The organism is Zhihengliuella halotolerans (genome assembly GCF_004217565.1).
Taxonomy (GTDB): Bacteria; Actinomycetota; Actinomycetes; order Actinomycetales; family Micrococcaceae; genus Zhihengliuella; species Zhihengliuella halotolerans.
The window spans coordinates 745833-861175 of the sequence record NZ_SHLA01000001.1 but is presented as its reverse complement, the minus strand read 5'-3'; the positions used below and the strand labels follow the sequence as shown (position 1 = coordinate 861175).

103 protein-coding genes, 4 tRNA genes and 1 riboswitch (2 of these 108 cut by a window edge) are annotated in these 115343 nt (G+C 68.9%); of the genes, 40 read left to right on the top strand and 67 right to left on the bottom strand.

Annotated features, from left to right (window positions below; all coding sequences use genetic code 11):
• From lgt to hisI, 8 genes are all read right to left on the bottom strand, one after another.
• Window positions 1-254 carry the 5' portion of a prolipoprotein diacylglyceryl transferase gene (gene lgt, locus EV380_RS03830; protein WP_130449471.1) on the bottom strand. It extends 802 nt beyond the left edge of the window, so 254 of the gene's 1056 nt are visible here — the first part of the coding sequence; it begins with the start codon at window positions 252-254; its stop codon lies off the left edge, out of view.
• A 5-nt stretch (window positions 255-259) separates the two neighbouring features.
• Window positions 260-1078, bottom strand: a complete 819-nt coding sequence (gene trpA, locus EV380_RS03825; RefSeq protein ID WP_130449469.1) for a tryptophan synthase subunit alpha — start codon at window positions 1076-1078, stop codon at window positions 260-262.
• Window positions 1078-2370, bottom strand: coding sequence for a tryptophan synthase subunit beta (trpB, locus tag EV380_RS03820; protein ID WP_130449467.1), 1293 nt, complete (start codon window positions 2368-2370; stop codon window positions 1078-1080). Before trpB ends, trpA begins: the two co-directional genes overlap by 1 nt.
• Before the next feature lie 63 nt (window positions 2371-2433).
• A complete protein-coding gene (gene trpC, locus EV380_RS03815) occupies window positions 2434-3273 on the bottom strand; it encodes an indole-3-glycerol phosphate synthase TrpC (protein ID WP_180967324.1) in 840 nt (279 codons plus the stop codon).
• Window positions 3274-3275: 2 nt separating this feature from the next.
• Window positions 3276-3539: an HGxxPAAW family protein gene (locus EV380_RS03810; protein ID WP_102158924.1), complete on the bottom strand. Its 264-nt coding sequence runs from the start codon at window positions 3537-3539 to the stop codon at window positions 3276-3278.
• 122 nt (window positions 3540-3661) lie between these two features.
• Complete coding sequence (locus tag EV380_RS03805) at window positions 3662-4237, bottom strand: Trp biosynthesis-associated membrane protein (protein ID WP_102158925.1); 576 nt, start codon at window positions 4235-4237, stop codon at window positions 3662-3664.
• A complete protein-coding gene (locus tag EV380_RS03800; protein ID WP_130449465.1) occupies window positions 4234-5805 on the bottom strand; it encodes an anthranilate synthase component I in 1572 nt (523 codons plus the stop codon). The genes EV380_RS03805 and EV380_RS03800 overlap by 4 nt, the downstream gene beginning before the upstream one ends.
• Entirely contained in the window at window positions 5802-6224 is a 423-nt protein-coding gene (gene hisI / locus EV380_RS03795; protein WP_130449463.1) for a phosphoribosyl-AMP cyclohydrolase, read from the bottom strand. The genes EV380_RS03800 and hisI overlap by 4 nt, the downstream gene beginning before the upstream one ends.
• A 176-nt stretch (window positions 6225-6400) precedes the next feature.
• On the opposite strand from hisI, the gene EV380_RS03790 reads away from it, so the two are divergent.
• Entirely contained in the window at window positions 6401-7042 is a 642-nt protein-coding gene (locus EV380_RS03790; RefSeq protein WP_130449461.1) for a TIGR03085 family metal-binding protein, read from the top strand.
• A 10-nt stretch (window positions 7043-7052) separates the two neighbouring features.
• Here the strand turns inward: EV380_RS03790 and EV380_RS03785 are convergent, their stop codons facing one another.
• From EV380_RS03785 to EV380_RS03720, 14 genes are all read right to left on the bottom strand, one after another.
• Window positions 7053-7811 carry a GNAT family N-acetyltransferase gene (locus EV380_RS03785; protein WP_479729368.1) on the bottom strand — a complete coding sequence of 253 codons (759 nt, stop codon included), beginning with the start codon at window positions 7809-7811 and terminating at the stop codon, window positions 7053-7055.
• A gap of 10 nt (window positions 7812-7821) precedes the next feature.
• On the bottom strand, window positions 7822-8592 hold the full coding sequence (gene hisF, locus EV380_RS03780; RefSeq protein WP_130449457.1) for an imidazole glycerol phosphate synthase subunit HisF: 771 nt from the start codon (window positions 8590-8592) through the stop codon (window positions 7822-7824).
• A gap of 13 nt (window positions 8593-8605) precedes the next feature.
• Window positions 8606-9454 (bottom strand): ATP phosphoribosyltransferase, encoded by an 849-nt coding sequence (hisG, locus tag EV380_RS03775; protein ID WP_102158931.1) that lies wholly within the window; start codon window positions 9452-9454, stop codon window positions 8606-8608.
• Window positions 9455-9536: 82 nt separating this feature from the next.
• A complete protein-coding gene (locus tag EV380_RS03770) occupies window positions 9537-9800 on the bottom strand; it encodes a phosphoribosyl-ATP diphosphatase (RefSeq protein ID WP_102158932.1) in 264 nt (87 codons plus the stop codon).
• A gap of 119 nt (window positions 9801-9919) precedes the next feature.
• Window positions 9920-10393, bottom strand: coding sequence for a 6,7-dimethyl-8-ribityllumazine synthase (gene ribH / locus EV380_RS03765; RefSeq protein WP_130449455.1), 474 nt, complete (start codon window positions 10391-10393; stop codon window positions 9920-9922).
• A 15-nt stretch (window positions 10394-10408) separates the two neighbouring features.
• The gene (ribB, locus tag EV380_RS03760; protein WP_130449453.1) at window positions 10409-11695 is read right to left on the bottom strand and encodes a 3,4-dihydroxy-2-butanone-4-phosphate synthase; all 1287 of its coding nucleotides are present in this window, start codon (window positions 11693-11695) and stop codon (window positions 10409-10411) included.
• Window positions 11692-12324, bottom strand: a complete 633-nt coding sequence (locus EV380_RS03755; RefSeq protein ID WP_130449451.1) for a riboflavin synthase — start codon at window positions 12322-12324, stop codon at window positions 11692-11694. Before EV380_RS03755 ends, ribB begins: the two co-directional genes overlap by 4 nt.
• Before the next feature lie 41 nt (window positions 12325-12365).
• Complete coding sequence (gene ribD / locus EV380_RS03750) at window positions 12366-13484, bottom strand: bifunctional diaminohydroxyphosphoribosylaminopyrimidine deaminase/5-amino-6-(5-phosphoribosylamino)uracil reductase RibD (protein WP_130449449.1); 1119 nt, start codon at window positions 13482-13484, stop codon at window positions 12366-12368.
• Window positions 13474-14238, bottom strand: coding sequence for a nicotinamide riboside transporter PnuC (gene pnuC, locus EV380_RS03745; protein ID WP_130449447.1), 765 nt, complete (start codon window positions 14236-14238; stop codon window positions 13474-13476). Before pnuC ends, ribD begins: the two co-directional genes overlap by 11 nt.
• Window positions 14239-14328: 90 nt before the next feature.
• Window positions 14329-14487, bottom strand: a riboswitch (FMN riboswitch).
• A gap of 17 nt (window positions 14488-14504) precedes the next feature.
• Complete coding sequence (gene rpe, locus EV380_RS03740; RefSeq protein ID WP_102158938.1) at window positions 14505-15179, bottom strand: ribulose-phosphate 3-epimerase; 675 nt, start codon at window positions 15177-15179, stop codon at window positions 14505-14507.
• 36 nt (window positions 15180-15215) lie between these two features.
• Entirely contained in the window at window positions 15216-16724 is a 1509-nt protein-coding gene (locus EV380_RS03735) for an RsmB/NOP family class I SAM-dependent RNA methyltransferase (RefSeq protein WP_130449445.1), read from the bottom strand.
• Complete coding sequence (fmt, locus tag EV380_RS03730; RefSeq protein ID WP_130449443.1) at window positions 16721-17698, bottom strand: methionyl-tRNA formyltransferase; 978 nt, start codon at window positions 17696-17698, stop codon at window positions 16721-16723. Before fmt ends, EV380_RS03735 begins: the two co-directional genes overlap by 4 nt.
• Window positions 17695-18270: a peptide deformylase gene (gene def, locus EV380_RS03725; RefSeq protein ID WP_130449441.1), complete on the bottom strand. Its 576-nt coding sequence runs from the start codon at window positions 18268-18270 to the stop codon at window positions 17695-17697. Before def ends, fmt begins: the two co-directional genes overlap by 4 nt.
• A 123-nt stretch (window positions 18271-18393) precedes the next feature.
• Window positions 18394-19248, bottom strand: coding sequence for a cytochrome (locus EV380_RS03720; protein ID WP_130449439.1), 855 nt, complete (start codon window positions 19246-19248; stop codon window positions 18394-18396).
• 243 nt (window positions 19249-19491) lie between these two features.
• On the opposite strand from EV380_RS03720, the gene EV380_RS03715 reads away from it, so the two are divergent.
• The 4 genes from EV380_RS03715 to EV380_RS03700 all read left to right on the top strand — a co-directional run bounded on the left by EV380_RS03715 (window position 19492) and on the right by EV380_RS03700 (window position 19941).
• A tRNA-Gly gene (locus tag EV380_RS03715) sits at window positions 19492-19565 on the top strand.
• A 67-nt stretch (window positions 19566-19632) separates the two neighbouring features.
• Window positions 19633-19703 (top strand) — tRNA-Cys (locus EV380_RS03710).
• Between the two features lie 27 nt (window positions 19704-19730).
• Window positions 19731-19802 (top strand) — tRNA-Val (locus EV380_RS03705).
• Window positions 19803-19864: 62 nt separating this feature from the next.
• Window positions 19865-19941 (top strand) — tRNA-Gly (locus tag EV380_RS03700).
• Window positions 19942-20071: 130 nt separating this feature from the next.
• Here EV380_RS03700 and zapE read toward each other — a convergent pair.
• The gene (gene zapE / locus EV380_RS03695) at window positions 20072-21112 is read right to left on the bottom strand and encodes a cell division protein ZapE (protein ID WP_130449437.1); all 1041 of its coding nucleotides are present in this window, start codon (window positions 21110-21112) and stop codon (window positions 20072-20074) included.
• A gap of 194 nt (window positions 21113-21306) precedes the next feature.
• Between zapE and EV380_RS03690 the strand changes: the two genes are divergently transcribed.
• From EV380_RS03690 to ybaK, 3 genes are read left to right on the top strand one after another with little or no spacing between them, the layout of a single operon-like run.
• Window positions 21307-22224 (top strand): sulfurtransferase, encoded by a 918-nt coding sequence (locus EV380_RS03690; RefSeq protein ID WP_130449435.1) that lies wholly within the window; start codon window positions 21307-21309, stop codon window positions 22222-22224.
• A 3-nt stretch (window positions 22225-22227) separates the two neighbouring features.
• A complete protein-coding gene (locus EV380_RS03685) occupies window positions 22228-22671 on the top strand; it encodes a SufE family protein (protein ID WP_242607493.1) in 444 nt (147 codons plus the stop codon).
• 16 nt (window positions 22672-22687) lie between these two features.
• A complete protein-coding gene (gene ybaK, locus EV380_RS03680; protein WP_130449433.1) occupies window positions 22688-23212 on the top strand; it encodes a Cys-tRNA(Pro) deacylase in 525 nt (174 codons plus the stop codon).
• A 36-nt stretch (window positions 23213-23248) separates the two neighbouring features.
• Here the strand turns inward: ybaK and EV380_RS03675 are convergent, their stop codons facing one another.
• On the bottom strand, window positions 23249-23980 hold the full coding sequence (locus EV380_RS03675; RefSeq protein WP_130449431.1) for a hypothetical protein: 732 nt from the start codon (window positions 23978-23980) through the stop codon (window positions 23249-23251).
• Window positions 23981-24262: 282 nt separating this feature from the next.
• Window positions 24263-25576, bottom strand: a complete 1314-nt coding sequence (locus EV380_RS03670; RefSeq protein ID WP_130449429.1) for an alpha/beta hydrolase family protein — start codon at window positions 25574-25576, stop codon at window positions 24263-24265.
• 91 nt (window positions 25577-25667) lie between these two features.
• Here EV380_RS03670 and msrB point away from each other — a divergent pair, with 91 nt between their 5' ends.
• The 7 genes from msrB to EV380_RS03635 all read left to right on the top strand — a co-directional run bounded on the left by msrB (window position 25668) and on the right by EV380_RS03635 (window position 33037).
• A complete protein-coding gene (msrB, locus tag EV380_RS03665) occupies window positions 25668-26114 on the top strand; it encodes a peptide-methionine (R)-S-oxide reductase MsrB (protein ID WP_242607492.1) in 447 nt (148 codons plus the stop codon).
• Between the two features lie 25 nt (window positions 26115-26139).
• Window positions 26140-27234 (top strand): threonine aldolase family protein, encoded by a 1095-nt coding sequence (locus tag EV380_RS03660; RefSeq protein WP_130449425.1) that lies wholly within the window; start codon window positions 26140-26142, stop codon window positions 27232-27234.
• 102 nt (window positions 27235-27336) lie between these two features.
• Window positions 27337-27972 (top strand): DUF3000 domain-containing protein, encoded by a 636-nt coding sequence (locus EV380_RS03655; RefSeq protein WP_102158955.1) that lies wholly within the window; start codon window positions 27337-27339, stop codon window positions 27970-27972.
• A gap of 58 nt (window positions 27973-28030) precedes the next feature.
• A complete protein-coding gene (locus EV380_RS03650) occupies window positions 28031-29257 on the top strand; it encodes an HRDC domain-containing protein (protein ID WP_130449423.1) in 1227 nt (408 codons plus the stop codon).
• Window positions 29258-29278: 21 nt separating this feature from the next.
• Window positions 29279-30352 carry an NAD(P)H-dependent flavin oxidoreductase gene (locus EV380_RS03645; protein ID WP_130449421.1) on the top strand — a complete coding sequence of 358 codons (1074 nt, stop codon included), beginning with the start codon at window positions 29279-29281 and terminating at the stop codon, window positions 30350-30352.
• Between the two features lie 50 nt (window positions 30353-30402).
• Window positions 30403-32538, top strand: coding sequence for a 3-hydroxyacyl-CoA dehydrogenase NAD-binding domain-containing protein (locus tag EV380_RS03640; protein WP_130449419.1), 2136 nt, complete (start codon window positions 30403-30405; stop codon window positions 32536-32538).
• Between the two features lie 46 nt (window positions 32539-32584).
• Window positions 32585-33037, top strand: a complete 453-nt coding sequence (locus EV380_RS03635; RefSeq protein WP_130449417.1) for a Rieske (2Fe-2S) protein — start codon at window positions 32585-32587, stop codon at window positions 33035-33037.
• Here the strand turns inward: EV380_RS03635 and EV380_RS03630 are convergent.
• From EV380_RS03630 to EV380_RS03615, 4 genes are all read right to left on the bottom strand, one after another.
• Complete coding sequence (locus EV380_RS03630; RefSeq protein WP_130449415.1) at window positions 33034-34467, bottom strand: ABC transporter ATP-binding protein; 1434 nt, start codon at window positions 34465-34467, stop codon at window positions 33034-33036. The genes EV380_RS03635 and EV380_RS03630 overlap by 4 nt on opposite strands.
• Entirely contained in the window at window positions 34464-35231 is a 768-nt protein-coding gene (locus EV380_RS03625; RefSeq protein ID WP_130449413.1) for a CbiQ family ECF transporter T component, read from the bottom strand. The genes EV380_RS03630 and EV380_RS03625 overlap by 4 nt, the downstream gene beginning before the upstream one ends.
• Window positions 35232-35247: 16 nt before the next feature.
• On the bottom strand, window positions 35248-36051 hold the full coding sequence (locus EV380_RS03620) for an ECF transporter S component (protein WP_130449411.1): 804 nt from the start codon (window positions 36049-36051) through the stop codon (window positions 35248-35250).
• A gap of 89 nt (window positions 36052-36140) precedes the next feature.
• Window positions 36141-37277 carry a nucleoside hydrolase gene (locus EV380_RS03615; RefSeq protein ID WP_242607491.1) on the bottom strand — a complete coding sequence of 379 codons (1137 nt, stop codon included), beginning with the start codon at window positions 37275-37277 and terminating at the stop codon, window positions 36141-36143.
• Window positions 37278-37353: 76 nt separating this feature from the next.
• On the opposite strand from EV380_RS03615, the gene argG reads away from it, so the two are divergent.
• Complete coding sequence (gene argG, locus EV380_RS03610) at window positions 37354-38781, top strand: argininosuccinate synthase (RefSeq protein ID WP_102158912.1); 1428 nt, start codon at window positions 37354-37356, stop codon at window positions 38779-38781.
• A gap of 96 nt (window positions 38782-38877) precedes the next feature.
• Here the strand turns inward: argG and EV380_RS03605 are convergent, their stop codons facing one another.
• From EV380_RS03605 to EV380_RS03590, 4 genes are all read right to left on the bottom strand, one after another.
• Window positions 38878-39441, bottom strand: a complete 564-nt coding sequence (locus tag EV380_RS03605; RefSeq protein ID WP_130449409.1) for a hypothetical protein — start codon at window positions 39439-39441, stop codon at window positions 38878-38880.
• 55 nt (window positions 39442-39496) lie between these two features.
• Window positions 39497-40093, bottom strand: coding sequence for a ribonuclease FAU-1 family protein (locus tag EV380_RS03600; RefSeq protein WP_242607490.1), 597 nt, complete (start codon window positions 40091-40093; stop codon window positions 39497-39499).
• 80 nt (window positions 40094-40173) lie between these two features.
• Window positions 40174-42168 (bottom strand): 1-deoxy-D-xylulose-5-phosphate synthase, encoded by a 1995-nt coding sequence (gene dxs / locus EV380_RS03595; protein ID WP_130449407.1) that lies wholly within the window; start codon window positions 42166-42168, stop codon window positions 40174-40176.
• Window positions 42169-42241: 73 nt separating this feature from the next.
• Complete coding sequence (locus tag EV380_RS03590) at window positions 42242-43564, bottom strand: MFS transporter (RefSeq protein ID WP_242607691.1); 1323 nt, start codon at window positions 43562-43564, stop codon at window positions 42242-42244.
• A 428-nt stretch (window positions 43565-43992) separates the two neighbouring features.
• Between EV380_RS03590 and EV380_RS03585 the strand changes: the two genes are divergently transcribed.
• The 4 genes from EV380_RS03585 (at window position 43993) to EV380_RS03575 (ending at window position 45966) form a co-directional block, all read left to right on the top strand.
• Complete coding sequence (locus EV380_RS03585; RefSeq protein WP_130449403.1) at window positions 43993-44325, top strand: ArsR/SmtB family transcription factor; 333 nt, start codon at window positions 43993-43995, stop codon at window positions 44323-44325.
• Window positions 44326-44369: 44 nt separating this feature from the next.
• Entirely contained in the window at window positions 44370-45080 is a 711-nt protein-coding gene (locus EV380_RS03580; RefSeq protein ID WP_130449401.1) for an NAD(P)H-dependent oxidoreductase, read from the top strand.
• Window positions 45081-45084: 4 nt separating this feature from the next.
• Window positions 45085-45321: an alcohol dehydrogenase catalytic domain-containing protein gene (locus tag EV380_RS17005; protein ID WP_423219041.1), complete on the top strand. Its 237-nt coding sequence runs from the start codon at window positions 45085-45087 to the stop codon at window positions 45319-45321.
• Window positions 45322-45450: 129 nt separating this feature from the next.
• On the top strand, window positions 45451-45966 hold the full coding sequence (locus EV380_RS03575; protein WP_207219299.1) for an MDR/zinc-dependent alcohol dehydrogenase-like family protein: 516 nt from the start codon (window positions 45451-45453) through the stop codon (window positions 45964-45966).
• A 481-nt stretch (window positions 45967-46447) separates the two neighbouring features.
• Here EV380_RS03575 and EV380_RS03570 read toward each other — a convergent pair whose 3' ends face one another.
• From EV380_RS03570 to EV380_RS03555, 4 genes are all read right to left on the bottom strand, one after another.
• Window positions 46448-47305, bottom strand: a complete 858-nt coding sequence (locus tag EV380_RS03570) for an NAD(P)H-binding protein (protein ID WP_130449397.1) — start codon at window positions 47303-47305, stop codon at window positions 46448-46450.
• Between the two features lie 197 nt (window positions 47306-47502).
• The gene (gene acnA / locus EV380_RS03565; RefSeq protein WP_130449395.1) at window positions 47503-50211 is read right to left on the bottom strand and encodes an aconitate hydratase AcnA; all 2709 of its coding nucleotides are present in this window, start codon (window positions 50209-50211) and stop codon (window positions 47503-47505) included.
• A gap of 134 nt (window positions 50212-50345) precedes the next feature.
• Window positions 50346-51764 carry a class I SAM-dependent RNA methyltransferase gene (locus EV380_RS03560; RefSeq protein WP_130449393.1) on the bottom strand — a complete coding sequence of 473 codons (1419 nt, stop codon included), beginning with the start codon at window positions 51762-51764 and terminating at the stop codon, window positions 50346-50348.
• Window positions 51761-53779, bottom strand: coding sequence for an APC family permease (locus tag EV380_RS03555; protein WP_130449391.1), 2019 nt, complete (start codon window positions 53777-53779; stop codon window positions 51761-51763). The genes EV380_RS03560 and EV380_RS03555 overlap by 4 nt, the downstream gene beginning before the upstream one ends.
• A gap of 156 nt (window positions 53780-53935) precedes the next feature.
• On the opposite strand from EV380_RS03555, the gene EV380_RS03550 reads away from it, so the two are divergent.
• The 3 genes from EV380_RS03550 (at window position 53936) to EV380_RS03540 (ending at window position 57295) form a co-directional block, all read left to right on the top strand.
• A complete protein-coding gene (locus EV380_RS03550) occupies window positions 53936-54655 on the top strand; it encodes a potassium channel family protein (protein WP_102161518.1) in 720 nt (239 codons plus the stop codon).
• On the top strand, window positions 54652-55314 hold the full coding sequence (locus EV380_RS03545) for a potassium channel family protein (RefSeq protein WP_102161521.1): 663 nt from the start codon (window positions 54652-54654) through the stop codon (window positions 55312-55314). Before EV380_RS03550 ends, EV380_RS03545 begins: the two co-directional genes overlap by 4 nt.
• A gap of 148 nt (window positions 55315-55462) precedes the next feature.
• Complete coding sequence (locus EV380_RS03540; RefSeq protein ID WP_130449389.1) at window positions 55463-57295, top strand: HNH endonuclease signature motif containing protein; 1833 nt, start codon at window positions 55463-55465, stop codon at window positions 57293-57295.
• Window positions 57296-57385: 90 nt separating this feature from the next.
• Here EV380_RS03540 and EV380_RS03535 read toward each other — a convergent pair whose 3' ends face one another.
• From EV380_RS03535 to dut, 4 genes are all read right to left on the bottom strand, one after another.
• Window positions 57386-58123: a DUF3159 domain-containing protein gene (locus EV380_RS03535; RefSeq protein ID WP_130449387.1), complete on the bottom strand. Its 738-nt coding sequence runs from the start codon at window positions 58121-58123 to the stop codon at window positions 57386-57388.
• Entirely contained in the window at window positions 58120-58530 is a 411-nt protein-coding gene (locus tag EV380_RS03530) for a hypothetical protein (RefSeq protein WP_130449385.1), read from the bottom strand. The genes EV380_RS03535 and EV380_RS03530 overlap by 4 nt, the downstream gene beginning before the upstream one ends.
• Before the next feature lie 34 nt (window positions 58531-58564).
• Complete coding sequence (locus tag EV380_RS03525; protein WP_130449383.1) at window positions 58565-59272, bottom strand: DUF3710 domain-containing protein; 708 nt, start codon at window positions 59270-59272, stop codon at window positions 58565-58567.
• Between the two features lie 83 nt (window positions 59273-59355).
• On the bottom strand, window positions 59356-59841 hold the full coding sequence (dut, locus tag EV380_RS03520) for a dUTP diphosphatase (RefSeq protein WP_242607489.1): 486 nt from the start codon (window positions 59839-59841) through the stop codon (window positions 59356-59358).
• An 86-nt stretch (window positions 59842-59927) separates the two neighbouring features.
• Here dut and EV380_RS03515 point away from each other — a divergent pair, with 86 nt between their 5' ends.
• Entirely contained in the window at window positions 59928-60422 is a 495-nt protein-coding gene (locus tag EV380_RS03515) for a DUF3093 domain-containing protein (RefSeq protein WP_102161542.1), read from the top strand.
• Between the two features lie 106 nt (window positions 60423-60528).
• On the opposite strand, the gene EV380_RS03510 is transcribed toward EV380_RS03515, so the two are convergent.
• Window positions 60529-60828, bottom strand: a complete 300-nt coding sequence (locus tag EV380_RS03510) for a DUF4193 domain-containing protein (RefSeq protein ID WP_102161544.1) — start codon at window positions 60826-60828, stop codon at window positions 60529-60531.
• 285 nt (window positions 60829-61113) lie between these two features.
• Between EV380_RS03510 and sepH the strand changes: the two genes are divergently transcribed.
• Window positions 61114-62292 carry a septation protein SepH gene (gene sepH / locus EV380_RS03505; protein ID WP_130449381.1) on the top strand — a complete coding sequence of 393 codons (1179 nt, stop codon included), beginning with the start codon at window positions 61114-61116 and terminating at the stop codon, window positions 62290-62292.
• Here sepH and EV380_RS03500 read toward each other — a convergent pair.
• The 3 genes from EV380_RS03500 to EV380_RS03490 form a co-directional block, all read right to left on the bottom strand.
• Window positions 62289-63440, bottom strand: coding sequence for an alkaline phosphatase family protein (locus EV380_RS03500; protein ID WP_130449379.1), 1152 nt, complete (start codon window positions 63438-63440; stop codon window positions 62289-62291). The two genes, sepH and EV380_RS03500, sit on opposite strands and share 4 nt — an antisense overlap.
• 7 nt (window positions 63441-63447) lie before the next feature.
• On the bottom strand, window positions 63448-64068 hold the full coding sequence (locus tag EV380_RS03495; RefSeq protein WP_207219297.1) for a DUF5998 family protein: 621 nt from the start codon (window positions 64066-64068) through the stop codon (window positions 63448-63450).
• A gap of 77 nt (window positions 64069-64145) precedes the next feature.
• Window positions 64146-66881, bottom strand: coding sequence for a bifunctional acetate--CoA ligase family protein/GNAT family N-acetyltransferase (locus tag EV380_RS03490; protein WP_130449377.1), 2736 nt, complete (start codon window positions 66879-66881; stop codon window positions 64146-64148).
• A gap of 85 nt (window positions 66882-66966) precedes the next feature.
• Here EV380_RS03490 and EV380_RS03485 point away from each other — a divergent pair, with 85 nt between their 5' ends.
• Window positions 66967-69597 carry a DNA gyrase/topoisomerase IV subunit A gene (locus tag EV380_RS03485; RefSeq protein WP_130449375.1) on the top strand — a complete coding sequence of 877 codons (2631 nt, stop codon included), beginning with the start codon at window positions 66967-66969 and terminating at the stop codon, window positions 69595-69597.
• Here EV380_RS03485 and cydC read toward each other — a convergent pair.
• The 3 genes from cydC to EV380_RS03470 are packed head-to-tail and all read right to left on the bottom strand — an operon-like array spanning window position 69594 to window position 75522.
• Complete coding sequence (gene cydC / locus EV380_RS03480; protein ID WP_130449373.1) at window positions 69594-72911, bottom strand: thiol reductant ABC exporter subunit CydC; 3318 nt, start codon at window positions 72909-72911, stop codon at window positions 69594-69596. The genes EV380_RS03485 and cydC overlap by 4 nt on opposite strands.
• Complete coding sequence (cydB, locus tag EV380_RS03475; protein WP_130449371.1) at window positions 72911-73933, bottom strand: cytochrome d ubiquinol oxidase subunit II; 1023 nt, start codon at window positions 73931-73933, stop codon at window positions 72911-72913. The genes cydC and cydB overlap by 1 nt, the downstream gene beginning before the upstream one ends.
• A gap of 14 nt (window positions 73934-73947) precedes the next feature.
• Window positions 73948-75522 (bottom strand): cytochrome ubiquinol oxidase subunit I, encoded by a 1575-nt coding sequence (locus EV380_RS03470; RefSeq protein ID WP_102161563.1) that lies wholly within the window; start codon window positions 75520-75522, stop codon window positions 73948-73950.
• Window positions 75523-75713: 191 nt separating this feature from the next.
• Here EV380_RS03470 and EV380_RS03465 point away from each other — a divergent pair, with 191 nt between their 5' ends.
• Together EV380_RS03465 and EV380_RS03460 are read left to right on the top strand one after the other, a co-directional pair.
• A complete protein-coding gene (locus EV380_RS03465) occupies window positions 75714-76145 on the top strand; it encodes a BlaI/MecI/CopY family transcriptional regulator (protein ID WP_130449369.1) in 432 nt (143 codons plus the stop codon).
• 24 nt (window positions 76146-76169) lie between these two features.
• Complete coding sequence (locus EV380_RS03460; RefSeq protein WP_102161569.1) at window positions 76170-77102, top strand: M56 family metallopeptidase; 933 nt, start codon at window positions 76170-76172, stop codon at window positions 77100-77102.
• A 21-nt stretch (window positions 77103-77123) separates the two neighbouring features.
• Here the strand turns inward: EV380_RS03460 and EV380_RS03455 are convergent, their stop codons facing one another.
• On the bottom strand, window positions 77124-79229 hold the full coding sequence (locus EV380_RS03455; RefSeq protein ID WP_130449367.1) for a DNA gyrase/topoisomerase IV subunit B: 2106 nt from the start codon (window positions 79227-79229) through the stop codon (window positions 77124-77126).
• 226 nt (window positions 79230-79455) lie between these two features.
• Between EV380_RS03455 and EV380_RS03450 the strand changes: the two genes are divergently transcribed.
• The gene (locus EV380_RS03450; RefSeq protein ID WP_102161661.1) at window positions 79456-79683 is read left to right on the top strand and encodes a DUF7455 domain-containing protein; all 228 of its coding nucleotides are present in this window, start codon (window positions 79456-79458) and stop codon (window positions 79681-79683) included.
• Window positions 79684-79832: 149 nt separating this feature from the next.
• On the opposite strand, the gene EV380_RS03445 is transcribed toward EV380_RS03450, so the two are convergent.
• The 3 genes from EV380_RS03445 to EV380_RS03435 all read right to left on the bottom strand — a co-directional run bounded on the left by EV380_RS03445 (window position 79833) and on the right by EV380_RS03435 (window position 83625).
• Window positions 79833-81101 carry an RNA polymerase sigma factor gene (locus EV380_RS03445; protein WP_130449365.1) on the bottom strand — a complete coding sequence of 423 codons (1269 nt, stop codon included), beginning with the start codon at window positions 81099-81101 and terminating at the stop codon, window positions 79833-79835.
• A 300-nt stretch (window positions 81102-81401) separates the two neighbouring features.
• Entirely contained in the window at window positions 81402-82604 is a 1203-nt protein-coding gene (locus tag EV380_RS03440) for a DUF4192 family protein (RefSeq protein WP_130449363.1), read from the bottom strand.
• A 103-nt stretch (window positions 82605-82707) separates the two neighbouring features.
• Window positions 82708-83625: a proteasome assembly chaperone family protein gene (locus EV380_RS03435; RefSeq protein ID WP_130449361.1), complete on the bottom strand. Its 918-nt coding sequence runs from the start codon at window positions 83623-83625 to the stop codon at window positions 82708-82710.
• Window positions 83626-83895: 270 nt separating this feature from the next.
• Between EV380_RS03435 and EV380_RS03430 the strand changes: the two genes are divergently transcribed.
• The 4 genes from EV380_RS03430 to EV380_RS03415 all read left to right on the top strand — a co-directional run bounded on the left by EV380_RS03430 (window position 83896) and on the right by EV380_RS03415 (window position 89414).
• Window positions 83896-85416: a leucyl aminopeptidase gene (locus EV380_RS03430; RefSeq protein ID WP_130449359.1), complete on the top strand. Its 1521-nt coding sequence runs from the start codon at window positions 83896-83898 to the stop codon at window positions 85414-85416.
• A 260-nt stretch (window positions 85417-85676) separates the two neighbouring features.
• Entirely contained in the window at window positions 85677-87056 is a 1380-nt protein-coding gene (lpdA, locus tag EV380_RS03425) for a dihydrolipoyl dehydrogenase (RefSeq protein ID WP_102161579.1), read from the top strand.
• A gap of 166 nt (window positions 87057-87222) precedes the next feature.
• A complete protein-coding gene (gene sucB / locus EV380_RS03420; RefSeq protein WP_130449357.1) occupies window positions 87223-88941 on the top strand; it encodes a 2-oxoglutarate dehydrogenase, E2 component, dihydrolipoamide succinyltransferase in 1719 nt (572 codons plus the stop codon).
• A gap of 122 nt (window positions 88942-89063) precedes the next feature.
• Window positions 89064-89414 carry a hypothetical protein gene (locus EV380_RS03415; protein ID WP_130449355.1) on the top strand — a complete coding sequence of 117 codons (351 nt, stop codon included), beginning with the start codon at window positions 89064-89066 and terminating at the stop codon, window positions 89412-89414.
• Between the two features lie 74 nt (window positions 89415-89488).
• Here EV380_RS03415 and EV380_RS03410 read toward each other — a convergent pair whose 3' ends face one another.
• Window positions 89489-91024 carry a protein kinase domain-containing protein gene (locus tag EV380_RS03410; RefSeq protein ID WP_130449353.1) on the bottom strand — a complete coding sequence of 512 codons (1536 nt, stop codon included), beginning with the start codon at window positions 91022-91024 and terminating at the stop codon, window positions 89489-89491.
• A 101-nt stretch (window positions 91025-91125) separates the two neighbouring features.
• On the opposite strand from EV380_RS03410, the gene lipB reads away from it, so the two are divergent.
• The 3 genes from lipB to EV380_RS03395 are packed head-to-tail and all read left to right on the top strand — an operon-like array spanning window position 91126 to window position 93533.
• Window positions 91126-91830 carry a lipoyl(octanoyl) transferase LipB gene (gene lipB, locus EV380_RS03405; RefSeq protein WP_130449352.1) on the top strand — a complete coding sequence of 235 codons (705 nt, stop codon included), beginning with the start codon at window positions 91126-91128 and terminating at the stop codon, window positions 91828-91830.
• Window positions 91827-92762 carry a lipoyl synthase gene (gene lipA, locus EV380_RS03400; RefSeq protein WP_130449350.1) on the top strand — a complete coding sequence of 312 codons (936 nt, stop codon included), beginning with the start codon at window positions 91827-91829 and terminating at the stop codon, window positions 92760-92762. The genes lipB and lipA overlap by 4 nt, the downstream gene beginning before the upstream one ends.
• Window positions 92763-92774: 12 nt before the next feature.
• The gene (locus EV380_RS03395) at window positions 92775-93533 is read left to right on the top strand and encodes a DUF4191 domain-containing protein (protein WP_102161593.1); all 759 of its coding nucleotides are present in this window, start codon (window positions 92775-92777) and stop codon (window positions 93531-93533) included.
• 75 nt (window positions 93534-93608) lie between these two features.
• Here the strand turns inward: EV380_RS03395 and EV380_RS03390 are convergent, their stop codons facing one another.
• Entirely contained in the window at window positions 93609-94046 is a 438-nt protein-coding gene (locus EV380_RS03390; protein ID WP_102161595.1) for an RDD family protein, read from the bottom strand.
• A gap of 207 nt (window positions 94047-94253) precedes the next feature.
• On the opposite strand from EV380_RS03390, the gene glnA (EV380_RS03385) reads away from it, so the two are divergent.
• Window positions 94254-95678: a type I glutamate--ammonia ligase gene (gene glnA / locus EV380_RS03385; protein WP_102161597.1), complete on the top strand. Its 1425-nt coding sequence runs from the start codon at window positions 94254-94256 to the stop codon at window positions 95676-95678.
• Window positions 95679-95853: 175 nt separating this feature from the next.
• Here the strand turns inward: glnA (EV380_RS03385) and EV380_RS03380 are convergent, their stop codons facing one another.
• The 3 genes from EV380_RS03380 to glnA (EV380_RS03370) all read right to left on the bottom strand — a co-directional run bounded on the left by EV380_RS03380 (window position 95854) and on the right by glnA (EV380_RS03370) (window position 102164).
• On the bottom strand, window positions 95854-97668 hold the full coding sequence (locus EV380_RS03380; protein WP_130449348.1) for a BCCT family transporter: 1815 nt from the start codon (window positions 97666-97668) through the stop codon (window positions 95854-95856).
• Window positions 97669-97810: 142 nt separating this feature from the next.
• The gene (locus tag EV380_RS03375; RefSeq protein ID WP_130449346.1) at window positions 97811-100819 is read right to left on the bottom strand and encodes a bifunctional [glutamine synthetase] adenylyltransferase/[glutamine synthetase]-adenylyl-L-tyrosine phosphorylase; all 3009 of its coding nucleotides are present in this window, start codon (window positions 100817-100819) and stop codon (window positions 97811-97813) included.
• A 4-nt stretch (window positions 100820-100823) separates the two neighbouring features.
• Window positions 100824-102164, bottom strand: coding sequence for a type I glutamate--ammonia ligase (gene glnA, locus EV380_RS03370; protein WP_130449344.1), 1341 nt, complete (start codon window positions 102162-102164; stop codon window positions 100824-100826).
• Between the two features lie 263 nt (window positions 102165-102427).
• Between glnA (EV380_RS03370) and panB the strand changes: the two genes are divergently transcribed.
• The 3 genes from panB (at window position 102428) to ppgK (ending at window position 105253) form a co-directional block, all read left to right on the top strand.
• Entirely contained in the window at window positions 102428-103294 is an 867-nt protein-coding gene (panB, locus tag EV380_RS03365) for a 3-methyl-2-oxobutanoate hydroxymethyltransferase (protein WP_130449342.1), read from the top strand.
• 226 nt (window positions 103295-103520) lie between these two features.
• Window positions 103521-104393: a type I methionyl aminopeptidase gene (gene map / locus EV380_RS03360; RefSeq protein ID WP_423219017.1), complete on the top strand. Its 873-nt coding sequence runs from the start codon at window positions 103521-103523 to the stop codon at window positions 104391-104393.
• Between the two features lie 59 nt (window positions 104394-104452).
• Window positions 104453-105253, top strand: a complete 801-nt coding sequence (gene ppgK / locus EV380_RS03355; protein WP_102161608.1) for a polyphosphate--glucose phosphotransferase — start codon at window positions 104453-104455, stop codon at window positions 105251-105253.
• A 110-nt stretch (window positions 105254-105363) separates the two neighbouring features.
• On the opposite strand, the gene nrdR is transcribed toward ppgK, so the two are convergent.
• From nrdR to pgeF, 10 genes are all read right to left on the bottom strand, one after another.
• Window positions 105364-105852, bottom strand: a complete 489-nt coding sequence (gene nrdR, locus EV380_RS03350) for a transcriptional regulator NrdR (protein ID WP_130449340.1) — start codon at window positions 105850-105852, stop codon at window positions 105364-105366.
• A gap of 100 nt (window positions 105853-105952) precedes the next feature.
• A complete protein-coding gene (hisD, locus tag EV380_RS03345) occupies window positions 105953-107275 on the bottom strand; it encodes a histidinol dehydrogenase (protein WP_130452078.1) in 1323 nt (440 codons plus the stop codon).
• Window positions 107276-107408: 133 nt separating this feature from the next.
• Entirely contained in the window at window positions 107409-110969 is a 3561-nt protein-coding gene (gene dnaE, locus EV380_RS03340) for a DNA polymerase III subunit alpha (protein ID WP_423219016.1), read from the bottom strand.
• Between the two features lie 96 nt (window positions 110970-111065).
• Entirely contained in the window at window positions 111066-111989 is a 924-nt protein-coding gene (locus tag EV380_RS03335; RefSeq protein WP_130449336.1) for an RluA family pseudouridine synthase, read from the bottom strand.
• The gene (gene lspA / locus EV380_RS03330; RefSeq protein WP_102161616.1) at window positions 111990-112487 is read right to left on the bottom strand and encodes a signal peptidase II; all 498 of its coding nucleotides are present in this window, start codon (window positions 112485-112487) and stop codon (window positions 111990-111992) included. It abuts the gene before it with no gap.
• Between the two features lie 156 nt (window positions 112488-112643).
• Window positions 112644-113360, bottom strand: a complete 717-nt coding sequence (locus EV380_RS03325) for a DivIVA domain-containing protein (RefSeq protein ID WP_102161618.1) — start codon at window positions 113358-113360, stop codon at window positions 112644-112646.
• A 166-nt stretch (window positions 113361-113526) separates the two neighbouring features.
• Window positions 113527-113817: a YggT family protein gene (locus EV380_RS03320; RefSeq protein ID WP_102161620.1), complete on the bottom strand. Its 291-nt coding sequence runs from the start codon at window positions 113815-113817 to the stop codon at window positions 113527-113529.
• A 15-nt stretch (window positions 113818-113832) separates the two neighbouring features.
• Entirely contained in the window at window positions 113833-114372 is a 540-nt protein-coding gene (locus EV380_RS03315) for a cell division protein SepF (protein ID WP_102161623.1), read from the bottom strand.
• Between the two features lie 68 nt (window positions 114373-114440).
• Entirely contained in the window at window positions 114441-115235 is a 795-nt protein-coding gene (locus EV380_RS03310; protein ID WP_130449334.1) for a YggS family pyridoxal phosphate enzyme, read from the bottom strand.
• On the bottom strand, window positions 115232-115343 hold the end of the coding sequence (gene pgeF / locus EV380_RS03305) for a peptidoglycan editing factor PgeF (RefSeq protein WP_130449332.1). Its footprint extends 635 nt past the window's final position; only the last 112 of its 747 coding nucleotides appear in the window; its start codon lies off the right edge, out of view — the gene reads right to left on this strand; it ends in the stop codon at window positions 115232-115234. Before pgeF ends, EV380_RS03310 begins: the two co-directional genes overlap by 4 nt.

Here is a 115343-nt window from a genome sequence, read left to right as displayed (position 1 = left end):
CCGAAGTACGCGTCCGGCGAGGAGAAGATGTGGTAGAGCCGCCCGCCGATGATGCCGAACGGGATCGCCCAGATGCAGATGTCCCAGACGACACCCTCGGGCCCGCCCCTGGCGCGCCAGCGGCGGTTCGTCAGCCACATGGCCACGACGATTCCCGCGAGGATGCACAGCGCGTAGGCGTGGATGGTCAGTGGGCCCAGGCTGATGCTGGACCATTCGGCCGGCGGGCTCGGGATCGACGCGGGAAGTGTCATCGGGACTAGTCCTTTCGGCCGCTGAGACGCGCGGTCAGGTCGGCAACGGCTTCAACGCCGCCGTCGCGCAGGGCGGCGACGAGCGCGGTGCCGACGATCACACCGTCGGCATATGATCCGATCTCCTCCACGTGGGAGCGGTTCGAGACGCCCAGCCCGACGCAGGCGCGCTCGGCGCCGGCGGCGTGGGCGGCAGCCACGACGCCTTCGGCGGTCGCTGCCACCGAGGTCCGGGCGCCGGTGACGCCCATGATCGAGACGCAGTACACGAAGCCGCGGCTGGCCTCGACGGCCTCGGCGAGGCGCTTCGGCGTCGAGCTCGGGGCGACGAGGAACACCCGGTCCAGACCGTGGGCGTCGGACGCGGCGAACCACTCGGCGGCCTCGTCCGGCACGAGGTCCGGGGTGATGAGTCCGGCGCCGCCGGCTTCGGCGAGACGGCGCGAGAACTCCGCCACGCCCAGTCGCATGACCGGGTTCCAATAGGTCATCACGAGCACGGCGGCGTCGCAGCGCTCCGTGATTCCGCGCACGATGTCGAAAATCTGGGCGACCTTGAAGCCACCCTCGAGAGCCTGCACCGTGGCGGCCTGGATGACCTGGCCGTCCATGACCGGGTCGGAGTACGGGATCCCCAGCTCGATGACGTCCGCGCCGTTCTCGGCCATGGCCACGGCGGCGTCGATCGTGGTCTGCGCGTCCGGGAATCCGGCGGGCAGGTAGCAAATCAGGGCCGGTCGACCTTCGGCGCGTGCCTTCTCGATCGCCGCGGCGGCCTTGCTCTCAGTCGGCACGACGTGATTGATCGGGGTGTCGGTCGTCATTATTCGCCCTGCCCTTCGGCGTCGAGGTAGTTGAACCATTCGGCAGCCGTGCCGACGTCCTTGTCGCCGCGGCCGGAGAGGTTCGCGATGATGACGACGTCGGCCGGGTCGGCGCCCGCGTCGATCTTGCGGCGGCCGACCTTCAGGGCCCCGGCCAGGGCGTGGGAGGATTCGATAGCGGGGATGATGCCCTCAGTGCGGCAGAGCAGCTTGAAAGCGTCCATCGCCTCGGCATCGGTGATCGGCTCGTAGGTGGCGCGGCCGATGCTGTGCAGGTAGGAGTGCTCGGGCCCGACGCCGGGGTAGTCGAGTCCCGCGGAGATCGAGTGGGACTCGATCGTCTGTCCGTCCTCGTCCTGCATCAGGTAGCTCTTCGCCCCGTGCAGCACACCCGGCCGACCCAGCGTGATCGTGGCCGCGTGACGGGGAGTGTCGACGCCGTCGCCGCCGGCCTCGAAGCCGTAGAGCTCGACCTCGCGGTCGTCGAGGAAGCCGTGGAAGATGCCGATGGCGTTCGAGCCGCCGCCGATGCAGGCGCAGACGGCGTCCGGCAGGCGTCCCGTCTGCTCCAGGATCTGCTCGCGCGCCTCGTCCCCGATGACCTGGTGGAAGTAGCGTACGAGCGCTGGGAACGGGTGGGCTCCGGCGGCTGTGCCGAGCAGGTAGTGGGTCGAGTCCACGTTGGCGACCCAGTCGCGCAGGGCCTCGTTGATGGCGTCCTTGAGCGTCTGCGAGCCGGCCTCGACCGGGATCACCTCGGCACCGAGCAGGCGCATCCGGGCGACGTTCAGCGACTGCCGGCGTGTGTCCTCAGCACCCATGTAGACGACGCACTCGAGGCCCAGCAGGGCCGCCGCCGTCGCGGAGGCGACGCCGTGCTGGCCAGCGCCGGTCTCCGCGATGATGCGGGTCTTGCCCATCCGCTTGGTCAGCAGAGCCTGGCCCAGAACGTTGTTGATCTTGTGGCTGCCCGTGTGGTTCAGGTCCTCGCGTTTGAGGAAGATCCGCGCCCCGCCGGCATGCTCGCTGAACCGCTTGGCCTCAGTCAGCAGGGACGGCCGGCCGGAGTAGTTCCGGTTGAGCTCGAGAACCTCCGCGATGAATTCCGGATCGTTCTTGGCGGCCTCGAAGGTGTCGGTCAGCTCGTCGAGCGCGGCGATGAGCGACTCGGGCATCCAGCGCCCGCCGAAATCACCGAAGTACGGGCCCGGCGCGTCGCGCAGGCTCGGGCTATCGTTCAGGAATGCCCCGACCGGGTCGTCTCCTGCGGGGACGTGCGCGGAATCGCTCACGGTGTGCCTACCTTACTTAGATCCAGCGAGTGGGATGGCGTGATGTCGTTTCGCGACGCGGGCTCAGGCCCGGACGCGCTCGGGCTTCGCGGCGCTGCCCTGCTCGACGAAGGACGCGATCGCCTGGCGCGGGCTGGCGTCCTTCACGAGGGCCTCGCCGACGAGGATGGCGTCGGCACCGTCGGCGGCGTAGCCGACGACGTCCTCGACGCTGCGGACACCGGACTCGGCGACGACGACGGCGTCGGCGGGGATTCGATCGGCCAGGCGGCCGAACGTGCCCCGATCGATCTCGAGCGTCTTCAGGTTGCGCACGTTGACGCCGATGATCCGCGCGCCGACGGCGACCGCGCGGTCGATCTCATCTTCCGTGTGCGCCTCGACGAGCGCCTCCATCCCGAGCTCGCGCGTGAGCGCGAGGAACTCGGCCAGCTGCGCGTCGCTCAGGGCGGCCACGATGAGGAGCACGAGGTCCGCGCCGTGCGCCCGGGCCTCGTGGATCTGGTACGCCTCGACCGTGAAGTCCTTGCGCAGCAGGGGCAGCTCGACGGCCGCGCGGACAGCGTCGAAGTCCTCGAGCGAGCCGCCGAAACGCCGCTGCTCCGTCAGGACGGAGATCACCGAGGCACCCCCCGCCTCGTACTGGCGGGCGAGCTCGGACGGCTCGGGGATATCGGCCAGCGCGCCCTTGGAGGGGCTCTTTCGCTTGACCTCGGAGATCACCCGCAGGCGCGTGTCCCGCTCGGCGGGAGAGCCGTCGCGCACCCCGCCGAGGGCGGCGAACGCGTCGCGCGCGGGCGGTGCGGCGGCCGCCGCGGCCGCGATGCCGGCGTCGTCGAGCAGGGCACGACGAACCTCGAGGTCCTCGCGGACCCCTTCGATGATGTCGTCGAGAACGCTCACGATCAGTGCGAGCCCTTGGACTTGGCGCCGCCGACGCCGAAGCCTGCCTTCTTCAGGACCCAGCCGAGAATCAGGCCGAGGGGGATGATGACGATGCCGACCACGAGGACCGGGATGTTCGGGATCGTGAAGCCGATGCAGCCCACGAGGAAGCCCAGCAGCATGACGGCCACCATGGCCCACGCTGCGATGCTGTTGCCGTGTCCCGGCTGCTCCGAGTGCATCGGGTCGACGGCGTGCGTGCTCTCAGTAGTGGCGTCAGCCATGTTCGCGTTACTCCTTGTGGGTACGGGCGCGATTTCGCCCCTGTGTAGAACTACGTCCATTCTGCCACTGATCGCCGCGTTTCGCGTCCTCGGTGACCTCTCGCGCGTCCGGGACTCCACGCTCAGCGCGTGGGGTCCTCGCCGCGTGAAAGCCGGTCCCAGCCGTCGATTTCGTCGACCGCCGAATCGTCGCCGGCACGGGGCGCCGCGGCCTGCTCCCCCGCCGCCGCGTATTTCCGGCTCTCCGCCCAACGCCGCGCCCCGACCGCGACGACGACCCCGGCCGCGGCGGTCCAAACGCCCGCGGCGATCCCGACGAACGGCCAGAGCGAAGTCGTGTAGTCGGCGAGGATCTGCGCGGTGCCGGCGGCCTCGCCGACCATGCCGGCAGCGGCCGTTTCGGGATTGCCGAGCACGGAAGCCGACGCGAACCCGATGCCGACACCGGCGGCCACGAGCACAGCGGCGACGACGTAGCGGGCAACGCGGCCGGCGATCGAGAGGCTGATGCCGGCCGCCAGCGCGACGATCGCCAGTGCGGAGACGCTCGTCGCCGCCTCCGAGCCGGGCACCACGACGACACCCTGCACGATCGCCGACTCCGCCGGAGTGACGGTGACCCAGGTGCGCGTCACGGCCAGCAGGGCCAGCAGCGCGCCGGCCAGCGCGACGAGCACGCTCGTACGCCGCGACATCATGCGCCGGCCCCGGCCTGGCGGTGGGCGGCCATGGTCCCGGCCGCCCAGACGGCGCGCAGCGGGGCGGCGGATTTGTTGACCGTTTCGAGCGCCTCCGCGTCGAGCTCCGAGTCGTTCACGATACCTCCACCGGCCTGCACGTAGGCCTTGCCGCCCTTGAGCAGCGCGGAGCGGATCGCGATCGCCATGTCCATGTCGCCGGCGAAGTCGAGGTACCCGACGACTCCCCCGTACACGCCGCGCCGGTGCGGCTCGAGCTCGTCGAGCAGCTGCAGGGCTCGCGGCTTCGGCGCCCCCGAGAGCGTGCCGGCGGGGAAGGTCGCGGCCAGCACGTCGTAGGCGGTGGCGTCGTCGCGCAGATGCCCGACGACGTTGCTGACCAGGTGCATGATGTGGCTGAAGCGCTCGACCTCCATGAACTGGGTGACATCGACCGTGCCGGCGTCGCAGACCTTGGAGAGGTCGTTGCGCGAGAGGTCGACGAGCATCAGGTGCTCGGCCCGCTCCTTCTCGTCCGCGAGCAGATCCTTCTCCATCAGCGCGTCGTCCTCGTGCGTGGCCCCCCGCGGGCGGGATCCCGCAATCGGGTGCGTCACCACGTCGCGGTCGTCGACTGTGACGAGCGCCTCGGGTGAGGAGCCGACGATCGAGTACGTGCCGCCGTCGTCGTCCGCCATCGTGTAGAGATACATGTAGGGGCTCGGGTTGGTCGTGCGCAGCACCCGGTAGACGTCCAGCGGGTCGGCGTCGGTGGCCAGCTCGAACCGGCGCGAGACGACGACCTGGAAGACCTCGCCGTCCACGATCGCCTCCTTGCCCCGCAGGATCGCCTGGCGGTAGGAGTCCTCGTCCCAGCTGTGGGTCACGGCGCGCATGAGCTCACCGGTGTCGACGTCGGCCCCCGAGAACGTCGAGGTCGCCGTGGCCACCGGCTCGTTCAGGGCCGCGAGCATGTCCTCGAGGCGCGCGACGGCGGCGTCGTACGCCTCGTCGACGCCGGTGTCCGCGCCATCGTGGTTGATCGCGTTGGCGATGAGCGTGACCGTGCTGTCCGTGTTGTCGTGCACGGCCATGTCGCCGACGAGGTTCATCGCCAGCTCCGGCAGATGCAGGTCGTCCGCCGGCGGGTTCGGCAGCTTCTCCCAGTGGCGGACGCAGTCCCAGCCGACGAAGCCGACCATGCCGCTCGTCAGCGGCGGCATGCCGGGCAGCGGCTCGGTGCGCAGCGCCGCGACCGTGTCCCGCAGGACGTCGACGGCGAGCCCCTCAGCGGGCAGGCCGACGGGCACGTCGCCGGTCCAGTGCGCGGCGCCGTCGCGCGCGGTCAGCGTCGCGGGCGAGCGCACGCCGATGAAGGAGTGCCGGCTCCACACGCCGCCGGCCGCCGCCGACTCCATGAGGAACGTGCCGGGCCGGCCATCCGCCAGCCGAACGTAGATCGAGATCGGAGTCAGCCCGTCGGCCAGGACCTTCAGGGTCACGGGGACGACGCGGCGGCCACCGGCCAGCTCGCGGAACTCCTCCTTGCTCGGGCTGATCACGCCGAGCCCGCGGACGTTGCCGCTCATGCTTTCTCCCCTTCCGGCTTCTCGCCCACGACGGCGCCCAAATCCCGGCCCGTGAAGCACGTCGCCGAGCCGGTGTGGCAGGCGGCGCCGATCTGATCGACCAGCACTAGCAGCGCGTCTCCATCGCAGTCGAGGCTCACGCCCTTGACGATCTGGATGTGCCCCGAGGTGTCGCCCTTGCGCCAGTACTCGGCGCGGGACCGGGACCAGAAGGTCACGCGCCCGGTCGTCAGGCTCCGGTGCAGCGCCTCCTCGTCCATCCAGCCCAGCATGAGCACCTCGCGCGTGTCGAACTGCTGCACGACGGCGGCGACGAGGCCGTCGTCGTCCTGCTTCAGGCGCGCTGCGATGGCGGGGTCGAGGTTTCCGACGATGCGGCCGGCGGTCTTTTCGGGGGTGTTTTCACGGTTCGCGGACATCGCATGCCAGTCTAGTGCTCCCGCGCCGCAACGCCGCACCCGGTGACCCTCCGGGTCGTCGCGACACACCCCCGACCCGCCGCTTCGTCAAGGGGACCTCAAGGGCGATCAAATCGTTACGAGATACTGCACGCGCCACCCTGATCCGGCGCGCCGGTCGTGTTACTTTCGAGTTGATGAGATTCGTTCCACCTTCGCGCGAGATGCTAGCCGAGACCCTGCTGGCCGCAGGTCCCTCGGCCGAAACGTTGTGCGATGGATGGGAGTGCCGGCACCTCGCCGCGCACCTCGTCCTGCGCGAGCATCACCCACTGGCAGCCGGCATCGCGGGCGGACCGCTCGAGAAGCCGATGCAGCGCCTGCTGCACAAGTGGGCCGACGAGGCCCGGAGCATCCCGGGCTACCGGCGGCTCGTTGCGCGGTTCGCCGCGGGACCGAGCAGCTTCTCCCCGTTCGCCATCGGCCCCGTCGAGCGTGCCGCGAATCTCACCGAATTCTTCGTTCACACCGAGGACGTCCGCCGCGCCCACGACACCTGGGCTCCGCGCGTGCTGGATCGCGAGTACTCCGAGCGCCTGTGGTCGGCGCTGACCCGGGTCTCGTCGCTGTTGTTCCGCGGAGCCGACGTCGGGGTCATCTTGGTCCGCCCGGATGGCAAGCGCTATGTGGCCAAGAAGGCCGCGACGTCGGTCGCCATCACGGGTGAGCCGGCGGAACTGCTCATGTTCGGATCGGGACGACGCAGTCACGCGCTCGTCACGCTGGAAGGCGCCGACGACGCCCTCGCGCTGCTCGCCGAAGCACCGGCCAGCCACTGAGGTCGGCGCGTCAGTCGCGGGCCTTCAGGCTCCGGTAGTAGTACGACGACGCGGTCGCGAACCCCAGCTCGTGGTAGAGCTGGATGGCGCCGATGTTCGATTCGCGCACCTGCAACCACACTCCCGCCACGGATTCGAGCGAAGCAGTACGCAGCACGGCCCGCATGATCCGCCGCGAGTGGCCGTTGCGGCGCGCCTCGGGTCGGGTCACGACGCAGTAGAGGCCCCCGTAGACACCCGGCTCCCCCTCGTCCTCGGCCGCCACGAGCGCGAGCCGCGCGATGGCCTCCGTCCGGCCGTTCACACGCAGGGAGAAGTAGCGAGCCTGGACGCCGGTGAGGATGAACTTCGAGACGCGCCGGTCGGCGGCGCTCTCCGGGCCCTCCTGCGACCAGAACAGCTCCAGCCAGTCCTCGTCGGGCTCGGCGGCCACGTCGACCCCGGCGTCGGATTCCGCGCCGGCATCCGGGAGGTCGCTTCCGTGCAGGACCTGCACGAGCGTCGGCGAGCCCACGGCATAACCGCGCTCGGCCAGCAGGGAGTCCAGCTCCGCAGGCTCCGCCGCATCGTTGATCTGAAAGGCCGGGGTGATCCACCGCGCCGAATGCCGTTCCTCGACCTCGGTGATGGCGCCCTGGACGTCCGCTGGCGCGCGCACCGGCAGGACCGAGTTCGCCCGCTGAGTGACCCCGCCGGAGAAGCGCAGCCGCCACCCGGCGATCTCGCCGCGTTCGACGGCCGGCCAGCCGGCGTCCATCAGGTCGTTCAGGAAACGTGGATCAGCGAACAGGGAAACCGGCCTCCCGGATCGCCTGCTTGACCCGGGCGATCATGTCGACCGGCCCGAAGTGGAAGATCGAGGCGGCCAGCACGGCGTCCGCGCCGGCCTCGATGGCCGGCGGGAAATGCTCGGGCCCGCCGGCGCCTCCCGAGGCGATGAGCGGCACCTTGACCGCCGCGCGAACGGCCCGGATCATCTCCAGGTCGAATCCGGCCTTGGTGCCGTCGGCGTCGATCGAGTTCAGCAAGATCTCACCGACACCGCGCTCGGCCGCCTCCGCGGCCCAGGCGACGGCGTCGATGCCGGTGCCGGTGCGCCCGCCGTGCGTCGTGACCTCGAAGCCGGAGGCCAGCGCGGGATCGTCGGTGCGGCGCGCGTCGAGCGAGAGCACCAACACCTGGGACCCGAACCGGTCCGTGATCTCGCTGATGACCTCCGGGCGGTTGACCGCGGCGGTATTGATCGAGGCTTTGTCCGCGCCGGAGCGCAGCAGCCGATCCACATCGTCGGCTGTGCGGACGCCGCCGCCGACGGTCAACGGGATGAAGACCTCCTCGGCGGTCTGCCTGACGACGTCGAACGTCGTCTCGCGGTCGCTCGAGGACGCGGTCACGTCGAGGAACGTCAGCTCGTCGGCGCCGGCCGCGTTGTAGCGCTTGGCCAGCTCGACGGGGTCTCCGGCATCGCGCAGGCCCTCGAAGTTGACGCCCTTGACGACGCGCCCGGCGTCGACGTCAAGACACGGGATCACTCGGATGGCAACAGTCATCGCTCGCCCCGCCCTAGATGCGGCAAGCGTGGATCTGGCTCACCAGAATCGCGCGCGCGCCCAGATCGTAGAGCTCGTCCATCATGGTGTTGGTCTCGCTCTTCTTGACCATCGACCGCACGGCCACCCAGTCCGAGTGCTGCAGCGGCGAGACCGTCGGCGACTCGAGGCCCGGGCTCACGGCGCAGGCCTGGTCAACGAGGTCGCGGGAGATGTCGTAGTCGAGCATGACGTAGCGGCTCGCCACGAGCACGCTGTTGAGGCGGCGCTTGAGGACCTCGAGCCCGGCGGGCTTCTCCCCCGAGCGGCCGATCAGCACGGCCTCGGAGGCCAGGATCGGCTCGCCGAAGGTTTCCATCCCGGCGGCCTTGAGCGTGTTGCCGGTCTCGACGACGTCGGCGATCGCATCAGCGACGCCGAGGCGGACCGAGGACTCGACGGCGCCGTCGAGGCGCACGACCTCGGCGTCGATGCCGCGGTCGGCGAGGTAGCCGCGCAGCAGGCCGTCGTAGCTCGTCGCGATGCGCTTGCCCTCGAGCTCCGCCTCGGAAGAGAAGTGCCCGACGGGGCCGGCGAAACGGAACGTGGAATTGCCAAGGCCCAGCGGCAGAACCTCGGTGGCGTCGCCGTCGACCTCGGCGTCCAGGAACAGGTCCCGGCCGGTGATGCCGACGTCGAGGATGCCCCGGCCCACGTACACGGCGATGTCGCGCGGGCGCAGGTAGAAGAATTCGATGTCGTTGTCGCTGTCGACGATCGCCAGCTCGCGCCGATCGCGGCGCTGGATATAGCCGGCCTCGCTGAGCATGGAGGTGGCGGCTTCGGACAGGGCGCCCTTGTTGGGCACTGCTACTCGCAACATGTTGTAGAACTTTCGGTGTGGTCTCTGGTGAACGGACGGTGTTTTGTGCCAAACGTGCCGCCGGGCCGAAACCGGCCGGCGGCTACAAATGCTTGTACACGTCCGCCAGCGACAGTCCCTTGGCCAGCATCAGGACCTGCAGGTGGTAGAGCAGCTGCGAGATCTCCTCGGCCGCTTCCGCGTCGGACTCGTACTCGGCGGCCATCCAGACTTCCGCGGCCTCCTCGACGATCTTCTTGCCGATGCCGTGGACACCCGAATCGAGTTCGGTCACAGTCCGGGAGCCGGCAGGGCGCTGCTCCGCTTTTTCTGCCAGTTCGGCGAAGAGGGTGTCGAAGGTTTTCACGTTTCCAGCCTAACGGTTCGGATCGGAGCCTCGGGCACGGCGCCGTCGTATGTGACGAACGACAAGGCCCGCCGCGATCGCGAGACGGCGGCGGTCCTCGGCCCCCGCGGCGGTCGGAGTCAGAGCGCCGCGAGCACGGCGGCGGTCTGCAGGGCCGCCGCGGTCGCCTCGTAGCCCTTGTCCTCACTCGAGCCCTCGAGCCCGGCCCGATCCAGGGCCTGCTGCTCGTCGTCACAAGTCAGCACGCCGAAGCCGACGGGCACCCCGGTCCGGACCGAGACGTCGGTGAGACCCGCCGTCGCGCCCTGGCAGACGTACTCGAAGTGCGGCGTGCCGCCGCGGATGACGACGCCGAGCGCGACGACGGCGTCGTAGTCGCCCGCGAGCCGCGCGGCCGCGACGGGTAGCTCGAAGGTGCCCGGCACCCGCACCACGGTCGCCTCGGCGCGGGCGTCGGCGACCGCGCGCTCCGCCCCGGCGAGCAGCCCGTCCATCACCACCGTGTGCCAGCTGGCCGCGACGATCGCGACTTTGAGCCCGGCGGCGGCTGCGAGTTCTTCGGCGCCGGTCTGCGGCGCTCCGTGTCCTGCCATGATGTTCCTCTTCTCCTAGATGTCGAAGGTCGTGGTGTCGAAGCTGTGGTGCATGCGCTCGCGCTTGGTTTGGAGGTAGCGCGAGTTCTCCGGGCGGGCCGGGATGAGCGCGCGCACCGTCTCGACCACCTCGATGCCGGCCTCGTGCAGCCAGCTCGTCTTGACGGGGTTGTTGGTCAGCAGGCGGATCCGCGTCAGCCCGAGCGCGCACAGGATGCCGACCGCCGCGTCGTAGTTGCGGGCGTCGACGGGCAGGCCGAGCTGCTCGTTGGCCTCCACGGTGTCGGCGCCGGCGTCCTGCAGGGCGTAGGCCCGGATCTTGTTGGCGAGTCCGATGCCGCGGCCCTCATGCCCGCGCAGGTAGACGACCGTCCCGCCCTCGGCGGCGACTCGCGCCAGCGCGGTGTCGAGCTGCTCGCCGCAGTCGCAGCGGTAGGAGCCGAACACGTCGCCCGTCAGGCACTCGGAGTGCAGGCGGACGAGCGGGGCCTGCGCGCCGTCGGCGGGGCCGGGGTGCGAGAGGGTGAAGTGCTCGTCGCCCGTGGCCGGGTCGGTCCAGACCTGCACCGCGAACGTGCCGTGCGGGGTCGGCACCTGGACCTCCGGCCCCGCCGAGACGGCGTCGTCGGCACGCTGGGCCCGGCCCGGCGCCGGCTCCGGAACCTCGGGCACGACGACGTCGCCCGCCGTGGAGAGGTGCGCGGCCAGGTCCTCGATGCTCACCAGGGGCACGTCCCAGGCGTCGGCGAACTCCCGCAGCGCGGGCAGGCGCATCATCGTGCCGTCGTCGTGCACGACCTCGGCGATGACGCCGGCCGGCTGGGTGCCCGCGAGCCGGCAGAGGTCGATCGAGGCCTCGGTGTGGCCGCGGCGGGCGAGCACGCCGCCGTCGACGGCGCGCAGCGGAAACATGTGCCCGGGCCGGGTGAAGTCCCCGGCGGTGGCCGCGGGGTCCGCGAGCAGCCGGGCGGTCAGCGCGCGGTCGGCGGCGCTGATACCGGTGTCCACGCCCACGGCGGCGTCGCACGAGACGGTGTAGGCGGTGCCCTTGGCGTCCTCGTTGTGCTCGACCATCGGCGGAAGACCCAGGGCGTCGGCGCGCTCCCCCGAGAGCGGCACGCAGAGAACGCCCGAGGAGTAGCGCACGGTCCAGCCCACGAGCTCGGGCGTGGCCGCCTCGGCGGCGAAGACGATGTCGCCCTCGTTCTCGCGGTCCTCGTCGTCGACGACGACGACGGGCCGGCCCGCCGCGATCGCCGCGACGGCCGCCTCGATGTCGTCGAGCACGATGCCGGCGCTCACGCGTCGGTCCCGGAGGTGCGGGCGAACGCGGTCAGCCGCTCGGCGTACTTGGCGATCACGTCGACCTCGAGGTTCACGCGGTCCCCGGTGGCACGATCGCCCAGGACGGTCTCGCGCAGCGTCGTCGGGATGAGGCCGACCTCGAACCACTGCCCCGCCTCCTCGGGCGCGGACACGGCGGTCACCGTCAACGAGACCCCGTCGATCGCGATCGATCCCTTGCGGGCGACGTAGCGGCTCAGCGGCCGCGGGACGGAGAAGCGCAGCCGCTCCCACTCCCCCTCGTCGGCGCGCTCGAGCAGCCGGCCGACGCCGTCGACGTGGCCCTGCACGATGTGCCCGTCGAGTCGGCCGTGCGCGGGCAGGCAGCGTTCGAGGTTGACCTCGTCGCCGGCCGCGAGGCCGCCCGTCGTCGTGTGCTCGAGCGTCTCGCCGATGACGTCGAGGTCGATCGACTCGCCGTCGATCGCGGTGGCGGAGAGGCACACGCCGTTGACGGCGATCGACCCGCCGAGCGCCAGGCCCTCGACGTGGCCGGGCGCGGCGATCCTCAGCACGACGGTGCCGGCCTGCGGCTTCTCGGTGACCGCTTCGACGCGACCCTTGCCCGTGATGATTCCGGTGAACATGCTCTTGTCCTTACGTTGTCTCTGCGCCCGGTCGGGGCGTGTCAATTCTTCGGTTGCGCCGGCTCCGCCGGGGCCGGGCCGAGATGGAGGACAACGTCGTCCCCGCACCGCTGCACGGCACCCTCGCCGACGTCGTCGTATTCGAAGCGCTTGGCCGAAGCGAGCGTCTCGATGCCGAGGTCGACGACGACGGCGCGGCCGCCCCCCAGCACCATCGGCGCCTGGTAGAGCCAGATCTCGTCGATGAGGTCGGCCGCCAGGAAGGCGCCGGCGATCGCGGCGCCGCCCTCGATCATCGCGTGCGCGACGCCCACCGAGGCGAGCTCGCGCAGCGCCTCGCGGGGGTCCCGGGTGCGCACGTGCAGGAAGCGCCCGTCGCCGATCACGGCGGCGTCGGCCGGCACGTCCCGGTGCCCCATCACCACGCGCAGCGGCTGGCGGTGCGCGTCGGTGCCGTCGGCGAGCCGGGCGGTCAGCCGCGGGTCGTCGGCGAGGATCGTGCCGGTGCCGGCCAAAATGGCGTCCGCGCGGGCGCGCACCCCGTGGCTGTGGTGCCGCGAGGCCGGGCCGGTGATCCACTGACTCGTCCCGTCGGGGGCGGCGATCCGCCCGTCGAGTGTCTGCGCCAGGTGCAGGGAGGTGAAGGGGCGCCCGGCGGCGCGAGCGGCGAACCAGCGGTGGTTGGCGCGGCGGGCGGCCGCGGCCCACGCCGGGTCGACGTCGGAGCCGGCGATCACGCGGCGGCCCTGTGCGGCGAGCCACGCGGCCCCGCCGGCGGCTTCGCCGGTCTCGTCCTGGGCGCCGTAGACGATCGTGCCGATGCCGGCGTCGCGGATCGCGTGAGTGCAGGGCCCGGTCCGGCCGGTGTGGTTGCACGGCTCGAGCGTGACGACCATCGTCCAGTCGGCTGGCCCGTTGCCGTCCCTGATATCGATGCGCCCCGAGTCGAGATCCGCCCGCAGCTGGGCGAGCGCGTCGGCCTCCGCATGAGCGGTGCCCGCCCCGCGGTGATGCCCGACGGCGAGGATCCGCCCGGCGGCGTCGACGACGATGGCGCCGACGATCGGGTTCGCGCCGCGCACGCCCAGCCGGGCCGCGGCGATCGCCCGCCCGCCGATCTCGTGCAGGTCGAAGTTGAGGCTGTGGCCGCTACCGGTCATCGCCGCCCCCGCTCCTCGTCGACGCGGCGCTGCTGTCCTGCAGGCGCGGGTCCGGCAGCCGGGTCTCGATGCGCGGCTTCTCCTGCTTCTCCGCCCGCCACCAGACGAAGAACCCGATGAGCGTGAAGACGCCGTAGAAGAGGTACATGAAGGCGGAGGCGTAATACCCGGCGGAGAAGAGCAGGGGCACCCCGACGATGTCGACGGCGACCCACACCAGCCAGAATTCGACCCACCCCTTGGCCATGCCGTAGGTCGCCAAGAGCGAGCCGACGAACGTCCAGGCGTCGGCCCAGACGGGCTCGTAGGAGCCGAGTGCGGTGAAGACCGGTGTGAGGGCCACGGTTCCGAGCAGCAGGACGACTGCGAGCCCGAGCCGCTGCGGGCCCGAGGCCCACGAGGGGGTGACCGCGTGGCCGGCGACGGCGCCGTCGTCGTGCTGCATCCGTTCGGCGCGCGCGGCGCGCCACTGGCGCCAGCCGTAGACCGCCACGGCGATGAACATGATCTGGCGGCCGGCTTGGCCGAGCAGGGTCGCGGTCGCGGCGTCGGAGAAGTAACCGCCGAGGAAGACGGTGAGCAGGAGCACGTTGCCAATGATGCCGACGGGCCAGGCCCAGATGTTGCGGCGCATGCCGCCGAGGGCGCTGGCCAGGCCGAACAGGTTTCCGACGACCTCGCGCACGAGCAGGCCGCCACCGCCGACGGGCAGGTACGCGTTGAAGATGTCTATGAGCCACCGCAGGGCGTCCATCGTTCCTCCTTCGAAGCTGCGGCGGCTCCGGGGGTACGACAGGTAGGCCGCGGTTCCGACGCCGAAAGGCGACGGCCCGAGCCGTGGCTGTACGTGCTACTCCCATCCAGACTTTAACTGTCGGTACCGGAATTTCACCGGTTCAGCCGGCCATCCGCTACGCTCTCCTGAGTCAGGAGAACGCCTCGAAACGGCCGGGTCGCGGACTATCACCGCCGGTTCGGACTTTCACCGACCCCGGAGCACGTTGATTTGTACGTCTTGAATTACACCACAGGCGTGTGCGTGCCCGTGACCACGTTGCGCAGCGTGTCGATCGCCGCAGCGGGTTCGTCGGCCCCGTAGACCGCGCTCCCGGCCACGAAGACGTCCGCGCCGGCCTCCGCCGCGCGCAGGATCGTGTCGCGGGAGATGCCGCCGTCGACCTGCAGCGCGATGGGCAGGCCGGTGCCCTCGATCGCGGCGCGCGTGCGGCGGATCTTCGGCAGCGTGATGTCGAGGAACGACTGACCGCCGAACCCGGGCTCGACGGTCATGATCAGGACCATGTCGAGCTCGGGCAGCATGTCGAGGTAGGGCTCGATCGGAGTCGCCGGGCGCAGCGCCATCGCGGCGCGCGCCCCCGAGGAGCGCAGGTCGCGGGCGAGCTTGACGGGCGCGTTGGACGCCTCCGCGTGAAACGTCACCGACTGCGCGCCGGCCTCAGCGAAGCCCGGACCCCAGCGGTCGACGTCCTCGATCATCAGGTGCACATCGAGCGGCAGATCCGAGACCTGTTGCAGGCGCTGCACGATCGGCAGCCCGAGCGTGAGGTTCGGCACGAAGTGGTTGTCCATCACGTCCACGTGCACGGCGTCGGCCGTGTGGATGCGGCGCAACTCCGCCTCGAGGTTGGCGAAGTCCGCCGAGAGGATGCTCGGATGGATGCGGCAGTCGGTCATTGAAATCCCTTGCGTGTCTCGGATGTGGTGCTCAGCCTATGGTTCGAGCGTGAAGATCGCCATGAACATGGCGTCCGTCGCGTGCACGTGCGGCCAGAGCTGGGCGGTGCGCGCCCCGGGAACGGGCTCGCCGCGCCGCCCCGGCACGGAGGCCCCGGAACCCGTCGGCTCGAGCGCGACGGCGTCGAGCGCCGCTTCGGCGTCCAGCGCCTTGAGCTTCGGGTGCCGGGACAGCGCGTCCAGCACGACGGCGGTCGTCTCGGCCGGGTGCGGCGAGCACGTCACGTAGGCCAGGACTCCGCCGGGGCGCAGCGCGGCCACGGCCGCGTCGAAGAGGTCGGTCTGCAGCTCGGTCAGCTCGGGGATGTCGCCCGGCGCCTTGCGCCACCGCGACTCCGGGCGCCGGCGCAGCGCGCCGAGGCCCGAGCAGGGCGCGTCGAGCATGATCCGGTCGAACTTCGCGTCCTCCCGGCCATAGCGGCGGCCGTCGCCCGTGACGACGTCCCACGCCTGCCCCGGCACGGCGGCCAGCGCATTCTCGACGAGGGCCGACCGGTGCGGGGCGACTTCGTTGGCCTCGAGCCGGGCACCCCGCTGGGCGGCCAAGGCGCCGAGGAGGGCCGCCTTGCCGCCGGGGCCGGCACACAGGTCCAGCCAGCGGGAGTCCTCCCCGACCAGCGGGACGGCGGCGAGCGCGCGGGCGACGAGCTGCGAGCCCGCGTCCTGCACTCGGACCGTGCCGGCGGCCACCGCCTCGATCCGCGAGGGGTCGCCGCCGTCGTACAGGACGGAGTCGGGTGCGAGGGTGCCGGCGGCGCCCCCGCGGGCGAGGACCTCCTCGACGTCGCCGAGCCCGGGCAGGGCGACGAGGTTGACGACGGGCGGGGCGTTGTCGGCGGCGAGCAGCGCCTCGATCTCGTCGACGCCGCGGCCGTGGGCGGCGAGGCCCTGGCGCAAGGCGCGCACGATCCACTCGGGGTGGCTGTGGGCGATCGCGGCGCGGGCGGTCTCGTCGGTGACGGATTCCGTCAGCTCGCGTGTCCATTCCTCGAGGCTGCGGGCGGAGACCTTGCGCAGCACGGCGTTGACGAGGCCCGAGGCGCCGGCGCCGATCTCGGCGCGGGTCAGGGCGACCGTCTCGTCGAGGGCGGCGTGGTTCGGCACGCGCATGGCGAGCAGCTGGTGCGCGCCGAGGCGCAGCGCGTCGAGCACGGGCGCGTCCAGGCGCTTCAGCGGGCGGTCCACGCAGCGGGACAGGACGGCGTCGTACAGGCCCTGCCCGCGCAGGGCGCCGTAGGTGAGCTCGGTCGCGAAGCCGGCGTCGCGGGCGTCGAGCTGGTGCCGGCGCAGCCGGGTCGGCAGCACGAGGTTGGCGTAGGCGTCGTCCGCGGAGACTGCGCGCAGCACCTCGAAGGCGACGAGCCGGGCCGGGTCGGCCTTGCGCTTGCGCGCCGCCGGGGCCGCGGAGCTGAAGCTGCGGTTTCCGCTGCGATTGCGCTCGCGGCCCTTCTCGTTGCGGCGCCGGCCGCCGTGTTCCTGGCTCATGCGAAGTTCGCTTCCCGAGCCGCGCCACCGCGGGCCCAATCGGTGGCGGGCATCATCTTCTTGCCCGCGGGTTGGACGGTTTCGAGTTCGATCGGGTGCGAACCCGTGCCCACGAAGGGCCGGGGCCGCTTGCCGGGTGCCACGAACACGGCCCCCGGCGCGAGTGCGGCGAGTTCCGGGTGTTCGTCGGCGAGGGCGCGGGTGGCCTCGCGCGTGGAGTCGTTCCACACGTCGCGGCGCAGGGGGCCGATCTTGAATCGGGTTCCGTCGAGGGTCGTCCACGCACCTGGTTCGGGCGTGACGCCGTTGACCCGGCGGCGGATCGCGAGGGCGGGCTGCGCCCAGTCAATCCGGCCGTCCTCCAGGCTCAGCTTGGGTGCGTGCGTGGCCGGGCCCGACTGCGGCACGGGCACGATGCGGCCGGCATCGACACCCGCGAGGGTCTGTGAGAGCAGGACGGCCCCGGAGACGGAGAGCTCCTCGAGCAGCTCTCCGCTCGTGGTCGCGGGGTCGATGCCCTGCGTCAGCTGGCCGAGCACGGGGCCGGTGTCGAGGCCCTCCTCGAGCTGGAAGGTGGCCGCGCCCGTGACGTCGTCGCCGGCGATGACGGCGTGCTGGACGGGAGCCGCACCGCGCCAAGCGGGCAGCAGCGAGAAGTGCAGGTTGATCCAGCCGTGCTCCGGGATCGCGAGCGCGTCGGCGGGGATGATCCCGCCGTAGGCGACGATCGCGGCGACGTCGGCACCGGCGGCGGCGATCGCCTCCTTGGCTTCGGGCGTGATCCGGTTGGCCTTGATCGTGGCCAGGCCGAGCGCGGCTGCGGCGGCGGCGACGGGTGAGGGGGTCAGGACGCGCTTGCGCCCCAGCGGCGCATCCTCGCGGGTGAGGACGGCGACGACGTCGTACCCGTCCTCGACGAGGCGGCGCAGCGAGGGGACCGCGACGGCCGGGGTCCCGGCGAAGAGGACCTTCATCGGGCGCCCCCGCCCTGTGCGCCGCCGCCGAAGGCGCTGCCGACGCGCTGAGCCCGGGAGGCGACCGTGGAGCCGGTGACGCGATCGAACTCGGCCGCGCGAATCCGGCGCATCGCGTCCTTCCGGTGCTCACCGGCGAGCCGGTCGATGTAGAGGCGGCCGTCGAGGTGGTCGCACTCGTGCTGGAGGCAGCGCGCGAGCATGCCCGTGCCTTCGACCTCGACCGGGTTGCCGTTCACGTCGACGCCGCGCACGCGGGCCCACGCGGGGCGGTCCGTCTCATAGCCGAGCCCCGGCACCGAGAGGCAGCCCTCGGAGCCCAGCGGCTGGCGCTCGTCGGAGACCTCGATCTGCGGGTTCACGACGTAGCCGGCGTGCCCGTCGATGTCGTAGGTGAACACCCGCAGCCCGACGCCGACCTGTGGCGCGGCGAGGCCGGCCCCCTGCACGTCGCGCATGGTCTCCTGCATGTCCGCCACGAGGCGGGCCAGGCCGGGACCGAACTCGGTGACGTCCTCGGCGGGCGAGCGCAGGACGGGATCGCCGACGATCCTGATCTGCAGTACGGCCACGATCTGCTCCTTCGGCTGCCGGTCACGCCCGCTCGGCCGCGGCGCATACTCTCGTCGCGGGCCCGGCGCGGGCGTGCGGCATCCAAGGTTCTGTGGTGGGGTTCTGCGCCGGGCCCGTCCAGTCTAGACGCCCGCGGCTGCCGGCGGGCCGATGGGGCGAAGCGCGGGGCCGGCCGCGGCGAGGTCGCGCCCGGTCTCCCACACCTGGCGCAGCGCCCAGAACCGGCGCCACTGGGTGGGCAGAGTCTCGGGGCTGGCCTGCTGGACCACCACCTCGGTCTCCGCGATCGCGACGCCGAGCAGCATCGGAAGCTCTCCCCCGTAGGGCCAGGGCACCCATGTGCCCGCCTCGGCGTCGGTGCACAGCTCCTCCGCCTTGTAGCCGGCGACAAGCTGCATGCCCACCTTCGGGTCGAGCGCCTTCGCCCGCCCGTCGCGCGTGGTGCCCTTGGTCTTGAAGTCGATCAGGCAGGGCCGGCCGGCGATCTCGGCGACCAGGTCGAGCGTGCCGGCGTATCCGACGGTTGCGTTCCACACGGTGACCTCGGCTGCGATCGGCCGCACCGCGTAGAGCTTCCACCACTCGTCGACGCGGTCGGCAAACGCCGTCTCGCCGTGCGCGGCCAGGTCGTCGCGGCTCTTCTCGAGTTCGTGCGCCCGGTCCAGATCGCGCAGCGCGAGCTGTTCGCAGTAGGCGTGCACGCGGTCGCCGCGCTCGGCGGCGGCGTCCCGGAACGCTTCCGCGGCGCGGGAGGCCTCGCGCGCGATCGCCTTGAGGCGCCCGGGCTGCCCCACGGCCGCGGCGAGCTTCTCGTCCTGCACGACGGCGGTCGCCGCCATATGCCCCGCCCACCCGGTCAGGTCGATGGCCGCCTGGGAGATGACGGTCGTAATCGAGGGCACTTCGAGCGCGCCGCCCACCGTCCGTGCGTACATTCGGCCGTGCTCTGTCTGCTGGGCGAGTCTCGGGGCTGTCATGGCTCCGATTCTGGCACGGAACCCGGCCGCCGGGGGACCGCCTGAAATTTTTTTCAGAACTTCTTCTCCCCCGTGATTCCGGGCCTCGATGGCCCTTGTGGGCACCGGAAGCGGGTCCTGAAGGCCTCGAAACGGACGCTTCGATTTGCACGCCCCCGAACCACTCGTATAGAGTTTTTACTCGTTGGAAAGCGGCCGGGACGGCGACGAACAAAGTCTCCGGAAAGGTCGCGATCTTGACATGCGGACATAGCTCAGCTGGCTAGAGCGCCACCTTGCCAAGGTGGAGGTCGCGAGTTCGAATCTCGTTGTCCGCTCGCAATACACTGTATGGTCTTCACGACCGCTCTAGGAAAGGATTCCCCGGAATCCCGACCCGGACATGGTGGGGTGGCCGAGAGGCGAGGCAGCGGCCTGCAAAGCCGTTTACGCGGGTTCGAATCCCGTCCCCACCTCGCATACAGCGATTGCAACCCTGACAAGGGCGATTGGCGCAGCGGTAGCGCGCTTCCCTGACACGGAAGAGGTCACTGGTTCGATCCCAGTATCGCCCACTCGAGAATCCTTCTCTAAGGATTCCTGAATCGCAGAGCAGGCCACGGCCCGCCGCGATTATGCGGACATAGCTCAGCTGGCTAGAGCGCCACCTTGCCAAGGTGGAGGTCGCGAGTTCGAATCTCGTTGTCCGCTCCAGATAAACGAAAGCCCCGGTCTTCGGACCGGGGCTTTTGTCGTCTCCGCGTCCCGCGCACCGCTCCACCCGCTGGCCCGGACGACGACGCCCGCCCCCAGAAGGAGACGGGCGTCGTCGTCGTGCCGAGGTTCAGGAGACGGGTTCGGCCAGCTGTCCGTTGCGCGCCAGGGCCGTGAGGCGGGAGACCGCGCGATAGTACTTCTTCATGTAGCCGCCGGACATCATCTCCGGGGTGAAGAGGTCGCTGAACAGGGCACCCGAGGCGACGATCGGCACGTCGCGGTCGTACAAGCGGTCGGCGAGTACCACGAAGCGCAGCGCAAGCGCCTGCTCGGTGATGGTGGTGACGTTGTGCAGCACCAGGACGTCGATACCGTCGATGAGCTGCCGGTACCGGCTCGGGTGCACGCGCTGCAGGTGCTCGCTCAGCGCGGCGAAGTCGTCGACCGCGATGGTCTTGTCCGGGAACCGTTCAGCCGCGAAGGACTCGATCACCCCATCGTCGAAGGCCGCCGGGGCCTCCGGCAGACCCCGGTGGCGGTAGTCCTCGCCGTCGACCCGGACGACGTCGAACTGGTCGGCCAGCACCTGGATCTCGCGCTTGAAGTCCGAGGCCGCAAACCGCCCGTCGCCGAGCGAACCCGGCAGAGTGTTGGAGGTCGCGACGAGCCGGACGCCGGCGTCGGAAAGCTCGCGCATCAGCCGGGACATCAGGACGGTGTCGCCCGGATCGTCGAGTTCGAACTCGTCGATGCAGACCAGTCGGTACTCCTTGAGCACGTCGACCGTCTTGCGGAAGGAGAGGGCGCCGACGAGGTTCGTGTACTCGACGAACGTGCCGAACGCCTTCGGCCCCGGCGCGGCGTGCCAGAGCGAGGCCAGCAGGTGGGTCTTGCCGACGCCGAATCCGCCGTCGAGGTAGAGGCCCGCCTTGGCCGGCTTCTTCGACTTCCCGAACAGCTTGCCCAGGAATCCCCCGCCCGCCGGCGCCATCGACTCGGCGAACTCGCGCAGCTTCGTCACGGCCGCGCTCTGCGACGGCTGGTTCGGGTCGGGAATGTAGGAATCGAACGAGACGTCGCCGAACCGGTAGGACGGTTTGAACCCGTCCAGCAGGTCCTCGGGTGAGACGTGCGGCGTGCGTTCTGTCAGGTGTTCGATCGTGGGCACGGGTGAAAGGTCCTTCTGTCGGAACGTCGGCGTCGGTGCCGCCACGGCAACTTTACGCGGCGCCGGCACCGGCGCGCACGTACGTGTCCCGCCCGGCCGGGCGTCCGTCCATGACGACGACGGCGGACATCGTCCGCTCGCGGCAGTAGGCTGGAGCCAGATCCATGTTGTCTACACGTGAACCGAGGTGCACCATGCCCGTTGCTGCTGACGCCAACGAGAAATTTTCCGCCTACGCCCACCCCGAGCGGCTCGTCTCCACCGAGTGGCTGGCCGAGAACCTCGGCGCCGAGAACCTCGTCGTGGTCGAGTCCGACGAGGACATCCTGCTCTACGAGTCCGGGCACATCCCCGGCGCCGTGAAGGTCGACTGGCACACCGAGCTCAACGACGAAGTCACCCGCGACTACGTCGACGGCGCCGGCTTCGCGAAGCTGATGAGCGCGAAGGGCATCAGCCGCGAGGACACCGTCGTGATCTACGGCGACAAGTCCAACTGGTGGGCTGCGTACGCCCTGTGGGTGTTCACGCTTTTCGGCCACGAGGACGTGCGCCTGCTTGACGGCGGCCGCGACAAGTGGATCGCCGAGGGCCGCGAGCTGACTCGCGAGAAGCCGCAGCCCGAACCAGCCGACTATCCCGTCGTGGAGCGCGACGACACGCTCATCCGCGCCTACAAGGACGACGTGCTCGCCCACCTCGGCAACGGCCCTCTCATCGACGTGCGCTCCCCCGAGGAGTACTCGGGTGAGCGCACGCACATGCCCGCCTACCCGGAGGAAGGCGCCCTGCGCGGCGGCCACATCCCGTCGGCGGCCTCGGTGCCCTGGGCCCGTGCGGCCGCGGAGGACGGTACATTCAAGCAGCGCGGCGACCTCGAGGACATCTACCTGGGCGAGGCGGGGCTCGCCCCGGGAGACGACGTCGTGGCGTACTGCCGCATCGGCGAGCGGTCCAGCCACACGTGGTTCGTGCTCGCGCACCTGCTCGGCTTCGAGAACGTCCGCAACTACGACGGCTCGTGGACCGAATGGGGCAATGCCGTGCGCGTGCCGATCATCAAGGGCACCGAGCCCGGCCCGGTGCCCGGGTCCGCGAAGGCGGGTGCGTAGCCCGTGAGCGAAGCGATTCCCGCCGAACTCGCGGAGATCGTCGACGACTTCAACGCGATCTCCGAGCCCGAACGGCTCGAGCTGCTGCTTGAGTTCTCCGATGCCCTGCCGGAGCTGCCGGAGCGGTTCGCCGAGCACCCGGAGCTGCTCGAGCAGGTCGTCGAGTGCCAGACACCGCTGTTCCTGACCGTGGAGGTCGGCGAGGACGCGCCGCGGACCGTCGACCTGTACTTCTCCGCCCCCGCGGAGGCGCCGACGACGCGCGGTTTCGCGTCGGTGCTGCACGAAGGCCTGAGCGGCAAGCCGGCGGCGGAGATCCTCGCGGTGCCGGACGACATGCCGAACCAGCTCGGGCTGACCCGAGCGATCACTCCCCTGCGTATGCGCGGGATGACGGCGATGCTCGGCCGCATCAAGCGCAAGATCAACGAGGCGCTCGCGGCGTAGCGCTCGCGGCGATTCCATGGCGAAGAATAAGCGCCACAGCGACGGCACCCCGGCCGCGGTCCAACTGACCGCGGCCGGGGTTCCGTTCGCCGTGCACACGTACGTGCACGACCCCTCGGCCACCTCCTTCGGCGCGGAGGCGACTCAGGCGCTCGGCGTCGAACCGGCGCGCGTGTTCAAGACACTGATGGTGCGGCTCGAATCCGTGCGTCGCGCCGCCGGCGTCGCGGCCGAGGAGTACGCGGTCGCCGTCGTACCCGTGTCCTCGCGGCTGGATCTGAAGGCGGCCGCGGCCGCGCTGGGCGCCAAGCGCGCGGCCCTGGCCGACCCGGCGGTTGCCGAGCGGCTCACGGGCTACGTCGTCGGCGGGATCTCCCCGTTGGGTCAGCGCCATCGCCACCGGCTCGTGCTGGACGGCTCCGCGTTGGACGCGGACACCGTCTTCGTCTCCGGCGGGCGCCGAGGCCTCGAGATCGAACTCGCCCCGGCTGACCTGCTGGCCGTCGCGGACGGGACGACGGCGGATCTCGCCTTGGGCTAGGAAACACCCTCACTTCGATCACCCGGAGGACGCGTTTTAGCGTTCCGCATCAAGGATTTCCGGCGGGTTTCCGCCCCAGTCAATCGGCTCGTCGCCGTCATAGATCGCAGCGAGCCTCACATCGTCGGCGCCGGGAAAGACAAAGACGTTCTGATAGTAGACCGGCTCTGAATTGATGGCGGACAGCACCTCGACAACGTAGACATCCAGGCCGAAGGTCGAGTTGAAATCAACGGTCTCGGACTGACGTGTTACGCGCTCATACTCCAGTGGCGGCATCCCCGGCACGGGTAATGTTCCTCGAAGATAACCGAGCTTTGACGTCAATCGTTCTCGCGCCCCGTTCTCGAGTTCGTCCGTCGGCCACGTCAGACATTCGACGAGATAGTCAGCGATATCGTAGTGCCGCGCGCTTGCCGTATCGAGGTTCAGCGACCATGCCATCTGCACCCTCGGCTTCATCCATTCAAGAAGATACGACCCATCAATCTGCGACGGGTCAAAATCCTCTTGTCCCGGAAGGCCGTTGGCCATGAAGAACTGATCGCATGCGTAGGCTTTCGAGTTCTCTTCCCGATATGAGCTCGACGTTCCATCGAGGTCGATCTTGTCTTCCCAGTTAGAAAACGCCTCGATGTCCACCACCAGGTTCGACGGCCCTCCCTTGGGGTTGGCGAGCGTCCACGTTGCTTCTTGTACCGATTGGTCGGGTGACGGACCGGTTTGACCGGGACCGTCTCCCGGGCTGCACGCCGTGACTGCGAGCATCAGTGCACAAGACAGGGGAACCACTGTATTTCTGGTCAGCCGACGCATGGGTTCCTTCCCACGTGCAGTTTCTTAGACCATACAGCGCATTTCTGCACAGTTGACGGCTACGACGGTAACGATGTCGACACGAGCGAATCCTGACTACGCCAACGTCATCGTGGTCGACGACGCGGTAGCGATGGTGAGGTCCAAGCGAGAAGGCCGGGTTCAGCGGGACTGGAAGACGGCTCAAAGCAGAAGCTGACCCACTGGGCATCCGACGGACCTACAGGTCAGAGGCTAGTCGCCGACGGTGCGCCCCGGGGTCGGGGCGTCGAGCCGAGCGCCGAGCCACGTGCGCACGGTGTCCTCCCAGCGCTGAGGGTCCACGTTCCACTCGTGCGTGTGCCGGGCGCGGGTGAAGCGCTCGAACGTGACGAGGGACGGGTTCAGCTCGGCGAGCGCCGCGGACGGTCCCACGGGCACGAAGTCGTCGTCCTCGCTGTGCAGGATGAGGGTCGGCGTGCGCAGGTGGTCGGCCCGGTCGACCCAGTTCAGTTCCCGCAGATCGACGGGCGCGGCGAGCCCAGTCACGAGCCGGCCGGCCGGATTCGCGATGAGCCACTGGCCGAGCCGCCCCACGGACTCGGGGATGCGGTTGATGCGGGCCTGGTGGGCGAGGACGTCGATCCAGTCGACGACGGGGCCGTCGAGCACGAGCGCGGTGATCAGCTGGGCGTGGCGCGAGCGGTCCACGGTCTGCAGGCAGATCGCGCCGCCCATGGACCAGCCGAACAGCACGATCTCCTGCGCGCCGCCGGCGAGCGCGTACTCGATCGCGGCGTCGACGTCCTGCCATTCGGTGCTGCCGAGGCCGTAACGCTGATCTTCGGCCTCGGGAGCGAATCCGTCGTTGCGGTAGGAGAGCAGCAGGCTCGTCATGCCGAGCTGCTGGGCGACGGGCAGCGACCGGATTGTCTCCAGCCGGTTGGACCCGCGGCCGTGCACCATGATGGCCCACGTGTCGCGGCGGTGCGTCCCGGCCACGAGCCAAGACTGGGAGACGCCGCCGGGCACGGGCACGTCGACGTCGTCGTACGCGTACCCCATCGCCTCGGGCGTCGGGTAGACGACGCCGGACCAGCGGCCGCGCACGGCGGAGGGCAGGTCGCCCTCGTAGACGCGCTCGACGTGCCGGGTGACGGTGCCGTCGGCCGGCGCGAAGGAGACGATGTCGCCGATGCGCGCGTGGCCGCGGCCCGCGTCGAAGAACAGGGAGTAGGTGCCGGGCACGATGGTCTCCGGGCGGGCGGGCAGGATGATCTCCCAGCCGACGGCCGCGGCCGCCGCGCTGTGCCGCCCGTGGGAAGCACCCGCGCGGCCGTGCGTGGGCAGATTCGAGGGCACGACGGCGAGGATCTCGAGGTCCTCGGCCCGCTCGCGCGCCGGCGTGACGATCTGCCGGGCGAAGTAGCCCGCCAGGCCCGAGACCGCCCCGGCGAGGAGAGAACCGGCGACGGCGCCCGCCGCGGCCCCGAGGATGCCCCATTTGACGGACCCGGCCCAGCGGCCCCGGCCCGTCTCCGACTGCTGCACGGCTTTCTGTCGCGACATGCCCCCATCATGTCAACCGCACGGCCCCGCTCCAAGCAGGCAGTGCCGGTGCGGTGGGAATCCCTGCGGGCTGCAACGCGTTGAAAGGGGTGTGAATGATCTTCCAGCTCCCGAGCCCCGTATCAACAAGTCCGACGACGAGTGGAAGCGCGAGCTCTCCCCCGCCGAGTTCCAGGTGCTGCGCCGTGCGGGCACCGAGCGCCCGTTCACGGGCGAGTACTGGGACACGCGCACCGAAGGCGTCTACGCGTGCCGCGCGTGCGGCGCGGAGCTCTTCACGAGCCGTGAGAAGTTCGACGCGCACTGCGGCTGGCCGGCCTTCTTCGCGCCGCTCGCCGAGGGCAGCGTGCGCTACCTCCGCGACGAGTCCATGGGCATGGTCCGCATCGAGGTGCGCTGCACCGCATGCGACTCCCACCTCGGCCACCTCTTCGAGGGCGAGGGGTACGCGACGCCGACCGATCAGCGCTTCTGCATCAATTCCCTCTCGCTCACCCTGCGTCCCGCTGCGGACGACGACGGCGCGTCGGCGCACTAGCAGCGGTGTCGGTACGCTGAACACCGTGAGCAACCCCAACACAGACCCCACCGTTTCCTCTGCGCGCCTGCACGACCCGGACGCGCGCGCCTTCGCCTCCGACAACTACTCGGGGGTTCACCCGCAGATCCTGACGGCGCTGGCCGCGGCGAACGAGGGGCATCAGGGCGCCTACGGCACGGACGACTACACGCGCGCCCTCGGCGACGTCGTCGAGCACCACTTCGGCCCGGGGGCCGTCGCGTTCCCGGTCTTCAACGGCACGGGCGCGAACGTGACCGCCCTGCAGTCGCTGCTCCCCCGCTGGGGCGCCGTCGTCTGCGCGCAAACCGCGCACATCAACGTCGACGAGAACGGCGCCCCCGAACGCGTGGGCGGCATGAAGCTGCTCAGCGTGCCCACCCCGGACGGGAAGCTCACGCCCGAGCTGATCGACCGCGAGGCGTGGGGATACGGCGACGAACACCGCGCCCAGCCCCTCGCCGTGTCGCTGACCCAGTCGACCGAGCTGGGCACGCTCTACACGGTCGAGGAGCTGCGGGCGATCACGGAGCACGCCCACGCCAAGGGCATGCGCGTGCACGCCGACGGCGCCCGGCTCTCCAATGCGGCCGCCGCGTTGGAAATGCCGCTGCGCGCCTTCACGCGCGATGCCGGCATCGACGTCCTCTCGCTCGGCGGGACCAAGAACGGGATCATGTTCGGCGAAGCCGTCGTCGTGCTGAACCCCGAGGACGCCGCGCTGCTCGACTCGATGAAGTACCTGCGCAAGATGAACATGCAACTGGCTTCCAAGATGCGCTTCATCTCCGCCCAGCTCGTCGCGCTCTACGGGGGCGACCTCTGGCTGGAGTCCGCCAGGCACGCGAACGCGATGGCCGCCCGGCTGCGCGCCGGCGTCGAACAGCTCGACGCCGTCACTCTCACCCAGCCGACCCAGGCCAACGCCGTGTTCGCCCGGCTGCCGAAGGCCGCCGCCGACGCCGTGCGCGAGCAGTACAAGTTCTACGACTGGGACGAGGCCGCCGGCGAGGTCCGCTGGATGTGCTCGTTCGACACGACCCCGGACGACGTCGACGCCTTCGTCGACGCGATCACGCACGCCGTCTCCCGAGGCTGAGTGCCGCACCGCGCCACCCCCGTGTGGAGCGTAGTTGGCCACGCCCGGCGAGTCTGCCCCGCCTTTTCCCAGCCCGCTCCTAGGATCGATGGCGTGGCAAGTATTGGGGAATTGGCGGCTGCGCCGCCGGAATTCGTTCAGGCGCTGACGGCGCTGCGCCGTGCTGCGCCGCGGTCGGAGGTCGCCCTCGAGGAGATCCCGGCACCGGCGAAACTGGCGCCCTACGGCGTGGCCCTGTCCGCCGACGTCGTCGAGAAGACGCCGCTCGCCCAACGCCCCGCCCACGGTCCCGCCGCGACGTTCTTCCACACCCCCAGCGAGGAGGCCGCCGAGCTGGCGACCGGCCGTTTCATCCTGCTGTACGACCCGGCCGGCTCACCCGTCTGGGACGGGAGGTTCCGGGTCGTGACGTATATCCGCGCCGAGCTCGACGCCCAGATGGGCAACGACCAGATGCTCGGAACGGTCGCCTGGACCTGGCTCTCGGATGCGCTCGAGGAGCACCGCGCGCGGTTCTCCAACGCCGGAGGCACGGCCACGCGCGTGCTCTCCGAGAGCTTCGGCACCCTGGCCGAACGGCCTGAGACGATCGACATCGAACTGCGCGCCTCCTGGACGCCGGCCGGCCCCGACGTGACCGCCCACCTCGAGGCCTGGGCCGACATGGTCTGCGCGTTCGCCGGGCTGCCGCCACTGCCAGAAGGCGTGACCGCCCTGCCGCGCCGCCGCCTGACCTGACCCCGGTCCCGAACCGCCTCGGCCCGCAGCGGCCGACCCACGTAGACTGGAGGCCATCATGACGGAAACCAGCCAAGCATCCCCTCCCACCCCGCTGACGGAGCCCCGGGAGGGCGTGCCGCTCGTCGTCAACACCGAGTCCGGGCTGCGCCGCGCCGCCGAAGCACTCGCCAACGGCAGCGGCCCCGCCGCCGTGGACGCCGAGCGGGCCTCGGGCTACCGCTACGGCCAGCGCGCCTTCCTCGTGCAGGTGAGGCGCGAGGGCGCGGGCACGTGGCTCATCGACCCCGAGGCGTTCGAGGACCTCAAGCCGATCGACGAGGCCTTGCGCGGCGTCGAGTGGATCCTGCACGCCGCGACCCAGGACCTGCCGTGCCTGGCCGACGTCGGCATGCACCCGGACGCGCTCTTCGACACCGAACTGGCCGCCCGCATCGCGGGCCTGCCCCGCGTGGGCCTGGGCGCCGTCGTCGAATCCCTGCTGGGTCTGGCCCTGGCCAAGGAACACTCCGCCGCCGACTGGTCCAAGCGCCCGCTGCCCAAGCCGTGGCTGACCTACGCGGCCCTCGACGTCGAGATCCTCGTGGACCTGCGCGCCGAGCTCGCCGAACTGCTGGAGGCGGACGGCAAGCTCTCCTTTGCCCTCGAGGAGTTCGAGGCCATCCGCCTCGCGGGCAGCCCGGCCCCGCGCCAGGATCCCTGGCGGCGCCTCTCGGGGCTGCACGGGCTGCGCGACCGCCGGCAGCTGGCCGCCGCACGCGAGCTCTGGTACGAGCGCGAATCCCTCGCCGAGAACCGCGACGTCGCCCCCGGGCGCATCATCCCGGACAAGTCCATCGTCGCCGCGGCCAAGACCATGCCCGCGACCGTGCCCGCCCTGCTGAACACGCCCGGCTTCCACGGCCGCGCCGCGTCGAAGGAGGCGCCGCGCTGGATCCGGGCGTTGAACGCGGCCCGCAACACGGAGGATCTGCCGCCGATGCAGGTGTCCTCGAACTCGCCGCCCCCACCGCGCGTCTGGGCTGAGAAGAACCCGGACGCGGCTGCCCGGCTGAACACGGCCAAGCCGCGCCTGACGCGCAAGGCCGAGGAGCTGAACATGCCGCTCGAGAACCTGCTGACGCCGGACTTCCTGCGCCGCATCTCCTGGCACCCGCCGCAGCCGATCGACCCGGACACCATCGCCGCCGCCCTGCGCGAGCTCGGCGCACGCGAGTGGCAGGTCCGGCTGACCTCGCCCATCATCACGGTCGCGTTCCTCGACCCGGAGCCGCAGGGCAAGTAGGCACCAACTCAAGGAGGCCCCATGCTCGAAAATGTTCCGCGCATCATCCAGGCGCCCATGGCGGGCGGGCCCTCCACTCCGGAGCTCGCGGCCGCCGTCTCCGGCGCCGGGGGCCTCGGTTTCCTCGCCGGCGGCTACCTCACCGCCGAGAGCCTGCTCGGCGCGGTCCGCGCGGCCAGGGCGCTCACGCACGCCCCGCTGGGCGTGAACCTGTTCGTGCCCGGCCCGCCCGCCGCCGATGTCGATGCCGTCGCCGCCTACCGCGAGCGCCTCGTCCCGCACGCAGACCTCCGCGGCGTGCGCCTGCCCGCCGTCGCGGACCTGCCCTGGGACGACGACGATCACTACCGCGCCAAGCTCGACGCCCTGTGCGCCTTGCCGGCGCCGCCGGAGCTCGTCTCCTTCACGTTCGGCCTGCCGGGGCACGACGACGTCGCCCGGCTGCGCGCACTCGGCACCCTGACCGTCGCCACGGTGACGAACGAGGGTGAGGCCCGCGCCGCCGTCGCGCTGGACGTCGACGGCATCTGTGTGCAGGGACCCGAGGCCGGCGGGCACCGCGGGACCCACGACGCGGCCGCGGCGCCCGACGACCGCCCCCTCGAGGTCCTGCTGCCGGCCGTGATCGCGGCCCTGTCGGAGGCGCGCAGGCGGCCGCACATCACCGCAACCGGAGGGATCGACACACCCCGACGGGTGCGCGAGGTGCTCGAGCTCGGCGCCGACTCCGCGATGGCCGGAACCGCGTACCTGCGCGCGGACGAGGCCGGAACAAACGCGACGCACGCCGCCGCCCTGGCCACCGCCGGGCGCGACACGCTCGTGACCCGCGCCTTCACCGGCCGGACGGCGCGCGGGTTGGCCAACACGCTGGCGCTCGAGGTCGGCTCCGCGGCCCCCTCCGCCTACCCCGCCGTGCATCACCTGACGCGCCCCCTGCGCGCCGCCGCGGCCAGCGCGGGCGATCCCGAGCGGCTGCACCTGTGGGCCGGGACGAACTATGCGGGAGCCCGGCCTGCTCCGGCGGCCGCGATCACCCGGTGGCTCGCCGGCGGTACCGACCCCGCAATTGCCACAGTTATTACCGACAAGTAACATATGGTTCAGGTCACACCGATCGCGACAGTCCGTCGAAAGGATTCTCAATGACGCAGGACACCGCCCAGGACGAGTTCACCCGGTTCGCCGACCTCGCGGCCGAAGTGCCGGACGAGGTCATCACGCACTCCACCACGGCCGACCACGCGCTGCCCGGCGGCCGCACGCTCGCCGTGATCACGCTCGACAACGGCCTCGACGCGAAGCGCCCGACGACGCTCGGCCCCAACACGCTGATCGAGTTCGGCCGCGCCCTCACTGCGGCACGCGACCGCGCCGCCCGCGGCGAGATCCACGGGCTGGCGGTCATCGGCAAACCCGGATTCTTCGTCGCCGGCGCCGACCTGACCACCGTCTCGACGCTGCGCGACAGCACCCGCGGCGGTCAGATGGCCGAACTCGGCCACACCGCCTACTCCCTGCTCGCGGACCTCGGCGTGCCGACGTTCGCCTTCGTCAACGGCGTCGCACTCGGCGGTGGACTCGAGGTCGCCCTGGCCGCGAACTACCGGACCGTGGCATCCGGGGCCAAGGGGCTCGGCCTGCCGGAGGCCTTCATCGGCCTCGTCCCGGGCTGGGGCGGCACGTACCGCCTGCCGCGCCTGATCGGGCCCGAAGCGGCCCTGAAGGTCATGATCGAGAACCCGCTGAACAATAACCGGTCCCTCTCGGCCGCCGAAGCCCTCGACCTCGGCATCATGGACGTGCACTTCGAGCAGGACACGTTCCTCGAGGAGTCGATCGCGTGGGCCGCGTCCGTCCTGGAGGGCGCCGAGGTGCCCCGCCCGCACGCCGTCGACCCGACGACGCCGGAGGGCGCGGCCCGCTGGGACGCCGCGCTGGAGAAGGCCGCCGCGTTCGTCGAGGCCAAGATCTCCAACGCCGCCCCGGCCCCGCTGAAGGTTCTCGAGGTCATGAAAGCCGGCCAGCACCTGAGCCAGGCCGACTCGGTCGAACTCGAGGTCAACGCGCTCGTGGGCCTCATGGGCTCGCACGAGTTCCACAACACCGTCTACGCGTTCCTCGACCTCGTTCAGAAGCGCGCCAAGCGCCCGGCCGGCGCACCAGATGCCGCCCTGGCCCGGCCCATCCAGCGCGTCGGCGTGGTCGGGGCGGGGCTCATGGCCGGCCAGTTCGCGCTGCTGTTCGCCAAGGCCTTGCGCGTTCCGGTGACGATCACGGACATCGACGCCGAACGCGTCGAGCGCGGACTCTCCTACATCCGCGGCGAGCTCGACAAGCAGGTCGCCAAGGGCAGGCTGCGCCCCGAGGACGCGGCCGCCGTCAAGGAGCTCGTCGTCGGCACAACCGACAAGGCGGACTTCGCCGACGCGGACCTCGTGATCGAGGCCGTGTTCGAGGAGCTCGAGGTCAAGAAGAAGGTCTTCGCCGAGGTCGAGGCCGTCGTCTCATCCGAGTGCATCCTCGCGACGAACACGTCGTCTCTCTCCGTGACCGCGATGGCCGCGGACCTGACGCACCCCGAGCGCGTCGTGGGCTTCCACTTCTTCAACCCGGTCGCCGTCATGCCCCTCGTCGAGATCGTCGCGACCGAGAAGACCGACGACGCCGTCGTCGCCACCGCGTTCGCCCTCGCCAAGGGTCTGCGCAAGACCGCGGTCCTCGTCCAGGACGCCGCCGCCTTCGTGGTCAACCGCATCCTGCTGCGCCTCATGGGCGAGATCCAGAACGCGTACGACGACGGCACGCCCGCGCTCGTCGCCGACCGCGCCCTGCGCCCGATGGGCCTGCCGATGACGCCGTTCACGCTGCTGGAGATGGTCGGCATCCCGGTCGCCCAACACGTGATGGAGTCCCTGCATGCCGCCTTCGGCGACCGCTTCCGGGTTTCGGCGAACCTGCAGCGCCTGATCGAAAACAAGGTCACCGGCCTCTGGGTCAGGAACGACGACGGGAGCTTGTCCATCCCCGAGAGCACGACCTCGCTGCTGACCTTCGGGGACTCGCCGTCGACGTCCGAGGAGCTGCTCGCGCGGACCCAAGACGCCCTCGCCGAGGAGATCGGCCTGCTGCTCGCCGAGGGCGTGGTGGCCAGCCCCGAGGACGTGGACCTGTGCATGATCCTCGGCGCCGGCTGGCCGATGCACCTCGGCGGCATCACGCCGTACCTGGATCAGGTCGGGGCATCCGAGCGCGTGAACGGACGCCGTTTCCACTCCTGAGCGCGGCACCGGTGCCCGCGCGGCGTCGGATCGGTAAGCTTTCGTCATGACCGATTCGACGCCCGCGACCACCGCCCCAGCCCACACGTCCCGCCGCCGCGTCCTCGCCGCGGCACCCGCCGCCGGTGCCGCGGCCGCCCTGGCCGCGTGCTCCGGCCCGGCCGAGCCCTCTGCCGTGCCGACGGCCCCCTCCGACGCCGCGGCCCACGTCGTCGCGCCCGCCGCCGACCTGCCCCGCGGCTCCAAGCTCGCCGTCGAGATCGACGGGCGCAACTACCTGCTGTTCCGCCCGAGCGAGACCGACGTCCTCGCGTACCGCGCGCTGTGCACGCACCAGGGCTGCCAGGTGATGGTCGGCGAGGCGGACGCCTTCCAGTGCCCGTGCCACAATTCCGAATTCTCGCCGGAGGACGGAGCGGCCGTCGCGGGGCCCGCGAAGGACCCGCTCGAGCGGTTCGCCGCCGAGATCGACGGCGAGGACGTCGTCGTCTACGTCTAGGACCCGCCAGGCTCAGGACCGTCACGGCCGGTGAGCCGGATGCTCTCCTGCGCGACGGCGGCGGCGAACGACTCGTCGTGGGTGCTCACGAGCACCCCTGCGCCCCGATCCAGCGCGTCGCGGATCACCGACATCAGGAACCGGCGGCCCGCGGCATCGAGCGCGACGGTCGGCTCGTCCAGCAGCAGTACGCGCGGTCGCCGAGCGAGGACGGACGCGAGCGCCACGAGCCGCCGCTGCGAGGCGGGCAGCTCGTAGGGGTGCGCCCCTGCGGCGCCTTCCAGGCCGAGCCGCGCCAGCGTGTCCGCGACGGCTGGGTTCCGCCGACCCCCGGCCAGCCCGAAGCCGACCTCCCGTTCGACCGTGCGCTCGAAGAGCTGGTCCGCGGGGTTCTGCAGCAGCAGGCCGGGCTCCTCGACGCGCACGCGGCCGGCCTCGGGGGCCAGCAGGCCCGCTGCGGCCTTCAGCACGGTCGTCTTTCCGGCCCCGTTGGGCCCGAGAAGTGCCGTGCAGCGCCCGGCGGCGACCCGCAGGTCGAGGCCCTCGACCGCGGGTAGGGCGGCACTGCGGTGGCGCAGCCGGACACCCTCGAACTCGAGCAGGACCTCCGCCCCGGTCGCGCGGGGCCGCGCCTCCGGATCATCCACATCGATCAGGACTCCGTGCTCGCCCGCCGCCGCCCGGACCTCGCCGGGCGTCCCGGCGGCGACGATGCGCCCGTCGGAGAGCACGTGCACGACGTCGGCCTCGCGGATCAACTCGTCGTACTCCGCGGCGAGCGCCACGACCGCCGTGCCTCGGGCGCGCAGCCGCGCAATGAGCCCGAGCACCTCCGCGCGGACGTGCGCGTCGAGCCCGGCGAGCGGCTCGTCCAAAACGAGGACCGCGGGTGCCGCGACGGCCAGCGCCGCGATGGCCACGAGTCGCTCCTGCCCGCCGGAGATCCGTTCAGGGGAAGAAGCGAGCAGCCCGGCGATCCCGAGCCCGTCCGCGACCGAGTCGACGGCGGCGGACATCCGTGTGCGCGGGACATCCGCGTTCTCGAGGCCGAAAGCCAGCTCCTCGCGCACGGTGGCGCGCACACCCGAAAGGTAGTGGCGGGCGTCCTGGGGCAGCAGGCCGACGCGCCGCGCCCACGCCGCGACGTCGATGCGCGGGGCTCGCCCGGGGCCGAAGTCGAGCCGCTGGCCGGTGACGTCGAGGCGCGCGGTGAGCCGGTCGCCGTCGTTCCCGGCGGCCTCCGAACCGAGCGCGGCGCGCGGCAGCAAGCCGGCCGCCACCGCCCCGAGCGTGGACTTGCCGCTGCCGGCCGCCCCGACGATCCCGACAAGCGCGCCGGCTGCCACCTCGATCCCGACGCCCGCGAGGGCGTCCTCCGCCGCCTCCGCGTAGCGAAACGCCTCGATCTCCGCGCCCAGGATCACGCTCACGCGTCGCCGCCTGGAAGCAGTGCGGGCAGCGCCAGCAGGGCGGCCGGCGCAACGACGGCGGCGGCGAGCGCGATGCGCCGCACCACGCGTTGGGCACGGGAATCGGGCACCACGCGCAACCGGGTGACCCGGGTGCGCGGCGGGAAGCCGCGGGCGGCCAGGTGCGGGGCGCGGTCGGCGGCATCGTGCACCGCGGAGAGTACGAGCGGCACCGAGCGCAGCCGCAGCCGGGTCCACCACCCGACCGGCCCGCGGCCGATGCGCGCCCCGCGCAGGGCCTGGGCCTCGCCGATCGCGCGCTGGCGGGCGGCGAGGCGGGGCAGCACCGAGAGCGACGCGGCGACGAGGTAGCCGGCCTGCGGCGGGGCCGGCGAGAGGTCGACGCCGGCGACGAGGTCGTGCGGGTCGATGACGAGCGCGCACAGCAGCCCCACGACGACCAGGACGGACAGCCGCGCGGCGAGGCCGGCCGCGGTCTCGAGCCCCTCTTCGGTGATGCGCAGCGGCCCGGCCGACGCGAGCACCCGCTCCCCGGTGCGGCCGACGAGGCCGTGGATGATCAGCTGCGACCCCCAGGCCGGGGTGAGGATCGCGAGCGCGGCGGCCGCGAGGCGCGTCAGCTTCCCGGCGGCCGCGGCGAGCGCGAGGCACGTGAGCACGACGGCGAGAGTGACCAGCCAGGTGCCGAGCGCCGTCGTCGTCGTGACGACCGCCGCGGCGACGGCGAGCACGGTGAACGGGTGCAGCCGGGCGAATACGGGCATGACGGCGGGCGCCGGATTATCCGGCGCTGCGGCGGGCGAGGACGCGGTAGCGGCGGACGAAGCCGAAGCCGGAGGTCAGCCGGGCCGGCAGCGCGTAGACGAGCAGCGCGGCGACGAGGAAGGCGATTGCCTTGTCACCCGGGTCGGAGACGAGGGCCTGCTTCGTGACGGCGCCGAGCAGCGAGTCGCCCATCGCGCGGAAGGCTCCGACGAGGGCGCCCGTGCCGACGCCGGCGGTGCCGCCGTAGACGAACGCGGCCACGGGGGCGGAGACGACGCCGGCGATCACGCCCGTGACGAGGCCGGCGACCGGAGCCAGGTAGACGCGGCGCAGCGCCCCGACGCGGGCCGCGGCGCCGGCGAGGAAGCCGACGAGCGCGGCGCCGGCGGCGAACGGCAGGACCGTCGGGTTGAACAGCGACCAGACGAGGATGCCGAGCACGCCCGTGGCCGCTCCGGCGCGGCGGCCGGCGAGGAAGCCGACGAGCACGGTGCCGATCGAGTCGACGTAGAGCGGGATGAGCGTGTAGCCGACGAACTGCCCGAGCAGGATGTTCAGCGCGAGCGCAACCGGGATGAGCGTGAGCGCGGCCGGCGGCAGCTGCGGCAGGGCGGCACCGAGCAGCAGCAGCGCGGCGGCAAGGTAGGCGCCGAACGTCGCGAGGGCCACTCCCTGTCCGAGGCCGTCGACGAGACCCTCGGGCTGGGTAAGGACGAGTGCGGCATACGTGCCGGCCAGCAGCAGGATGCCGGCGGCAGTGAGCAGGCGGGCGCGCCCCGAGCGCGGGGCCGCGTCGGGCAGGGTCAGGGATTCGGACATAGGTGTTTTCCTCAAGGGTGCGGCGTGCGTGCGGTTCCGGCGGGATCCCGCCGGGTACGCCCTATGTCACCTCGGGCCGGGCAACGATTCTATCCGATACCCGCGCCCCGCCCCTGGTCGCCGTCGATACGGCGTGCGAGGGCCGCAGTGCGCGTCACGAGCTCGTCGAACCCGGCCGCCGGATCGTTCCAGGAGACCACGTGCGCGTTCGCCGGGCGACCCCAGAGGCCGCGGTAGTCCGCCACGGTGGTGCCGAGCAGCAGCGGCGACTCCGTCTCGACGTCGACGTTCGCCGGGCGCGCGCGGTACTCGAGCGTGCCTGCGGCGATCCCGGCGGCGAAGTAGTCGTGCACGTGGGCGATGAAGCCCTGGTCGTACTTGCGGTGGAACTCGAAGTAGAAGCGCAGCGCATCGGAGAGGTAGCGCACGAGCGGGTTCGACGCGGCGCTGCGCGTGCCCTCCGGGTCCGTGGCCAGAACGTGCTCGGGCGCCGCGCACCCGGCAGCGGCCGCGAGCTCGCCGACGAGCTCGGGCTGCATCTCGAAGCGCTCGGTCGTGTCGAGCGAGCAGAGCACGGGCAGCTTCTCCGGCTCCAGGCCGGCCTCGGCCGCCGCCGTGTAGGCGGCGAAGACCTCTCGCGCGGCGTGCGGGTCCACGTGCGTGTTCCATTCGGCGGTCGGGGTCGTGTTGCCCTGGTGGTAGAAGGCGCCGCCCATGATCACCACGCCCTTGAGCAGCCGCGGCAGCTCCGGCTCGGCCCGAAGCGCGAGCGCGAAATTGGTCAGCGGGGCCGTGATCAGCGCCGTCAGCTCCCCCGGATTCTCCCGGGCGGCGCGGATCCAATGCCCGACGGCGGCCGGCACCGCCGTCGTCGTGCCGTCCTCTTCCGCCCGGGACGACGTCGGCGCGTCCAATTCCGCATAGCCCACGCCCTGCGGGCCGTGGGTTTCAGGCGTCGTGACGAGCGGGATCCGCAGCGGGGCCCGCGCACCGATGAGCACGGGCACCTCGGGCCGCTCGCAGAGCGCCAGCAGGGCGCGATTGTTGGCCGCGACCTGCTCGGCGTCCACATTGCCCGGGGTTGAGGTGACGGCGACGAGCTCGACGTGCTCGCACGCCGCCAAGTAGGCCAGCGCGAGGGCGTCATCGATGCCGGTGTCGTTGTCGAAGAGGATCTTCACGGGCGCGGGCGCGGCGTCGGTGTGCATGCCGACCAGCGTAGTCATTCGCGCCTCATGCATACTCATTCACACTTGCGCATAAAAATTGTTTTTCGCCTCGAAAAGGCCTAGGCTGTGGTCCATGTCAAAAGTCCTCACCTCCCTCCCCGTCGGCGAACGCGTCGGCATCGCTTTCTCCGGCGGCCTGGACACGTCCGTCGCCGTAGCCTGGATGCGCGACAAGGGCGCCGTCCCCTACACCTACACCGGTGACCTCGGCCAGTACGACGAGACGAACATCGACTCCATCCCGGGGCGCGCCCTCGAGTACGGCGCCGAGAAGTCCCGCCTGGTCGACTGCAAGCCGCTGCTCGTCGAGGAGGGCCTCGTCGCCCTCGCGTGCGGCGCCTTCCACATCCGCACCGGCGGCAAGCCGTACTTCAACACGACCCCGCTGGGCCGCGCCGTGACCGGCACCCTGCTGGTCCAGGCCATGCGCAAGGACGGCGTGGACGTCTGGGGCGACGGCTCGACCTACAAGGGCAACGACATTGAGCGCTTCTACCGGTACGGCCTGATGGCCAACCCGAACCTGCGCATCTACAAGCCGTGGCTCGACCCGCAGTTCGTGCACGAGCTCGGCGGCCGCCAGGAGATGAGCGAGTGGATGACCGCGCACGGCTTCCCGTACCGCGACTCCGCTGAGAAGGCCTACTCGACCGACGCCAACATCTGGGGCGCCACCCACGAGGCCAAGACCCTCGAGTATCTCGACACCTCGCTCGAGACCGTCGAGCCGATCATGGGCGTGAAGTTCTGGGACGAGTCGGTCGAGATCAAGACTGAGGACGTCACGATCGCCTTCGAAGCCGGCCGCCCGGTCTCGATCAACGGCGAGAAGTTCGACGACGCCGTCGCCCTCGTGATGGAGGCCAACACGATCGGCGGCCGCCACGGCCTGGGTATGACCGACCAGATCGAGAACCGCATCATCGAGGCCAAGTCGCGCGGCATCTACGAGGCCCCGGGCATGGCCCTGCTGCACATCGCGTACGAGCGCCTGCTCAACGCGATCCACAACGAGGACACGGTCGCGACCTACCACGAGCAGGGCCGCCGCCTCGGCCGCCTGATGTACGAGGGCCGCTGGTTGGACCCGCAGTCGCTCATGCTGCGCGAATCGATCCAGCGCTGGGTCGGCTCGGCCGTCACCGGCTCCGTCACCCTCCGCCTGCGCCGCGGCGACGACTACACGATCGTCGACACCACGGGCCCGGCCCTGAGCTACGCCCCGGAGAAGCTCTCCATGGAGCGCGTCGGCGACGCCGCCTTCGGCCCGATCGACCGCATCGGCCAGCTGACCATGCGCAACCTCGACATCGCCGACTCGCGTACCCGCCTCGAGCAGTACACGACGACGGGCCTGGTCGCCGGAGCGACCGCGGACCTGATCGGCGACATGGAGGCCGGCGGCGCCGAGGCCATCACGGGCGGCACCGCGGTCTCCGCGGACGACCGCGCGGCCGACGAAGCCCTCGAGCGCGCCTCGTTCGACACCGGCACGGACTGATCACACCGGAAAACGCCCCGTGAGAAACGGTCGCCCAGCTGGCGCTGGGAGGACCACTTCTCGCGGGGCGTTTGCGCGTCCGGTCGGCGGCGCGTCCTAGTCGATGCTGAAAGGCTTCGGCGGGCTCGGGTGCTTCTGCTTCAGGACGGTCGGCTCCGAGTAGGGGGCGACGCCGATGCGCAGCTTCGCCAGATCCAGGTCGTGTTCGCGCACCGCCGCCTTGAGCGCCGGCACAACCTTCTTCGCGTCCGGGGTGAGAATGTGCAGGTTCAGCGTGCCGGTGCCGAAGCTCGTCCGCTCGATCGTGCCGAGGCCGCGCCAGGCCAGGTGCCCGGTCAGGACCTGCACGGCGGTGTCCCGCAGCCGTTCGGCATAGGCGCCGGCGGTCTTGGCGGGCCACTGGGCGATGGCCCAGAACTGCTGCTCGACCGGGATCTCCGCATAGCCGTCCTCGGCGCACTGCGCCTCGAAGGCGGCCAGCAGCGAGGCCCCGGTCTCCTCGTCGACGTCCTTGACGTCCTTCGTCGTGGAGGTGTGCCCGACGGCGCCGTGGTTGACCACGAACTGGCCGAGCGTGTCGTCCTCGTAGGACTCGTACCACGCCTCGCGGAAGTCGAGGCTACCGTCGTCGTTGCGGCGGAAGGTGCGGATGATCGCCATGTTTCTCCTCTGGTCGGTTTCTGCGGGCGAGTCGATCCCGCCCGCCGGAATTCTTCTAGTGCGGGTTCGACGACGGTGCCGCGCGGGCCGCGTCGAACCAGCCCTGCGCGGCATGGGTGACGGTTGTGCGCTCCGCGGCCGCGAAGACTCCCTCTCCCGCACGCGCAGCGGCCAGCAGCTCGTCGGCTGCGGCGCGCAGGCTCCCGGCCAGCTGCTCCGGGTAGCCGAAGACTGCGGAATGCTCCGTGAACTCGTCCTCGTCGTCGATGAAGTCCTCGGCGCCCGCCGTGCGCACGACGTCGAGGTCCATGTCCACGGAGTTCAGCTCCCATCCGGCCGGGGCGAGCCGGCGCCAGCAGATGGCCGTCGAGACGTCGACGTAGACGCGCATGCCGGCCGGGTGGCCCTCATCGTAGAAGGTCGCGACCCACTCGCGGGTGCTGACGCCGGTCCCGGCCGCACCCGAGGCGCTCCCGTCCTGGTGCGGCACAAGGCAGACAGCGTCCGAGGCCGCGAAGAACCCCGCACCCGGCCGGGCGACGAATGCGCCGCCCGCCTGGAAGATCCAGTGCCCGGCCGCATCGGACCCGAGGTAGACGCCGGGCACGACCCAGTGCGGGGCGGCGTCGTACTTCCACGCCCGGGCGACCACCAGATCACCGGGGGCGATCCCCTCCGGCGCGGGCCCTACGTCGGCTGGGAAAGGCGCGGGGATTCGCGCTCGGGGCCAGCTCACAGCTGCGGCAGCTGCCCGGTCGGCAGGTCCTGCCCCTCGAGGGGGCGGGCGAATGGGACCTTGGTGCCGAGCACCTGGGCGACCGTGTCGTGGGCGACCTGCTGCGCGGTGACGCCGACCCGGGCGAGCACCTGGCTGCGCGTGCCGTGCGCGAGGAACTCGACCGGCAGTCCCACCTCGTTGAGCGCGGTGTCGACGCCGGCCGCGCGCATCTCCTGACGGATGCGGGCTCCCACTCCCCCGGCCTTGACGCCGTCCTCGAGGCACACGACGATCCGGTGGCGGGCGGCGAGCGAGACGATCGAGCGCGGCACGGGCAGCACCCAGCGCGGGTCCACAACCGTCGAGCTGATGCCCTGGTCCTCGAGTCGAGACGAGACGTCGAGCGCCATCTCCGCCATCGAACCGACCGCGACGATGAGCACGTCGCGCTCATCGCGGCCCTCGCGCTGCTCCGGCTTGGGTGTGCCGCGGCGGGCGAGGACATCGACTCCGTCCGCGAGTCGTTCGAGGGCCTCCAGCGGCGCCCCGACGCTGCCCTTGGAGAACCGGACCACGGTCGGGGCGTCGTCGACGGCGACGGCCTCACGCAGTTCCTCTCGCAGCGTGTCGGCATCGCGCGGGGCGGCGATGTGGATCCCCGGTACCGACTGGAGCAGCGAAAGATCCCACATGCCGTGGTGGCTGGGACCGTCGGGGCCCGTGACGCCGGCGCGGTCGAGGACCACGGTCACACCGGCCTTGTGCAGGGCTACGTCCATGAGCAGCTGGTCGTAGGCGCGGTTCAGGAACGTCGCGTAGATCGCGACGACGGGGTGGAGGCCACCGTAGGCGAGGCCGGCTGCGCTCGTGAGCGCGTGCTGCTCGGCGATGCCGACGTCGATGACCCGCTCGGGATGACGCTCGGCCATCTTCTTGAGCCCGACGGGGATCAGCATAGCGCCGGTGATCCCGACGATGTCGGGACGCTCGTCGGCGATGTCCGCGATCTCCTCGCCGAAGACGCTGGTCCAGGATTGCTTCGACGGCGTCTCGACGGGCTCGCCGGTCATCGGGTCGATGACACCGACGGCGTGGAACTGGTCGGCCTCGTTCGCGCGCGCCGGCGCGTATCCGCGGCCCTTTTCAGTGAGGGCGTGGACGAGCACGGGCCCCTCGTAGGCGCGCGCCTGCTGGAGGGCTTCGTCCACGCTGGCCTGGTTGTGGCCGTCGATCGGACCGATGTATTTGATCCCGAGGTCCTCGAAGAGACCCTGGGGCGCCCACCAGTCCTTGATGCCCTTCTTGGCCGCGTGGAGCGACTTGTACGCGAACTTGCCCACGCTCCCCCCGCTCTGCAGGCGGTGCTTGACCTTGTCGAGCGTCTCCTCGTAGGCCGGGGAGGTGCGGACCTTGTCCAGCGTCATCTGCCGCAGGCCGGCGAGCTGGTTGGCGAGCCCGCCGATCGTCGGCGCGTACGAGCGCCCGTTGTCGTTGACGACGATGACGAGCCGGCGGTCCTTGTCGGCCGCGATGTTGTTGAGCGCCTCCCAGGCCATGCCGCCGGTCAGGGCGCCGTCGCCGACGACGGCGACGACGTAGCGGTCCGGCTCCCCCGACAGCACGCGGGCGCGGGAAATTCCGTCGGCCCAGGAGAGAGAACTGGACGCATGCGAGGACTCGACGATGTCGTGCACGGACTCCGAGCGGTCGGGATAGCCGGCGATGCCGCCCTCCTGGCGCAGGGTCGAGAAGTCCTGTCTTCCGGTGACGAGCTTGTGCACATAGGACTGGTGCCCGGTGTCGAAGACGATCGAGTCCCTGGGCGACTCGAAGACGCGGTGGATGCCCAGCGTCAGTTCGACGACGCCGAGGTTCGGGCCGAGATGTCCGCCCGTGCGCGCGACGTTGGCGACGAGGAAGCGACGGATCTCCTCGGCGAGTGCGACGACCTGGTCGTCGTCCAGTTCGCGCAGATCGCTCGGTTCGCCAATGGCCTCCAGCAGTGACACTCAGCTTCCTTTCGCCTTCGGCTCGTTCTCTCTCCCACCGCCTTTCCGGCGCGGTGGTCGTCGTCCGTCAATCCTAACCGCCCTCGACCGCGCCGGACGCCGGAGGAGCGTTCTCCGGTGCCTGCGCGTAGGTTTTCGAGAGCAGCCGGTACGACCGCGAGCAGAGGGCCGCGACCGCCAGGCCGATCGACGCGAGACCCGAGACGAGAAACACCAGAGCGATACCTCGTGCCTCGCCGGCCCCCAGGAGCCATCCCCACGTCTGGCGGCCGTCGTCGGAATCCATGTAGGGGATGATCCAGAACTCGGCCAGCGGCGCGATGAGGAACGCCGTGATCGGCGCCGCCGCAGCCTCGAAGGTCATCGCGAACCCGAAGACCCGCCCCTGGATGGCGTACGGGACCACTTTCTGGATCACCGTCTGTTCTGCAGCCTCGATCGCTGGGAGGAGCATCATGAAGATCCAGATCCCAGCGGCGAAGAGCCACCACCACTCGCGCAGCGTGAACGTGGCACCGAGCACCCCCGTGCACGCGACGAGGATCAGCAGCGTGCGGATGGGGTTCTTCCCGAGACCGAATCTGGCGACCATCCCTCCCCCGATGAGAAAACCGGTGGCGGTGATGCCGAGGACCAGGCCCCAGATCTCGACGGGGAAGAGCGTGAGCCCGTAGGGGTCCATGAGCGCCATGAACACGCCGCCGGTGAGGTTGTTCAGCGTCGTGAAGAGGATCAGCGCGAAGAGGCCCGCGGTCATGCACACGGCGATGATCCCTGCCCTGAGTTCCGCGAAGCTCTCTCGTTGCGTTGCACGGGCGATCCGCGGCTCGGGGATCCGGAGCACGAGCAGGTGCGCGAGCACGAGCGTGCAGGATGCCAGCGCGATGACGATCGTCCCGCCCATGCCGAGGAAGCCGATCGAGAGGCCGCTGAAGACCGAGGTGACCATGAAGGCCAGGCCCTGGACGGTGCCGACGAGGCCGTTGGCGTTGGCGCGGCGGTCCGGCACCACGAACAGCGTGACCGTCGTCGACAGGGCGATGTTGCGCAGCTGTTCGACGACGGCGCCGATGAGGACGATCCCGGCTAACAGCCAGAACCAGCCGCGGCTGAGGTCAAGGAGGCTCGGCTCGGGCACCAGCAGGAACATTGCCCACGCCGCCGCGAAGCAGAGCACCGTGAAGACCGTTGACCCGATCATGACCGTGCGTTTGCGGTACCGGTCCACGAGCACGCCGAAGAGAAGACCGAAAAACGCGACGAGCAGCATGTAGGCGCCGCCGATCACGCCGGTCGCCAGGACGGAACGAGTTTCGAGGTAGACCCAGAACGTCAGGCCGAACCAGAGGTAGCTGGTGACGACGTTGGCGACCGCGGTGTTGACCAGCACATGCATGAACGTGCGGTGTCCCGTGCCGTCCGGCCCCACCGCTGGCCCGCCGGCCGGGGCGACGTCTGCCGGAGAACGCTCGTCGTGAGCCATGAGGCCAGAGTAGTCCCCGACCTCCCCCACCGACAGTGGGTCGACTGAGCTCAAACGCTGCTGATGAAATCTGCGTCTACTTGGCGGAGTCCGGACGCGGCACGCACCGTCAGGTGCTTCGATTGCTGTTCTCGATCCTCTTCATCACCGACGCTCGATTTATTTCTCGGCCACTGCTACCGAAAGGCCAGCTCCAGGTCGTCCAGGTGAGGTCGCTTGCCCTCAAAGCCCCCTGACGGAAAGAGCCGGCACCGGCGCATTCAACGGTTGTCATCAATGTCCATCGGAGGCGCACTTACCCAACGACATATAGTGGTTCTTAGATTCACGAGAGGACGACCATGACGGAAGGCATCACCGACCTGTCGGCGGACGATCTGCTCGAGGCGCTCAAGGCGCTGGCCAACCCCGTTCGCCTACAAATCATGGAGTGGCTGCGCGAGCCTGCGCGCGAGTTTGCGGACTATGAAGCGATCGCGGACCCCCAGGAGGTCGGTGTATGCGTGAGCAGCATCCAGACGAGGACAGGCCTCGCTCAGTCCACCGTCTCCTCGTACATGGCAACGCTCGAGCGGGCGGGCCTAGTGCACTCCACCCGAGTGGGAAAGTGGACGCACTATAAGCGCAACGACGCTCTGGTGCGCCGAGTCGCAGCGGCCCTCACTGGAGCCTGACACGCTCACATCGACACATCGCGATTATTCGATATGATCGTCGCATGACAACCGATACTGGCCGTCGACCGGCCGCACTCATCGTCCACGCCCACCCCGAACGAGCCTCGTTCAACACCGCGCAGGCACGAATCGCGCAAAGTGCGCTGGAAGAACGTGGCTACTCGGTGGAGTTCATCGATCTCTACGAACGCAGCTGGAGCCCGGTCCTCGACCGCTCCGAATTCCCAGCCTCAGAACGGCCGTTCAAGCCGCAGCAGGCCCAGCTCGATGCATTCGAAGCCGACACGCTCGCACCTGAAGTTCGAGGGGATCTCGACGCGCTCCTCGGCGCCGACCTGCTGGTGCTGTCGTTTCCGCTGTGGTGGTTCTCCGTTCCCGCGGTCCTCAAGGGCTGGCTCGACCGAGTTCTTATCATGGGAGCGACCTTCGGCGGCAAACACGGACTCTACGAGCAGGCTGCGATGACCGGTCGCCGCGCCGTGCTACTCACGACAACGGGCGGATCTCCTGCCTCGTTCGAGCGCGGGGGCGCGTTCGGGGACATCAACGACTTCCTGTTCCACATCCACCGCGGCGTTCTGGAGTTCGTCGGCTACGACGCACTGCAACCCATCATCACCTACGGCCCGGCGCACCTCGAGCACGCGGCACGCGTCCAAGCCCTCGAAGGCATCCGGGAGGCCTTCCTGAATCTCTCCGACCGACCTCTTGTGCGCAGTTCCCGCGCGCACCCACCCGTCGCAGTAGGCTGACCCGCTGCCACCACAGAGGAAGACCCCCCATGCGAGAACTATCGATCGCTTCAGCGCAGCTGACGATCTCCACCTCATCCAGATACCGAGCCCGGAAGCCGGATCAGGTGAAGTCCTGATCAGAGCCCTATCGAGCGCCGTCATTCCTGTGGACCACAAGACCAGAAACGGAGACATCGAAAACTCCGCGCCACCGCTCCCCTTCACTCTCGGATGGGAACTGGCAGGCATCGTCATCTAAGACCCCGCCGGGACGTTCGCGCCCGGGGAGTTCGTGATCGCGATGACGAACCAGTTGAGTACGGGCCGCGGCGCCTGGTCAGATCTCGCTTCACTCCCTGCCGAGGACGTAGCCTTCGCGCCGATCTCGGTGGGGCTCGTCGACGCAGGGACATTGCCTCTTCCCGGGTCGACCGCCTTGCAGGTGCTCGATTGGCTGGATCTCCAGGAAGACTCCTCTCTCCTTGTCACGGGGGCTGTCGGAGCAGTCGGCAGGATCGCCGCCCAGATCGCGGTCAGCCGTGGCGTCCGCATGGACGCGGTAGCGGCCCGGGAATCCCAGATCGAAGGCGTCCTCTCCTTGAGAGCCGGGAGCGTTGTCACGGACTTCGCCGAACTGCCCGCGCGTTCCTACGACAGGGGCTTCGACACACACGGGGCCAACGCCTCGGAGCAGATCCGAGACGGCGGCCGGTACGCCACCATCGCCACGCAGGCCGGACCTTCGCTGGATCTAGCCACCAGGGGCGTCATCAGCGAGCTCCACCAGGTTCGCAGCGACGGCGAGTGTCTTCGCCGGCTCGTCGAACTCGTCGACGGAGCACTCGTCGCGCCACGGGTCGGCCCCGTGTTCTCAGTCGAAGACGTCGTCCGCGCACGCCGGTGATTCGCCGAGGGGGCCTCGATGGGAAAGTCGCCTTGGTCTTCTAGATGAGCGACTCGGACATCCGCACCGAGTCCACATGAGCGTCACTCGAGACGCAAGCCTCGTGCTCCCGAGCTTCGCCAACGCGCGGCAGTTCAGTCATACGTCCCGGCAGGCCGACACTCCGGGGCGGGCACCAGTTTCCCAGCACACACTGAGACTTGGTTCGCTGGCTTCCTGCATCGCCCTTCGCCGGTCATCCACAGATCCACTCCCAAAGGCAGCACAACACGCTTGGTCAAGCAGCGTCGATAGGAGTGAACGGGCTCTGCCCAGCAGGCTGGTGAAGCGCCTCTGCTCACCTGCCTCGACCGCGGTACGGACGTGCAGACCAGCAACCGGCCCGACGGGAACCTCGTCGTCGTAGGCGCGTGCGAAGCCGGGCAGACGAGCACTGCCGGAGCAGGGAAACCGGGAACACCTGTGCGTGGGTTCACGCCGCCTACGGGTGCCTGACGCCTTCGCCGGCGAGGACCGAACGGTACCCCTCTTTGTAGGTCGGAAAAGCGAATCGAAAACCCGTGCCGCGAAGTCTGTCGTTGACGCAGCGTTTGTCACCGCCGCGGGCGACTGGGACCGGCCCCACTGGAAGTTCGCCACAGTCCATCTCCCGGGAAAGAAATCGCAGGACATCGCCCAAGTCTGCCGATTCGTCATCGACGCCGAGATAGAGCGGCTGCGGCGCGGCCGCCGCGGAGGCAAGATGCACGATGGCCGCAGCAGCATCGTCGCGGTGGATTCGATTCGTCCGGCGGGGCTCTTCCGGCACGACGGCGCGCCCCTCCTTGACCATATCGATGAGGCGTGTCCTGCCCGGGCCGTAGATGCCACCCAGGCGCAGTACGACGCCCTCTGTCGAGGTTCCCCTGAGACGGTCGAGAAGGAGCATCTCGGCCTCAAGGAGGATCTGGCCGCTGAAGGAAGCAGGCAACGCCGGCGTGGATTCATCCACCAGGCCGGTTCGGTCCCCGTACACGGCCGTGGACGACACAAGAAGAATGCGCTTCGGCGTCACCCTGTCACGTTCCAAGGCATCCAGAACGTTCCTCACCCCGTCCACATACGCGGTTCGATATGCCTCAGGACTGCGGCGATCGGCGGCGATGGACACCACCACGATGGACACGTCTGCCGGGATGGTCGGAAGCTCCGTGGTGAGGTCTGCCGCCACCGCTTCGAGCCCGGCCGCGGTCAGGAGATCCGGAGTGCGCCGCCATCCGATGACCCGATGGCCCGCCGCGACGAATCTGATACCGGCTTCAGTGCCCAGGTCGCCGCAACCGGCAATCAATACAGTCATGACGCATAGTCTGCCAGCCGTGGACTTCACGATGAAAACTCCGTGCCGCGGTGTCGCAGGCGCGCAGTGGCAACACGTGCCGGAGGCCGACCGACGACGCACTAGTGCCCCGCCAAGCCGAAGCCTGACGGGGCACTAGTGCGAGACTCTGGTCCGACTACTTCAGCAGCGGCCGGACAGCCTCACGATCGAGCAGGCTAGTTGCTGTTGGCGATCTGGCGCAGGACGTACTGCAGGATGCCGCCATTACGGTAGTAATCAGCCTCACCCGGAGTATCGATACGGACAACCGCGTCGAACTCCACCGTGGAACCATCCTGCTTGGCAGCAGTCACCTTCAGCGTCGACGGCGTCGAACCATCATTCAACGCGGTCACACCCTCGATACCGAACGTCTCCGTACCATCCAAGCCCAGCGAGTCAGCCGACTCACCGGCCGGGAACTGCAGCGGCAGAACACCCATGCCGATCAGGTTCGAACGGTGGATCCGCTCGAACGACTCCGTGATCACGGCCTTGACGCCCAGCAGCGCGGTGCCCTTCGCAGCCCAGTCGCGCGACGAGCCCGAACCGTACTCCTTGCCGCCGAGAACGACCAGCGGGGTGCCGGCCTCGCGGTAGTTCTGCGCCGCGTCATACACGTACGACTGCGGTGCACCCTCCTGCGTGAAGTCGCGCGTGAACCCGCCCTCGACGCCGTCGAGCAACTGGTTCTTGATGCGGATGTTCGCGAACGTACCGCGGATCATGACCTCGTGGTTGCCACGACGCGAACCGTAGGAATTGAAGTCCTTGCGATCCACACCGTTCTCCAGCAGGTAACGCCCCGCCGGAGTATCCGACTTGAAAGAACCAGCCGGGGAGATGTGATCGGTCGTGACCGAATCACCCAGCTTCAGCAGCACGCGGGCCCCGGAGATGTCCGCCACGGCCTCCGGCTGCGCCTTCATACCCTCGAAGTACGGGGGCTTGCGCACGTACGTGGAATCCTCAGACCACTCGAACGTGTCGCCGGCCGGCGTGTCGAGCGCCTTCCAGCGGTCGTCGCCATCGAAAACGCCGTCGTAACCCTTGGCGAACATGCCCTCGTCGATCGAGGAGGCAATGACCTCCTCCACCTCGATCGGGGACGGCCAGATGTCCCGCAGGAAGACGTCATTGCCCTCGGCGTCCTGCCCCAGCGCGTCGGCCTCGAAGTCGAAGTCCATCGACCCGGCCAACGCGTACGCGATGACCAGCGGCGGGGACGCCAGGTAGTTCATCTTCACGTCCGGGTTGATCCGGCCCTCGAAGTTGCGGTTACCGGAGAGCACCGCGGTCGCGGCCAGATCGTTGGCCTGGATGGCCTCGGAGATCTCCGGATCCAGCGGACCCGAGTTGCCGATGCACGTCGCGCAGCCGTAGCCGACGACGAAGAAGCCCAGCTTCTCCAGGTACGGCATCAACCCCGACTTCTCGTAGTAGTCGGTGACGACCTTCGAGCCCGGGGCGACCGAGGTCTTGACCCACGGCTTCGAGGTCAGGCCCTTGTCCACGGCGTTGCGCGCGAGGATCGCCGCGGCCAGCATGACCGAGGGGTTGGACGTGTTCGTGCATGAGGTGATCGACGCGATCGAGACCAGACCGTGGTCCAGCGTGAACTCGCGGCCATCAGCCATCGCCACATCCACGGCCTTCGACGGACGGCCCACACCCAGCGCGTCGGCATCGCCGGCGGCGTAGTTGTGGATGTCCTTGCGGAACTGCTCCTTCGCGTCCGTGAGCTCGATACGGTCCTGCGGACGCTTCGGGCCGGCGATCGAGGGCACCACGGTCGACAGATCCAATTCGAGGTACTCCGAGAAACGCAGCTCGCGCGACGGATCGTGCCAGAGCCCCTGCTCCTTCGAGTACGCCTCCACCAAGGCCACGTTCTCCTCGGAACGACCCGTCAGGCGCAGGTAGTCCAGCGTGACGTCGTCGATCGGGAACATCGCAGCCGTGGAACCGAACTCCGGGGACATGTTGCCGATGGTCGCACGGTTGGCCAGCGGGACCGCGGCCACGCCCTCACCGTAGAACTCGACGAACTTGCCCACGACGCCGTGCTTGCGCAGCATCTCCGTGATCGTCAGCACCACGTCCGTCGCGGTCGCGCCCGCCGGGATGGAACCGGAGAGCTTGAACCCGACCACGCGCGGGATCAGCATCGAGACCGGCTGGCCGAGCATCGCGGCCTCAGCCTCGATACCACCGACACCCCAGCCGAGCACACCCAGACCATTGACCATCGTGGTGTGCGAATCAGTACCGACACACGTATCCGGGTACGCGCGCAGCACACCATCAACCTCGCGGGTCATCACGGTCCGCGCCAAATACTCGATGTTGACCTGGTGCACGATACCGGTCCCCGGCGGGACGACCTTGAAGTCATCGAACGCCGTCTGACCCCAACGCAGGAACTGGTAACGCTCCCCGTTGCGCTGGTACTCGATCTCCATGTTCCGCTCGAGCGCACCGGCATTGCCGAACGCGTCGATCTGCACCGAGTGATCGATGACCATCTCGGCCGGAGCCAACGGATTCACACGCGTCGCGTCCCCGCCGAGCTCCTTCACGGCCTCGCGCATCGTCGCCAGATCCACGACACAGGGCACACCCGTGAAGTCCTGCATGATCACACGCGCCGGAGTGAACTGGATCTCGGTATCCGGCTGGGCGTTCTCGTCCCACCCGGCCAAAGCACGGACGTGATCGGCCGTGATGTTCGCACCGTCCTCGGTGCGCAGCAGGTTCTCCAGCAGAACCTTGAGGCTGTAGGGAAGGCTGTCGGCGCCTTCAACGGCATTCAGCCGAAAAATTTCATATTCCTTGCCACTGACGTCTAAAACGCCCTTGGCTCCAAAGCTGTCCACATTGCTCATTGGGACTCCTCTCGCCAGATTTTCATCTTTGTTGCACGCCCAATCTGGCGCCAGTTAGGAATACCTAACCAACACAAGACGGATGGATCGCGGCAGAGCTACCGCCAAGTCTATCGGTTCACGTGCCCCACGCCTCAGGGGCGGACCCGGGCGAAATGCCCGACCGTCTCCAGGTGGTGCGTATTCGGGTACAAATCGAAGACCCGGGCCGCTACCAGCTCGTACCCGCGGCGGCGCAGATCCGCGGTATCCCGGGCGAAGGAGGCCGGATCGCACGACACGTAGGCGATCTTCGCCGGCTTCGCCGCCGCGATCAACTCCACGGCGCGCTTGCCCGCTCCCGCGCGTGGCGGATCGAGCACGACGGCGTCAAGCTCGCGGGTGCCCCTCCCCCCGGAGAGCCGCTGAAGTTGGTCGCGTAACGTGCGCTCCACACGCCCCTGGGCGATCAGCGCCTGACGGTACTCGTGCAGATTCCGCCTCGCGTCCTTGCTTGTTCCGGGCGCGCCTTCGATCGAAAGCACCCGTCCGCCGGCGCCGACCCGCTCGGCCAACGGCAGGGTGAAGAGGCCCGCCCCGGCGTAGAGGTCGGCCACGGCCTGGCCGGGCTCTGGCGCCACGATCCCCAGTACGGCCTCCGTCAGTGTCGCCGGCGCGGCGCGGTGGATCTGCCAGAATCCCTCCCCCGTCACGCGGTAGTCGTGGGTGTCGCCGGAAGCGAGCTCGACGGATTCCGAGAGCCAGGTCCGCCCGGAGATGCGCTGAAGCGCGCCACGGCCGTCGGCGGCGGAACCACCGGATTGCGTCAAGACGGCCACCGATGCGCTCAACGGCAGCTGCGCCATGACGGCGCGCGCCGCGCGCCGGACGCCGGCCGCGTCGTTCTGCCCTTCGACAGGCACGAGCAGCACGAGCGCCTCGTCGCCGCCGGCCGGAGCGGCGATTTCGACGCGAGCGAACCCCGAGAAGTCGACGTCCCACGGGCTCAGCCGCTGGATCTCACGGCTCGCCAGCGGCATCGACGTGACGGCGACGAGCTCGTCGCTGCGATGCGGATGCATGGACAGGCGCCCGCCGGCATCCACGGCGAAAGCCATCCGGGTCCGCCAGAAGCGCCCGAGCTCGTCTTCGCGGGCGACGGCCTCGACGCCAGCGAAACCGAGGGCCGCCGCGTCGATCCCGGCGCCACGCTCGAGGTGCTCGGCGAAGACCTCAGCTTTGAGCCGGCGCTGGGCATCGAGCCTGATGTGTCCGAACTCGGCGCCGCCGGCGACGTGAATCGACGCACGCGCGGCGACGAGCGCGTCGGCCTGATCCCAGACGTGGTCCTGCCGATCGGAACTGGCGTCGAGCACATCGACGACGTCAGCGCGCCAGAAGCGGGCGCCGTCGTCGTGCTCGGTCAACCTGGCGCGCACCCGCTCGCCGGGCAGTCCGTGCCGGACGAAGACGACGCGACCCTCGTGGCGGGAGACGAAGTGGCCGCCGTGGGCGACCGGGCCGATCGTGAGTTCGACGTGCGGCGCGGACTCGGGTGCGGCGGGTTGGGTCACTGGGGGTCCTTGCTGTGGTCTGCGGGGCGCGGGGAATTCGGGCCGTCGTCGAAGATCGCGCGGCCGTGGGTTTCGGAGGAGAGCTGCCACGGTACGGACGCGACGACGACGCCCGGCTCGAAGTGCAGGCGGGCCTTGATGCGCAGGGCGGTCTGGTTGTGCACCAACTGCTCCCACCAGCGCCCGACAACGTACTCGGGAACGTAGACGACGACGAGGTCGCGCGGGGCGTCGCGCTTGATGCCCTTGATGTAGTCCAGCAACGGCGGGGCAACCTCGCGGTAGGGCGAGGCGAGCACCGTCAGCGGGACGGGGATGCCCAGGGCCTCCCACTTCTCGACGGTCCGCCGGGTCCTCTCCTCCTCGATGTCGACGACGATCGCGTCGAGCTTCGAGGGGCGGGACGCCCGGGCGAAGGCGAGCGCCCGCAGCACGGGTTTACGCACCGAAGAGACCAGGATGATCGCGTGCACGCGAGCCGGCAGCGCCTTCGCCTCCGCGTCCGGATCGATGGCCAGCTCGCGGTCGACGGCTTCGTAGTGGCGGTGCAGGGAGAACATGATCAGGTACAGCAGGACGATCGCGACGACAGCCAGCCACGCTCCGTGAACAAACTTGGTGATCAGCACGACGGCGAGCACCGCTGCGGAGAGCACGAATCCGACGAGGTTCAGCAGCCGGGAACGGCCGATCTTGGCACGAGCCGAGCGGCTGGGCGTCTGCACGTACTTCCGCTTCCAGTGCGTGAGCATCCCGAGCTGACTGAGCGTGAATGCCACGAAGACGCCGATCACGTACATCTGAATCAGGCCGGGAAGATGGGCATCGAAGATCAGCACGAGCGCGATGGCCGCAACCGCGAGCGCGACGATGCCGTTGCTGTATCCGAGCCGGTCGCCGCGCGTGCGCAGCTGGCGCGGCAGGTAGCCGTCGATGGCGAGCAGCGATGCGAGGAACGGGAAGGACTTGAACGCTGACGCGCCGGCCGTCCATAGCACCCAGATCGTCAGGACCAGAATGGCGACGAAGCCGAACGTTCCCGCGCCGAAGACCGCCATGGCGAGCTGGCCGAGGACGGGGATCTGGAAGTAGGACTCCGGGATCGGTCCGCCGTCGAGCCGCAGTGACTCGTGCGGGAACTCGACCAGCCGCACACCCGTGGCCTCGGCGAGGAAGAGCGTGCCGAGGGTGAGTACGGCGGCCACGATGCCGAGCCAGACGAGGACTGCCGCCGCATTTCTGGCACGCGGCGGTGCCATATCAGGCACGCTGCTCGACGGCGCCTCGATGCCGGTGAGGGCGGCCGAACCCGTCGAGAAGGCGCGCAGAATCAGGAGGGCACCGAAGAAGCCGGTCAGGCCCTCCTCGAATCCGGCCTGCGGGGCGATCGTGAATTCAGCGCTCGGCGCCTGCCCGAGCTGGCCCAGCGCCGCGAGGATCGAACCGACGACGAGCATCACGAGGACGCCGGCCACGAAAAGGTAGGTCGGCACGATCTGCGCCCAGCGCGACCGTCCCAGGCCGCGCAGGCTTGCGAACGCCAGCAGGGCCACGCCCCATGCCGCGATCTCGGCCCGGCTTCCCTGCAACTGCGGCAGGGCGGCGACGAGATAGTGGGCCGCCGCCGACATGGACACGGCGACCGTCAGGACGAAGTCGATCAGGAGCGCCGCCCCCGTCGTCGTACCTGCCCGCGGCCCCAGATTCCTGCTGGCGATGATGTAGTCACCGCCACCGCCCGGGTAGGCCTTAACGGATTGGCGGTAGGAGGCGATGATGACGAACATGACGACCATGACCGCGGCGCCGACGAGCGGCGAGAAATGGATCGCGCTCATGCCCGCGATGGCGAGAGTCAACAGGATCTCGTCGGGCGCGTACGCCACGGAGGACAGCGCGTTCGAGCTCAGCTTGCCGAGGGCGGCGAACCGCCGCAACGGGGTCCGCTTCTGGGTTTCGGTCTCAAAGGGCCGCCCGACCAGGACCCGCTTGAGTGCTTCGAGAAACGTCAACACTTCGTCAAAGTTAGCCTGTTGCCCGCGCTGTGTCATTCCTCGGCGCGCGGGCAGCGGCGCGGGCACACGCCGATCACGCGGCTGCACGTGACACACTAGGGGCTGAATATTCGTGCGGTCCCAGACCGCGAGACGCCTCACCAGCGGAGGAAAGACATGCCGCATTTCGTCATCATGGGCGCAGGCCGCGTCGGCGTGACGCTCGCCCACACCCTCGACGAAGCGGGCCACTCCGTGGCCATCATCGATCAGGACGAGCGGGCCTTCCGCCGGTTGGGGCAGCACTACTCGGGCCGCCGCGTGACTGGCGTCGGTTTCGACCGCGACACCCTCGAACGCGCCGGCATCGAGGAGGCCTACGCTTTCGCTGCGGTTTCCAGCGGCGACAACTCCAACATCGTGGCCACACGCGTCGCTCGCGAGACCTACAACGTTCCCCACGTGGTGGCGCGCATCTATGACCCCGGCCGCGCGGAGATCTACCAGCGGCTCGGCATCCCCACAGTCGCGGCCGTTCGCTGGAGCGCGGACCAGGTCCTGCGGCGGATCCTGCCCGAGACCGGCGTCCAGGGCGACTTCCGGGAGGCCTCGGGTCGCCTCCTGCTCGGCGAGGTGGGCCTGCACCGCGACTGGTACGGCAAACTCTTGACGGAGATTGAGGAGGCGGCACAACTGCGCGTCGCCTACCTGACGCGATTCGGTCAGGGCATCGTCCCCACGCCGAAGACGCGGCTGCAGGAAGGGGACATTCTTCATGCCATGATGCCCGTCGACTCGACAGGGGACATCGACCGCGTGCTCTCCAAACCGCCGGCGGGCAGGCCGGGAACATCGACACGACCGGACAAGACCGATGCCCAGGAGGACGAGCAGTGAAGGTTGCCATCGTTGGCGCGGGAAGTGTCGGGTCCTCTATTGCGCGCGAGCTCATGTCGCACGGCCATACGGTCCTCCTAATCGACGAGAAACCGGAATCCATGGGCCGCAGTGACCTCAGCGACGCGGAGTGGCTCATCGGCGACGCGTGCGAGCTGACGGTCTTGCAGGCCGCCGGACTGGACGACACCGATGTCGTCGTGTCGGCCACGGGTGACGACAAGGTCAACCTCGTCGTCTCGCTGCTGGCGAAGAGCGAGTTCGGTATCGGGCGCACCGTGGGTCGCGTGAACAATCCGAAGAATGACTGGATGTTCAACGACTCATGGGGCGTCGACGTCGCCGTGAACACTCCGCGCCTGATGACGGCACTCGTCGAGGAGGCCGTGGAGATCGGCGACCTCGTGCGCCTGCTGACACTGCGCACCGGCGAGACGTCGATGGTTGAGTTCACGGTCCCGTCGGATTCGCCCATCATCGGCAAGACGCTGGGATCGCTGCACTGGCCGGAGGACTCAGCCGTGGTGGCGTTGCTTCGGGACGAGGTGCCCATCGTGCCGAGTGCGGACGACGTCGTCGAGGCGGGCGACGAGATGTTCTTCATCACGGCGATTGCCGCCGAGGACGAACTGCGGGCGACCCTGCGCGCGACCGACTAGCGTTTCGGTACGTTCGAACACCTCCGCGTTACACGGGGTGCACTTAGGGCCGTTCAGCGAGTTTTTACCAGTATCCACGCGCCGGTTTTCATTCTAAAAAGTACCAAAATCTCTTCCGTTTTTCGAAGCCTTGTACTAGGATTAGTTCATGGAAGCAGCCCTCCTGTTGAACCCGGAAACGTACGCCGGTCTCTCGCCGGCGGACCGGGCGCGCGTCGTGATCGCGGCGCTCGGAGGTGCGGCTGATGAGCTGGCTGCCCAGGGTGATGAGGCGCTGATCGAGGCCACCCGCGCAGCAGAAGCCGCTGGCCGGCATCTGGACGCGCTTCGAATCCGGAATGCCGGCGAGGTCGCGGTACGGTCGGAGAAGTCGTTGGGTGAGGACCGACTCTCGGCCCGGTTGGGGTGCCGAACCGAGGTCGAGTTGCTCCAGCGCCTCACCCGCCTGTCGTACGGGCAGCTCAAACGCCGGATCGCCCTGGACGCTGATACCCGTCCCGCGTTCAGCGTGAGCGGTGCGCTGGTGGAGCCGAAGTTCCCGCACGTGGCCGCCGCCCTGCATCAGGGCCGGGTCGATCCCGAGACCGCGGCCCTGGTGACGGGGATGTTGAACAAGGTCGCCCGGCGTGCCGACCCGGCCATACTCGCCGAGGCGGAGGCTGAACTCGTCGACGCGGCGACCGGCGCCCTCGCGGCCCGGCTGCTCCGGCAGGCCCAGACTGAACAGGACGGCAGCGAGAACACACCTGACAACCCCGCCAACTCAGAGGACCCCCCTAACCCAGACAACCCGGCGGCCGATCCCGCGGGCGCGGTGGTGCCGGAGGAGGGGTTGGCGTTGAGCTACCCGCAGATGGTCAAGCTCGCCCATCAGTGGGGTGCCTGCCTGGACCAGGACGGCCCGGACCCCGCCGAGGAACGAGCCCACGGCAAACGCTCGCTCACGCTCGGTTCTCCCAGGGACGGGCTCGTGCCGTTGACCGGGTGGTTGCTGCCCGAAGTCGCCGCGCACCTGCAGCGCGTCTTCGACGCCCACTCGAACCCCGCCGCCCGCACCACCGGCACCGGCGACGAGACTGCTGGCCCTGACTCGAACACTGGCCGTGCCGAAGCGAACGCGGCCGGCGCGGACCCGAACACTGACGACGCGGCGGGGACCGATTCGAACGCCACCGCAATCACCGGTGCAACGGTGTTAGATACGCGGACGGCGGCGCAGAAACGCCACGACATCCTCATGACCGTGGTCCAGGCCGCGTCGCGGTGCGAAGAGACCCCGCACCTCGGCGGTGACACCGCGACCCTGCTCGTGCATGTGAATGCCGAAGACCTGCAGGACCCGCAGGGCTACGCCCAACTCGAGGGCATCGATGTGCCGGTCTCGTCGCGGGTCGCCCACCGCACCGCGTGCACCGGGGCCGTGCAGAAAGTCGTGTTCGACACCAACGGCCGCATCATCGGCCTCGGCGCGAAGGAACGCACCTTCACGGGGCACCAACGCCGGGCGATCGCGGCCCGAGACGGCGGATGCGTGATCCCGAACTGCACGATCCGGGCCGCCTGGTGCGAAGTCCACCACGTGAGTCCCTGGGCTCGGGGTGGGAAGACCACGATCGAAAACGGGGTCCTCCTCTGCTGGCACCACCACCACAGCCTCGACAAGAACGGCTGGGACATCCAAATGCGAAACGGCATTGTCCATGTCAAAGCACCGCCCTGGCTGGACCCGGGCGGAACCTTCGTACCCGCCGCGACCTCCCACACCCGGCAACGGGCCAGAATCCTCACCGCCCACGCCATCAAGACCACGCCCAACCGAAACGCGCAAAGCGCGCACGGACCCGGTCCTGGCAGTAGCGGGGCCGGCGACAGCGGAAACGGCAGCGGGGGTGGAGGCAGTGGCGGGGACGACCCGCCCGAACCGCCTGACGCACCGATCCGGCGAGCCTTCCCCGAGCCGGACCGGCACCGGAGCGGATGACACGCACAGGACGCACCTCGACGGAAGCCGGGTAGACGACAGCGGCCGTTCCGCACGTCATCACGCACGAAACGACCGCCTCAAATTGTGTCAGGCTACCGGCCCACGAGCTTCTCGCGGGCGGGAAAGCATCCAGGCCAGCCACAGGCCCATCGCATAAAGCGGCACGCCCATGATGAGGCGGGCCGAGCCGAGCGCGGTGAGCGCACCGCCGTCGTCGGCCGAGGCATAGTACAGCGGAAGCTGGACGGCGAGACGGGCAGTAAACACCGCGACGATGATCCAGGTGGCAATCGAATACGCGCGAACGCGCGCCGGGGCTTGACGCCAGTCGAGTCCTTCGCCGCGGATGAAACCGAAAACGACCCCCATCAAGGGCCACTTCACGAAGATCGAGATGATGAGGGCGGCGCCGTAGCCGACGTTGGTGAGAAACCCGGGCACGTAGAAGTCGCGCGCCGCCCCCGTCGTGCGGGCGAACAAGGCGCAGATCACGACTCCCGCGAGCCCGGCGAGGGCCTGCGTCAGCGACTGACGCTGGATGAGCCGGATGATCGTCAGAACGGCGGCGATGCCGAGCGCGCCGATCAGCGCGACGTCCAACTGCTGGGTGACGGTGAAGACGACGATGAAAATCAGACCCGGGCCAATTGCCTCCACGAGGCCACGCAGGCCACCGATGGTTGCGAGGACATCGACCTGTCCGTCGCCCCGGCGCTGGACCCCGGACCGAGCTGCAACCTGTCGAGCCAGCTGCTCTGGGGTGGGCTGCTCAGGAGTTTCTCCCGTGCCGCCCTGGGCGTCTCCGGGTCCCTTGACCGCGCTCATTTCGTCGCCTTTCCATCGAGGTGGCTTTTGACCTGGCGCTTGATCGTCGGGTTGTCCTGCAGTTCCCTCTTCGAAGCCAAGATCTCATAGTTGGGGTCGTACATGGTCGTGATGCCCTTCTCCTGAGATATGGCGCCGACGACACGCAGCCAGACGCCCTGCTCGACCCCGGGAACCGTGCGCTGTCCGTGCCAGACGACCATCATCCGCACCGCTGGTGCACGGCGACCGCCGGGACCAGCCGGGCCGTCGACGATGCTCGCGGAGAATTCCGGCGCCTGGTTGGCCGCCGGGTAGCGGACGTACTCGATGAAACCACCAGTCGTGACACGCCCACGCGACGGGAGGTCTTCGATCCGAAGGCACTGGCGGACGCCCTCCAGCTGCTGGGCCGCGCCAGTCGTCACGTCGGAAATCATGGGTTGTTCGCCCACTACGATCTCAGCCGATCTCGGTAGTCTCAGGGCCGCGCTGTGGAGCCTTCAGCCCTTGCTCAGTGCCGTCAGCCTCGGGGTCCTCGTTCGTGCGCGGTACCGCGCCCTCGGGAACCTTGAGCGGCAGTAGTTCCGACGGCGGCATGGGCGAGTCTCCCCGGACGACGATGGCCCGCGCCATACGTTCTTCGAGCACCTGCGCCTTCGCGCGGTCGAGGGCGGCCGGGCCGCCGATGACGCCGCGAAGGAACCAGCGAGGGCCGTCGTAACCCAGGAAACGAGCGACCATGAACCCCTCCGTGCCGTCCGGACGCTTGGCCGGTACACGGGCGACGAGTTCCTCGCCGAAACGGCCGTTGACCTTATCGGTCTTGCCGCCCTGCTTGTCGATACTGGTACCGATCTGCTCCTGAATGCGCGGCCACAAGCCCTCGGACTTTGGCGCGGCGAAGACCTGAAGCTGCAGGCGAGATCCATCCAGCTCGAGGGCGACAGCGATGACGCGCTTGGTCTTATCCTCGACCTCGAGGCGCATCTGCATGCCCTCGACGGGCTCGATCAGCAGCGACCCCAGGTCCAAGTACCCGTCTCGATCCGAATGCTCGTCACCGTCGAAGGGTCCCGCCGCCGGTCGCGCAGGATCGGTAGCCTGCGACTCGTCCGTGCCCTGGTCCTCGGCCGTGTCGGCCACGCGCTTCTTGCGCTTGAAAATCATGCTGCTCCTCGTGCCAGTCTCCCGGCCATCTTATGTCGCCAGCCTGACCGCCGGCCGTGCCCGCGGCGCCGTCTGGACAGTGTTCAGCCGCGGTGCGCGGCGGCCGCCGGAGCGAATCCGCCGGTCGACCCGAAGCCGCCGGCGCCGCGTACCGAATCCGGCAGCTCGTCCACGGGCACGAAGCGTGCCGTCTCGACCTTCTGAATGACCATCTGCGCGATACGATCGCCGCGCTTGAGCTCGATCGGGGTATTCGCGTCCGTGTTCAGCAGCGTCACCGCGATCTCTCCGCGGTAACCGGCATCGACGGTACCTGGCGCGTTCACGACGGTCAGACCGTGCTTGGTCGCCAAACCCGAACGGGGATGGATCAGCGCCACGTAGCCGAACGGCAGCGCGAGCGAGACACCCGTCGGAACCAGAGCCCGCTCCCCCGGCGCGAGCGCCACATCGACGCGGGCGCGCAAGTCGGCGCCGGCGTCGCCCGGATGGGCGTACGACGGCGGCTCGATGCCCGCATCGAGCATCTTCAGTTCAACTTCAAGGGTGGTGTCGTGTTCGGCCGCCATGCGCCGCTCTGCTCCTGCCTTCGGGTGGTTCGGGACGCACATCACTCTAGTCACTTTCACCGCGCGCGTGAACCTAGACTGGTGCCATGCCTGAAACGACTGATTCGAAGAGCACCGAACCGGCCCGCTCCCCTGGGCCGACCTACCACGAGTACCTCTGGCCCGCGTGGTGGATCTGGATCCTCGTCGCCGGGACGGGCGGGGCCGGCTTCGTCATCTTCCTGCCGATCAGCCTCGGCGCCGGCCTGATCGGCGGTTCGATCGTCGCCGGAGTACTGACGATTATCACGATCAACCACACGCTCACCGGCGGCAAGATCGAGATCACGGACGAGTGGGTGCGGGTCGGGCGCGCCCGGATCGAACGGCGTTACATCGGCGAGGCGGCGGCCTTCCGCGGCGACGATGCCCAGGACGCCCGCGGCCCGAAACTCAACGGGACGGCGTTCATGTGCTTCCGCGGCTGGATCGACCCGGTCGTGACACTGGAGATCACCGACCCAGCCGATTCAACGCCCTACTGGATCACGAGCACTCGACGCCCCGAAGAGCTCGTCGCGGCGCTCGAATCCGGGCGATAGCGCCCACCCGCCGGACCGCGAGCGACCGGCAGAATGACGACGGCGGCACACCCCGGGTGGGGTGCGCCGCCGTCGTCATTTCTCACCGTGCGCGTCGAGGGACGTTCTAGCCCTCGCAATCCTTGCAGTAGAAGAGGCCGCCCTTCTCCTTGGCCACCTGGGAACGGTGGCGCACGAGGAAGCACGAGGCGCACGTGAACTCGTCGGACTGGGCGGGCAGGACCCGCACCAGGAGCTCCTCGCCGGAGAGGTCGGCTCCCGGGAGCTCGTAGCTGTCAGCGGTCTCCGCCTCATCCTCGTCGACGACGGAAGACTGCTTATCGGAACGCCGGCCCTTCAGCTCCTCGATCGAATCCTCGTTGAGCTCGTCGTCGTTCTTCCGCGGCGCATCGTAGTCGGTCGCCATATTCTTTCAATCACGCTCCGGTGTTAGCTGCTGTACTTTGTACTTTTCTGCTCGCAGGTGACCCTGGAGCAGCTGACACTGTGGCTTCGAGTGCCCGTGACGCACAGATTGTTCACCATCAGGGCTGAAAAAGCCAATCATTTCTTCCACCGATACCACAACCCCCGCCGGGGACCCTTCTATTCCCGCCCCTCAGCCCGCGCCACACCGCCCAAAATCACCCGAAACCACCCGCCGCAATGGCAGAGTTTGAGGAAGCAGTCAACGGCGTGTGGAGGACTTGGAATGCAGCAACTCCGGCTTGTGGGTGTCCACGAGGATGGTGAGCACCTTTTGGTGGCGTCCGACGAGGGCGTGACCTACCAATTGCCCCTCGACGAGGCTTTGCGCACCGCCGTCGTCCGATCGAACAACCGCGCGGCCGCCGGGCGATCGGCGGAGACGGGCGAACAACCGCAGCCGTTGTCCCCTCGCGAGATCCAGGCCCGGATCCGGTCCGGTGCCTCGGCCGAGGCCCTCGCGGAGGAGACTGGCCTGCCCTTGGACGGCATCATGCGCTATGCCGGCCCCGTCTACGCCGAACGCGAATTCGTCGCACAGCAGGCCCGTAACATCGAGGTCTCCGGTCCACAGGGGCACGACGCCTACCGCTCGGCTTTCGGTGACGAACCGGCCAACCTCGGCGACATGGTCGGCGTGCGGCTCGCCGGGTTCGGAGTCCCCGCTGAGAGCGTCGAGTGGGACGCGGCCCGCCGCTCGGATGGCGCATGGGATGTCACCGCCACCTTCACCTCACCCGACGATGCCAAGCACGCCTCCATCGGCGAGGAACCGCCGGCCCGTTGGATCTTCCACCCCGCCCGCAAGCTGCTCCAGAACACCAATCGCTGGTCTCAGGTCCTGTCGGAGCTGGAACCGTTGGACTCGCCGCTGACGGCACGCCGTCTGACCGCGGTGAAGGACCGGCCGTTCGATGTGGAGGCCGATGCCGAGCAGGCACCGCCCTCCGCATCGTCGGCCCCCGGCATCGAGACCGACGAGTCCCGCGCCCAGGACGAGTTCCTTGAGATTCTCCGCGCCCGCCGCGGGCAGCGCCTCGGTGAGGACGAGGACGGCGACGACATGCTCGCGACGATGCTCACCCAGGGCATCCCGGCCGCGCACCCGCGGGACGAGGACTTCGCGGATGACGACGAGGCCCGCCGTTTGGGCTTCGCCGACGAGGATGAGCACGACAACGTCCCGCGCCTGCACGACGGGGTCAGCACCGACACGACCGAGGTCACGCTCGTACCGAACCTCCGCGCCTTGCGTTTCGCCGACCGCGTCGCCTCCGAAGAGTCCGAGTCCGCACGCGACGGGGCCGACCAGAACGGGGACGACCCGGAGCCCAAGCGCCAGAAGCCGAAGCGCTCCTCGGTACCCAGCTGGGACGAGATCGTCTTCGGGAAGAAGACGGACTAGCCCCTCGGCGTCGCAAGCGTCAGCAGCGGCACCTCGCGCTCAGCGCGCGTGAGCGAGCCGTGCTGGCCCACCATGTCGAAGGCGTGCGGGGCGACCCGGCGCCCGTCGTAGAGCGCCAGCTCGTGCTCACGCGCCAACACCAGAACGTCGCCGATCCGGGCGGCGACGCCGTCGCGCAGTTCTGAACCGAAGTAGCCGCCCGCGACGGCTTCGTCGCGCGTGAGCACCCAGACCTTGGCGCCGAAGTGCGCACGCCAAGCATCCGCGACACGGTCCGCCCGCGCCGGGTCCGCCACGTGCAGCTGCACGGCTCGCGGCTCCCCCGCCGTGAGCTCGACCCCGGCCACCAGATCCGCGTGCAGCGAGTAGTCGATGCGCTGTTTCACCGGGACGTCGACCATCCCGTGGTCGGCTGTGAGCAGGACAAGAGTCGACGCCGGCAGGCGCTTGGTCAGCGTCCGCAGAGCAAAGTCCAGCTCCTCGAGCTGCTCGCCCCACTTCAGAGACCCGGCCCCGTGGCGGTGGCCCGTCTTGTCGAGCTCGTTGAAGTACAGGTAGACGAGCGACCGCTCATGCTTCGCGAGGGACTCGGAGGCCGCACGCACACGCGCCTGAACCGAGCGGGCGCCCACGAAATCCCCCCCGCGCAGGGCCGCACGGGTCAACTGCGAGGACGCGAACTCGGGCAGGCTCACCGTCGTGACGCCGACCACCTCGGCGGCGCGCTCGAGCACCGTCGGATGCGGCTGCCACTGGACCGGGTCGAGCCAGCCGGGCCAGTTTCCGAGCTGGTTGACCACGTGCCCGGTGCCGGGGTCGACGACGTCGTACCCGACGATGCCGTGCTCTGCCGGCGTCGCACCGGTGGCGAAGCTCGCGAGCGACGCGGCCGTTGTCGTCGGGAAAGACACGTCCAACGTCCGGTTCGATTCCAGCGCGCGACGCAGGAACGGGGCGTGCCCACCGCGAGCCTTCAACAGGGACAGGCCGAGCCCGTCGACCATGACGACGCAGACGCGCCGGGCAGCCGGCAGACCCAGGGTGTTCTCGTAGCCCGGGACGCCCAGCACGGCGGCGGAGCTGGGCAGGACATGGCGCAGGTGCGCACCGTCGTAGCGGGGAACCGCGGGCAGCTCGGAGGACGACATCCGGCGGCTAGGCCCGACGTCCGAGTGCGGCAGCGGTGTTGATCTTGCGCAGGGCGCGGGCGAATCGGCGGGCGTCTTCGACGGCCGTGGGCCCGTCGGCCTCCGCGCTGATCCGCAGGACGAGGTCCTCGCGGGCGACCGTGCCCGTGTAGCCGTGGTCGGCGTCGCACTGCGCGTCCGAGCAGCCGGCCGGCATCAAATCGAGGCGCTGGCCCCCGGACCAGGCGATGGCCAAGGTCATCTCGCGTACCGGATCTCCGGACTTGTAGTCCTGTGGCTGGTGGTAGACCGAGCTGAGCAGGACCGACCCGATGCGCGCGACCGGGACCGTCTCGGTGGAGGCCTGGGCCGCGACGTGGTCGCCCTTGTCGTCGAGCTGCTGGTCGTCGACGTGGACGATCACGAGGACGTCGTGAGTGAGCACGAGAGCGGTGATGTGACGGTGCACCTCGTCGCGGTCGAAGTGGGTTTCGAGATGGATGAAATGATCCACAGGCACATCCGAGTCGAGGGCGTCCACGACGACGTCTTCGACCAGCTGGGGGTAGAAACCGGCCCGGCTGAGGCTGTGGCGCAGGGCGGGTAGCGCGTCTAGTGCATCCGATGGGTTCTGGGGTCGCGAGAACATAGGTTCCAGTCTATCGACGCCGCGCGATTCCGAAGTATCAGGGCGTCGGCGGCCGGTCGGATGACGCGGGACGGTACTCAGTATTTCGACATCGCCCGCCGAGCGCTGTCCGTGCGCTCGGCCGGATTGCCGATCCGCACGTCGGCTGACAGGACCGTCACGCCGCGGGCGGACACCAGGACGGGGTTGAGCTCGAGCAGCGCGACCTCAGGATGCTGGTCCTTGAGCGTCGCGACTCGGTTGAGCACGTCCTCGAGCGCGGCGACATCGACCGCGGGCAGCCCTTGGTATCCGAACAGTTTCCGCGCCGCCCGCGGGCGGCGGATGAATTCCGCGAGGTCCGTGCTGCTCAACGGCGGGATGACGTGGGCCCAGTCGTCCAGCAGGTTCACGGCGTCCCCGGCCAGGCCGTAGGAGACGAGCGGGCCGAGCAGCGGATCTTCGAGGGCCCGGACCACGCAGCCCTGCCCCGATTCGGCCATGGCCTGCAGCTCGAGCCCGACGACCCCGAAGGGCTCGAGGATGCTGCGCATGTGCCGGATGTTCCCGCGTAGGCTCTCCTCGTCGTAGATGTTCAAGCGGACCCCGCCGAGATCGAGCCGGTGCCGCAGGTGCTCGTCGGTCGTTTTCAGTGCGACCGGGTACCCGACGCGTCCGGCGGCGGCTGCGGCCTCATCCTCGGTGTCGAACGGCGCGGACTCCAGCACGGAGATGCCGTAGCAGCCGAGCAGCTCGGCGACCTGCCCTCGGTCCAGGCGGAGCAACTCCGCGTCGGCCACGCGGCCCAGATAGCCGGCGAGCAGCGACTCGGCCCGGTCGACGTCGGCGTCGGGAACCTCGACCGGCTCGCCGAAGTCGCGCTCCCGCCACTTCACGTAGGCCGCGATCCGCCCCAGCGCGGCCGCAGCCTGCCCCGGGCTGGCGAAATAGGGGATGGCTGGCTGGAGGGCGGCGACGTCCGCGTCCTGGGCGGACGCGACGGCGGGCCCCTCCCCCTCTTCAAGGACACCCTCCGCGGGGAACGCCGGGTCGAGTTGGCCGGCGAACGCGACGACGACGGGTTTGCCAGCGGCCCGACCGGCGTCGTAGGCGGCGCGGGCCAATGTCTCGACGGCGATTCCGCGCACGGGAAGCAGCACGAGGAGCCCAGCGTCGACGTCGGCCGGTTCGAGCGCCTCGGCGAGCGCCCGGTTCAGGCGCGGCAGGGCGCGCGACTGGCCGTCGTCGAGTTGCAGTGAACCGTTCGTATGCGTCGGTTCGAGGCCGTGCTGGCCAGCGGCGTCCGCGACGTTGTCGACGAGTGACTCGGAGTTCGCCACGACGGCGACCCGGCCGCCTTCCGGCAACGGCTGGCTCGCGACGATCTGCGCGATATCCATCAGTTGCTCGCTGGTCTGGACCCGGATGACGCCGGACTGGCGCAGCATCTCGTCGACCGCGCCGAGCGGGGCCTGCGTGGTGCGCACGGCGTGTCCCGGGGGCAGCCGCACCCCCATGTAGTCGCTCTTGGCGACGATGACGGGTTTGGAGCGCGAGAGCCGGCGGGCGATGCGGGAGAACTTACGCGGGTTGCCGAAACTCTCCAGATACAGTCCGACGGCGGAGGTCGACTCGTCGTCCTCCCAGAATTGCATCGCATCGTTGCCGGAGACGTCCGCCCGGTTTCCCGCTGAGACGACGTTCGAGACGCCCACGCCGCGGCGGCTGGCCGTGGTGAACAGGATGACGCCCATCGCGGCCGACTGGCTGAAGAGCCCGAGAGTGCCTGCCTTCGGCATGCCCGGGGCCACCGAGGCGTTCAGCCTGACACCTGAGGCAGTGTTGATGAGACCCAGGGACGCCGGCCCCACGAGACGCATGCCGTTGCTGCGGGCGACGCGGACGAGTTCGCGCTGCTGCGCGGCCGAGTCCTCACCGGCAGCGTCGAATCCGGCCGTGATGACGACGACGCCGCGGACCCCCTGAGCAGCGCAGTCTGCCACGACCGCTTCCAGCTCCGTGCGCGGCACCGCGATGACGGCCAGATCAACGTCGCCCGGAACGTCTCCGATGCGGGCGTAGGAGACCATGCCGGCGATTTCGAGGGCATCGGGGTTGATGCCGTAGACAGGTCCGTCGAAGCCGCCCTCGATCAGGTTGGTCAGCAGGGTGTGGCCGGGCGATCCCCACTCGCGGCTCGCACCGATGACGGCGACCGAGCGCGGGGCGAGCAGCCCGGCGAGGCTCCGGGCCTCGGCCCGGTGTTCGCGGGCCTCCATGACGGCGCGGGACCGGGCGGTCGGGTCGATGGGGAACTCCAGGGCGACGACGCCGTCGTCGAACCTGCGCCCGACCTCGTAGCCGGCCTCGGCGAACACGGTGAGCATTTTCCGGTTCTCGGGCAGCACCTCGGCGCTGAAACGCTCGATGCCGTTCTCGCGGGCCGCCGCGGCCAGGTGCTCGAGCAGGATCGAGCCGACGCCCTTGCCCTGGGCATTGTCCGCGATATTGAACGCGACCTCCGCCTCGGCGGGGTCGTCGAGGCGGTCGTAGCGACCGACCCCGATGATGGCCCCGCCGCGGACGGTGACGAACGCGACCCGGTCCCGGTGGTCGACGCGGGTGAACCGTGCCAGCTCCTTGGAGGTCAGCTTGGACTTGTACGTGAAAAAGCGCAGGTAGATCGATTTCTCGGACTGCGACGTGTGCAACCGCTGCAGCTCGGCGGCGTCCGTGGGGGCGATCGGGCGCAGGTGTGCCGTCGAACCGTCGCGCAGGACGACATCAGCCTCCCAGTGGGCCGGATATTCGCCGTTTTCGCCTTGCTCCGCCATAGGCTTAGCCTACGTCCTGCGTGCGGCTCCCGTCTGGAGGCGACGCAGCACGTCACTCGGATCCACGGAGGGAAACCAGACACCTATGGCGCGTCGGCAGAGTTCGATACTCGACGAGGACTTCACGGAGAACATCGTGGACGTCGATGTCACCAGCGAGATGGAGGACTCCTTCCTGGAGTACGCCTACTCGGTGATCTACTCGCGCGCCCTCCCGGACGCCCGCGACGGCCTCAAGCCTGTCCAGCGTCGCATCCTCTACATGATGACGCAGATGGGCGTACGCCCGGACAAAGGCCATGTGAAGAGCGCCCGCGTGGTCGGCGAGGTCATGGGCAAGCTGCACCCGCACGGCGATGGTGCGATCTACGACGCGATGGTCCGCCTCGCCCAGCCGTGGGCGATGCGCCTGCCCCTGGTCGACGGGCACGGGAACTTCGGTTCGCTCGACGACGGCCCGGCCGCCGCCCGCTACACCGAGGCCCGGATGGACGCGACCGCCGTCGCGATGACGGACAACCTGGACGAGGACGTCGTCGACTTCGTCCCCAACTACGACAACCAGCTGACCCAGCCCGACGTGCTGCCCTCGGCGTTCCCGAACCTGCTGGTCAACGGCACGACGGGCATCGCCGTCGGCATGGCCACCAACATGGCCCCGCACAACCTCGGCGAGGTCATCGCCGCGGCCCGACACCTCGTCGCGACCCCGGAGGCCACGCTCGAGGACGTCATGAAGTTCATCCCCGGCCCCGACCTGCCCGGCGGCGGCATCATCGTCGGGTTGGACGGCATCAAGGACGCATATGCGAAGGGGCGCGGCTCGTTCAAGACCCGCGCGAAGGTCGCCCTCGAGCAGATTTCGGCCCGCAAGAAGGGCCTGGTGGTCACCGAGCTGCCCTACATGGTCGGCCCCGAGAAGGTCATCGAGAAGATCAAGGACGCGGTCACGGCGAAGAAGCTGACCGGGATCTCCGACGTCGTCGACCTCACCGACCGCAAACACGGCATGCGGCTCGTGATCGAGCTGAAGAACGGCTTCAACCCGAACGCGGTGCTCGCCCAGCTCTTCAAGTTCACGCCGATGGAGGACTCCTTCGGCATCAACAACGTCGCTCTCGTCGACGGGCAGCCCCGGACCATGGGCCTGCTGGAACTGCTGCAGGTCTACGTCGGTCACCGGCTCGACGTCGTCCGCCGCCGCACCGCGTTCCGCCTCGGCAAGCGGCGCGACCGGCTGCACCTCGTCGAGGGCCTGCTCGTGGCGATCCTCGACATCGACGAGGTCATCCAGATCATCCGCACTTCCGATGAGACGGCCGCGGCCCGCGAGCGCCTCATGAAGATCTACGACCTCACCGAGGTCCAGTCGAATCACATCCTGGAGCTGCGCCTGCGTCAGCTGACCAAGTACTCGCAGATCGAGCTGGAAGCTGAGCGCGACAAGCTCAAGGCCGAGATCGAAGAGCTCGAAGCCATTCTCGCCTCCGACGAGCGCCTGCGCGACGTCGTCTCCACCGAGCTGGCCGACGTCGCCGAGAAGTTCGCGACGCCGCGGCGGACCGTGCTGCAGAAGAAGGACGACGGAAAGCCACTGAAGGGCTCTGCACTGCCGAGCGAGCCGGCCGCCCCGGGGGCCAAGACGTCGGTACCGCTCGAAATCGCCAACGACCCCTGCTACGTACTGCTTTCCGCATCGGGCCAGCTCGCGCGCACGGCCGACCGTTCCCCGCTCGGCGAGACCGGGCCGCGCGTCAAGCACGACGCCGTCCGATCCCTGGTGCCGACCACGGCCCGGGGGGAGGTCGGCGCGCTGACGTCGGCGGGGCGCCTGATCCGCCTGCAGGTCGTGGACATGCCCGTGCTCGCCCCCTCCCCCGGTTTCCCGCCGCTGGCCCAGGGCGTCCCCGTCAAGGAGTTCGCCACCATGCAGAAGGGCGAGTCCGTCGTCGCGATCGTCCCGATGAACGAGCCGTTCGCCCTCGGCACGGCTGCCGGTGTCGTCAAGCGCGTGAGCCCTGACTACCCGCTCAACCGCGACGAGTTCGAGGCCATCACGCTCAAGGACGGCGATGAGGTCATCGGGGCGGGCGCGGCCCGCGACGACGACGCCCTCGTGTTCATCACCCGGCAGGCGCGGCTGCTGCGCTTCCCCGCCGCCACCGTTCGCCCGCAGGGTCGGCTGGCCGGCGGCATGGCGGGCGTCAAGCTCGCCGCGGACGACCGGGCGCTCTTCTTCGGTATCGCCGCCGACGACGACCGCTCCGTCGTCGTCACGATCGCCTCCGGCTCCGGCGCGCTGCCCGGCACCGAGGCGGGCACCGTGAAGGTCACTCCGCTCGCCGAGTACCCGACGAAGGGCCGCGCCACGGCCGGCGTCCGCGCGCACCGCTTCCTCAAGGGCGAGGACAACCTGTCCCTGGCGTTCGCGGGCCCCGGGCCGGCGAAGGCCAGCTCGGCCGCGGGCGTCGCCCGCGCCCTGCCCACCGAGCACGGCCGACGCGATGGCTCCGGGGTGCCCCTCGCGCAGCGGATCGAGCTTCTCGCCGGCACCGTCAGCGGTCGCGATGATGCCCCGGAGGGCGACGGCGCCGCGTCGGAGTCCGATTCGGTGCTGGAGTCGCTGCGGAGCGAGGAACCGCGCCGCGCGCCGCTGGCGGCCCCCGAGCAGGACTCGATCCCGTTCGGCGACCCGGGCGTCGTCGAGACCGACTAGGCCGGCGCCCCCACCGCGCCGAGGCGCACGCGGACGTCACCGGCGGCGCCGAGGCGTTCGTCGTGAGTGACCAGCACGACCGCCCGGTCGGCGAGCGCCGCGCGCAGGTCCGCGATGAGCGAGGACGCTTCGTCCTCACCCAGGTGGGCGGTCGGCTCGTCGAGGAGGACGACGTCGGCCCGCGCCACGAGCGCCCGGGCCACGGCGAGGCGCTGGCGCTGCCCGCCCGAGAGCGCGTGCCCGCCTGAACCGATGCGGGTGTCCAGACCATCCGGCTTCCCCTCGAACCAGGGGCCGAGCCCCACATGTTCCAGGGCGGCGAGCAGTTCCTGATCCGTCACCGGGTCACCCTGGTCCCCGCGGCCGAGGCCGAGGTTCGCGCGCACGCTCGAATCGAAGAGGTGCGCCTCCTGAGGGCACCAGGCGATCCGGGAGTGATCTGCGTCATACGCCTCCCGCCATGCGCCAGAGCGCAGCACCTCGATGCGTCCGGCGCCCGGCGCGAGCTCACCGAGCAGGACCGCCAGCAGCGTGGATTTTCCGCTGCCCGAGGGCCCGGACACGACCGCCCAGCTCCCTCGGACGACGCCGGCGCTCACCCCGGACAGGACACGCTCCGCGCCGTCTTCCCATCCGGCGTCGACGTCTACGGCGCGCAGGCCGTCGATCGGGCTTGTTCCGGTGGCCGGCTCGGCGAGGTCCGCATCTTCGGAGGGCAGCACGGCCGCCAGCCGCCGCACTCCCTCGTCGAGGGAACGGGCGTTCTGCGCGGCGGTGGCCGTCGTCGCCATGGGCTCGGCCAGGGCGAGCAGCAGCAGCGCGCTCATGGCTGCGGTCTCGCCCCCGTGGCCGGCGGAGGCGAGAAGCGCCGCCACCGCTCCGACCGACGCGATGCCGGCTGCCGCGGCCGCGGCCACCGACTCTGCGCGCCCGGTGGCGACGAGCCGGGCGGAAGCGGCTCCGTCGTGCCGGGTGAAGGCTCGCAGGGCCGTCGCCGCGGCGCCGTTGGCGCGCAGCTGGTCCGCCGCGCGGAGCAGGACGGGCACGCGGCGGGCGAGCCACGCCCGGTGCTCGATCACGTCAGCGCGGGCCGCGGCGTCGATCCGGACGACGACGGCCGGCAGCACCACCCACCCGAGCACGGTCGCGGCGAGGGCCACCCAGAGCGCGTCCGGCGCCCAGGCGCCGATGGCCGTGCAGACGCCCGCCGCAGCGAGCAGGCCCGTCACGGGAGGGAACAGCACACGCGGCAGGCCGTCGCGGACCTCGTCGAGCCGGGTCACGAGATACTCCAGCGACCCGCCGCCGCGCGTGATCCGCCCCCACCACCGCGGCGAGGCGACGAGGCCGTCCCACACGCGCTGACGAGTTGTGGATGCCCAGGTGAGCAGGGCGTCGTGCACGAGCAGCTGTTCCGTGTAGCGCGCGACGGAGCGCCCGATGCCGAAGAAGCGGACGCCGACGATCGCGACCATGAGGTGCAGCATGGGCGGCTGGTGGCTCGCGGAGACGATGAGCCAGCCCGAAACGCCCGTCAGGGCCGCGGCGAAGAGCGCCGAGACCGTCCCGACGGCGAGCGCCAGGGCGACGCGGCGCCGGGGCAAGCCGCCGAGCACGGCGCGCCACGCGGCCCCACGGGCGGAGGCCTCGGGCGTCGCATCCCGCGCGCCGGGGATCGCGTCGCTGTGGGGTGCGTCGGTGGTTCCGGGCGATTCAGCGGGGGCCCGCTGTCCGCGCAGTCGCGCGGCGAGCCGGCGATCGTGCGTCGCCACGAGCGCCGCGCGCCCGGCGATCAGCTGCACGACGACGTCGCGCACCCGCTCGGCGTTCTCCGCGTCGAGGTGCCCGGTGGGTTCGTCGGCGAGGACGACGTCGACCGGGGCACCGTGCCGGACCCGGGCCACCGCGCGGGCGATCGCGAGCCGGCGCAGCTCCCCCGGGCTCAGCGTCGCCGGGTCCGCGTCGCCGGTCCCGTGCAGGCCCACGGCCTCCAGCACGGCGTCCCCTTCGCGGCGTGCCAGCGGACGGCCGGCGTAGAGGCCGAGCTCGTCCGCGACCGTCGACTCCGTCGTCGTGGGGTGCTGCGGGATCCAGAGCGTCCGCTCGGCGTCGACGACGTACCGCCCGCGGAGTGCGGCGTCGGGCAGGGTCCCGGCGACGGCGGCGAGCAGGCTGGTCTTGCCGCTGCCGCTCGGGCCGTCGAAGACCTCCACGTCGCCAGGACGCAGGGCGAGGCTCACGGGTCCGACGACGGCCTCGCCGTCGTACTCGACGGCGAGCCCGCGCAGCTCGACCCCGCCGGCGGGTGCACCCACGCGCGCCACGCCTGCGACGGGAGTCACCGGCCGGACGCGACCCGCCTCGTCCACCCGTTCGCGCGTGCGGCGCAGGGCCTCGACCCCGTCCTCGGAAGCGTGGAAGGCCGCCCCCACCTCGCGCAAGGGCAGGAAACACTCCGGTGCCAGGATCAGGGCCACGAGCCCGGCCGTGAGCTCCATGTCGCCATGCACGAGCCGGACGCCGACGAACACCGCGACCACGGCGACTGAGATCGTGGCGATGAGCTCGAGCGCCAGGGAGGACAGGAAGGCGGTCCGCAGGGTCTCCATCGTCGTCGCACGGTAGCGTTCCGATACCTCGCCCAGGGCCCGGCGCTTGGCGCCGGCGCGGCGGAGCCCGATGAGGGCAGGCAGCCCCTGGGCGAGTTCCAGCAGGTGCGAGGAGAGCCGCGCGACGCCCGCGGCCGCGGCAGCGATCCGCTCCTGCGTGTGCAGCCCGATCAGCACCATGAAGAGCGGCACGAGCGGGACCGTCAGGGCGACGATCAGCGCCGAGACCCAGTCGGCGGCGAGGATGCGCAAGCCCACGACCGCGGGGACTACGGCCGCGGTCATGAGCGCGGGGACGTAGGTGGTGAAGTAGGCGTCGAGCCCGTCGAGCCCGCGGGTGGCCAGCGCGGAGACTGTGCCGACGTCGTCGTGGCCCGTGGCGGGCCGGCTCGTCATCCGGTGCCGCAGCAGCCGCGAACGCAGCTCCTCCTTCGCGCCGAGGCCCGCGCGCTGCGCGAGAAGTTTCGTGGCCCCGATCGCCCCTGCGCGAAGACCCGCGCCGAGAAGCCCCCAGACCGCCAGCCGGGTCGCATCGAGCCGATCGCCGGAGGCCACCTGCCCGATTCCGACGGCAAGCGCGTCCGCGACGAGAATCAGGCCGACGGCCTTGGCGAACGCGAAGGCGGCGAGCAGGGTGAGGCGGCGGCGCGTGCCGGGCAGATCGGCTTCGAGCAGCGGGGCCAGGGGCGACGTCGTGCGAGCCATCAGACGATCCGCGTGACGGCGTGCGCTTCGGGGATGTGCGCCTCGGTGATCCGGCGGCGGAAGACCCAGTACGTCCACGCCTGGTAGCCGAGCACGAGCGGCAGCCCGAAGGCCGCAACGATACTCATGAGCTGCAGCGTGTACGGCGTGGAGGAGGCGTTCGACACGGTCAGATCGAATGCCGCGTCGAGCGTCGAGGGCAGCACGGCGGGATAGGCGGACGTGAAGATCGCCGCGACCGAAGCGAGCAGGAAGAGGCCGAGGAACAGGAACGCCCGGCCCTCAGCCCGACGCGCGGCGGAGCGCCACGAGGCCAGCGCCGCCGCCACGCCGATGGCGAGCACGATCACCGCGGCCGGACGCACGTTCCCCGCCACGACGACGACGGCCCAACCGGCGAGCGGGGCCAGCAGCACCGGCGCCCAGCGCGCGAGCAGGCGGGCGGAGCGCGCCCGCACGTCGCCGTCCGTCTTCAGAGCCAGGAACGCGAGCGCCTGGGCCAGGCAGAAGCCGACGACGGCCAAGCCGCCGAGGACCGCCTGCCAGCTCAGCCACGCGAAGGGGCCGCCCACCCGGTCACCGTTGGCGTTGAGCGGGAGCCCCGTCGTCGTCACCGCCAGCAGGGTGCCGACGCCGAAGGCGATCACGAGGCTTCCGGCCGAGAGCGCGAGCGTCCACAGTCGGCGCGTGAGGGCCGTCTCCGCCTTGCCTCGGTATTCGAAGGCCACGGCCCGGAAGATCAGGGCCAGCAGCACCACCACGAGAGGTACGTACATCGCGGCGAACAGCGACGCGTACCAGTGCGGGAAGGCCGCGAAGGTCGCCCCGGCGGCCGTGATCAGCCACACCTCGTTACCGTCCCAGACGGGGCCGACCGTGTTGATGAGCAACCGGCGCTGCTTCTCCGAGCGGGCGAAGGGGCCGAGCAGCATGCCGACGCCCAGATCGAAGCCCTCCAGGAAGAGGTACCCGGCCCAGAGGACCGCGATGCTGATGAACCACAGCGTGGGAAGAAATTCCATGACGAGCCCCTTCTCTAGTAGGCGAAGGCCAGGACGTCGTCGTCCTGCCCGGCGCCGTCGTCCGTATCATTGAGCTCCGGCATCGCCGAGCCCACGCCGCCGCCGACGTACCGCCACAGCAGCACCACCTCGACGACGAGCAGCACCGCGTACACACTCGTCAGCGCGACGAGGGAGAAGAGCATCTCCCCCGCGCTCACCCCGGGCGAGACGGCTGACGCCGTGAACATGAACACCTGATCGACGCCGTCGAACGTGGGATTCGGCGCGACGACGAAGGGCTGGCGTCCCATCTCCGTGAAGATCCAGCCGGCGCTGTTGGCGCCGAACGGGGCGAGGATTCCGAACACGGCCAGGCGCGAGAGCCACCGTCGCTGCGGGACCGTTCCCTTGCGCACGATCCACAGCGCCACCGCGGCCGCAAACGCCGCCAGGCCGCCGAAGGTGATCATCATGCGGAAGCCCCAGTAGGTGACCTCCATGAGCGGCAAGTAGTTGATCTCCTGACCGGCGCGCTCGCCGTACATCGGGTCGTCGGGCAGGTGTGTCCCGTACTTCTCCTGGTACTCCGGCAGGAGCGTGTTCACTCCCTTGATCTCGGTGGTGAAGTCGTCGTTGGCGAGGAAGGAGAGCAGCCCGGGGATCTCGTAGACGGCGACGATGTCCTCGCACGTCGTCGCACCGTCCGCGGAGAGGTTCCCGATCGAGAGCACCGAGAAGCCGGTGCCGTCGTGGCAGGCAGCCTCGGCCGCGGCCATCTTCATGGGCTGCTGCTCGAACATCAGCTGTGCCTGCGCGTGGCCGCTGAAGGCCACGCCGAGGAAGGAGATCAGCGCGACAACGGCACCGAGCCGCAGCGACGTGATCCAGACGCGGTAGTCGGTTTTGTCGCGGTTGCGCCCCCGGGAGGTGTCCTCACCGACGACGACGCGGCCGGTCGCGTCGACGGTGTCGATGCCGGCGGCGCGGCGCTTGTACAGGTGGAACCAGGCGATGCCGAGCAGGAATGCTCCGGCGACGGCGAACGCGCCGAAGATCGTGTGGGGGAACGTCACGAGCGCCGTGTTGTTCGTGAAGACGGCCCAGGCATCGGTCATGACGCCCCTCCCGTCGACGAGCTCGGTGCCGACGGGGTGCTGCATCCAGGAGTTGGCGACGAGGATGAAATAGGCGGAGAAGACCGTCGCCAGCGACGCGCACCAGATGCAGGCGAGGTGAACAGCCTTGGGCAGCCGCTTCCAGCCGAAGATCCACAGCCCGAGGAAGGTCGACTCGACGAAGAAGGCCAGAAGGGCCTCCATGGCCAACGGAGCCCCGAAGACGTCGCCGACGAAGCGGCTGTACTCGCTCCACGCCATGCCGAACTGGAACTCCTGGACGATGCCGGTGGCGACGCCCATGATGAAGTTGATCAGGAAGAGCTTCCCCCAGAACTTGGTCATGCGCAGGTAGTGTTCGCGTCCGGTCACGTGCCACGCGGTCTGCAGGCTCGCGACGAGGACCCCGAGCCCGATCGTCAACGGGACCATGAGGAAGTGGTAGACGGTCGTGATGCCGAATTGCCAACGGGCGATGTCGAGCGGGTCCAAAGGTGCCTCCCGGATGGGTGCGTGCCGGACGTTCAGAACGCTACCGGCGTGACTTCTACGAGCCGTAGAACGACTTCTACGCTACGTAGAATACCCCTCGTTCTACTCCACGTAGAAATCTGGACCGTTTCGCGGTAAATTTGTAGTTCAGGATTCTGTCGAAACTTCACCTTGGAAAGCAGGACTACGCAGTGGCCTCACTTGGCGACCTCGAGCGTGCGGTCATGGACCTTCTGTGGGACAGCACCGAAGCCCAGACGGCCAACAGCCTCCGGGACGCGCTGGCGCATTCGGGCACACAGGACGGCAAAGAGCTGGCCGTGACCACCGTCCTCACGGTGCTTGCCCGCCTCGAGAAAAAGGATCTCGTCACCCGCGAGCGCGACACGCGTCCACACCGGTACCGCGCGGTCATGAGCCGCGAGGAGCACACCGTAGAACTCATGAATGAAGCCCTCGGCAACGTCATGGACCGCGAGGCGGTCCTTGCACGGTTCATCGGCGGCATCTCGGGCGGCGAGGCAGCCGCCTTACGCCGTATCCTGGAAGACGGCCCCGCCAACTCCACCGGACCCGCGCGTGACCCCGAATCGCGCTCGGCCCCGTCCGGCCAAACGGCCTAGCCCGACTGCGGGCCCGGGCCCATCGTGCTGCTGACCTCGTACCTGCTGGCGGGTCTGGCCATCGCTCTGGCGTGGCCCGTCCCGGTCTGGCTTTCGCGTGCCTCGTTCACCAGTCGCTCGCCTTTCACGACACTGATCTTCTGGCAGGCCATCGCCCTCGCCGGCGGGCTGTCGATGATCGGATCGATGCTGATCTGGGGGCTTGCTCCGCTGGGTGACAACCTGCTCGCGGGGCTCGGCGGACTGTGGGACGTGTTCTCGGGGCGCATCTCGGCGGACCGACTCGGCCCCGTGCACCTCTTCGCGCTCAGTGCCGCGGTCCTACTCGGCCTCCACCTTGTCTTCACGCTGCTGCTGACCTGGGTCCGCGTCAACCGCCACCGGTCGCGCCACCGCAAGCTGCTGGCGCTGCTCTCGAACCCGGCGCCTTCCGACGCCCGGACTGTCGTCGTCCAGCACGATGCGCCCGTCGCGTACTGCCTTCCCGGGCTCACGAGTTCTGTGACCGTGGTCTCCCGCGGACTCATGGACGCCCTGGATCCAGCCGGGCTCAGGGCCGTCCTGGCCCACGAACGGGCCCATCTGGACCAGCGCCACGACCTGCTGGTGCTGGCGTTCGAATCGTGGCATCAGGCCTTGCCCTGGCTTCCCACCTCGAAGCTCGCCCGCGGTGCCGTGCACGAGCTGATCGAGATGCTGGCCGACGACGCCGCCCTGCGCCAGGTCGATTCCGCGGTCCTGTTGCGCGCGCTGATCACCGCGGCCACCGGCCAGGCACCGCCGCCCGGCGCAGCGTCCGGACTGCCGGAGGGCGACCTTTCCGCGCAGCGCCTCAAGCGGCTGATCACACCGGCGCCGCGCCTGCCGAAGACTTCGCGGGTGGCGCTCGTCGCGGCGGCCGCCCTGCTGGTCGTGGCCCCGACTGTTCTGCTCGTGGCCCCGGCCCTGCCGCTCTGAACCGGCAGGGTTCAGAGCGGATCAGACGTCGATTTGTTCGCGATCCAGCCGTTCGGATCCGGTGATGATGAACTCCTTGCGCGGGGCGACGTCGCTGCCCATCAGCAGCTCGAACACCCGCTCGGCCTGCTCGGCATGGTCGATGTTCACCCGGCGCAGTGTGCGATGCCGCGGATCCATCGTCGTTTCAGCCAGCTGCTCGGCGTCCATCTCACCCAGCCCCTTGTATCGCTGGATCGGCTCCTTGTACTTGCGGCCCGCGGCCTCGAGCCCGTCGAGGACACGGTGGAGCTCGGCCTCCGAGTAGGTGTAGACCATCTCGTTGCTCTTGGAGCCCGGGTTGATCACTTCGACGCGGTGCAGCGGGGGCACCGCAGCGTAGACACGACCGGCCTCGACCATGGGCCGCATGTAGCGGAAGAAGAGGGTGAGCAGCAGCGTGCGGATGTGGGCGCCATCGACGTCGGCGTCGGTCATGAGAACCACTTTGCCGTAGCGCGCTGCGGACAGATCGAAGCTCCGGCTCGAACCGGCCCCGATGACCTGGATGAGGGCCGCACACTCCGTGTTGGAGAGCATGTCGCCGACGGAGGCCTTCTGCACGTTGAGGATCTTGCCGCGGATCGGCAGTAGCGCCTGAAAGTCCGAGCTGCGCGCCAGTTTCGCGGTCCCGAGCGCACTGTCGCCCTCGACGATGAAGAGCTCGGACCTCTCGACGTCGTTGCTTCGGCAGTCCGCGAGCTTCGTGGGCAGGGACGAGCCCTCGAGGGCCGACTTCCTGCGCTGGGTCTCCTTGTGTACGCGCGCGGAGATGCGCGACTTCATCTCGTTGACGACCTTCTCGAGAAGCAGCGTTGCCTGCTGCCTGTCGGCACGGGCGCGCGAGTTCAGCTTCTCCTGCAGCGACTTCTCGACGACTTTCGCGACGATCTGGCGAACGGCGGAGGTGCCGAGGACTTCCTTCGTCTGGCCTTCGAACTGCGGTTCGGCCAGGCGAACGGTCAGCACCACGGTGAGCCCGGCCGTCACATCGTCTTTCTCGACCTTGTCGTTGCCGGCCTTGAGCCGACGGGCGTTGGCCTCGATGTGCTTGCGGAACGTCTTCAAGATGGCCTGGTCGAAACCGGTCTGGTGCGTGCCGCCCTTGGGTGTGGCGATGATGTTGACGTAGCTTCGACTCGTCGTGTCGTAGCCGACGCCCCAGCGCAGGGCGATGTCGACCTCGCAGGCGCGCTCGACGTCGGTGATCTGACTGTGCCCGCTCTCGTCGAGGACGGGGACGGACTCCGTGAAGGTGCCGGTCCCGTGGAAGCGCCAGACGTCGGTCACCGCCGCGTCCGGGGCGAGGTACTCCACGAACTCGGAGATGCCGCCGTCGTGGTGGAAGACCTCCGTGACGGGGCCGTCGGCGCCGGGTGTCCCGGGAAGCCGCCGCTCGTCGCGCAGTTCGATCTTCAGGCCGGGCACGAGGAAGGACGTCTGGCGGGCGCGATTCTGCAGGTCCTCGTAGGAGAATTTCGCGTCGCGGGTGAAGATCTGGTGGTCGGACCAGTAGCGGATGCGGGTTCCGGTCACGCCCCGTTTGGCCTTGCCGACCACGTCGAGCTCGGAGCCCTCGACGAAGGGGGCGAAGTCGGCGGTCGGCTTGGGCTTGCCGCTGTCTGCGAAGCGGCCCGGCTCGCCGCGTCGGAACTGCATCCGATACGTCTTGCCGCCACGGTCCACTTCGACGTCGAGGCGCGAGGACAGCGCATTGACGACGCTGGCGCCGACGCCGTGCAGTCCGCCCGAGGCTGTGTAGGACCCGCCACCGAATTTTCCGCCGGCGTGCAGCTTAGTGAAGACGACCTCGACGCCGGTCAGGCCGGTCCGCGGCTCGACGTCCACCGGGATGCCTCGGCCATCATCCCAGATCTCTACGGAGTCGTCCGGGTGCAGGATGATACGGATGTTCTGGCCGTGGCCGGCGAGTGCCTCGTCGACGGAGTTGTCGATAATCTCCCACAGGCAGTGCATGAGCCCGCGGGAGTCGGTGGATCCGATGTACATGCCGGGGCGCTTACGTACGGCCTCCAGACCTTCCAGTACGGAAAGGTGGCGTGCGCTGTACTCGGAACTAGGTGCCACGCGGCTGCAACTCCTCGGGATCTGCGTCGATACGCGGTCTGCGATGATCCCTCCAACCCTACTCCGTGGCGTCGACACGGGCCCGGTGGCTCGCCGCGGGCCGCGCGCTGCGGCCCGTATTCCCGGCGATGCATCGCTACGCGGTGAGCGAAAGGCGGTCCGAATTGCGATGATCCGGGGCCCGGAACTGGTTGTATTAGGTACTACCGATATTGAGGAGGTCGTCATGAATGCAACTTCAGTGGCAACACGTGGTCTCACCGCGTTGGATCGTTGCGATCGCTGCGGAGCCCAGGCTTACGTGCGCGCGGTTTTGGCGACCTCGGGCGGAGAACTGCTCTTCTGCGCACACCACGCACGCGAGGTCGAGGCCAAGCTTCGCCCGCAGACCGCGGAGTGGCAGGACGAATCCAGCAAGCTCCACGAGAAGCCGGTGTTCTTGGACGCGGACTGACCGCATCCGGCACCGCTGACAGGACCCGTTCGGGGCCGATCCTTCGGGGTCGGCCCCGAAGTGCGTTCCGGGGCCGGCGGGACCGTCGCAAAAGACCGGTGGCCCGGCCCCACGAGGGAGCCGGGCCACCGGTCACGGACGCGTGTCTACTAGTCCAGGTAGTCCCGCAGGACCTGCGAGCGGGACGGGTGCCGGAGCTTGGACATTGTCTTGGACTCTATCTGGCGGATGCGCTCGCGCGTCACTCCGTAGACTTTTCCTATTTCGTCTAAAGTCTTCGGCTGTCCGTCGGTCAGGCCGAAGCGCATGGCGACGACGCCGGCCTCCCGCTCCGAGAGCGTGTCCAGCACGGAATGCAGCTGTTCCTGCAGCAGTGTGAAACTGACCGCGTCGGCCGGCACGACCGCTTCGGAGTCCTCGATGAGGTCGCCGAATTCCGAGTCCCCGTCTTCGCCGAGCGGCGTGTGCAGGGAAATGGGTTCGCGACCGTACTTCTGGACTTCGACGACCTTCTCAGGGGTCATGTCGAGTTCCTTGGCCAGCTCCTCCGGCGTGGGCTCGCGGCCGAGGTCCTGGAGCATCTGGCGCTGCACGCGGGCGAGCTTGTTGATGACCTCGACCATGTGGACCGGGATGCGGATGGTTCGCGCCTGATCGGCCATGGCGCGAGTGATCGCCTGACGGATCCACCAGGTCGCGTAGGTCGAGAACTTGAAGCCCTTGGTGTAGTCGAACTTCTCGACGGCACGGATGAGACCCAAGTTGCCTTCCTGGATGAGGTCCAGGAAGAGCATGCCGCGGCCCGTGTAGCGCTTCGCCAGCGACACCACGAGGCGAAGGTTCGCCTCGAGGAGGTGGTTCTTCGCGATCTTGCCGTCGTGCACGACCTGCTCGAGGTCCCAACGCAGGCGCTTGTCGAGCTTGTCGCCGCCCTGCGCGAGCTTGTGGGTCGCGAAGAGTCCGGCCTCGATGCGGAGCGCAAGATCCACTTCCTGCTCCGCATTCAGCAGGGCGACCTTGCCGATCTGCTTGAGGTAGTCCTTCACGGGGTCGGCCGTGGCGCCGGCGACGAGCACCTGCTGCTGCGGCGCGTCGTCCTCGTCCGTCGTCAGGACGAACCCGCGGCTCTCTTCCTCGGGCTTGCCGTCCTTGTCGGCGGCGGGCTTCTGCTCCTCCGCCGCCTCGGCCGCCGGCGCAGGCTCCGCAGCCGGAGCGGCCGCCGGCTTCTTCGCCCGGGTCGCCTTGGCAGGCGCAGTACCCGACGCCTCGGCCGCCGCCTTCTTGCGTGCCCGCGTGCGGGCCGCCTTCTGCTGCGGCGTCAGCTCCTCATCCTGAGGGGCGTCTGGTTCGGCGGCAGGAGCCGACGACTGCTGATCCCGCGTCCGGGCGTTCTGAGAACTTGTCTCGGTTGCTGGCACGAATAACCTTCCTCACGTGTGATCCGTGGAGTCTCCCGGTGGGTAACGCCACTATGACCCTGTCAAGTCCGGGTGGCCGCACACGGCGGTCCCGATCGCAGGGTCCTCGTACTGTCGAACGCCTGCAATCGCTCCGGTGTTCCCAATTTCTGTGAAGAAGCTGGATTTCTCGCTCCACCTGTCAGGGTGACTCGAGGGCCGGAAACACGGACCCAACGGGGTCTCGGGTCCCATTGTCTCACGAAATGGCAACCGATGGGTTCATCAGTAGGCGCAGGTCGGGAACGGAACGGATCAACACTAGGCCGCCTTGTGCTCCTCCATCGGGCGCCAGGCCCGACTCCGGTCCTGGACCCAGGTGGCGAACTCTCCGCGGTTCATCATGGTGGTCGCGATCAACGCGAGGTCGTCCTGGCGATCGACTCCCCCGCCGCACTCGAGGAGCGCCTTGGATGCGGTACTCCGCCCGCGCGCCCACTCCATCCACGCCATCATCGTCAGCAGCGAGGATCGGTCACGCCCCTCGGTTGCGGGGACAAGCGCGTATCCGATGTCCCAGAGACGGTCCATCCGCCGCCAGTCGGGGGCGACTTCGGCCTGGCCCGTGATGAATCGAACGGCCCGTTCAGCCAGCCGGTGCGAGTCCGCCATGAGGCTCCCGATGTCATCGGGGTCGTAACCGAGGTCGCCCTCTTCTCGGGGGATGTCGGCGTAGCCTCTGGCGTCGGCGGCCATCGACACGAGCATGTTGCGCAACTGGTACCGGTGGAGGCTGGCGACGAGGGTGGCGGTGAGGTCCGGGTCCGCCTTCAGGCCGGCGACAGCCTCTGCCGCGGGCATCTGCAGCAACAGCTCCCAGCGACCGAGCAGCTGGCGCAGCGTGTAGCGCGAACGGCTGCCGTCGAGGTGCCCCCGGACGCCTCGCCTGACGTCGTCCAGACCGGGCCACGGCTGCGTGTTCGTCCCGTCCCAGACCCCGACTTTGGGCGCGCTGCCGCGAAACGTCATTTCCGCGTTGGCTTCGGTCCCGAGCAGCGCGTCGACCGAGTGCCCGGCGGCGGGACAGCAGGTCGGGCGCGGGCAGGCATAGTGCAACCAGCGCGAGCCCCCGACGTACCAGGCCCCGGCGACCGAGACTCCCGCCAGGGCGAGGGATACTCCGAGGTGCTCGAGCACGTCTGAATGCGGCAGATCCCGTCCGGGCGGAGACTCGCCGTAGGCGACGAGCAGGGCCCCGTCGACGTCCACGAGCGGATCGATCAGGCGCCCGACCCGGGCCGAGAAATCGAGGCAGTCCGCTTCCGACGTCATCCCGTCCCGCTGGGGCCGCGGCAGGTCGACGCGAAGGGTCGCCACGAGGCGCCGACCGGAGAGCAGCAGGAGGGCGAGCGAACGCTCCGGTTCGAAGCCGAGAAGGTGCGGGACCAGCGCAAGGACATTGGGCGAGTCCGAGACGGACAGGCGATCGGTGGTGGGTTCCGGGGATGCAGGGTGTCTTGTCATAACAGCACCCTGCCGAGCGCCGGCCCCGCCCCACAGCCCACGAGCCCGAACTGTGGAAACTTCCGCCGGCCCTCACTCCTGTGGACGGCCCGTGATCAGCGCGTCAGTCGTCTTCGGCGCGCCGCCCCGACAGGTAGGCCTCGATCGCGTGACCCAGATCGTCGCCGTCGGGCAGTTGCTCGTCGGCTCCGAGCAGCAGCGAGCGGCGCTCCTGCTGCGGGACGTGCTCGTCGAAGCGCTGCTCGAACTTCGAAACCATCCGCTGGATCTCGGGCGACCCGGCCACCTGGGACTCGATCTGTTCCCCGACGCTTCGTCCGGCTTCCCGCAGGCGGTCCGTCGGCAGGCCGAGACCCATGGCGGCCCCCAAATGCTCGAGCGCCGCGACCGCTACCTGCGGGTACTCGGCATCGCCGAGATAGTGCGGCACGTGCAGCGTGAAGCCGACGACATCGCGGCCGCGCTGTGCCAGCTCTAGCTCGATGAGGTGCGCGGCCGACGCGGGCACCTCGGCGGTCGGGTTCCACGTCGTCACCCCTTCCGCCAGGTCCGGCCGGTTCCCGTAGACAGTGACCCCGAGCCTCCGGGTGTGGGGTACGGGCATCGGCACACCGTTGAAGGACGCGGCCAGTCGCACGTTCAGCGCCATCGACAACCGCACGACGGCGGCCGCGAACCGATCCCACTGGAGGTCGGGTTCCGGGCCGGTCAACAGCAGGAAGGGAGTGCCCAGCCCGTCGGTGAGCGCGTAGAGCTCGATCCGCGGTCGCTGGTACGCGGTGAAGTGGTCCCCGAGGAACGTGATCTGCGGGCGGCGCTCGCGATAGTTGATGAGCTGGTCCGCATCGAAGGTGGCGACGAGCCGGGCATCGAGCTCGTCGAGGAGCGTGCCGCGCACCTGCCGCAGCACGTGGCCGGCATCGGCGTGGCCATCGAGCGCGATGATGAGGTCCCGCCCCTGCAGGGACGCGTCGTCGACCACCTCGTCGTTCAGACGGATCAGCGACAATGGATCCAGCACGTTCTCTCCTCTCGCAGCACTCGTCGGGCCCGAACGGGCCCACGTACGTCAACCAGCGTCGGCGGTGGTTTGTTCCCCGTCCGCACCGCAGCCTGATTTCGCCCAGCGGCGAAACAACCCCTCTATTTTAGCGGGTCCGCGCCGAGGCCGGTGTGGCAGGCGTTACGATGCAAAGGACCCATTAAATAGTTTCGGACCGCCCTCGATCGCGGCCCGATGACCGTCCGGCAGCGGATGGGCCCGCGCCAGACATTAAGGATTTCAGTTTTCGTGATCACTAGCAGCGACCTGAAACTAACGGCCGTTTCAACCGACATCAAACGTGTCTCCGCCGATGCCCTGGTAGTGGGCCTGGCGGCCGCCGCGGACTCCGCCAAGGAGGCCCCGCGCCTCGTCGCCTCGCCGCTGCCGAAGGCAGAGACCGCCGAGCTCGAGCGCGCGCTCCGACTCGCCGGCGCGACCGGCAAGGCCGACGAGATCGTGCGCCTGCCAGCGGGCGATGGGACGAAGGCCGACGTCGTCATCTCCGTGGGCCTCGGCAAAGTCACCGATGCTTCCGTCGATATCGAGACCCTGCGCCGCGCGGCCGGCTCGGTCGCCCGGCAGGTGACGGGCCTCGAGAAGATCCTGTTCGCCCTTCCGGCGGCGGACCTCGCCTCCGCGGCGGCCGTGGCGGAGGGTATTGCCCTCGGCGCCTATCGCTTCGAGAGCCTGCGCTCGTCGAAATCGGAGGAATCCGTGCTTTCCGAGGGCATCGTCGCCACGGACGCGGCAGTCGAGGCCGAGCTGCCGGCCGCGTTCAAGCGCGCTGCCGTGGTCGGCCGCGCGGTGCGCGCCGTGCGCGACCTCGTCAACACGTCCTCGAACCTCCTCTACCCGGAGACGTTCGCCCAGGTGGCGTACGACGGCGGCAAGGCCCACCGCCTGAAGGTCACCGTGCTCGATGAGAAGCGCCTCGAGAAGGACGGCTACGGCGGCATCATGGGCGTCGGACGCGGCTCCGACCGGCCGCCGCGCCTGGTCAAGGTCGAGTACGCCCCGTCGAAGCCGAAAAAGCACCTGGCCATCGTCGGCAAGGGGATCACCTTCGACACCGGCGGCATCTCGATCAAGCCGGCGGCCAACATGCACCACATGAAATCCGACATGGCCGGCGCCGCGACCGCTCTGCAAACGGTGCTCGCCGTTGCCGAGCTCGGGTTGCCCGTGAAGGTGACCGCGTGGCTGTGCCTCGCGGAGAACATGCCCTCCGGATCGGCGACCCGCCCCGGCGACGTCGTGACGATGTTCAACGGCAAGACCGTCGAGATCCTCAACACCGACGCCGAGGGCCGTCTGGTCATGGGCGACGGCCTCGCCGCCGCCAGCCTGGAGAAGCCCGACGTCGTCCTCGACATCGCGACCCTAACCGGCGCCCAGATGGTGGCTTTGGGCCGCCGCACCACCGGCCTGATGGGCGACGACGAGGTCCGCGACGCGCTCAAGGCGGCGGCGGACGCCGCCGGCGAAACCGCCTGGCCGATGCCGCTGCCGGAAGAACTGCGGCCGTCGATCGCTTCCGAGGTCGCTGACCTAGCCAACATCGGCGAGCGCTTCGGCGGCATGATGACCGCGGCCGTCTTCCTGCAGGAGTTCGTCGGCGAAGTCGACGGCCACCGGATCCCGTGGGCCCACATCGATATCGCCGGGCCGTCGTTCAACGACTCCGGGGCCTTCGGCTACACGCCGAAGAACGGCACCGGGACGATGGTGCGCACCCTGGTCGCCTACACCGAGTCCCTGGCGGTCTGACCGGACCGTCCGGATCACACCAGGGCGCGCCGAAAATCACATGAAAAGAGATTCAGCGTGAGAAGCCCGTCACGGCGCATTGATTTACGACGTGACGGGCTTCGCGTGTGTCTTGCCCGGATGCCACCCAGGGTGTAATCCGGCTAAGGTACTTCATGACAGAACACCACAAGGACCAGTGGCGACGACCGTCACCGCCGGTTTCCCCATAGCAAATCCCGAATCCTCGGGAGACCATCACATCGCGAGGGAGCGTTCACGTGGCCGATACGGCAACAACGCAAGAATTTGACGTCCTGATCCTCGGCGGCGGCAGCGCCGGCTACTCGGCCGCGCTGCGCTCCGTGCAGCTCGGAATGACCGTCGGACTGATCGAGAAGGCCAAGGTGGGCGGAACGTGCCTGCACACCGGCTGCATCCCCACCAAGGCGTACCTGCACTCGGCCGAGCTGGCCGAGAACGCACGCGAGGGCGCCAAGTACGGCATCAACACCGCGCTCGAGTCCATCGACATGGCCAAGGTGCGCGATTACAAGGACGGCGTCGTCGCCGGCAAGTTCAAGGGCCTCACCGGTCTGCTCAAGATGAAGAAAGTCACGGTCATCGAGGGCTCCGGCCGTCTCGTCGGCCAGGACACCATCGATGTGGATGGCGTCCAGTACAAGGGCAAGAACATCATCCTCGCTTCCGGATCCACGGCCAAGACCATGGGCATCGAGATCGGCGGCCGCGTCCTGACCTCGACCGAGGCCTTGAACATGGACTCGATTCCGAAGTCCGCCATCGTCCTCGGCGGCGGCGTCATCGGCGTCGAGTTCGCCTCCGTCTGGAAGTCCTTCGGCGTCGACGTGACCATCATCGAGGGCCTGCCGAGCCTCGTGCCGAACGAAGACCCGGCCATCATCAAGAACCTCGAGCGCGCGTTCAAGAAGCGCGGCATCAAGTTCAACACGGGCACCTTCTTCGAGAAGGTCGAGCAGAACGACGACGGCGCCAAGGTCACGCTGGCCGACGGCAAGACGTTCGAAGCCGATATCGTGCTCGTCGCGGTCGGCCGCGGCCCTGTCACCGAGGGACTCGGCTTCGAGGACCAGGGCGTCCCGATGGACCGCGGATTCGTCCTGGCCAACGAGCGCCTGCACACCGGCGTCGGCAACATCTACGCCATCGGCGACATCGTCCCGGGTGTGCAGCTCGCGCACCGCGGCTACCAGCACGGCATCTTCGTGGCTGAGGAGATCGCCGGCCTCAACCCGGTCGTCGTCGAAGACGTCAACATCCCGAAGGTCACCTTCTGCGAGCCGGAGATCATGTCCGTCGGCTACTCCGAGCCGAAGGCCGCTGAGAAGTACGGCAAGGACGCCATCGAGACCCAGGAGTACAACCTGGCCGGCAACGGCAAGTCCTCGATCCTCGGCACGAGCGGCATCATCAAGCTCGTCCGCGTCAAGGACGGCCCCATCATCGGCGTGCACGGCATCGGCGGACGCATCGGGGAGCAGATCGGCGAGTCGCAGCTCATCGTCAACTGGGAGGCCTACCCGGAGGACCTCGCGCCGCTCATCCACGCACACCCCACCCAGAACGAGTCGATCGGCGAGGCCGCGCTGGCCCTCGCCGGCAAGCCGCTCCACGGTTGATGACCGTGGGTGCTCCGCACCACTGCCACCTGCGATCGTCATCTCAGCGGTCGCAGGGGCTGGTTGGTCGACGGTTGCACTAAGCTCGCAAATAGTCGTTCGAGGCCGCTCCCACCGCGCCGTCGGCCGTGATTGAGAACCAAGTCCATAGGAGGACGGGGACGAAATGTCTGAAACCGTGAACTTGCCCGCCCTCGGTGAAAGTGTCACCGAAGGTACTGTTACCCGCTGGCTCAAGGCCGTCGGCGACCGCGTTGAGGTCGACGAGCCGCTGGTGGAGGTGTCGACCGACAAGGTCGACACCGAGATCCCGTCGCCGGTCGCCGGCGTCATCGAAGAGATCCTCGTCGGCGAAGACGAGGAAGCCGAAGTCGGTTCCCCGCTCGTGCGCATCGGCGACGGCTCCGGCGCGGACTCCGGCGAGGCGGAAGCCCCGGAGGCCGACGAGGCCCCCGCCGAGAAGGAGGCTCCTGCGGAGAAGGAAGCTCCCGCAGAGGAGGCTCCGGCCGCTGAGTCTCCCGCCGCCGAGTCCGCACCGGCAGCATCCGACGACGCCACCGAGGTCACCCTGCCCGCCCTGGGCGAATCGGTGACCGAGGGCACCGTGACTCGTTGGCTCAAGGAAGTCGGCGACGAAGTCGCCGTCGACGAACCACTGCTCGAGGTCTCGACTGACAAAGTCGACACCGAGATCCCGTCTCCCGTGGCCGGCACGCTGCTCGAGACGCGCGTCGCCGAGGACGACACGGCTGAGGTCGGCGCCGTCCTGGCACTGATCGGTTCTGGTGCCGCTCCCGCAGCAGCCCCGGAGGCCCCGAAGTCAGAAGAGCCCACGCCCGCAGAAAGGCCGGCCCCGGAGAAGGAAGAGGCCCCGGCCGCACCCGCGCCGAAGGCCGAGACTCCTGCCGCCGCTTCGACGCCGGAGGCCCCCGCTGCTCCGGAGTCGGCCGGCGACGGCTACGTGACACCGCTGGTCCGCCGCTTGGCCAACAAGAACGACATCGATCTGAACTCGATCAAGGGCACCGGCGTCGGTGGCCGCATCCGGAAGCAGGACGTCGAAGAGGCCATCTCGGCCAAGGCGTCTGCCGCCCCGGCCGCGGCGCCCGCGGCCGCACCGGCTCCCTCCGCCCCGGCCGCGCCGAAGGTCGAGGCGTCGTCGCTGCGCGGCACGACGGCCAAGGCCCCGCGCATCCGTCAGGTCATCGCCCGGCGCATGCGCGAGTCGCTCGACGTCTCGACCCAGCTGACGCAGGTCCAGGAAGTCGACATGACCCGCGTCGCCAAGCTGCGCGCGTCCGCCAAGGCCAACTTCAAGGCCGTCAACGGGACCAACCTGACCTTCCTCCCCTTCATCGCGAAGGCAGTGGCCGAGGCGCTCAAGCAGCACCCGACGCTCAACGCCGAATACGACGAGGAGAAGCAGGAGATCACGTACCACGGTGCTGAGCACCTGGCGTTTGCCGTCGACACCGAAAAGGGCCTGCTGGTCCCGGTCGTCCAGGACGCAGGCGACCTGAACCTCGCCGGCCTGGCGAGCAAGATCGCCGATGTCGCGGGACGCACCCGCGACGGCAAGATCGGACCGAACGAGCTCTCCGGCGGAACGTTCTCGATCACGAACATCGGCTCCGTGGGCGCCCTGTTCGACACCCCGATCATCAACCAGCCGCAGGTCGCCATCCTCGGAACGGGCGCCATCGTCAAGCGTCCCGTCGTCGTCACGAACGACGAGGGCGACGACACGATCGCCATCCGCCACATGATGTACCTCTCGCTGACCTACGATCACCGTCTGGTCGACGGGGCTGACGCAGGGCGCTTCCTGCAGACGCTCAAGGCCCGTCTCGAAGGCGGCGCATTCCAGGGCGATCTCGGCCTCTAGAGGTCGTCCGCAGTTGACGCCGGTGGGCGGTCACTCGTCACGAGTGACTGCCCACCGGCGTTGTTGTCTGCGCGCCCCAAGCGCTTTTCGACACGGCGTCGAAGTGGCCTAGACTAGGAGGCATGGACTTCCTGCACACTCTCCTGGTCTTCTTTCACATCCTCGGCGCCGCCGCTCTCGTCGGCGGCTGGCTTGCGGCGTTCAAGACGCCCACCGTCGGCACGTGGCAGTTCATCGGCGCCTGGGTCCAGCTGGTCACCGGCCTCGGGCTGACCGTGCTCGCGGAAATGGGCGAGGATCCCGTGAACCACGCCAAAATCGGCGTCAAGCTGGTCCTGCTCATCGCTGTTCTGGTCGCGGCCATCATCGGCCGCAAGAAGATGAAGAAGGGCGAGGACGTCCCGAAGGGCATCGCCCACACCGTGGGTGGCTTCGCGCTCATCAACGTCGCCCTGGCCGTCTTCTGGTCCTGAGCCTCAGACTTCTCCGGTACACTCCGGACGCGAAAGCGGCCGCCCCATGGGGCGGCCGCTTTTTCGTTCGCCGGCTACCGGTCCTCGGCTGATTCGATCGAGGCGATCCGCCAGCCTTCGCCCGTCTCCGCCAGTTCGAGCTCGAGCGCCTGCTCCTCGGCGTCCGGGACGGTCTCGACCCGGGCGCCGGAGGCATCGAGGACCGAGTACGGCAGGATGCGGCTCGTGACCCGCACGCGCTGCGAGTCGGCGGCTTCCTCGAGGACCTCCGCGTCGCTCATGGAGATGGACAGGTCGTCGTAGCGGCGCCCCTGGGCGACGAGCTCGTCGATGACCTCCAGGTCGCCTGCGGCCGCTTCCGGAGAGGCGTAGACCTCGTCCAGGAGCTCCGGATTCAGCGTGGTCAACGCTTCGCTTCTCCGTTCCGCGAGCGCCTGCACGACCCCGCCCACGCCTTCCGGGGCGGCTGGCGCCGGCGGGTCGGTGTTGCCGCTCGCGGCCGTCGAGCCCGGGCTCTCCCCCGCCCCCGCGTCGTCATCCGTGGTCAGGACGCCGCTGGCGGCCGCCCAGATCAGGCCGCAGGCAGCGAGCACGACGACGACGCCCGCCACCGCGACCGACCGCCAGTGGCGTGCCAGTCCGACAGGGCGTGCGGAGGCTCCCGCCGGGCTGCGCCGGGCGGGGCGGCGCCGGGCCGGTCGCGTCGGCACCGGAGCCGGAGCGGCAGCGGGAGCGTCGTCCCGCGACGCGTCGGTTCGCGGCGCGGGACCGGTCAAGTCCAGCGGTTGGGGCTCGCCGGCGGCAAAGATACCGGCCCAGAAGTCCTCCGCGCTCGGACGCCGGTCCGGTTCCGAATCCAGCGAGCGCTCGAGAAGATCCGCTGCCTCCGCCGGCAGCTCCGGCAGCGGGCGTCGCCCCGGCTCGGTGCCGGTGAGAGCGAACCAGGTGAGCGCACCGAGGGCGTACACGTCAGCCGGCCGCTCATCGCTTCCGCTTCTCTCCGTCTCGAGTTCAGGCGCCGAGAATCCCGGCGGCCGGGCCATGCTGCCCCGTCCGCCCAGGAGCGACGAGACGCCCAGGTCGGAGAGTTTCGGCCGGCCCTCCGCGGTGAACAGCACGTTGCTCGGGCCCACATCGCCATGCGCGGCACCCTGCTCGTGCAAGTAGGCGAGAGCGGACGCGATCGGCGCGACGAGCGTCACGGCCTCCCCCGGGGCCATGGGTCCGTGGCGCGCGATCAGCTGGTCGGCTGAACCCTGCGGCAAGAACTCCATCAGCAGCCCCGGGCCCGATTCCGCCGTGGCCCACCCGTGCAGTTCGACCAGATGATCGTGGCGCAGGGCCTGCAGGGCCTCCGCCTCACGCCGACGGAGCTGGAGTCCGTTCTCGGCGTCGGCCAGAACTTTCAGCGCATAGGTGCCCACCCGCCCGGCGCGGCGGACCTCATAGACGGTCCCGGTCGCGCCAGCGCCGACCGTGCGCAGGATCTCGACGCTCTCGCCGCCGCGCAGGGCGTCGGAGACGTTGGCGTTCTCGGAGTCTTCTCGCATTCCGCCGGCTCTACCGGCGGCCTCCGCCGTCGTGGATTGAATCTGCTCGTTTCTCGCCATACATCAGTTCTATCCGCTTTTTGCTCCGTTCCGAAGTTATCCACAGGGCTCGGCGTTACCTAAGTGGCATCCGGACCTGCCCTCGGCGTACGCTGTCGCACATGTCACTGACCTTCCGACGACTCGGCCTCGAGCCAGATTTCGTTGACTACAGCGAATGCTGGGAGCTTCAACGAACCATCCACTCCGGAGTCTTGGCCGACGAGCGTCCCCCCGAGGTCCTGCTACTGGAACACGCCTCGGTTTACACGGCAGGCAAGCGCACTGAAGAGATCGACCGCCCCCGCGATGGAACACGCGTCGTCGACGTCGACCGTGGCGGCAAGATCACCTGGCATGGCCCAGGCCAGCTCGTCGCCTACCCCATCGTCAAGCTCGCAAGCAGGGGCGCCGTCAAGGACTACGTGTGGCGACTCGAAGAGGTGTTGATCAACGTCGTCGCGGACTACGGCATCGTGGCCACCCGCGTCGACGGGCGCGCTGGCGTGTGGGTCCTCGGCACCGACGGCGCCCAGGACCGCAAGATCGCCGCCATCGGCATCCGCGTGCTCAAGGGCGTGACGCTCCACGGCTTCGCGCTGAACTGCTCCAACTCGCTCGCTGCCTACGGTCAGATCATCCCGTGCGGCCTCACGGACGCCTCCGTGACTACCATCAGCGCTGAGGCCGGACGCGAGGTCAAGCCGAACGACGTCGTCGTTCGCGTCGAGGAAGAATTCGAGCGGCTGCTACCCGCGGCCTTGGCTCCGACACCGGCCGACGAGGCCGCCCCCACCGAACTCACCACCCAGGGAGTAACCGCATGACCTTGGCCCCCGAAGGCCGTCGCCTTCTTCGCATCGAGCAGCGCAACGCGTCGACCCCGGTGGAGCGGAAGCCCGACTGGATCAAGGCGAAGGTCAACATCGGCCCGGAGTACGTCGAGCTGAAGAAGCTCGTCAAGTCCGAGGGACTGCACACCGTCTGCCAGGAGGCCGGCTGCCCGAACATCTTCGAGTGCTGGGAGGACCGCGAGGCGACGTTCCTCATCGGCGGTTCCGCATGCACCCGCCGCTGCGACTTCTGCCAGATCGACACGGGCAAGCCCGATCCCGTCGACCGCGCCGAGCCGTTCAAGGTCGCCATGAGCGTGAAGAAGATGGAGCTGCGCTACGCGACAGTCACCGGCGTCGCACGTGATGACCTCGAAGACGAAGGCACCTGGCTGTACGCCGAGACCGTGCGCCAGATCCACCGGATGAACCCGGAGACCGGCGTCGAACTGCTCATCCCCGACTTCTCCGGCAACCCGGACCACCTCGATGCCATCTGCGACGCGGCCCCGGAGGTCTTCGCGCACAACGTCGAGACCGTCCCGCGCATCTTCAAGCGCATCCGCCCCGCGTTCCGCTACGATCGGTCGCTCGGCGTCCTCACGCACGGACGCAATCGCGGCATGATCACCAAGGGCAACCTGATCCTGGGCATGGGCGAGACGCGCGAGGAGATCTCGCAGGCGCTGCAGGACCACTTCGACGCGGGTTGCGACCTGATCACGATCACGCAGTACCTGCGGCCGAGCAAGCGCCACCTGCCGGTGGATCGCTGGGTCAAGCCCGAGGAATTCGTGGAGCTGAAGCAGGAAGCGGAGGAGATCGGCTTCCTGGGCGTCATGAGCGGGCCGCTCGTGCGGTCGTCCTACCGCGCCGGAACGCTCTGGCGCGAAGCGATGAAAAAGAAGGGCCGGGAGATCACGTAGAATTAAGCCATTATGGCCAACACCTCTAACAGCGCATCCGCACAGGAGCCGCAGAAGCGCGGCCTCTTCAAACGCAAGCCCAAAGAAGAGAAAGCAAACAAGGAGCCCGGGCGCCTGAAGCAGATCGCTCAGGTGTTCAAGATGACCCGCAGCCACGACCCGAGCGTCGTCTGGTGGATGGCCCTCGTGTTCCTCGGCGTCGTCGCCGTGGGCCTCGTTGTCGGCCTCCTCGTCAACAACTGGGTCACCCTCCTCCTGATCTCGATCCCGATCGGCCTGCTGCTGGCGATGATCGTGCTCTCCCGCAAGGCCGAAACGGCAGCCTTCGCCCAGATCGAGGGCAGGCAGGGCGCCGCCGGCGCCGCCATGAGCGTCCTCAAGCGCGGCTGGAACATCAAGGAAGAGCCCATTGCCGTGAGCCCACGGACCCAGGACCTCGTGTTCATGGCCATCGGGCGGGCCGGCGTCGTCCTCGTGACCGAGGGCCCCACGGGCCGCGTCAAGACGCTCGTCGACGCCGAGCGTCGACGCATGTCGCGCGTGCTGCCGGACGTGCCGATCCACGTGATCAACGCCGGTTCCGGCGAGGGGCAGACGAAGCTCGGCGACGTGGCCAAGAAGATGAAGAAGCTCCCCAAGAAGCTCAACAAGACCGAGGTCCACACGATCGACCGCCGCCTGAACGCCCTCGGCACCGGAAAGCTGCCCGTGCCGAAAGGCATCGACCCGATGCGCGCCCGTCCGGACCGCCGCGCCACGCGCGGCCGGTAACACACTCGGCCCGACATGAAAGGGGACCTTCCGCATTGGCGGAAGGTCCCCTTTTTTGCGTCAGCGGTCTGTGGCCTACCTCGTCCGCACCAGGATGGTGCCGCGCACTCGGTCATGCCATCCGCGCTGGTTCTTGTCCGAGACGAAGGCGGGGACGACGAGGCAGACGAGCAGAGTCCTGATCACGCCGTCGAGCGGGCGGATGGGCGAACCGTCGAGCCGCTGGACCTGCATACCCATCACGCGATGCCCCACCGAATGGCCCGTCACGCTGACGAAGAGCAGAGTCGACGCGGCGAATATCGCGAGGTTGGCGAACGCGTCGCCATCGAAGAAGATGAACGAGACCAGCATCGACAGGCCCCAGTCGATGCAGATCGCTACTAGTCGGGGGCCGATCCTCGCGATACTGCCCGGTCCAGATTCCGGACGCCCGAGCGCCTTGCCGGGCCATTCGTCGTCGTGCAGCTGCGGGGGCCCTTCGAGCCACGATCCAAAGTCTCTTCTATCCACGGTTCTAGGCTATCGCGCCCGGATGAGAACCCATCTCTCGCGCCCCGAAATCACCGGCGATCGCGACTCACGTAACACCCCGGAAACAGTTGCGTCACCAACGAGTAACGACGAATAGTTAGGGTTGCTACTAATCTCGGGGACAAAACGTCCGAGACGTCGGGCCCCGCTTGCCCACGCTGAAAGCACACCAAGGAGCAGTTCTAGATGTTCAAGAATCCGGACGAAGTCCTCAAGTACATTGCCGACGAAGACGTGAAGTTCGTCGACATTCGATTCACCGACCTGCCGGGTGTGCAGCAGCACTTCAACGTCCCGGCCAAGACGGTTGACGCCGACTTCTTCGTCAACGGCCAGCTGTTCGACGGCTCCTCCATCCGCGGCTTCCAGGGCATCGCCGAATCCGACATGCAGCTGATTCCGGACGTGACCACCGCATTCATCGATCCCTTCCGTGTCGAGAAGACCCTCGCGATGAACTTCTCCATCATCAACCCGCGCTCCGGTGAGCCGTACCACCGTGACCCGCGCGGCGTGGCCGAGCGCGCCGAGGCCTACCTCGCATCGACGGGCATCGCCGACACGGCATTCTTCGCCCCCGAAGCCGAGTTCTTCATCTTCGAAAACGTCCAGTACGAGTCCTCCCCGCAGGGCTCCTTCTACAAGGTCGACTCCGACGAGGCCGCTTGGAACACGGGCCGCGCCGAGGCCGGCGGAAACCTGGGCCACAAGACGCCGTTCAAGGGCGGCTACTTCCCGGTCGCCCCGATCGACAAGCAGGCCGACCTCCGCGACGCCATCTGCGTCGAGCTGGACGCGGCGGGCCTCGAGGTCGAGCGCAGCCACCACGAGGTGGGCGGCGCCGGTCAGGCCGAGATCAACTACCGCTTCAACACGCTCACCCACGCGGCTGACGACATCCTGAAGTTCAAGTACATCGTCAAGAACGTCGCCGACGCCTTCGGCAAGACCGCAACGTTCATGCCGAAGCCGATCTTCAACGAGAACGGCTCCGGCATGCACTGCCACCAGTCGCTGTGGTCCAACGGCGACCCGCTGTTCTACGACGAGAAGGGCTACGCCGGTCTCTCGGATCTGGCCCGCTGGTACATCGGCGGCCTGCTCAAGCACGCCTCGGCCGTCCTGGCCTTCACCAACCCGACGGTGAACTCCTACAAGCGCCTGGTCAAGGGCTTCGAAGCGCCGGTCAACATGGTGTATTCGCAGGGCAACCGCTCCGCAGGCATCCGCATCCCGATCACGGGCTCGAACCCGAAGGCCAAGCGCATCGAATTCCGCGCTCCGGACCCCTCGTCGAACCCGTACCTGGCCTTCGCCGTCCAGCTGATGGCGGGCCTCGACGGCATCAAGAACCGTATCGAGCCGGCCGCGCCGATCGACAAGGACCTCTACGAGCTTCCGGCCGAGGAGGCCGCGGGCATCCAGATCGCCCCGGGTTCACTGGAAGAGGCGCTTGTCGCGCTCGAGGAGGACTACGAGTTCCTGCTCGCCGGCGACGTCTTCACCGAAGACCTGATCACCGCGTGGATCGACTACAAGCGCGAGAACGAGATCAAGCCGCTCTCGCTGCGCCCGAACCCGTACGAGTTCGAGCTCTACTTCAGCTGCTAACGGCCGGCCCCCGAAACAGGGGTGCGGCGGCCAGCATCGGGCTCCGCCCCGCACAAAGAGTCCGCACGAGCAACCATCACTTCGGTGCTGGCCGCACGTGCGGACTCTTGTGTGTGCAGGCAGGTACGACAGCGGGCCGTCACCCGTTCGGGTGACGGCCCGTCGTCATACCGGGTCAGGACGAGGAGGCGTTCTCGCGCTCCCCGGTCACAGTATCGGCCGTGGCCGGAACTGCTTCCTGCTCGTCGGTGCCGGCCTCCATCGTGTGGATCTCGAAGGGCTCGCCGTCGTACCTGTCCACGGCCGTGGCGACCGTGTCCGCGAGCACCTGGCGGGCCAGCTGGCCCTGCAGGACCACTGCGTCCTGAGAGAGGTCCTTCCAGAGCGAGACGCAGAGCAGCAGCATCACGATCAGGAACGGCAGGGACGAGACGATGGTGATGTTCTTGAGCCCGGTGAGCGCCGCGGCGGGTTCGTCGCCGCCAGCCAGGAGCATCGCGGCCGCAACCGCACCCACGGCCACGCCCCAGAAGATGACGATGCGGCGGCTCGGCTCCGTGGACCCGTTCTCCGAGAGGGTGCCCATCACGATCGAGGCCGAGTCGGCGCTCGTCACGAAGAAGATCCCGATCAGCACGACCGCGACGATCATCATCGTCACCGAGAGCCAGCCGGGCACCTGCAGGTGCAGCATGAAGTCGAACAGCGCGGTGTCGAAGTTGAGGTCCGGTGCGCCCTCGACCAGATTGACGATGGGTTCGACGACGCCGCCGGAGGCCTCGGCGCGCTGCTGGATGCCGATCGCTCCGCCGCCCATGACGGAGAACCAGATCAGCGAGATCACGGTCGGGACGAAGAGCACGCCGGTGACGAACTGCCGGATCGTGCGGCCGCGGGAGATGCGGGCGATGAAGAGGCCCACGAACGGCGTCCACGAGACCCACCACGCCCAGTAGAAGATCGTCCAGGACGACATCCACGCTTCGAGCTCGGCCCCGCCGGAAGCCGCCGTCCGCGACGCCATATGCGGCAGGTCGGCGATGAAGGAGCCCAGCGCGTTCGGCAGGACGTTCAGGATGAACAGGGTCGGGCCGCCGATGAAGACGAGGACGGCTAACAGGATCGCCAGGACCATGTTGATGTTGGACAGCGCCTGGATGCCCTTCGCGATACCGGAGGCCGCCGACGCGACGAACCCGGCGGTGAGGACCGCGATGATGACGACCAACGTCGTCGTGCCGATGGATTCCATCAGGCCGACGGACTGGATGCCGCCGCCGATCTGAATGGCCCCGAGGCCGAGCGAGCAGGCCGATCCGAAGAGGGTCGCGAGGATGGCGAGGATGTTGATGACCTTGCCGCCGACCCCGTCGACGGCTTTCTGGCCGAAGAGCGGGACGAACATCGAGGAGAACAGCTGGCGCCGGCCGAGGCGGAAGGTGCCGTAGGCGAGGCCGAGGCCGACGATCGCGTACATGGCCCACGGGTACAGGCCCCAGTGGAACATCGTGGTGCCCATCGCGGTCAGCATGGCTTCGGAGGTCTGGGCGTCGACGGTCCGCGGTGGCGGCGCCATGTAGTACCAGAGCGGCTCGGCCACGCCGTAGAAGACCAGTCCGATGCCCATGCCGGAGGCGAACATCATGGCGATCCACGAGGAGGTCCGGAACTCCGGCACCTCGTCGTCTTTGCCGAGCCGGATCGTGCCGAACTTGCTCGCGGCGACCACGATCACGAAGATCAGGAAGAACGAGGCGGCGATGACGAAAAGCCAGCCGAAGTTGCTGATGGTCCCGGTCAGTAGATCACCGGCGACGGCGCTGAGTCCTTCCGGGGAGACGAATCCCCAGACGACGAAGGCGAGCGCCAGGACGCCGGCGACGCCGAAGATGACCCTGTCGAGGCCCTGTTCGCCGTGGGGACGCTGCTTGCGCGTGGTGACCTTGTGCAGTGCTTGGAGTAGGTCTCGTGTCGATTCAGGTGTGCTCATAATTCGGTGCGGCCGGCTTCACTCTCAGCATTCGCCCGCCGCAGTTCCTTCCACATTCGGTGGGCTGAGGGCATAACGTCTCCACCCTACCGAATTCACAACATCCTTCAGATATCGGATGTGTCATGTGCCACACTCGGGGCTAGTGGAACCCGTAGAACTCCCGCTCGAACACCTGGCGCGCCAGCCGGGTCGCTTTCCGGTAATCCTCCTCGAGGTGCCCGCCGCCGCCCTGCTCGTAGCCGCACCAGCGTCCCACCGCCTCGAGGTCCTGCCAGCTGCGGGGCAGCACATCGGAAGGCCTGCCGGTCGCGATGAGCGTGGCACTGCGGACGCGAGTCGCGAGCCTCCACGCGGCGTCGAGCAATTCCGCGTCCTCGCGCTCCAGCAAGCCGGCGTCGGCGATCGCCCGCAGCGCCGGCAGCGTCGACGGGGTCTGCAGTGCCGGGTGCTCCCCCGCGTGTTCCATCTGGATGATCTGGACGAGCCATTCGACATCGCTGAGACCGCCCCGGCCGAGCTTGACGTGCAGGGCGGGGTCGGCGCCACGCGGCAGCCGCTCTGCCTCGACGCGGGCCTTGATCCGGCGGACCTCCCTCCGATCGTCTTCGCTCAAGCCCGTCCCGTAGCGGACGTGGTCGACGACCTCCATGAACTCCGCCGCGAGGGCCTCGTCGCCGGCCATCGGTCGCGCGCGCAGCAGCGCTTGACGCTCCCACACGAGCGCCCACTTGCGGTAGTACTCGCGATAGGCGTCGAGCGAGCGCACAAGTGCGCCCTGCTTGCCCTCGGGCCGGAGCGCGGCGTCGACGGTCAGCTTGATCTCGGCGGGAACGGCGGGCTTGAGCGGCGCCGTCAGGAGCTGGCTGATGCGGGTCACGATCCGCGTGGCCTGCTCCTGGGCCGCCTGCCCGTCGGCCCCGTCACGCGTCCGGTGCACGAACATGACGTCTGCGTCCGAACCGTAGCCGATCTCCTGCCCGCCTTGGCGCCCCATCGCGATGACGACGACGTCGGTGATCAGCTCGCGCTGATCGCTCTCCTCCTTCTCAGCGACCGTCAGCGCCGCCTGAACGCAGGCGCCGTCGGCATTGGACAGGGAGGCCCCCACCTCTTCGACGTCGATCAGTCCGGCCCCCTCGGCCAGCGCGGTGCGGAGCATCTCGCGGCGGCGGTTGATCCGCACGAGCCGCATCCCCGATTCCGAGTTGTTGTGCCTGCGCAGCTTCGCCGCGTTTTCGCGCAGCAGCTGTTCAGCTGGCATCGGCTTGAGCTCGTCGTCACTGCCGAGCCAGGCCACCGACTCCGACGAGACCTCCAACCAGTCGGTGAGTAGCCGCGAGGACGAAAGGATGCGACAGAGCCGTTCAGCGGCCGCATTCGAGTCGCGCAGCAGCCCCAGATACCAGGGACTCTCCCCCAGTCGCTCGCTGATGCGGCGGAAACCCAGCAGTCCGGCGTCGGGGCTGGCACCCTCGGCGATCCAGCCCAGCAGGATCGGCAGCAGCTGCCGCTGCAGGGACGCGCGGCGGCTCACCCCGGCCGTCAGGGCCTCGATGTGGCGCATCGCCCCCTGCGGGTCGAGGTAGCCGAGTGCAGCGAGCCGCGCCTGTGCAGCCTCCGGGCTCAGTTTGACCTCATCGGTGCTGAGGTTCGCCGCCGTCGCGAGCAGAGGGCGGTAGAAGATGCGTTCGTGCAGGGACTTGACCTGACGCTTCGTCTGCTGCCACCGATCCATCAGGAGCTCAGCACTGTGCCGCTTCGCGGCAGACGGCGGCTGGGCGGCACGCGCCAACGCGCGTCGCGCCGAATCCTTGGTCGGCATCAGGTGGGTTCGGCGCAGGTGCACGAGCTGGATCCGGTGCTCGAGAACACGCAGGTACCGATACGCGCTGTCGAAGTCGATGGCGTCGGTACGCCCGATGTAGCCGGCCTCGCTCAAGTCGCGGATCGCGCCGGTGGTATCCCGCACGCGCACGCTCACGTCGGCGCGGCCGTGCACGAGCTGCAGCAGCTGCACCGTGAACTCGACGTCGCGCAACCCGCCGGGCCCCAGTTTGATCTGCCGGGCCACCTCCTGCTGGGGGATGTTCTCGGTCACGCGCCGCCGCATTCCCTGGACGGACTCGACGAACCCGTCGCGTTCGGAACAGGACCAGATCATGGGCGCCACGGCCGCCTCGTAGTCCCGGCCGAGTGCGGCGTCGCCGGCGAGGTGGCGCGCCTTCAGCAGCGCCTGGAATTCCCAGCTCTGCGCCCACCGCTCGTAGTAAGTGATGTGCGAGTCCAGCGTCCTCGACAGGGCCCCGTCCTTGCCCTCCGGCCGCAGGTTCGGGTCGACTTCCCACAAGCCGGGCTCCATGCCGGAGGATCCGACGATCTGGGACATCGCACTCGCCAGGGCGGCGGCGATCCCGGCAGCGTCCGACTCCTCGAGCCCCTCCGCCTCGTGCACGTAGATCACGTCCACGTCCGAGATGTAGTTCAGCTCCCGCGCGCCGCACTTGCCCATGCCGATGACGCTCAGGCGCACCTTGGCGACGTCGTCGGGCGCGTAGTGCTGCGCGAGGTCGGCGCGCGCGACCGCGAGCGCTGCCTCGATCGCCGCCGCTGCGGCGTCTGCTAGCTCGGCGCCGACCGACGGCATGACGGCGAGCGGATCTGCCGCGTTGAGGTCACGCAGCGCAATCCTCACGATCTCAGCCCGGTAGGCCACACGCAGCGCCTGCGCGCCCTCCGGCCCCGCCGTCCCCGCCACCCATTGCCCGTCGGGCCCATCGGCCCCGACAGATTCAAGCGCACGACGACGCAGCTCCCCCGCCGATTGCTGGCCGCAGGCGGCATCGTCGAGTCGCAGGAGCGACAACTGGTCCGGATGGCGCAGCAGGAACTCCGTCAGCGCCTCGGACGCACCCAGCAGGCGGAAGAGCCGCGGCCGGATCCGCGCGTCGGCGACGAAGCCGGTCACGTCAGGGCATCGTTCGGCCAGCCGGACCAGGCTCAGCAGCGCCTGATCCGGGTCGGCGGCCGTCGAAAGCCCCTCCAGCAGGTGGGCTGGATCGCACGGCGCCAGCTCCGGGGCCCCGAGGAATGTGCGGGCGCGCTCGACGTCGTCGAACCCGGCGGTGATGAAGTCGCGAGTCGTGAACACGACGCTAGAGGATGCCGAGGTACCGGTTGATCTCGAACGGCGAGACGTTCTGGCGATAGGCCGACCACTCGTCGCGCTTGTTGCGCAGGAACGAGTCGAAGACCTGCTCGCCGAGGACCTCGGCGACGAGTTCGGAATCCTCCATGACGCGGATGGCGTCGTGCAGGCTGCCCGGCAACGGGTTGTGCCCCAGGGCCCGGCGTTCTGCGTTGGAGAGGCTCCAGACGTCGTCCTCAGCAGCTTCGGGCAGCTCGTAGCCCTCCTGGATGCCCTTCAGACCGGCGCCGAGCAGAACCGAGTACGCCAGGTACGGATTCGCGGCGGAGTCGATGCCGCGGTACTCGATGCGCGCGGACTGGCCCTTGTTGGGCTTGTAGAGGGGCACGCGCACCAGCGCGGACCGGTTGTTGTGGCCCCATGCCAGGTGGCTCGGGGCCTCGCCCCCGCCCCAGAGTCGCTTGTAGGAGTTCACGAACTGGTTCGTGATGGCGGTGAACTCCGGCGCGTGATGCAGGATCCCGGCGATGAACTGGCGCGCCGTCTGCGAGAGCTGGTATTCGTTGCCGGCCTCGAAGAAGGCGTTGGTGTCGCCCTCGAAGAGCGAGAAGTGCGTGTGCATGCCGGACCCGGCGTGCTCGGAGAACGGCTTCGGCATGAACGTCGCGTAGATGCCCTGCTGCAGGGCCACCTCCTTGACGACTGTCCGGAACGTCATGATGTTGTCTGCGGTCTGCAGGGCGTCGGCGTAGCGCAGGTCGATCTCGTTCTGGCCGGGGCCATTCTCGTGGTGGCTGAACTCCACCGAGATGCCGACGGCCTCGAGCATCGTGACGGCCTTGCGGCGGAAGTCCTGGGCGACGCCACCGGTCACGTGGTCGAAGTAGCCGCCGTGGTCGACCGGGATGGGGTTCCCGGCGGCGTCGAGCTCGTCCGACTCGAGCAGGTAGAACTCGACCTCGGGGTGCGTGTAGCACGTGAAGCCCATGTCCGCGGCCTGCGCGAGCTGCCGCTTGAGCACCTGGCGGGAATCCGCCGGTGATGGCGTGCCGTCCGGGGTCAGAATGTCGCAAAACATGCGGCTCGTCGGCTCGACCTGCCCGCGCCAGGGCAGGATCTGGAACGTCGAGGGATCCGGCTGGAGCAGCATGTCGGACTCGTAGATCCGCGAGAGCCCCTCGATCGACGAACCGTCGAATCCGAGCCCCTCTTCGAAGGCCCCCTCGACCTCGGCGGGAGCCAAGGCCACAGACTTCAGCGAGCCGACGACGTCGGTGAACCACAACCGCACGAAGCGGACGTCGCGCTCTTCAATCGTCCTCAGCACAAATTCCTGCTGACGGTCCACTTGGGTCTCCTTCCACGTCGACGCCGTCGTCACGACGTCGGCCTACTTGGCATTTCCCCGACGGGCTCGGCAGTGGCCCGACCTCGTCGGAGCATCCCGCTCCGCAAGGCATGTCAGTGCCACTCTACTCGTCGGCCCCCAGTATGCCGTGCACACATGACAAGGTCGTTTCGTCACCGCGAACGGGCACCGCCGCGGCCCTGAGGCGGTGGTTGGAGGCCGCTTCCGGCAGCGCCCGCGGCCGGGTGAATTAGGCTGGGTCCATGAGTTCTGAGCAGAGAGCACCGTACGCCAACTCCGCCGCGGAAGCCGATGAGGCCCCCTCGGCGACGACGCCAGCGAAGATCCGCACCCACCACCTGGCCCAGGCCAAGGCGGAGGGGCGCAGGTTCTCGATGCTGACCGCGTACGACACGCTCATGGCCGAGGTGTTCGACGAGGCCGGCGTGGAGACGCTACTCGTCGGCGACTCCGCCGCCAACAACGTGATGGGCCACGCCACGACCCTGCCGATCACCCTCGACGAGATGATCGTCTTCGCCAAGTCCGTCGTCTCCGGCGCCAAACGCGCGCTCGTCGTCGTCGATCTGCCGTTCGGCTCCTACGAGGCCTCCGTCGAGCAAGCCGTGACGACCGGTGTGCGCCTCATGAAGGAATCGGGCGTGCACGCCGTGAAGCTCGAGGGGGGCGCCTACTACGCCGACCACGTGCGGGCGCTGACCGCCGCCGGCGTGCCCGTCATCGGCCACATCGGGTTCACCCCGCAGAGTGAACACGCCCTCGGCGGCTATCGCGTCCAGGGCCGCGGCGACGCCGCCCAGGCGCTCATCGAGGACGCGCTGGCGCTCGAAGCAGCCGGCGCGTTCTGCGTGCTCATGGAGATGGTGCCCGCGGCAGCCGCCGCCCGCGTGGACGAGGCGCTGTCCGTCCCGACGATCGGCATCGGCGCCGGCAACGCCACGACGGGCCAGGTCCTCGTCTGGCAGGACCTGCTCGGCCTGCGCCGGGGCCGCCTGCCGCGCTTCGTGAAGCAGTATGCGGACCTGCGCTCCGTGGTGCACGACGCCGTCACCGCCTATCGCTCAGATGTCGCCTCGGGCGCATTTCCCGACACGGAGCACTCGTTCTAGCAGCAGTTCATGTAAGCTCCATCACTGACGGCGGCCTCGTCGTCGCCAACGGCGTCCTGCTGCTCTTCGGCTGGCGGGTCACGACGCCGGACCGGTAGCCACCGGCGGGTCCACTCGCCAGGTGTCCTTCCCCTTGTGTATTCCGCGTTGCGATGGTGCTCGCGCCACCAAACTTGACCGCAACGCTACTCGCCCGCGCGCGAGCCGCATGGATAGGATCGGAACTATGGCCATCTCCACCGCTCCCACAGGACAACTGACCCCCGGCACACCCACGCCGATCCGCACCGTTCCGACGTCGATCCGCCGACCCGAGTACGTCGGCAAGCCGGCGCCGGCCGAGTACGAAGGCTCCGACGTCTACGACGCCGAGACGATCGAGAAGATCCGTCACGCCTCGAAGATCGCCGCCGGCGCCCTCGACGCGGTCGGCCGCGCGGTCGCCCCGGGCGTCACGACCGACGAACTGGACCGCATCGGGCACGAATTCCTGCTCGATCACCACGCCTACCCCTCGACGTTGGGGTACCGCGGCTTCCCGAAGAGCACGTGCACGTCGATCAACGAGGTCATCTGCCACGGCATCCCGGACACGACCCGGCTCGAGGACGGCGACATCGTCAACGTCGATATCACGGCCTTCGTCGACGGGGTGCACGGCGACACCAACCGCACCTTCTTGTCCGGCGACGTCGACGACGACTCGCGACTGCTCGTGGAACGTACCGAGGAATCCCTGCGCCGCGCGATCAAGGCGGTGGCTCCGGGACGCGAGATCAACGTCATCGGACGGACGATCACCTCGTACGCCAAACGCTTCGGCTACGGCGTCGTCCGCGACTTCACCGGCCACGGCGTCGGCAAGGCGTTCCACACCGGACTCATCATCCCGCACTACGACGCCGCCCCTGCCTACAACCAGCAGATCGAGCCAGGCATGGTGTTCACGATCGAACCGATGCTCACGCTCGGGACGACCGAGTGGGAGATGTGGGAGGACGGCTGGACAGCCGTGACCCGCGACCGCAAGCGCACCGCCCAGTTCGAGCACACGCTCGTCGTCACGGAATCGGGCGCCGAGGTACTGACCGTCCCGTAGGGGATTTTCGCTCGAAAGGAACTCCCGCCGGCTACGGCGGGACCAACCAGAGGAATCAGATGGCCAAGGACACCAAGAAGGACAAGCCGACGACGGCGATCGGCGTCGACATCGGCGGCACCGGCATGAAGGGCGGCATCGTCGACCTGAAGCGGGGCAAACTCATCGGCGACCGGTTCCGGATCCCGACGCCCAAGCCCTCGACGCCCGAGGCTGTCGCGGAGGTGCTCGCCGAGATCGTCGAGGAGTTGATGAAGCGCGACGAGGCCCCCGCAGCGGACACGCCCATCGGCGCGGCCTTCCCCGCCATCATCGACGAGGGTGTCGCACGTTCGGCCGCCAACATCGACGACTCGTGGATCGATGCCGACGTCGACCGCATCTTCACGGAGCGCCTCGGCCGAGACGTGCACGTCATCAACGACGCCGACGCCGCGGGTCTCGCCGAGGCACGCTACGGTGCCGGCGAGAACATCGCCGGCTCAGTTCTGGCCATCACGCTGGGCACGGGCATCGGTTCCGCGATGCTCTACGACGGGCAGCTGATCCCCAACTTCGAGCTCGGCCACCTCGAGCTGGACGGGCACGGCGCGGAGACCCGTGCTTCCGCCGCGGCGCGCGAGCGCGAGGACCTGCCCTGGGATGAATACGCCCAGCGCCTGCAACGCTACTTCTCCCATGTCGAGTTCCTGTTCTCGCCGAAACTGTTCATTGTCGGCGGCGGGATCTCCAAGCGCAGCGAGGACTACCTGCCGCTGCTGAATCTGCGCACACCGATCGTCACGGCGAAGCTAAAGAACAACGCCGGAATCGTCGGAGCCGGCCTGCAGGCCGCGCTGCACTTCAAGCTCGTCAAGTAGGTCGCGGGCCGGTCGAAAAGTACCGGTGGCGGTCTCGGCTTCCCCTCCGAGACCACCACCGGATTTTTCTTGCCGCCGAACGGTCCTGCACCGCCGGCGGAGCCTGTGATTCAGTCGGCCGTCAGCGGCCGCTGGATGCCCATGGGCGTGTCCGGGCTTTCGGCGCGGAGCTTCGCGATGGACGCCTCGAAGTCCTCGAGGGACTCGAACCCCTGGTACACGCTGGCGAAACGCAGGAACGCCACCTGATCGAGCTTCTGCAGCGGCCCGAGGATCGCGAGGCCGACCTGGTGGGCGTCGATTTCGGCGGTACCCGAAAGCCGGACGGCCTCCTCGACCTCCTGCGCCAGCACCGCCAGGTCGTCGTCCGTGACCGGTCGGCCCTGGCAGGCCTTGCGCACGCCGCTGATGACCTTGGACCGGCTGAACGGTTCCGCCACGCCGGAGCGCTTGATCACGGACAGGCTGGCGGTCTCGACGGTCGTGAACCGGCGCCCGCACTCGCCGCACTGGCGGCGGCGCCTGATCGCGGATCCGTCGTCGGCGACGCGGGAGTCGACGACACGCGAGTCGGTATTGCGGCAATACGGGCAGTGCATGTGCCGTTCCTCCTCACGCGCTACGGGCGGATTTCCGCCGGTCGACTACGTCTAGTGTAATCACAAAGCTGTCATTCCCACGTCTTGTGCCGCGGCCCGGCTACTGCCCCACCCCGCGCACGAGGACAGCGTCGCCGTGCGCCGGAAGATCCTCCGCACGCGCCAGGGCGACGACGTGCCCGGCGACGTCCGCCAGAGCCTCCTCCGAGTAGTCGATGACCTGGATCGCCTTCATGAAGGTCGCGACGTTCAGCCCCGAGGCGTAGGCGGCCGTCCCGGACGTCGGCAGCACGTGGTTGGAACCGGCGCTGTAGTCGCCGAGGCTCACGGGGCTGTACGGTCCGACGAAAACGGCCCCTGCGGCGGTCACCCGCGCCGCGGTTTCCTTCGCGTCGCGGGTGTGGATCTCGAGGTGTTCTGCCGCGTACACGTTGCACACCCGCAGCCCGGCGTCGACGTCGTCGACCAGGACGATCGCCGACTGCCGTCCCCCGAGGGCCGCGACGACCCGCTCGTGGTGCTTGGTCGTGGCGATCTGCTCGGCCAGCGCGGCGCGCACCCCGGACGCGAGGCGCTCGGAGTCGGTGATGAGCACCGCTGCCGCATTCGGATCGTGCTCGGCCTGGCTGATCATGTCGGCCGCGACGAAGGCCGGGTCGGCGCTGTCATCCGCGAGGATCGCGATCTCCGTGGGGCCGGCCTCGGCGTCGATGCCGACGACGCCCTTGACCAGCCGTTTGGCCGTGGCGACGAAGATGTTCCCCGGACCCGTGACGACGTCGACCGGTTCGATGGCGGCCGCATCGCCGGAGGCCTCGATGCCGTAGGCGAACGCGGCCACGGCCTGGGCGCCGCCCACGGCGTGCACCTCCTCGATGCCCAGCAGGTGTGCGGCCGCGAGGATCGTCGGGTGCGGCAGCCCGCCGAACTCGCGCTGCGGCGGCGAGGCCAAGGCCAGCGAGCCGACACCGGCGGCAAGCGCCGGTACAGCGTTCATGACCACGGAGCTCGGGTAGACGGCGAGCCCGCCCGGGACGTACAGGCCCACGCGGCGGACGGGTACCCAGCGCTGGGTCACCACGGCTCCGTTGCCGAACGTCGACGACGCGTCGTGCGGCCGCTGTGCAGCGGCGAAGTCGCGGGCGCGCGCGATGGACTCGTCGAGTGCGGCCCTCACCGCCGGATCGAGACCGGCGGCGGCGCGCTCCAGCTCGGCGGCGGGTACGAGGGTGGTGCTCTGCTCAACGCCGTCGAATCGCGATGCGAGCTCGGCCAGCGCGCTGAAGCCGTCCGCGCGGACACGGGCGATGGTCTCCTCGACGGCGGACGCGGCGGTGCCCGAGTCCTGCTCGGGCCGCGGCATGAGCGCCTTGAGCTCGGCGTGGGTCAGCACGTGGCCCGTCGCGCTTGCGCGCAGGTCCATGGTCCGCACGGGGGCGTCGCTGTCGGAAAGGGTCACCGGGGTCGTTGCATTCTCACTCACGTGAGCAAGTTTACGTGCGCAACCGGGCGGTCGCCGTCGTCGTACCCGCGTGTGACGCCGCGTCCGATTGGCGCTAGACGTCGAGGCAGGCGGGCCCGAGCAGGACCTTGAGGTCGCCGAACAGCGCCGGGTTGGGGTTGACCCGGAAATCCGGACCGAGACGCATCAGCTGCACGGTCCGCGTGCCCGCGAGCTTGACGCGGACCTCCGTGTTGCCCGGGTGCGTCTGCAGCACACTGCCCAGCTGCGAGACGACCTCCTCCGTGGCCTTGTGGCTGTGCATCGAGATCACAACGGGCCCGGCGAGCCCGTCCTCGCTGATCTCCGGGATCGTCATCTCCTGCGCGGAGATGCTGATCGCGCCGTCGTCGCGCCTCTGGAAACGGCCCTTGATCACGACGATGAGATCCTCGGCGAGCACGGACGCGATCGGCCCGTAGGCCTGGCCGAAGAACATGACCTCGATGGAACCCGACATGTCCTCGACCTCGCACCGCGCGTACGGGTTGCCGCTCGACTTCGCGATACGCCGCTGCAGCGAGGTGATCATGCCCGCGATTTTGACCATCTGCCCGTCATGGGGACCGTCCTCGCCGAGCAGATGGTTGACGGGCATGTCTGCATGCTGCTCGAGCACGCCGCCGAGGCCCTGCAGCGGGTGGTCGGAGACGTAGAGACCCAGCATTTCGCGCTCGAAGCCGAGCTTGTCCTTCTTCTCCCACTCGGGCAGGTCCGGGATCTCGACGGTCAGGCTGGATCCGGCGGCGTCGCCATCGAGCCCGCTGAAGAGGTCGAACTGGTTGGCTGCCTCGTTGCGCTTGAGCACGACGACAGAGTCGACGGCCTCCTCGTGGATCATCGCGAGCGCACGGCGCGCATGCCCCAGCTCGTCGAACGCCCCGGCCTTGATGAGCGACTCGATCGTGCGCTTGTTGCAGACGACGGCCGGGACCTTCTGGAGGAAGTCGCTGAACGACTCGAAGCGCCCCTTCTCCTCGCGCGCCTCAACCATGGCGTTGACGACGTTGGTGCCCACGTTGCGGATGGCGCCCATGCCGAAGCGGATGTCCTTGCCGACCGGGGTGAAGTTCAGCGCCGATTCGGAGACGTCCGGCGGCAGCACCGTGATGCCCATGCGCCGGCACTCGTTGAGGTACATGGCCAGCTTGTCCTTGTCGTCGCCGACTGAGGTCAGCAGCGCGGCCATGTACTCCGCCGGGTGGTGGGCCTTGAGATAGGCGGTCCAGTAGGAGACCAGACCGTACGCAGCCGAGTGAGCCTTGTTGAACGCGTAGTCCGAGAACGGAAGCAGGATGTCCCAGAGCGACTTGATCGCGGCCTCGGAGAAGCCGCCGTCGATCATGCCCTGGTGGAATGCCGCGTACTGCTTGTCCAGCTCCGATTTCTTCTTCTTGCCCATCGCGCGGCGCAGGATGTCGGCCTGGCCGAGCGAGTAGCCGGCAACCTTCTGCGCGATGGCCATGACCTGCTCCTGATACACGATCAGGCCGTAGGTCGTGTCGAGGATCTCCTTGAGCGGCTCCTCGAGCTCGGGGTGGATCGGCGTGACCTCCTGGAGGCCGTTCTTGCGCAGGGCGTAGTTGTTGTGCGAGTTCGCGCCCATCGGACCCGGTCGATACAGCGCGATGACGGCGGAGATGTCCTCGAAGTTGTCGGGCCGCATCAGGCGCAGCAGGGCGCGCATTGGCCCGCCGTCGAGCTGGAACACGCCGAGCGTGTCGCCGCGGGCCAGCAGCTCGTAGGAGGCACGGTCGTCCGTCTCCAGCCGCTCGAGGTCGAGGGTCTCGCCCTTGTTCGCCTGGATGTTCTCGATCGCGTCGGAGACGATCGTGAGGTTGCGCAGGCCGAGGAAGTCCATCTTGATCAGGCCGAGACCCTCGCACGTCGGGTAGTCGAACTGCGTGATGACCTGACCGTCCTGGAGGCGGCGCATGATCGGGATGACGTCGATGACGGGGTCCGAGCTCATGATCACACCGGCGGCGTGCACGCCCCACTGGCGCTTCAGGCCCTCGAGACCCTTCGCAGTCTCGAAGACGCGGGCAGCCTCCGGGTCGTTGGCGATCAGGTTGCGGAAGTCACCGGCTTCGGCGTAGCGCTGCGCCTTCGGGTCCTCGATGTCCTTGAGCGGGATGTCTTTGGCCATGACGGCCGGCGGCAGCGCTTTGGTCAGCTGCTCGCCCATGCTGAACGGGTAGCCGAGGACGCGCGAGGAGTCCTTGAGCGCCTGCTTGGTCTTGATCGAACCATAGGTGACGATCATCGCGACGCGCTCGTCGCCGTACTTCTCGGTCACGTACTTGATGACTTCGGAGCGGCGGCGATCATCGAAGTCGACGTCGAAGTCGGGCATGGACACGCGGTCCGGGTTGAGGAAGCGCTCGAAGATCAGGCCATGCTTGAGCGGGTCCAGGTCGGTGATGCGCATGGCGTAGGCGACCATGGAGCCGGCGCCGGAGCCGCGGCCCGGTCCGACACGGATCCCGTTGTCTTTGGACCAGTTGATGAAGTCGGCCACGACGAGGAAGTAGCCCGGGAATCCCATCTTGATGATGATGTCCAGCTCGTAGTCGGCCTGCCTCCGGACGTCGTCCGGGATGCCGTCCGGGTACCTGTAATGCAGGCCCTTGTCGACCTCCTTGATGAGCCAGCTGGTCTCGTCCTCGCCCTCCGGGCACGGGTACTTCGGCATGTAGTTGGCGTCCATGTCGAAGGAGACCTCGGCGCGTTCTGCGATGAGCAGCGTGTTGTCGCACGCCTCGGGCATCTCCTTGAACAACTCGCGCATCTCGCGTGGGCTCTTGACGTAGTATCCGGAACCCGAGAACGCGAAGCGGGAGCCGCCCTGGTCGTAGGTCGGCTCATTGAGCGTCGACCCCGAGTTGATGGCGAGCAGCGCCTCGTGCGCCTTCGCGTCGTGCTCGTGCGTGTAGTGCAGGTCGTTGGTGGCCAACAGCGGCAGCTGGAGCTCCTTGGCCAGCCGCAGCAGGTCCTTGGTCACGCGCCGCTCGATCTGCAGCCCGTGGTCCATGAGCTCGCAGAAGTAATTCTCGGCACCGAAGATTTCGCGGAACTCCGCCGCGGACTTCTTGGCCTCCTCGTACTGGCCGAGGCGCAGTCTGGTCTGCACCTCGCCCGAAGGGCAGCCCGTCGTGGCGATCATGCCCTCGGCGTGCTTGTTGAGCAGCTCACGGTCCCAGCGCGGGTACTTGCCCAGCGGCGAGTCCAGGGACGCTGTCGAACCGCCCTTGAAGAGGTTGCGCATGCCCGTGTTGTTGTAGCTGAGCAGCGTCATGTGCGTATAGAGACCGCCACCGGAGACGTCGTCGCCCTTCTGGGCTTCCTCGGTGCGCCACTTCACACGCGTCTTGTCGTGCCGCTCAGTGCCCGGCGTGACGTAGGCTTCGACGCCGATGATCGGCTTGATCCCGGCGCTCGTCGCCTTGTTCCAGAAGTCGAAGGCGCCGAAGAGGTAGCCGTGATCGGTCGTGGCGATGGCGTCCATGCCCAGCCGCTCCGTCTCCTTGAAGAGCTCGGGCAAGCGCGCCGCCCCGTCGAGCATCGAGTACTCGGTGTGCGTGTGCAGATGAACGAAACCGTCTTGATTAGCCACCAGAACATTCTAGAAGCCACGGGGGACGTTTGCGCACCGGGCCCGGGAAGCCGGCGCGCCAACCGCACCGAACGCCGTCGTTCCGGGCGGCGGTTTCTAGTGCAGTCCGTCGCGGAGGAGCTCGAGCGCGCCCTGCAGGTCCGCGGGATAGTCGCTGACGTACTCCACCCACTCGCCGGAAACCGGGTGCGGGAACCCCAGCCGGTGGGCGTGCAGCCACTGGCGGGTCAAACCGAGTGCGGCGGCCAGCTTCGGGTCCGCTCCGTAGGTCAGATCGCCGGCGCATGGGTGTTTCAGCGCCGAGAAGTGCACACGGATCTGGTGCGTGCGGCCGGTCTCGAGGTGGACCTCGGTCAGTGATGCACGACCGAAAGCCTCGATGACCTCGTAGTGGGTGATCGAGTCGCGGCCGTCCTCCATGACGGCGAACTTCCAGTCGTGGCCGGGGTGTCGACCGATGGGCGCGTCGATGGTCCCCTTGAGCGGGTCCGGGATCCCCTGGACCACCGTGTGGTAGACCTTCTTCGGCGTCCGGTCCCGGAACGCCTGCTTGAGCGCCGTGTAGGCGCGCTCGCTCGTGGCCACGACCATGAGGCCGGACGTGCCGACGTCGAGCCGGTGGACGATCCCCTGCCGCTCGGCCGCGCCGGACGTGCTGATCCGGTAGCCCTCGGCGGCTAGGGCGCCGACGACGGTGGGGCCGACCCATCCGGGCGATGGATGCGCGGCGACACCGACCGGTTTGTCGATGACGACGTAGTCGTCGGTCTCGGCGATGATTTTCAGTGCTTCCACGGCCTCAACTTTCACTTCCAACGGGTCCGGACGCTCCGGAACCGTGACGTGCACGCTCTCCCCCGTCGTGAGTCGACGCGACTTCGCCGCTTTCTTCTCCCCGATGAGGACATGCCCGTCTTTGCACAGCTGGGCTGCGTGGGAGCGGGAGATCCCCAGCATGTCGGCGACGAACGCGTCCACGCGGGTTCCCTCGTCGTACTCAGCGGCCTCCAGTACCGGCATTCAGGCCGCCTCGTCGTCGGTCGAACGCGCTTCTTCGGCGTCTGGACGTCGGCCGTCGAGGTTGACACCGCGGAAGATCAGCAGACAGGCGGCGATCATCGAGCACACCACGAAGGAGTCGGCGATATTGAAGACCGCGAACTTCGGAACGGCGATGAAGTCGACGACGTGGCCCATCCCGAACGAGGGTTCCCGGAAGAGCCGGTCAACCAGGTTTCCGGCGGCTCCGCCGGCAACCCCGCCGAGCGCGAGTGCCCACGGGGTGTATCGGACGCGGGAGGCGATCACCGCGATGTAGACAACGACCGCCGCCTGAAACAGTGTGAAAACCCACGTGATGTTCGTCCCGATGGAAAACGCGGCCCCCGGGTTGAGGATGTAGTGCCAGCTGAGGATCGGATCGATGACAGGGATCGTCTCGCCAAGCTCCATCGTCGACTGCACCAGCCATTTGGTGAGCTGGTCGAGCCCGAGGGCCACAGCGAAGACGACACCCATCAGGGTGAGTCGGCGCGGTGGTTTCGTGCGGGGTGCTGCTTCCACGGTGGCTGGCTCCAGTCTCGAGTACGTGCGGCGCGAGGCTCTCACGGCCGCAGTGGCTTAACGCACGATCGGCGGCCGGTAGTTCCGGCCGCCGATCGTGTTCGTTGCAGGTTAGGCGCTCTCCGCCTTGTCCGGCGCGGAGGAACCCTTCGCGTCCAGTTCGCGCAGCTGGCCCTCGATGTAGGCCTTGAGGCGACCGCGGTAGTCGCGCTCGAAGGTGCGCAGCGAGTCGACCTTCTGCTCGAGTTCGGTCTTCTGGACCTCGAGCGCATTCAGCGTCTGACGGCTCTTCTCCTCGGCCTCTGCGACCAAGGTCTTCGCCTGGGTCTGGGCCTCGGCGATGATCTTGTCGCGCTTCTGGCTGCCTTCGCTGACGTACTCGTCGTGCAGGCGCTGAGCCATCGCGAGAACACCAGCGGCGGACTCCGCAGAGCCTGCTGCCGGGGCAGCGGCAGCTGCCGGTGCGGCAGGAGCTGCTGCAGCCGTCTTCTTCGGCTCGGCGGCGGGCGCTGCCTCCGCAGGCTTCTCGGCCTTCTCCTCGACCACGGCCTTCTTGTCGGCCTTGGCCTCCGGCTTGTCCTCGGTCTTTTCCTCGACCTTGCCCGCCGGGGCGGCTGCGACCGGCGCCGGAACGGCTGCGGTCTCGGCGCCATCGCCGGACTCGAATTCGGCTACGCGACGACGGAGCTCGTCGTTCTCCTGATTCAGGCGACGCAGCTCGACGACGATCTCGTCAAGAAAATCGTCAACCTCATCCTGATCGTAGCCCTCACGGAACTTGGTCGGCTGGAATCGTTTGTTGACAACGTCTTCTGGCGTGAGCGCCATCTGGTCACCTCAATACTTAGGTCTCTCCCGGCGGCAGTGTTTCCTGCCGGGCGGCTTGTCACATGCGTTGCTCCGGAAGCTGGGCTCCGGGGCACTTCGTTTACAAGACTATAACGGTCTTGGCGGTTCGACTAAATATTGGCCATTTTTTATGAGCATCTTTGCACTAGTGAGCAATCGATGAAACGACCAGTTTCGCGATGACAACCGCGAAGAACAGGATGAGGAATGCCAGGTCCAGGCGCATCCCCCCGAGGTCTAGGGGCTTGACCTTGGATCGCAGCCAGCGCATCGGCGGGTCCGTCAAGCGGTAGACGAATGATGCGACGACGAGCGCAAAGCCCGACGGGCGCCACGAGTGGGCGAACATCTGGACGACGTCGTAGACAATCCTGATCATCAACGTGACCTGAAAGACAGTCAGGACGATGTAGACCAGAGCGAGCAGTAGTTCCACGGACCGACTTTCGGGCTAGCTTTGGTTGAAGAAGGCGGACTGCTCCTCCGAGGCCTTCTTGTCCTCGCCAAGGATCTCGACGGTAGCCGGAGAGAGAAGGAACACCTTATTGGTGACGCGCTCAATGGTACCGCGCAGACCGAAGACGATGCCTGCTGAGAAGTCGACGAGTCGCTTGGCCTCAGCCTCCCCCATGTCGGTGACGTTCATGATCACCGGGATCCCGTCACGGAAGCTCTCACCGATGATCTTGGCATCGTTGTACGAGCGTGGGTGAACGGTCGTAATCTGGCGCAATTCGAAATCCTCGTCCCTCGATGAAGCCGCGCGCTTGATGGGCGTCACCGGCGCCCGGTATTCGTTGTCGGACACCTGCGTTTCGGGCTTGACCGCCGCCTGGGCGGGCTTCGCCTCCTTGGCCGGGGCCGGCTCGGCACGGCGCACGTCCTCGCGGTCTTGGCGTTCGGCCGCCTCGACACGCTGATCGTCGTCGTAGTGCTCGTCGCCGTCAGCAAGCCCCAGGTAGATCATCGTCTTGCGCAGTGCGCCAGCCATGGTCTTCTCCTTTTAGTCGTGCGCGGCCCAGCGCCTCACGTTCGCTGGCTCATCCGCTTGATTTGACGCTACCGCAACGCAGGCCGCGGCCCGAGCACATCGGAGCCAATTCGCAGGTGTGTCGCGCCGGCGGCAACGGCCGCTTCGAGGTCCTGACTCATCCCCGCCGAGACGACGACGGCTCCGGGGTGTTCACGCTGCAATGCGTGGGAGATCTCCACGAGCCGGCCGAACGCCGCGACCGGATCGCTTCCCAGCGGCGCCACAGCCATGACACCACCCAGCGTCAGCTGCTCCTCGGCCTCGATGAGGGACGCGAGCGCGGCCACGTCGGCAGGCGATGCACCCCCGCGGCCGAGCGTCGCCGCCCTGCCCTGCTCCGGCCGATCCTGCTCATCGGCGGCTGCCTGCTCCGGCGTACGCAGGTCAACTTGAACCAGGACTTCCAGGGCACCGCGGGCCGGCAGTCCGTTTTCGGCGCGCCGCTCGTGTTCGCGACGCATGGCCTTCCCGAGCGCCGCGACGAGCTGCGGCCGGTCGACGGACTGGACGACGTCGGCATACTTGACGACCGACTTGGCCTTGTTCGTCTGGAGCTGGCCGATGAAATGCCAGCGCAGTGGCAGGTCCGTGCTCTCTTCGGCCTTCGCGCCAGCCTCCTGATCGCGGTTCTCACCGACCTGCCGCACCCCCAGCGCGGCCAGATGCCGGACATCGTCGGCCGGAAAGAACTTGGTCACGACGATCAGCTCGGGTTCCTCGCTACGCCCGGCCGCCGCCGTCGCCTCCGCAATACGACGCCGGACCCGCCCGAGCCGCTCGCTCAGGTCCGCCCGCCGGGTTTCGCTCTCCTGCTCAGTCATCGTGAGTCCTTCCGCGTCTCGTCGCCCTCACCGGCGCTCCTCCAGATGATGCCAGCGATCCGCCCCGTGGCAGGGTCGCGGCGGTACGAGTAGAAACGATCGTCCTCG

Bases quoted from the DNA above. Each gene is read 5' to 3' on its own strand.
- EV380_RS03415 (WP_130449355.1), top strand. From the start codon at position 89,064: ATGGACTTCCTGCACACTCTCCTGGTCTTCTTTCACATCCTCGGCGCC.
- EV380_RS03335 (WP_130449336.1), bottom strand. From the start codon at position 111,989: ATGCCGGTACTGGAGGCCGCTGAGTACGACGAGGGAACCCGCGTGGAC.
- EV380_RS03525 (WP_130449383.1), bottom strand. From the start codon at position 59,272: ATGATTTTCAAGCGCAAGAAGCGCGTGGCCGACACGGCCGAGGACCAG.
- argG (WP_102158912.1), top strand. From the start codon at position 37,354: ATGTCAAAAGTCCTCACCTCCCTCCCCGTCGGCGAACGCGTCGGCATC.
- EV380_RS03635 (WP_130449417.1), top strand. From the start codon at position 32,585: ATGACCGATTCGACGCCCGCGACCACCGCCCCAGCCCACACGTCCCGC.
- pnuC (WP_130449447.1), bottom strand. From the start codon at position 14,238: ATGGACGCCCTGCGGTGGCTCATAGACATCTTCAACGCGTACCTGCCC.
- sepH (WP_130449381.1), top strand. From the start codon at position 61,114: ATGCAGCAACTCCGGCTTGTGGGTGTCCACGAGGATGGTGAGCACCTT.
- lipB (WP_130449352.1), top strand. From the start codon at position 91,126: ATGTCACTGACCTTCCGACGACTCGGCCTCGAGCCAGATTTCGTTGAC.
- hisD (WP_130452078.1), bottom strand. From the start codon at position 107,275: ATGGACCTGCGCGCAAGCGCGACGGGCCACGTGCTGACCCACGCCGAG.
- ybaK (WP_130449433.1), top strand. From the start codon at position 22,688: ATGGCGAAGAATAAGCGCCACAGCGACGGCACCCCGGCCGCGGTCCAA.
- glnA (WP_102161597.1), top strand. From the start codon at position 94,254: ATGTTCAAGAATCCGGACGAAGTCCTCAAGTACATTGCCGACGAAGAC.
- fmt (WP_130449443.1), bottom strand. From the start codon at position 17,698: ATGAAGGTCCTCTTCGCCGGGACCCCGGCCGTCGCGGTCCCCTCGCTG.
- ribH (WP_130449455.1), bottom strand. From the start codon at position 10,393: ATGGCAGGACACGGAGCGCCGCAGACCGGCGCCGAAGAACTCGCAGCC.
- EV380_RS03495 (WP_207219297.1), bottom strand. From the start codon at position 64,068: ATGTTCTCGCGACCCCAGAACCCATCGGATGCACTAGACGCGCTACCC.
- EV380_RS03500 (WP_130449379.1), bottom strand. From the start codon at position 63,440: ATGTCGTCCTCCGAGCTGCCCGCGGTTCCCCGCTACGACGGTGCGCAC.
- EV380_RS03535 (WP_130449387.1), bottom strand. From the start codon at position 58,123: ATGAGCGCGGTCAAGGGACCCGGAGACGCCCAGGGCGGCACGGGAGAA.
- cydB (WP_130449371.1), bottom strand. From the start codon at position 73,933: ATGGAATTTCTTCCCACGCTGTGGTTCATCAGCATCGCGGTCCTCTGG.
- EV380_RS03310 (WP_130449334.1), bottom strand. From the start codon at position 115,235: ATGACTGAGCAGGAGAGCGAAACCCGGCGGGCGGACCTGAGCGAGCGG.
- hisG (WP_102158931.1), bottom strand. From the start codon at position 9,454: ATGTTGCGAGTAGCAGTGCCCAACAAGGGCGCCCTGTCCGAAGCCGCC.
- EV380_RS03590 (WP_242607691.1), bottom strand. From the start codon at position 43,564: ATGCATGTGCTGGTCAACACCGCGGTCGCCAACGTCGTCACCAGCTAC.
- EV380_RS03605 (WP_130449409.1), bottom strand. From the start codon at position 39,441: ATGGCGATCATCCGCACCTTCCGCCGCAACGACGACGGTAGCCTCGAC.
- acnA (WP_130449395.1), bottom strand. From the start codon at position 50,211: ATGAGCAATGTGGACAGCTTTGGAGCCAAGGGCGTTTTAGACGTCAGT.
- EV380_RS03325 (WP_102161618.1), bottom strand. From the start codon at position 113,360: ATGGCGCTCACGCCAGAAGACGTTGTCAACAAACGATTCCAGCCGACC.
- EV380_RS03450 (WP_102161661.1), top strand. From the start codon at position 79,456: ATGAATGCAACTTCAGTGGCAACACGTGGTCTCACCGCGTTGGATCGT.
- EV380_RS03570 (WP_130449397.1), bottom strand. From the start codon at position 47,305: ATGACTGTATTGATTGCCGGTTGCGGCGACCTGGGCACTGAAGCCGGT.
- rpe (WP_102158938.1), bottom strand. From the start codon at position 15,179: ATGACCGACTGCCGCATCCATCCGAGCATCCTCTCGGCGGACTTCGCC.
- EV380_RS03395 (WP_102161593.1), top strand. From the start codon at position 92,775: ATGGCCAACACCTCTAACAGCGCATCCGCACAGGAGCCGCAGAAGCGC.
- cydC (WP_130449373.1), bottom strand. From the start codon at position 72,911: ATGGCTCGCACGACGTCGCCCCTGGCCCCGCTGCTCGAAGCCGATCTG.
- EV380_RS03380 (WP_130449348.1), bottom strand. From the start codon at position 97,668: ATGAGCACACCTGAATCGACACGAGACCTACTCCAAGCACTGCACAAG.
- EV380_RS03645 (WP_130449421.1), top strand. From the start codon at position 29,279: ATGCTCGAAAATGTTCCGCGCATCATCCAGGCGCCCATGGCGGGCGGG.
- nrdR (WP_130449340.1), bottom strand. From the start codon at position 105,852: ATGCACTGCCCGTATTGCCGCAATACCGACTCGCGTGTCGTCGACTCC.
- hisF (WP_130449457.1), bottom strand. From the start codon at position 8,592: ATGACTGTTGCCATCCGAGTGATCCCGTGTCTTGACGTCGACGCCGGG.
- EV380_RS03625 (WP_130449413.1), bottom strand. From the start codon at position 35,231: ATGCCCGTATTCGCCCGGCTGCACCCGTTCACCGTGCTCGCCGTCGCC.
- EV380_RS03805 (WP_102158925.1), bottom strand. From the start codon at position 4,237: ATGATGTCGCGGCGTACGAGCGTGCTCGTCGCGCTGGCCGGCGCGCTG.
- EV380_RS03735 (WP_130449445.1), bottom strand. From the start codon at position 16,724: ATGAGCCAGGAACACGGCGGCCGGCGCCGCAACGAGAAGGGCCGCGAG.
- ppgK (WP_102161608.1), top strand. From the start codon at position 104,453: ATGGCCAAGGACACCAAGAAGGACAAGCCGACGACGGCGATCGGCGTC.
- EV380_RS03540 (WP_130449389.1), top strand. From the start codon at position 55,463: ATGGAAGCAGCCCTCCTGTTGAACCCGGAAACGTACGCCGGTCTCTCG.
- EV380_RS03580 (WP_130449401.1), top strand. From the start codon at position 44,370: ATGACAACCGATACTGGCCGTCGACCGGCCGCACTCATCGTCCACGCC.
- EV380_RS03675 (WP_130449431.1), bottom strand. From the start codon at position 23,980: ATGCTCGCAGTCACGGCGTGCAGCCCGGGAGACGGTCCCGGTCAAACC.
- EV380_RS03485 (WP_130449375.1), top strand. From the start codon at position 66,967: ATGGCGCGTCGGCAGAGTTCGATACTCGACGAGGACTTCACGGAGAAC.
- EV380_RS03810 (WP_102158924.1), bottom strand. From the start codon at position 3,539: ATGGCTGACGCCACTACTGAGAGCACGCACGCCGTCGACCCGATGCAC.
- EV380_RS03670 (WP_130449429.1), bottom strand. From the start codon at position 25,576: ATGTCGCGACAGAAAGCCGTGCAGCAGTCGGAGACGGGCCGGGGCCGC.
- EV380_RS03585 (WP_130449403.1), top strand. From the start codon at position 43,993: ATGACGGAAGGCATCACCGACCTGTCGGCGGACGATCTGCTCGAGGCG.
- EV380_RS03515 (WP_102161542.1), top strand. From the start codon at position 59,928: ATGCCTGAAACGACTGATTCGAAGAGCACCGAACCGGCCCGCTCCCCT.
- EV380_RS03410 (WP_130449353.1), bottom strand. From the start codon at position 91,024: ATGGCGAGAAACGAGCAGATTCAATCCACGACGGCGGAGGCCGCCGGT.
- EV380_RS03755 (WP_130449451.1), bottom strand. From the start codon at position 12,324: ATGTTCACCGGAATCATCACGGGCAAGGGTCGCGTCGAAGCGGTCACC.
- EV380_RS03550 (WP_102161518.1), top strand. From the start codon at position 53,936: ATGCCGCATTTCGTCATCATGGGCGCAGGCCGCGTCGGCGTGACGCTC.
- EV380_RS03510 (WP_102161544.1), bottom strand. From the start codon at position 60,828: ATGGCGACCGACTACGATGCGCCGCGGAAGAACGACGACGAGCTCAAC.
- sucB (WP_130449357.1), top strand. From the start codon at position 87,223: ATGTCTGAAACCGTGAACTTGCCCGCCCTCGGTGAAAGTGTCACCGAA.
- hisI (WP_130449463.1), bottom strand. From the start codon at position 6,224: ATGTCCGCGAACCGTGAAAACACCCCCGAAAAGACCGCCGGCCGCATC.
- EV380_RS03800 (WP_130449465.1), bottom strand. From the start codon at position 5,805: ATGAGCGGCAACGTCCGCGGGCTCGGCGTGATCAGCCCGAGCAAGGAG.
- dut (WP_242607489.1), bottom strand. From the start codon at position 59,841: ATGGCGGCCGAACACGACACCACCCTTGAAGTTGAACTGAAGATGCTC.
- EV380_RS03440 (WP_130449363.1), bottom strand. From the start codon at position 82,604: ATGACAAGACACCCTGCATCCCCGGAACCCACCACCGATCGCCTGTCC.
- EV380_RS03640 (WP_130449419.1), top strand. From the start codon at position 30,403: ATGACGCAGGACACCGCCCAGGACGAGTTCACCCGGTTCGCCGACCTC.
- panB (WP_130449342.1), top strand. From the start codon at position 102,428: ATGAGTTCTGAGCAGAGAGCACCGTACGCCAACTCCGCCGCGGAAGCC.
- ribD (WP_130449449.1), bottom strand. From the start codon at position 13,484: ATGACCGGTAGCGGCCACAGCCTCAACTTCGACCTGCACGAGATCGGC.
- EV380_RS03615 (WP_242607491.1), bottom strand. From the start codon at position 37,277: ATGACTACGCTGGTCGGCATGCACACCGACGCCGCGCCCGCGCCCGTG.
- EV380_RS03690 (WP_130449435.1), top strand. From the start codon at position 21,307: ATGCCCGTTGCTGCTGACGCCAACGAGAAATTTTCCGCCTACGCCCAC.
- map (WP_423219017.1), top strand. From the start codon at position 103,521: ATGGCCATCTCCACCGCTCCCACAGGACAACTGACCCCCGGCACACCC.
- EV380_RS03720 (WP_130449439.1), bottom strand. From the start codon at position 19,248: ATGACAGCCCCGAGACTCGCCCAGCAGACAGAGCACGGCCGAATGTAC.
- EV380_RS03620 (WP_130449411.1), bottom strand. From the start codon at position 36,051: ATGTCCGAATCCCTGACCCTGCCCGACGCGGCCCCGCGCTCGGGGCGC.
- EV380_RS03790 (WP_130449461.1), top strand. From the start codon at position 6,401: ATGAGATTCGTTCCACCTTCGCGCGAGATGCTAGCCGAGACCCTGCTG.
- trpA (WP_130449469.1), bottom strand. From the start codon at position 1,078: ATGACGACCGACACCCCGATCAATCACGTCGTGCCGACTGAGAGCAAG.
- EV380_RS03315 (WP_102161623.1), bottom strand. From the start codon at position 114,372: ATGGCTGGCGCACTGCGCAAGACGATGATCTACCTGGGGCTTGCTGAC.
- lspA (WP_102161616.1), bottom strand. From the start codon at position 112,487: ATGGGTGTCGTCTTCGCTGTGGCCCTCGGGCTCGACCAGCTCACCAAA.
- EV380_RS03490 (WP_130449377.1), bottom strand. From the start codon at position 66,881: ATGGCGGAGCAAGGCGAAAACGGCGAATATCCGGCCCACTGGGAGGCT.
- lipA (WP_130449350.1), top strand. From the start codon at position 91,827: ATGACCTTGGCCCCCGAAGGCCGTCGCCTTCTTCGCATCGAGCAGCGC.
- EV380_RS03650 (WP_130449423.1), top strand. From the start codon at position 28,031: ATGACGGAAACCAGCCAAGCATCCCCTCCCACCCCGCTGACGGAGCCC.